The organism is Ureaplasma diversum, assembly GCF_000941095.1.
In the GTDB taxonomy this organism is placed as follows: Bacteria; Bacillota_I; Bacilli_A; order Mycoplasmatales; family Mycoplasmoidaceae; genus Ureaplasma; species Ureaplasma diversum.
Map to the genome: position 1 here is coordinate 392,250 of NZ_CP009770.1, position 115,343 is coordinate 507,592.

Consider the following 115,343-nt stretch of genomic DNA (forward strand, 5'->3'; position numbering starts at 1 on the left):
TTGTTTGTTTGTTTGTTTGTTTGTTTGTTTGTTTGCGGCTGAATCCATTGAATTCATTTTTTCTTTTTGTTCAGTCATTGTTTTTTCTGTTGAACTTGAAGATTGTTGGGTGTTAGTTTGTTTTTGTTTTGATGGTTGAGATGTTTTGTTGTTGCAAGCAGCAGCAATTGCTGCAATTGATGATCCAACAAGGATCGTGCTTACCATTAAGATAAGACCTTTTTTGTTTATAAATTTGCTCATATTTTAAAATACTTTCTAGAATAAAAATTGACTTATGCATAATGCAAAAAATCTATTAATTCTAATACTAGTAATTAAATAATATGTTTGTTATATACCAACAAAAAGCAAGTTTTAATAACTTGATTTTTCTTCATATCACAAAATATGTAGCCTAAATACTTAATAATAATCTTTAACTAAAAATATTATAAAAGGGTACTTAAATTAAATGATTAATAACTTTGTATACATAATATTCTAAACCATAGAACAGGATAAGAAAAATTATGCAAAAATATGTTGCTTTAATTGATGAAATATTAGAGAACAGAATTCAAGAAGAATGATTTGAATTCTGTAATGATTCAGTTGCTATAAACATCCCTTTTAATATATCTACTAAATAAATCAACTATAGATCTAATAAGGATGATTAAATCATCAAGAGCAAATTTAAGTACTATAAAAAACAACTCATTAACTATTAATTAGTTTTATATAAATTTAATTAAATAGAAATAAAAGTCCACAGCAATGCTGCGGCTTCTTAGTTTTGTAAAAGACATTTATTTTAATATTACTAGTTAATATTTAAATAAATACCATCCACATTATTTTTTACGGATTTTTTCAAATGCATCTTTAGCTGCTTCATACTCAGCTTCTTTTCGATTTCTACCAGAACCAATTCCATACACTAATCCATTTCATAATAAATGAATTGTTTTTTGTTCTGGAGTGTTTTCAATTAAGATGTAGTGAATATCACTTTTAGAGATCTTTTGCATCTCTTCTTGGAAAATTGTTTTATAGTCTTTTTCGGTATTAACAAGACCTTCATTATAATATCTAATTAAGGTTTTATCTAAGATCTTAATAACCTTTTTAATTCCTTGATCTTGAGCAACAGCTCCAATAAAAGATTCAAAAACATCTTCATGAATTTTGCTTAAATTGATGTTGCAAGTATTCTCAAACCCATGACCAACTAAAATTACTTTATCTAAACCTAATTCAACAGCAGCTCGTGCTAAACTCTCTGTTTTAACTAGTTTACTTCGCACCCGAGTCATTTCCCCTTCATCAAGTTCGCGAAGTGAACCTTTATTAGTTTGTATCTTACGAGAATAAATAAAGTTACTGATTACTCAATCAATACAAGCGTCACCTAAGAATTCAAGTCGTTGGTATGAACGTGTTGATTTAGCTTCATTAGCATATGATTTATGAGTTACAGCTTCAATATAAATTGATAATGTTTTAGGTTGGATGTGTTCACGCTTTAGTAATTCTACTAATAGTTTCTTTTTATTTTCCATAGTGTTGTTCTAAATCCTTTGTGATTGTTTCTAAAACATTATTTTGAACACTTTCATAAAGCATACGTAATGCACTCATAAATTGTAAATAATCTGCACTCCCATGGGTTTTAACTAATATTTTTTTAGTACCAAGCACAAATGCTCCAGCATTGTTTCGATAATCAAATATTTTCTTTACTTTTTTAAAAATTGGTAAACTAAAAAGACCAGCTAAAAAATATCTTTTTTTCTTATATTCTTTTTTTAAGAAGTTACCTAAAGATAAAGCAACCCCTTCCATTGTTTTAAGAGCAATATTACCAGCAAACCCATCAGTTACTAAAACATCAACTTCTCGTTCAACAATGTTTTTAGGTTCGATAAACCCTTTATAGTTTAATGATGAGTTTAATAAAAGTTTGTGTGCTTCGTGATGATAACTAAACCCTTTATGTTCTTCAGTTCCTATATTTAAGATTCCGATCTTAGGGTTTTCTACTCGGTTTTTAGCAATAGCATTTGCCATTATTGCAAAATTAAATAGATCTTCTCCATCAACTTGTATCGATGCTCCCACATCTAAAATATTCATTCCTACTTGATCCATTGTTGGGACAAATGGCATAAAAGCTGGTTTTTTAATATGATCTAATAAACCAATAATAGAATAAGCATTATAAACAAACACAGCAGTGTTCCCTGCTGTTAACATTCCATCTACATCACTATTCTCTTTTAAATAGTTTAATCCTTTGTGCATTGATGATTCAGTTTTTCTACGAGCAGAGATAACTGTATCTTTTTGATCAATAAAAGTTGTTGTGTGAATAATTTCGAACTGATGATTATTTAATAAAGGTTTAATCTCTTCTTCATTACCTACTAAAACAATCTCTACATCTTGATGGGTTGTTTTAAAATCAATTGCAGCTTTTATAGCATGAGATAATTCATTTTCATAACCCATTGTATCTAAAACAATTCGCACTTTTTTATTCATCTTATTTATTGCACCCCAATGTAGTATTGATATAATTTTTGCCCTGTGAACTCAATGTCACAAATTAAACCATATTTCTCAGAAACATATTTTTCAATTTGTTTAACATCTTCTAAGTTAGCATTAATGCCATAGAAGATGTAACAAATTGCTTTATGTTTAGAAACACTAATTAATAAATCAATTGTTCTTTTAAGAACACTAAATTCTTCTTTATTAGAAGCTACAACTTGTTTGTTAATGATACTAATTGATTCGCCTTCAGTAACTGTGATATGAGTATAATTAACACTTTTAGCTGCTGTTGAAACTAAAGCACTGTGTGATTTCTTAATTGCTTTATTCATTGATTTAACATTTGCTTTAAATTCTGATCGTTCATCAAAATAAGAAATTGCTAATAAAGCTTGGAAAGCATTGTTTCCAGCTACAACTGATGCAATAACCCCATTTTCAGCAACTATTTTAGTAGCTTGTTCAGCTGCTAAAACTAAATTTGAATCATCTGTGATAATAATGACGTGTGTTGCATTAGCTTGGTTGATTTTATTAACAAAGTCTTGAATTGATGGTGTACCATCTTCTTCAGTGACAATTACTTGTTCAATACCATATTCGCTAAGGATTCTTTTTTTGAATTTACTTGATGGAACTGTAACAACAATTTTTTGTTTAAATTCTCGTTTTGTTTCACTGTTATATTCTTTATAGTTGATACCACGACGTTGTAAGTTTTCATAAAATTGATTAGTCATGTTTTCAAACTTGACTTTATCAAATTCACCATATTTTTGAGAAACTTGTAAAAGTTTGTGTGGTCTTGTTGTATGGATGTGAACTTTAACAAGATCATCATCTTGAACAACAACCATACTATCACCAAATTTAGATAGTTCACGCTTATAAGATTCAATATTAAAGTAATGTTTTTCAGGAGCATCTGGTGTGATCTTTTTATTTAGTGACATAATGATTTCACTACAATAACCAAATCCTTCTTCAGGTTCATTATTAAAACCAATGAAGTTGTTTAAATCAGCTGCTTTATTTGAATTCTTATTTGAAACTAATACACTTTCATCAAATCGTCCACTTAATTGATCGCTCATTCCTTTAAGTAAACAAACTAAACCATATCCACCTGAATCAACAACTCCAGCTTCTTTAAGAGCTGGTAGCATATCTGGTGTTTTTTCTAAAGTATCTTGACCAATCGCTACTGCAAAATCAAACAATTCATTAGCAGTTTCAAATTCTTCATTTACTATCTCTTCACTAATGACACGAATAATTGTTAAGATTGTTCCTTCGATTGGAGTAGAAACACTGTTGTAAGCATGTTCTTTAGCATTAACAAAAGCTGCTTGAATTTCTTGAATACTAACTTCTTGTGAATCAGTTGCAAGTTTTTCAAAAAAACCACGGAAGATTTGTGACAAAATCACCCCAGAGTTTCCTCTAGCGTTCATTAAAAGACCACGACTATATGTTTTAGCTAAGATAGCAAAATTATTGATTGTATCATTTAAAATACTACTAATTGCCCCATTAGCTGTTGTTTTCATGTTTGAACCCGTGTCACCATCTGGCACAGGGAAAACGTTTAAGTTATTAATGTAGTCAGATTCTAATTCCAAAGCTTTTGACCCTGCAATTAGCATTTGTTTAAACATTTCTAATTTAATTGTTTTCATATAATATAACTTTCAATAACTAAAAATTAATGACAATATTAATAATTACAGTATCGTCATTTAGTTGATTAGATAGCTCATAATAAGCTAAACTTCTTGCTTCTTCAGCAACACCAACAATGTTTAAAATATCCTTACGAATTTCAATGTTAACAACGAAGTTATTTTGGTTAAAATCACTTTGTTGCTGATCAATTTCAACGCTGGCAACTCCAGGCACTTTTAAGATAGCTGTTTTAATTAGTGATGAGACTAACTTTGTGCTAAATTTTGTTTTATTTTTTCTCATAAAATCCTAGCCGATTGTTAATAAAACCAGATTGTTATAACTAATATTATATTATAAAGCACAAGCATTTATTGAAACTAAAAAATAAACAACTAATTAAAATCTAATTAGTAAGTTATTTTCTTTTTATTATATTGTTGTTTTAATAAGTAAATTGCTGGGAATAAAACTAAACCAATAGCTAAATTAATTCCCATTGAAACAAAGCTAATTGGAGCATTAAAACTAAATGAAGCAATTCAAGATACCTGATAAAATAATACCCCTTGAATTGCATAAAAAATTCAAACCAAAATATAACTAAAAACTGAAAACACAACAATCAATCCATAATTAATAATTGGATTTATTTTTTTATGTTCTGGTTTATTAATTAACTGTTCAATTAAATCTAAAAATAAAAAACTAAAGAAACTATAATGAGGAGCTAAATAACCAAAAAATGGTTCAGCACTAAACCCAAATACTAACATCAATAATGGAGCAATAATAAAAAAGAAGAGCTTATAATAAAACGAATTTATAGCATAGATCCCAACACAAAAAACTAACATTTGTAACTGTCAAGAATGTGACGCTATAAAATCAATGTTTTTAGTTAAGATTCTAGCTACAAGAAATAAAGCTAAAAAAATAGCACTTATTACTAGTTGTTGAATATGGTGTGAAGTTGATTCTTTTCTTCAACTAAAATAAGTTTTAACAATCTCTTTTTTTTGTTGTTTTTTCATAATGCTATATTATACTAAAAAGAAAACTACCCCATAAAGGAGTAGTAAATAATTTAAATGGGGCGATTAACGGGATTTGAACCCGCGCGTACCTGAGTCACAGTCAGGCGTGTTAACCACTTCACCATAACCGCCATAACGATACAATTATAACATTTTTAGCATATAAAAAGCAAACTAAGTTATTTATATAACTATAAATATCTAAAGATTACTTTTTTGATTCTAGTATTTAAAGCAACAAATTTCTTTTCATACTCTGTTGCTATATTATTAATTAGTTGTTCATTATTTTTAAGTTGATATAAGTTATAAGTTAAAAATAAAATTTCATAACTTTCTAAATCATTTAATAAAACTTCATTAATAGTATAAGCAAACAATCCTTCATTATCAGTTTTAAACTCAATAACTCCATCTTCTTTAAGAACATATTTAAACTTAGCTAAAAAGCTAGGATGAGTTAGTCTTCGATTAGTGTGTCTGTTTTTAGGTCATGGATCACTAAAGTTTAAAAAGATTTTAGAAACAGAAGCTTGGTTTAATAGTTGATCAATTAAGTTAGCATCATATGCTAACATCATTAAATTATCTAAATTATGTTTTAAAGCTTTTTTGTGAGCTTTAACAATTACTGTTTGAAACTTTTCAATTCCTAAATAGTTAATATTAGGATTTTTAATTGCATTATTAATAATGAAATCCCCTTTACCCATTCCTATTTCTACATATAATGGATTATTAGGGTTAGTAAAACACGCTTTTAAATCAGTTTTTAAAAGCGATGGATCTAAAACTATATATTTAGTTTGCTTAGCTAAATAATCTTTAGCATTTTTATCATTTCTTAAACGCATTATTATTCAAATTTCTTGTGAGGTTCATTAGTTAATAAGCCAGCAAAATTATATGCTCTAGCTAGTTCATAAATACCCATTGAAACAGAGTTAGCTACATTTAAACTTCTTAAATTAAAACTAGTTGGGATTCTTATTCATTGATTAGGAAATTGTTTTAAGATAGCATGATCAATTCCTGTTGATTCTTTACCAAAGACTAAATAAACTTCTTGGTTTGTATAGTCTGGATATTTAACATCAGCTGGAGTGTTAGATCCATACCGAGTATAAAAGAAAATATTAGTACTATCATTACTAATTTGATTAATTGTTAAGAATTCATCAAAATCATCATACTGAGCTAAGTTTAAAGTATCAATGTGATTTGTAGCCGCTCTTATAAAATCTTTATGGAATCGGTTTTGATCTAAAATAAAACCATATGGTCTAATTAGGTGTAGTTTAGCATTAAAACCTACACAGATCCGAGCAATGTTGCCAGTATTTAAAATAATTTCTGGTTCAAATAAAACAATATGAATCATTACTAAACCTTTTTTTCTATTTCTTTTAAATGAATTAATAAAGCATTTAATTCTTGTTTAAAACTAGCTAGTTTTTCTTGTTCTTTAGCTATTAAACTAGCTGGGGCTTTAGATGTAAACCCTTCATTATTTAACATTCTTTCTGCTCGTTTAATTTCATTCTCTAAGAATGTTTTCTTATCATTAACTTTTTTAAGTTCAGCTTCTAAATCAACTGTTTGTTTAAAATTAGATCCTAATATAAAGTTAGCAAAAACAAATTTATAATTATAATCAATTTCTTGATTAGTGAATTGATTAATAACTACATTAATTGATGATAATAACTTAGTGATTACAAAACGATCTTTAGAATAATCAACTGAACTGATTCAATCAAAACTAATTATCTCTTTATTAGTAATATCATTTTCTAATCTTCATTTTCTTATTGATAGAATTACTTCCTGTAATTCATCAATTAATTTAGTATCAATATTAAATTCTAAATTAGGATATGTTTCTAAAAGAATTGATTGATTAGTGTCATTAATACTTGAATATAAGTCTTCACTAATACAAGGAGCAAAAGGATGTAACATAATTAAGATTTGATTAAAAACATATCTTAAAACAGCTTTTGTTTCATCTACTATCTTTTCTTCTTTTAATAAAACTTTTGTATATTCTAAATAATCAGAAGCAAATGTGTTTCAGATGAAATCATAAAGATCTTTAGAAGCTACTACTAAGTTGTATTTATCCATATTCTTTTTGATTTCAACTATTAGTGTTGATAACTTAGCTAAGATTCATTGATTAACTAAATTTAATTGATCAAGTTTAGTTAGATCTAGTTTGTAATTATTAAATTCTAAATCATTAATATATCGACCAATGTTTCAAATCTTATTTAAGTAGTTTCAATTAGCACTTAGTTTTTCATCACTAAAGTTGAGATCTTCACCAATTGTTGTTGATGAAGCAAAGAATAGTCGCATTGCATCTACTCCATATTGATCAATAACATCAAATGGATCGATTCCATTATTTAATGATTTAGACATTTTTCGACCTAAACTATCACGAATTAAACCATGGATTAAAACATCATTAAATGGTTTTTGTTTAGTTAGATATTGAGCAAAGTTCATCATTCTTGATACTCAGAAGAATAAAATATCAACGCCAGTTACCATTAGTGCTGTTGGATAATATTTTTTAAAAAAAGCATCATTTTGTTCGTATTTAGTAGTGAAGATTGGTCAGATTCCACTAGAGAATCAAGTATCTAAAACATCTTCGTCTTGTGTTCAGTTTTCTAAATCAGCTGGTGGGTTGATGTCACAATAAACATCATTAGTTTGTTTGTGATAGTAAACTGGAATTTGGTGTCCTCATCATAGTTGACGAGAAATACATCAATCTTCTGTTGATTCTAACCAAGTCATTAATGTTTTATTAAATCGGTTTGGATAAAAATCAACCTTTAAATTTTCATCTAATTGTTGTTTTATTGTTTTTTTAACTAATGGATCCATTTTAATGAATCATTGTCAAGATAAATAAGGTTCAACTATACTATTAGTTCTTTCACTAAAACCAATTGATGTAGTGTAGTTTTCAGTTTTAATTAAGCTACCATTTGCTTTAAGTTTTTCTACTATTAATTCTCTAGCAACTAAACGATCTAATCCTTTGTGTTCAGCACACATTTCGTTTAGTGTACCATCATCATTCATAATATTAATTAATTCTAAATTGTGCTTTTTAGCTAATTCATAGTCATTAAAATCATGAGCAGGAGTACATTTCATAACTCCAGTACCAAACTCAACATCAATATAATCATCTAAAATAACTGACATATTAACTTTATTTAATGGGTTAATAAATGTTTTGTTAAATAAATGAGTATATCGCTCATCGTTTGGGTTCATTACTAAATGTTTGTCCCCATACATTGTTTCAGGTCTTGATGTTGCTACTATTACACTATCTTTATGATCCTCTGTTTCATATTTAATGTAATAAAGTGTTTGGTTTATTTCTTTATGAATTACTTCAATATTACTAATTGCTGTTTTAAGTTCAACATCTCAATTAACAAGCTTTTTAGCTCGATAAATAATATTGTCCTTATACATTTGAACAAAGATCTTTTTAACTTGATCAACTACATAACTATCTAATGTAAACATATAGTTTGAATAATCAAGTGATAAAACAAGAGCTGATCATTGTTTTTTAATGTATTCAGCTTGTTCATCTTTTCAATCAACTAACTTCTTTAAAAAAGCTTCTCTTCCTAATTCAAAACGATTAGTTTTTTCGTTTTCTTTTAAGATCTTTTCATATTTAGTTTGTGTTGCGATTCCAGCATGATCAGTTCCTGGAATAATAAAAGCATCATAACCTTGAAGTTTTTTATATCGAACAATAATATCGGGTAAAGTAAATCCATAAGCGTGACCAATATGTAAATGTCCTGTTACATTTGGTGGAGGAAGAACAACTGCAAATGGTGGTTTATTAGAGTTTAAATCAGCTTTAAATAATTGTTGTTGGTTTCAAAAATCAAACTTGTTTGCTGCAACAAGTTGGTGATCATATTTTTTTAAAAGTTGACGTTTACTCATTGCTTATCTCTTCCTTATTAGCTTCTTTTTCTAATTTGATATTTTGTTTATGTTCTAAAACAACTTTTTTAATGATTGAAAATATTTGATCAATATTTGTCATTTTATTAGCACTACAATAAAGTAAACGATCAACACTAATATTTAAAAATTTAGCAATCTTGTGCTTATTGTTATCATAATGAGATTTAGCTACTTTATCAGCTTTATTTAAAACTACAAAATGAGCATAATTTTGGTTTTCAAAATAACGAGACATCTCCACATCATCGTTTGTGATGACGTTAATATCACAAAGTTGAAAGACACCACATAAATTAGTTCGATAAGATAAATAATTATCAATAATCATTGCTAAATCTTGGTGCTTACTTTTACTAACTCTAGCAAATCCATACCCTGGTAAATCAACCAAACGAAAACTATCAAAATCAAAAAAATTCACCAATTGCGTTCGCCCTGGTGTATTTGATGTTCTTGCAATCTTTTGGTTTGCTAAAGCATTAATTAAACTAGATTTTCCAACATTTGAACGACCAATAAAACAAACTTCTGTTTGCTTATCGTTTGGATATTGATCTAGATATTGTGCTGATTTAATAAATTTAGCCATTATTTATCTTTTGCAGGTTTAATAGCGTTATTGTAAATTTCATTAATTCGACGTTCAGGTAATTTACGTCCTGTTTGAGCATAAAGATCTCGAATCATATCTTTTGTGATTGGTGGATTCTTTTGTAAATTTCGTTTGTAAATCTTAATAGCAATTAAGAAACCAATAATTAGTCCTGCAATTAAAAATAAAACAATTCCCACACTTAATCCAACTGTCATTGCATACAATTCACCCTTTAATTGTTCAACAGTGGCTTGTGTAGTAGTATCAGTAGCTGCTTGATATAAAACACTAAAAACTTCTTTTAAACTCATAAAATCCTCGTTATTGACTTATTGTCTATCATTAAATTATATAAAACTATTGACTAAAGATGAACTAAAAATAAAGATAAGCTTAATATCTCCAATAGTGTTATTTATTATCCCTACTAGATATAAATATAAATCTAGGTAAATAACTAAGTTAAATAAATAGGTGTAAATAATATAAAATATTAATACAATTGGAGGATATATGGAAAAGACAAACGATAGTCTAGTTGATTCCGTTGTCGAGTATGACATTAAATTAACAGATCAACAAAACGGTTTAAGTAATGAACAAGTGCTTAATAACCGTAACTTGTACGGTATCAACGAAGTAAAAAAGAAAAAGAACACAAGCATTATTGTTAAATTCTTTAAACAGTTTTTAGATTTTATGGTGATGTTGTTAGTATTTGCAGGATTATTAACTTTAATTCTTGCAATTGTTAAACCATCACACGATAAGATTGAACAAATTGTTCAATATGTAGAAGTAGCTGTTATTTTTGCTATTTTATTAATTAATGCCATTTTTGGAGTCGTCCAGGAAACCAAGGCTGAAAAAGATACCGAAGCATTATTAAAATTAACTTCTCCTAATGCTAAAGTAATTAGAGATGGGCAAATAGAAATCATTGATACAAAAGATGTTGTTGTTGGTGATTTATTAGTTCTTGAAGCTGGAGATGCAATTGCAGCTGATGGAATTTTAATTAACTCTAGTTCTTTAGAAAGTGATGAAGCACCATTAACTGGTGAATCACTTCCTGTAAGTAAAAATGCTAATGCAATTGTTCCAGCCGATGCACCACTTGGTGATCGAACTAACTGTGTTTTTAGTGGATGTACAATTACATCAGGAACAGCAAAAGCAATTGTAACTAATGTTGGAATGCAATCTGAAATTGGTAAGATTGCTAAATTAATTAATGATCAAAAAACACCATTAACACCATTACAACAAAAAATTAACCGTTTATCAAAAATCATTGGTATTTTTGGAGCGGTATTATGTATTGCTGTGTTTATTATGTACATCTACTTAATTGGTGGGGGTAATTGAGAAAAAGCATGACACCCAGGAATTGTTATTGCTATCTCATTATCGATTGCTGCTATTCCAGAAGGATTAATTGCTATTGTAACAATTATTCTTTCATTTGGAGTTAAACGAATGAGCAAACAAAATGCTCTTATTAAACGTTTACCTGCTGTTGAAACCTTAGGTAGTGCTAATGTAATTTGTTCAGATAAAACAGGAACTTTAACTCAAAACAAGATGACTGTAGTATCTGTTTATACACACGAGTCTGGATTAAGTAACATTGTTGATCAAAGTAGTATCTTAAATTTAATTAAACTGGGAACAGTAGTTAATAACGCATCAATAAGTTATGATGAAGATGATCAAATCAATTTTGTTGGTGATCCAACAGAAACAAGTATTGTAGAAGCTGCTTATAAACTAAATGTTCTAAAATCAGATTTAGATGATGAATATGAACGAGTGTTTGAATTGCCTTTTGATTCAGACCGTAAACTAATGAGTGTTATTGTTAAAAAAGCTGATAAGTTTATGTTAGTAACAAAAGGAGCAATTGATTCACTTGATAGTAGATTAACTACACCATTATCTAAAGAAGTATTAGAAGCTAATGATCAAATGGGTAATGATGCTTTACGTGTTCTAGGTGTTGCTTATAAAGAGTTAGATGAAATTCCAACTGATACAAGTTCAGAAAATTTAGAAAAAGATTTAATTTTTGTTGGACTGTTAGGAATGATCGATCCACCACGTGAAGAAGCAATGGAAGCTGTTGCTATTGCTAAAAAAGCTGGAATTCGTCCAGTTATGATCACAGGGGATCATATTAATACTGCAAGTGCAATCGCAATGCAACTTGGTATTTTAAATGAAGGTCAAGAAGTATTATCAGGAACTGAATTAGCTAGCATGAGTGATGAACAATTAGCTGATAATATCGAAAGATATAGTGTTTATGCTCGGGTTAGTCCTTCTGATAAAATCCGAATTGTTAAAGCTTGACAATCACACGATAAGATTGTAAGTATGACAGGGGATGGAGTAAACGATGCTCCAGCACTAAAAGCTGCAGATTTAGGATGTGCTATGGGGATCACAGGAACTGATGTATCTAAAGCATCAAGTGATATGATCCTAACAGATGATAACTTTGCTACAATTGTTAACTCAGTAAAAATGGGTCGATCAATTATGGCTAACATTAAGCGAGTAATTATGTTACTTTTAATTACTAACTTATCTGGTTTAATTTCATTATTCTTAGGAATTTTAATTCTTAGAATTAATCCAATGTCTTCTTTACAAATTTTATGAATTAATGTTATTTCAGAAACATTCCCAGGGATTGCATTAGGTTTAAACTTTAGTGAAGGTAATTTAATGCGTTATGCTCCATTAAAGAAATCTGCTCCGATTGTTGATAAGAAAATGTGATTAACTATTGTTATATGTGGTTTCTTTATTGGAATGATGTCAATATTACTATTCTATCTAGGTGCTGGTTCTCACTTTAATTTTGATTTCTATCAAATGCGTGAATCATTCTTAAGCTTAAACTTAATTGAAGCTCAATACCAAGCTGAACTAAATTCATTAAATCCAGATAACTTTGTATTAAATACACTAAATATCCAAATTGAATTCATTAAAGAAGTAGCTCGATCTGGTTCAGCATTAACATTTATGTTTATGGGTTTATGTTTATCATTTAATGCTGTTTCATTAAGAAGTAACCATACAATATTCATTGATAAATGAAAAGATAATAAATATGTTGTTATTTCTTTATTAATATCATGTTCAATGATTGCTTTAATTACTTATACACCAGGATTAAATACAGTCTTTAATATGAGTCCTTATGTAATGGGAGCATATAATTGATTAAACATTCTTCCTTACTTATTATTCTTATTACCAATTATTGGTTTTGAAACTTATAAATGAGTTAGATATCACCAAGTTAAAAAAGAATATGATTATAAAGGATTAACTTTTGCACAAAACCAAGCTAATTTAAATGAAGCGATGCAACAGTTGCAATTAACTGCTGATCTAGAAGAAAAACAAGAATATATCTATCAAATTAATGAGCTTAAAAAAGAACGTAAAATGCTTCAAATGAAATTACACCAAGAGTTGTAATTAATCAATAAATACAAGAAAAAATCTCCTTTGCTGGGAGATTTTTCTTTTGCTTTTTTAGTGGTTAATTATCTAATAATTATTTTTCATCTTCATCAATTCAATCATAGAAAAGCATTGAAATGTAAGATTGAATAATCGTTTTTGAACGTTCTTCAATGTACTTTTTGTTTTTATCAAATTGCTCTCTGTTTATGTTCTTGATATCTCAAATATGTTGATTTTCTTTTTTGTTTTCATCAGGGGTCGGGGTTTGAATTACATAAGGTAATGAGATAGTTTTTGTTTTATGGAATTCTAGTTTATTTAGTCTGCCAATTTGTCCTATTTTTACTGATTCATCAAATGGTTCAAAATTAAACATCTTATACTTAGTATCTTTACCTTTATTAGTAATATTACTTTTATCAGGATCACCTTTAGATGTATCGGTTCTATTACCTTTTGAACTGTTGTCTTTTCGAGTTATTAAAGAACCATTACCAATTTTATGAATTACATTCTGAATTTCAAAGTCTTGAATATTTTGTTTATAAAAATATTCTAAATCTTGATCCTTTAATTTTTGAGCTAGATTATGATCATATGTATATGGAATAAAATCAAATATACCTACTGTCTCATCATCACTATTATAACCTTTGAAATATTGTGGTGTGTCAAACCCAGTTTGACCAACACCATAAGCTAATCTTCCTAAAATGATCTTACAAATTTCGTTTATGTTTTTGTTTTGAGTTTTATTTTCTTTAGTTTTTTCTGAATTAAGTTCATTTAGTAAATAAACATAAAGTTCACTAATCTTAGTTTCTTTTGATGGTTCTTTTAGTTCTGTAATAATATCTTCTAATTTTTGATATAAAACAGAAGGTTGAATTAATTTATTATCTTTATTTACTATTTCTTCACAAATTTTAGTAATTATTTTAGGTAATGATTGTCCCCTAAATTTGATTCTTCAAAGAACAACAAATTTTTCAATTTGAACTAAATACTTACTAAATGATTCGTGATTGTTGTCTGGCTTTTCTAAACTAAAAATCCTAAAGTGTTCAGCTAAAGTTCAAACTAACATTGCAAAGATTGATTTTCTACCACCATGAGATAGGTGATAAATTTGAAAATTAATATATTTTGTTTTCTTATTTTTGGCTATAAACTCATAGGTATTATTTTTTAATTTTGCTAATGCATCAATTTTGTTTTTATCTAGAATTTGAATTAATTCATCACTAGATCCATATGAACAATAGTTAAATTCAAGAATATCGTTTCAAAGCAAATTTAAATAATCAGGATCATCATTATTTTTTTCATACTCTTTTAGAAGTATTTCAAATTTCTCTAATGAGTTGATGATTCTATCACTATAGTCACGATCGATATTAACAATAGCATTAAATAATTTATATTTAACTAATGCTGAATTTAAAAAGTTTTGAATTAAGTCTAAATCTTCATCTTTTGTTGAATTATAAGAATTTCTAAAATATAAATTTATAGAGTTATTGTAAATATCAACTAATTGATCTAATTCACTTATTTTTGTTCTAAATAAATCAAGTGCACCAAGCTTCTTGCTGTACCTATTTAAATTACAAAATATTTTAGTACATCTTTTCCGATCTAATTTTAATAAATAGGATACAACAAGTCTTGTTTTGTTTAAAACATAAGAAATAAAATCAATTAAAAGGTCTTTATCTTTTTGTATTTTTTCAGGAACTAGACTAACAATTTCTCTTCAATTTTTATAAAAACGACTTGCTTTAATTTCATTGCCTAATTTGTCTTTTAAATAATTTTCTGTTGTTATAATCTTTAAAAGATAGTTATAATTTTTATCATTTTTAGCAAATTCGTTAAGTAGTTTAATAATTTGTTTTATTGGTTTTGCTATTAATTCATTTAGTTTATTATTAGATTTTTCTTCTTGTTGGTTTGGATCTAGTTTGTAATAATATTTAATTAAAGCACACAATATTATTATTAAAGATGTTATTCTTTGTTGACCATCAAGGATGTATATTTTTCTATTTACACTACTACTAATAATAATGTTATTTAGTAATGAAAATTTAACTTCTTCATCTTTAAAATCATTAAATAATGTATCAAATAATCCAATAATAATATTTGCATCTCATGAATAAGTTCTTTGATATAAAGGTAATTCATATACTGCATGTTTTGATGTAAGAAAATCATATAAAGATGAGTTTATTAATGGGAAATCCTCATCAGAATTATTATCACTTTTATCAATTTCTTGATCCATTACATTCTTTTCATTTTTTTCTAAATGTTCTTTATTAAAACCATTAACACCAATTGCTATTTCAGATTCTCATAAAAGGTCTATGTTTGTTATTTCTTTTATTTGTTTATTAATGAAATTTTTCATAGAATCATAAACTTTGTGATTTAATGCTTTTTCATCACACAAGTATTCATTAATAAACTTAGTGTAAAATTCCATTGTTTTTTCTTCTGGTGATTGGATCGTTGTAAAGATATCATTGATCTTTAAGTCCATAAATTTATCATTAATTGTCATTATTAATGTTCATCAAAAGTTGTAAACACTTCTATTCCTATCATCCCTATTTTCACTAGAAATAGGAAAAAGAATATATTTTTTAATATGGTTACTAAAATTATCAATAATAAATTCCTTAATGATTTTTTTCTTATCTTCATTAAAATCTTTTAAAGGATGCTTTTTTAAAAAATCTATAAATTTCTTATTAACAACATTCTTGTTGTTTTTGTATATAACAATTGAAAAAGCTTTTAAGATATCTAATAGTTGTCGATAAGTTGATTCACTATACCAACCATCCTTGTTGTTTTTCTTCTCTCCTTCAGAATAAAACTCAATGTCTTCTTTTTCTTTAAAAAATAACTTGGTATTATTGTCTTCATTAGTTTCTCATTCAATGATTAGATCATAATCAATTTGATCAAAATCGATTTGATCAAACCAATTTATAACACTTCTGTCAATATAACTATGAACATTAGTTCCTATTGTTCAATCTTTAAAGAAATCTTTAATGATATTTTCTCAGTACTCAATAGTTTTATTCATTAGATACATTCCCTTCTTCAATCTTTAAGATTACTTCAAATAAACACTCTATTGCTTCTACTACAATTGAGTTACCAGCTTGTCTGTATAAAGATTCTTTTGTTAGTATGTGGTTATTATATAAAGGAGTTAATTTATCAAAATCCTTATCACTAAAACCCATTAATTTATAAGCTTCACGGGGTGTTATAAATCTATAATTAAGTTTACTAGATTGATTGTTTTCAAATTCGATGATACCAGTACAAGGTATTCTATCTTGTTTTGTAGTTACTGTATTAATAATAAAATTAGAACTCTTGTTAATGATTTTTTCTGAATCAAGAAGTCTTCTTCTTGATGGAGTGTCATTGATTAAAGCATCGATGTTTTCTTTATTATCAGAACTAAAATCAAAAACTTTATTGAATTGTTTTTTAAGACCATTATGATCTAATTTCTTAGAATTTGTTAATTGATCAATATATAAAGTGAATGATAAATCATCATCAAATGGTGTACTTATTTCTTTTTTAACACTAAGAGCAAATACTCTTTCCCGTTTTTGGATTGAACCAACATTAATACCATTAATCGTTGTAGTAAATGTTTTATAACCAAAGTTGTCTAATACTTTTAATCATTTTTCATATTCTGGTTTAAACTTAGCACTTAACAAGTTTTTTACATTTTCCATTATTAAGTATTTAGGTTTAATTTCAGACTCATTAAGGATTCGATATATTTCTCATATTAAACTAGAAGTTGATTTATCATTATTGATTCCTTTAGCTCTACCCATGTTAGCAATTGATAAACCTTGACAAGGGAAAGAGTAAGTAATTAAATCAATGTTTAAATCTTTTATTATTTTTGCATCTAATTTAGTTATATCAACTTGATTGTTAGATAATAGAATTGAAGATGCTAAATATTCTTTAAATTGATCATCTTTCCCTTTTAATTTAGATGGTTTCTTTGAATCTAATGAAATAGTATATTTATCTAAAAACTGGTTAATATCATCACTTGTGTTTAAGTTATTAGCTAATAATACTTTTTTATAATTTTTATTTAAATCATGATGAATTGCTGCATAAGAAATATTAGCTCTTGCATCTCAATCAGCTGTTGCAACAATTTCAAACACTAACCCTTTCTTATTAAGTTTCTTAATTGCTTTATGTTGAGCACCAATTCCTGAAAAAGTTTCTAAAATATTGATCTTTTTATCTTGTTTGTTTACAAGACAAAAATCCTTAACTTTTGTTAAGGTATCTTTTTGTTTTTTCAAGAATTAAGGGTTTATAAAAATTACATAACCTTATATATATATATATATATATATATATAATTATGTAAAGTCGTGAAATTAATTAAATTTTTCAGAAAATACGGAGTCATACTTTTTATTATACATCTTTAAATAAATGAGAATTTAAAAAAACATATTTTTATAACAAAATAAACAGAGATATAAACCCTTTGTTTATTTATATTAGATTTAAATTTTTATCTTATTTCATGCTCTTTTAAATAAACCTTAAATCAGTACTTTAAAAATCTTATTATTAATAAAATAATGTCTCTTTTGTTTTTGCTTGTTTATCTTAATATTGATATAATTAATATTTATAGTTAGGTTGGTGTTTATCTTGGAAAAGAGATATGATGTAATAGTCATTGGGGCTGGTCATGCTGGTTTAGAAGCCGCTTTTGCTGCTTCTAATTTAAACAACAACACTTGTTTAGTAACCCTAGATGAAAAAGGGATTGGATTAATGCCTTGTAATCCATCAATTGGTGGTCCTGCTAAAGGAATAGTAACAAGAGAAATTGATGCATTAGGTGGGATTCAGGGAAAAGCAGCTGATGCTACAACAATGCAAATGAAAATTCTTAACTCATCAAAAGGTCCAGGGGTTTGAGCAATTAGAGCTCAAATTGATAAATTAGCTTACCAAGAATGATTTAAAACACAAATCAAACAACAACCTAATTTAAGTCTAGTAATTGGTGAAGTAGTTGAATTAATAGTTGAAGATAAAACTATTAAAGGAATTAAATTGGCTGATAATACTTGTTTATATGCAAAAGTAGTTATTATTACTGCAGGTACTTATCTTCAATCAATTACACATCGTGGAAAAGTACAAGTAGATGAGGGAGCAGATGGTAATAAAAATGCTAAATTCTTATCTAAAGATCTAATTAAGCTTGGTTTTAGTTTAATTAGATTAAAAACAGGTACACCTCCTAGAATCCATAAAGATAGTATTGATTATTCTGTTATGGCTTATGAACCTGGCACAAATGAAAATATTGCATTTTCTCACTATCAACCAACTTATAAACCTTTTGAAGATCAATTACCTTGTTATATTATTCATACTCAACCAGATACACATCAAATCATTGCTAATAATCTAAATGAATCAGCTATGTATGGTGGTTCTATTAAAAGTATTGGACCAAGATATTGTCCTTCTATTGAAGATAAAATTGTTAAGTTTGCTGAAAAAGAAAGACATCAAATCTTTGTTGAACCAGAATCTTATAATTTAGATTCAATTTATTTAGGTGGTTTTAGTACTTCAATGCCAGTTGAAGTCCAAGAAAAAATGATAAGAACTTTACCAGGTTTAGAAAATTCCAAAATTTTAAAATATGCTTATGCTATTGAATATGATGCAATTGACCCAACACAACTTTATCCAACCCTTGAAGCTAAACTAATTAATAATTTATTTTTTGCTGGTCAAATTAATGGAACTTCAGGTTATGAGGAAGCTGCAGCTCAAGGATTAATGGCTGCTATTAATGCTCACCAAAAAATCCATAATAAAGCTCCTGTTGTTTTAGGTCGTGATGAAGCTTATATTGGAGTCATGATTGATGATATAGTAACTAAAGGTGTTAATGAACCATATCGATTATTAACAAGTAGAGCAGAACATAGATTAAGCTTAAGAAATGATAATGCTGATGATCGATTAATTAAAATAGGTTATGAAATTGGTTTAGTTAAACAAGAAGTATATGATGATTATTTAAACAAAAAACAAATCATCAACCAAGTTTTAGAATGATTAAAAACCACAACAGTTGGTCAAGTAGATCAACTTAAATTTACTACATCTAAAACTAATACTTATTTAATTGATTATCTAAAACGACCAGAAATAAAATTAAATGATTTACTTCCTTTTTATCCAATTCCATTAACTTTAGACGATCAACTAATTAGTAAGATTCAAATTCAAGTTAAATTTGAAGGATATATAAAAAACCAAGAAGAAAATCTAAAACAACTAAAGAAACTAAATAAGATTAGTTTAGTTGATATAGAAGATTATCATACTATCCCTAACATATCATATGAAACAAGAGAAAAACTAAATAAAATTAAACCATTAGATTTAGATCAAGCAAGTCGAATCAGTGGAGTTAATTTAACTGATATTGTAATGATTAAATACTATATAGAAAGAATTAAGAATGAACAAAACTAATTTTGTTATTGAACTTAAAAAACACTTTTCTTTTGTTGATGAAAATATGATCAATTTAATTGAACAATATAAGAATTTAGTTCAAGAATATAATCAACAATTTAACTTAACAAGATTAGATGATGATAGTTTAATTTATGAACAATTTATTTTAGATTCATTAATTCCTTATAAAGATCTTAATTGAAAAAATCAACAATTATCTTTAATTGATATTGGAACTGGATCTGGGATTCCTGGAATTCTTTTAAAGATTGTTTTTCCATCTTTAAAAGTTGTTTTATTAGAAGCAAATTCTAAAAAGTGTTCATTCTTAAACATTGTAATCAATGCTCTTAATTTATCAGACATAGAAGTATGGAATATGAGAGCTGAAGAGTTAAGTTCAAAGATGCGAGAAAGTTTTGATATAGCTACTTCACGTGCTGTTGCTAGTTTATATAAAATTTTAGAAATCTCAAGCCCTTTTGTTAAAGTTGGTGGTTATTTAGTTCAACCTAAAGGATTAAATTTAGAAAGTGAACAACAAATAGCTACTAATACTATTAATATTCTTGGATTAGAACAAGTTAATTTATTAGAATACAAAGTAACAAATCATACACATAAAGTTGTGATATATCAAAAACAAAAAGTAACTGATCTAGCTTATCCTCGTTCTTGAAGTTTAATCTCTAAAAAACCTTTATAAATTTAAAAGTAGGTGTTTATGCTAACAGAATTGTCCTATATTATTACAGTAGTTGGTGTTGTTGGATGTATTTGCTTAACTGTAGCTTATAGTTTTCAAACCTATAAAGTATTTCAATCAAAAAGAACTGATGGCTTGTCTTTCAGTTTTTTAATTTTAGTAAGTGTTGCTTGTTTTTTATTTGGTGTTTATGGAGCTTTACAAATTGGTTTATCACCAACTATTATTGTTGGTATCCAAAACGGTTTAGCAATTATGATTTCTAATTTCATCGCTTCATTATTAAGTGTAGTAATGCTAGTTTATAAAATTATTAATTACAATAAAGCAAAGAAACACCAATTAAGTGAAAAAGCTTATTATGAACAAATGGTTGCCCCATTTCTAAATCAACAAACTAAACAAAATGAAGGTAATAAATAAAAAATATGAACAATAATTTAAATATTATCTCTTCTTTGTTTAATGAAACAATTAATCAAACTAATACTAACAACACTAATCTAATTATCATTATTAGTTTTGGTTTAGTATCAAGTGTATTATTACTTGCTGCTTTTTTACCACAAACAATTTATACAATTAAAACTCGTAACACTACATCATTAAGTACATCAATGTTTAGTTTGGTGTTCTGTGCTCGTTTCTTATTTTCTTTATCAGCTGTTTTATTAATAGTTAGATATGTTTTATTAGAAGATTATGGAATAGCACTTTATGCATCCAGTTTACCATTATTAATATGCCATGGTATTAATTTATTTTTAAATGGAATTATATTGATCTTTAAGATATATAACTTAAAGAAAGCTAAGGATAATAATATGTCTGAAGCTCAATGAATTGATCATTATCATTTTATAAAAGAACATAAGAAAAGGCAAAGCTAGAAGAGAAATTTCTTCTAGCTTTTTGTTTGTTTGTGATGGGTTGGAATAAGGTGGGTTTAGGAGTTGTTTCCCACTTAAGTATAAAAAAGTAATGGGTTGTTTTTTAACTAAATCTGATTTCTTTACTTGTTGTGGTTAACTTTAAAAAGTAAAGAAAATAGCAACACCGTTTTGTTAATCTGCTATTGATTTTATGTTGCTAAAATATTATTAATTCCTATTTGTTCTTAACTATTTCTAAAAGGATCTAAAAATGAATTTGATTGAATATTTAAATAAATCAACAAACCATGAAAAACTATTGAAACTAGAAAAAGATAATCTAGATTGATTAAAAACAGTGGTTGCTTTTTCTAATACTAGAGGTGGGAAAATTATTTTTGGTATCAATGACAATGATAAATGTGTTGGCTTAACTAATGCCAAAAAAGATGCAGAATCTATTAGTGAATTTATCAAAACCAAATTAGAACCTTTACCATTATGTGAATTAACAATTCACTCTGAATCAAGTAAAGAATTTATTGTCCTAACTGTTTATTCAGGAAATGAAACTCCTTATTATTTTAGTGATTCAAAAAACAAAATAGTTTATGTACGAAAAGGAAATGAAAGCGTTGTTGCAACCAATAGCCAATATAAAGCTCTTATATTAAAAGGTTTAAATAAAACCTTTGATAATTTATCTACAAACATAAATTTTAATGATGTTTCTTTTGGACTTTTAAAAACTGTTTATTATCAAAAAACAAGAAAAGAATTAGAAGAGGTTGATTTTACTTCATTTTTATTAGTTGATAAAAATAATAATCTTACTAATGCTGGAGCATTATTTGCAGATGGGCAATTAGTTTATCAATCTAGAATTTTTGCAACTCGTTGAAAAGGATTGAATAAATTAAACAATAAATTAGAAGCATATGATGATAAAGAATATCAAGGAAATTTATTATATTTGCTTGAAAAAGGCGAAGACTTTATCAACAGTAATTCAGTTAAAATGTGAAGAAAAGCTAACCATCAAAGAATTGAGTATCCAGACTACCCTGAATTAGCAGTAAGAGAAGCATTAACAAACGCTTTGATTCACCGAGATTATAGTGAAATTGGTTCAGAAATTCATATTGATATGTATGATGACCGTTTAGAAATTTATTCACCTGGCGGGATGGTTGATGGTAGTATCATTCAAAATACAAATGTATATGATGTTGCATCAAAAAGAAGAAACCCTATCATTGCCGATGTTTTTAATCGTATGAATTTAATGGAAAGAAGAGGTAGTGGTCTAAAGAAAATATTAGATAGTTATGTTGCTCAAATAAATTATAGAAATGAATTAGAGCCTGAGTTTAAATCTAGTGATAGTTCATTCTATATAATATTAAAAAATCTTAATTATGAAAATAATAAAAGAGTGGCGATAAATGATGCTGATAATACCAAAAGAATGGCGATAAATGATGATATTGGCGATAAAACAGCGGCGATAAATCAGAAGAACGGCGATAAATCAGAAGAGTGGCGATAAAACTCCTAAAAATAATAAATTAGTGGCAATAAATCAGAAGAACGGCGATAAATTAACGGCGATAAATCAGAAGAGTGGCGATAAAACTGATAAAAGCAATAAAATAACGGCGATAAATCAGAAGAGTGGCGATAAATTAACATCTATAAATAGTGAAAGTGGCGATAAAACTCCTAAAAATAATAAATTAGTGGTGATAAATTAACGGCGATAAGTGATACTGATAATACTAAAAAAGCGGCGATAAATCAAAAGAATGGCGATAAACCACTATATTTAAAAGATAGACAAAAAGATATTATTTTAGATTTTGCTAAGAAAAATAAAGAATTTGTTTCAAAAGAAATCGAAACCATTCTAAACCTTAAGCATTCTAGAGTCCGTTTCATGTTATCAGAACTGGTTGAAGAAAATTTATTAGCACCAATTGGTGCTAATAAAAACAGAAAATACACCTTAAATAATTAATAATATTTTTACTTATGATATTTAGTATTGTTGATAATACTAAAGGCTCTATAAATTTGTTCACTCAATAATAATTTAGCTATATTGTGAGCAAACGTCATTGGTGAGAAAGATAATAAAAAATTAGCTCGTTGATAAACACTTTGACATAACCCATTAGATCCGCCAATTACAAAAGCAATTGAACTAATTGCTTGATTTTGTAATTTAGTAATCATTTCACTTAATTGAACACTATTTATCATTTTTCCTTCAATAACTAGTGCAACAACATAATCCTTTGGTTCAATATATTTGATGATTCTACTAGCTTCTTTAGCTTTTATTTGGTTAATGTTTTCAACACTTAATTGAGCACTTTCAGGTTCATCATCAACTTCTATACAACTAACTTTAGTAAACTTGTTAATTCGTTGTATATAATCATTAATAACACAATTTAAATGTTTGTTTTTGATCTTTCCAACTGAAATAATTTTTATTTTCATAATTTCTATATTAACTTAATTTTTAAGACTTTAATAATCAATAATTCTAATTCTACATTATTAGCATTAATCTAGTTTAAGGATTTAAAGCTTTATTGTAAAATTAAAATATTAATATTAAAGGAAATGAAATCATGAAATATTTATTAGCTAATTTTAAAATGAATGCTAACCAGCAAATGTTAAATCAATACTTTTATCAAATAGATCAATTTGATGCTGATAAGTTAACAATAAAATTAGCTATTGGTGATTTATATTTAGATCGATTCAATGATCAAGCTAAACAAAAACAAGTTGAGCTAATGGCTCAGGATGTTTTTTCAGAACGAAGCGGGGCTTACACTGGTCAAATTAGTTATAGTCAAATACTTGATATTGGTATCAATTCAACCTTAATAGGTCATTCAGAACTTCGATTCTATCAACCCCAAGCTCTTGTAGACCACAAAACAAAAACAGCTTTAGCTAATAATTTAAATGTTGTTTTATGTATTGGCGAAGATGATTTTGTTTATGAAGAAAAAAAATCAATTTCTTTTATTATTGATCAATTAGTTAATGTTGTTAATTATAAGAATCTTAAAAACTTAATTGTTGCTTATGAACCAATTTTTGCTATTGGTAAAGAAGCAGCTAGTTTAGAACACATTAATAAAGTTACTCAAGTTATTAAAACTTATTTATATAATTGTACAAATTTAAACATTCCTGTTTTATATGGGGGGTCTGTTAATGTATCTAATCTAGAAGATATATTATCTATTAAATGTATTGACGGTGTTTTAGTTGGTAATGCTTCATTAGATGTTAATAATTTAAATCAAATGATAAAAATAATGACCAATTTAAAAGATAAGGATGATCAACAATAATGAATCTAAAAAAGAAAGTAGCTTTAGTCATTTTAGATGGTTATGGAATAGGTAAAAAAGATAGTACTGATGCTATTTATTTAGCTAATCCAAGTTGTATCAATCAACTAATGAAAGATTATACAACTATATTTCTTCATGCTTCAGGAAAGCATGTTGGATTAGCTGATAACCAGTTTGGAAACAGTGAAACTGGTCACCTTTTAATCGGATCAGGAAGATTATTAACTAGTCCAAACCAGTTAATTAATGAATCAATACAAAATAATGAATTAATAACTAAACTTAAGTCAATAAATAGTAATAGAATCCATTTAGTTGGAATGTATTCAAAAGGATTAGTTCATAGTAATTATGAACACATCAACTATTTAATTAATCAATTAGCTAAAGATATTAATAAAACTATTATTGTTCATTTAATAGTTGATGGTAGAGATAGTTATCAATATGATTTCATTAATTATATTGATCAATTAGAAGTATTAATTAATCAACATGATAATGTTTATTTAAAATCAATTTCTGGTCGTTATTATGCAATGGATCGAGATCAAAGATGAGATCGAACCCAGTTAGCTTTTAATGAGATGTTTACATTAGAAAATAATTTAGTTAACAAACAACTAAAAGATATTTTTAATGAGTTTAAAGAACAAGAAATTAGTGATGAGTTTATTAAACCTTTTAGTTTATTATCAAATGATCAATATGCACTAAAACCTAATGATTGTGTCTTATTAGTTAACTATCGTGCTGATCGAATAATGCAATTAACACATCTAATTAAAAATCAACAAAATTATCAATATATAAATCCATTTAATATTGATCAAATTGAACTAACAACAATTACACAAATCCCAAAAGTTAACTCTAATGTATTAGTTAATAAAAAAGAAATTAAAAATAGTTTAGGTGATGTTTTAAGAGCTAATAATATTAAGCAAGCAAGAGTTGCTGAAACCGAAAAATATGCTCATGTTTCTTTCTTTTTTGATGGGGGAAATTATGTTTATTATCCATCTAAAAAACAATTTTTAGTTCCATCAGCTAAAGTAGCTACTTATGACTTAAAACCAAGTATGTCAGCTAATTTAATTACTCAAACAATTATTGATCATTATGATCAGTTTGATGTTTTTGTAGTTAATTATGCAAATGCAGATATGGTTGGACATACTGGTAATTTAAAAGCAACGATTCAAAGTGTTAAATCTTTAGATGATGAAATAAAGAAACTTTATGATTATTTTAAAGAAAATAATGGAGTGTTATTTATAACAGCAGATCATGGTAATGCTGATTTAATGCTTGATGATCAAAACCAACCATTAACTACTCATAGCTTAAACCAAGTACCATTTATTATTACTGATAAAAGTGTTAGATTTAAAGAAATTATTAATGGATCAATAGCTAATGTAGCACCAACTCTTTTAGATTATTTAGGTTTATTAAAACCAGTTGAAATGACTGAGGATAGTTTGATCGAAGTTTGTTTCCATAAATAGATTGCTTGTTTTGAGATCAGCAATAAAAACACATTAAAAAATGTAGGTTGAAGTGCTATAAACACCAAAACCTACTTTTTTAATTAATACTAATTAATTACTTTAGTTTTATAAAAACTTATTTATTTAAATTATTGAACAACTTTAACTCGGTCAACAGAATCTTTTTCTTTTGGTTCTAATTCTGATTCAATACCACCAAAAGGCATTTGAGCTAATAATACATAGTCTTCTGGTAAATCTAATAATTTTTGTAATCTTTTATCAATTACTGGATTGTAGTGTTGAAGTGAAGCACCAATGTTTAATTCTCTTAATACTGTTCAAATTGCAATTTGTAAAGCTCCATTAGTTTGATTAGCTCAAACTGGGAAATTATCAGCATAAGCTCCAAATGCATCTTGCATTTGTTTAATTACATTGTTGTCATAATAAAATAAGATAGTTCCAGCTCCAGCTTTGAACATATTGATTTTTTCAATAGCTACTTTGCCTTCATAAGCATTGTATATTTCGTCTCAAATTTGTTCGTGCTTTTCATCAAAAGCAACAATTACACGAGTGCTTTTACTATTAAAAGCATCTGGAATTAATTCTGTTACTTCTTTAATTTTTTGAACAATTGTTTCTTTAGATACTTCTAAATTTTTGTTGATATTGTAATATGATCTTCTTTTTGATAAAGATTTAATAATGTCCATGTTATTTCCTTAAAATTAATATTTTCATATTAATTAAATTATAAATTAAAAGGAATAATTAGTCTTTTAAAAAGGTTCAAAAATAATCAAATAAAGACTTATTCTAGTTCTTGATACATTTTTTTAATTTTGTTGTTAATGTGATTAAGACCACTTTTTGTAATTTGGATATTATAATCAGATTCCATTAAGTTAGCAATTTCAACTAAAGATAGTTCTGGATTATTAATTCGCACTTCACAATATGTTAAAAATGAGTAGTTTTGTTTTTGATATAGTGGGTGTTTTGCTTTGATTTTAGTTATCATTTGTTTAGCTAAAACACCAGCTTTTGAAGACTTATCAATATTTTGTACATCTAAGTTATTTAAGCGTTGAATCTGATTACTAAAATCTTTAGCAATTCTTATTTCTTCAAACATAAAAAAAGAATTACTAGCTTTAATTGCTTTTAGAAAATCAGAGATCATTTCTGATCTTTTAAAATAAATAATTTCTTTACTGTGTCTGTGAATTGATTTATATTCTAAACCAAACCTAGCTAAAGCTTTTTTTAATAAATAAGCATAGTTAACACTATCACATCTTAACTCTAAATGATAGTTTTCTTGTGGATGGGCAATTGATCCTCCCGATAACATTGCCCCTATTAAGAAATTAGAACAATACTTTTCTTGTTGAAAGTTTTGTTCGTTAACTTGATCATAGATCTTAATTAAATGTTCTAGTTTATCTAAACCATTATAAATTTCTAAAATATAGTTATTTTTATTAGTAGCTAATTTATCAGGTTCAATAATAAATTCATATTCTATATTAATGTTATTAAAAGCGCTAAGTGCACTAATAATAAAATCAATAATGTATCCATTTTGAGATTTAATAATCCATTTGGTTGGATTACCGAGCGAGATTGTTAAATTATTCTTTAAAAAAGAATACAAAATAACCTTATAGTCACTAATTGAATAATGATCATTAGTGTATAAGTCTTCTTTTACAAACTCACTAAATGTTAGTTGGTTATTTTGTTGGCTCTCAACTATTTCTTGTAATAAATTCTTTTGCATGAAGTGCTGCTATTGTTCCATCATTAACTGCTGTTGATATTTGACGAATGTTTTTGTTAACAATATCACCAGCTGCATATATACCTACAATTTGAGTAGACATATGTTCATCAGTATTAATAAAACCTGTTTTAGGATCATAAACTAAGTTGTTTGGTAATTTGATTCCACTTGGTAAAAGACCAATAAAAGTAAAATTACCTTTAACATAGATCTTTTCTTTAACTTTAGTTTCTTTGTCTTCGTACTCTAAACCCTCTAAACTATCATTACCAAAGAATGATAGAGTTTGTTTGTTCATTAAAGGAATAATGTTTGGAGTTTTTTGCATTAGTTGAATTGAATATTCTTCAGCAACAAAATGTGGTTTATTTGAAATTAAATAAACTTTATTACAAATTCCAGCTAAATAGATAGCTTCTTCAACAGCTGAGTTTCCAGCTCCGATTACAGATACATCTTGATCTTTAAATAAAACCCCATCACAGATAGCACAATAACTAATCCCTTTTTGTTCGAACTCAATTTCATTAGGAATATTAAGTTTTTTGTTTTTTGTTCCTGTGGCAATAATTACTGTTTTGGCTATTAGAGTTTGGTTTTTTAAAACAACTTCTTTGTAATTGTTATTAATCTTGATTTCAATTGCTTCATCAAAAATAAAAGTAGCATTTAGTTTAACCAATTGATCATACATATTATAAGCAAGCTGATAACCATCAATTTGCTCAAAACCAGGATAGTTTTCAACTGTAGCTGTTGTAGCTACTTTACCCCCTGGGTATTGTTTTTCAATAACAGCAACATCTAAATTAGCTCTTTTAGCATAAATACCAGCTGTTAAACCAGCTGGTCCTGCTCCTATGATTACAATATCATAAACTTTATTTTGATCCATATCACTTAAATCCTAACGGTGGCAGTAAAATAAGAATTCATTAGGTTGACGAATATCAGTTAGTTTTTTACGTCAACTCTTAGGAAGCATAAATGCAAAAATTGAATCAAGAATAAATCGGTTTCTAAATCTAGGGACAACAAATTGAATCAAGATTATTCCTAATAAACCAAAGACTAATAATAATGAGTTAATAACATAAGTTCCAGCAAATGTAAATTGACTAGCTCTTGCACTTTCAGTTACAAACCGAATAATTCCATAGAACATAAAATAAGAAGAAGCAACAACACCAATTCTGATTTGTTTAATCAATGGTACAACTAAATAAATGAATAAGAAAACAATAATGTTAAAGAATGATTCATATAAGAATAATGGTTGATAAATTAAATAAGGGGTGTTTGGGTCAATAATTGAACCTGGTTGAAGTAGATCAGTTAAATAGTGTTTCATCCCTTCAAAAACTGCAGGCATTGCATTCTTTAATCAATTAAGTGATTCAGGAGTTGCTTCAGCACCAAAGATTTCACCGTTAATAAAGTTTCCTCATCTACCTAAAGCTTGACCAATTAAGATTGTTGGAATAATTGCATCCGCATAAACTCACATACTTACTTGACGGATCACTTTATTTCCATCTACATCAACATCAGCTACATGATAAGCTGGTTTTTTAAGAATTAGTGGGAAGAAAATAGCAGCAGCTATTACACCACCAATTACCCCACCTTGAATCGCTAATCCACCAGATCTAAAATCAAAGAAATTTTGAGCATCTCCAATTGCTAATGACCATAGCCGTGCACATAAAATTGTTACTGGTACACATAAAAATAAATAATAAAAAGCTGGTTCTCAACTAACTTTGTAATAGAACTTAAGTCTTAAACAATAAGCTAAAACTGCAATCCCAAAACCACACATGAAGATGATTCCATATCAGTAAACAGGGAAGTTACCACCAATATTAAAGGCTTCACGATGGGCATGAACAAAGTTATTTAAACTACCTTGGGCTCCAACGGTTGTAATAAAATCCATCCTATTTTCCTTTCCTTGATAATTGTTCAATAAATGCTTGTGCTGAATTATAACCCGACATCTTTAATTTATAATCAGTTACTGCTGTTTCAATAATATCAGCAATACTTCGTCCTTCAATAACTGGAATCTTATAGTGAACAACATAAGCACCAGCAAACTGTTTATAATTTAAATCTTTTCCAAATCGTTCAAAAATAATTTTTTCTTCTTTTTGTGGTTTAATCAACTCAATTATGATCTCGATTCTTGTTGAATCAATCATTCTTTCAATTCCAAAAGAACGAGAGAAGTTAATAATACCAAGACCTCTTACTTCAATAAAATCTTTCGTTGATTCTTCTGCACTTCCATATATATTACCACCAATTCTAGTAACATTGATTGCATCATCACCAACAAAGATGTGTCCTTTCTTAACAAGTTCAATTGCAAGTTCGGACTTACCAACTCCACTCTCTCCAACTAACATTACTCCAATTCCAAAGATATCAACCAAAGTCCCATGGTGCATTGTTTGATTAGAAAGTTTTTGAGAAATATAAGAGTTAATAGTAAAGTTAAGTTCAAAGAAACTATAATCAACTTTAACAACAGGAATATTAAATTCCTTAGCAACTTTAAGCATAATATTAGTATGTTTAAAGTTTTTACCAAATAAGATCATTGGTGGATTAAGTTCAAAAATTGTTCGTAATTTCTTAGAAATAATTGAGTTTGAAAAATTGTTAAGGTAGTTTGATTCTTTAGAACCAAAATAAACAATTGATCAAATTTCTTTAAATAAAACTTCACCAGCTAATTCAAAACCAACCCGAATGATTCCTGTTGATGGAATTTCTCGATCAGTATAGTCTTCATTAACAACAATTTTTAAATCAAATTTCTTAACAACTTGACTTACAAACAATTTGTTTTTTGTTTCCATTTATAACCTTACTGTTACTTACAACTTTTATCTATTATTATAAAGCAAGCTTATATATTTTATAAAAATATCAAATAGATATTTGATTAATTAAAGAATTTCATCATCGATGAAATCATCACTTTTCTTAAACTGATCAATGATAATTTTATTATTAGCATTAACAGTCATAAAGAAATCTTCTTGAACTCGATATTTTCTAGAGTTACTATTTTTGTTTCTTAAGAAGTCTAAAATAGCATTGATTTTGGCTTCACTAACTCGTTTGATTTCAAAATGATTAAGCATTCTAAAAATAAGATGATACTGGATCGCATCACTTTGTAGATGGAAATAACTATAATCAAATTTAGCTTTTAAGAAATCAATTCAAGCAATTTGTACATTCTCATCTAATCATTTGTTTGCTTTGTTATATTTTTTAATTTGTTTATAAAAGTCTTCAAATTGTTGTGAACTTCAAGTAGCTATTGTTTTACGAACTGTATTTCGTTCATAAATGTCCATTTCATTTGTTTCATCAACAACAAAAGGGATATTGTTTGTTTGACAATGTCTTAATAAGGTTGATTTACGATAGTTAATAACTGGTCTTTTAATGATTAGTTGATTGATAACGGTTGTATCTCTAATTCCATAATATAAAGCTTTAGAACTTCTTGCTTTTTGCATATAAGCTGTTTCAACTCAATCATCTAAATTATGTGCAACATATAAAGTTTTTAAATTATATTTAATAGCTATTTCTTTAAAGAAGTCATATCTAATTGCTCGTGCTTGTGCTTGAAAGTTTTTGATTTGATCGTACTTTTCATAAACTGATTGATCTACATTTAAAATTTCTAAAGCAATGTTGTGCTTATCACAAAATGCTTTAACTACTTCGCTATCTTTAAAACTATCAGATCGTTTGTTATAGTTGATATGACAAACGACTTTAATGTGTTTTTTATATAAATCAAGCATTGCCATTGAATCTGGACCACCAGAGACAGCAGCTACAACTTTCTTAGAACTAAATAAATTAGTTATATTTGTTCATCATTTTTTCAAAGCTTTCTCCTTTAGTAAACTCAATACATGCAAAAGCAACATTAATTAATAATGGTTTAATAGTTACTAGTTCATCAATTTTAAAATTAGATAAAACATATTGATCAAGTGGAATTTGCGTATTTCTTCCTATTCCGATGCGAACTCTTTTAATGTCTTGTGTACTTAATAAATTAATAATGTTTTTGATTCCGTTTTGTCCACCTGATGAACCAGATAACCTTAGTTTAATTTTACCTACATTTGTATCAACATCATCATAAATTACAATAATGTTTGTTTTAGGGATATCAAAAAAATTAATAAATTTACTAACAAATTCTCCGCTTAGATTCATATAGGTTTGCGGTTTAGCTATATAAACTATATTATTATCAATTATTGTTTTAGTAAAATCACCCTTAAATTTAGTGTTATCTAATTTAAGGTTTAGTTGCCTTAATAATTCATCAATTGCCATAAAACCAACATTGTGTCGGTTTTTAGCATAATTAGCCCCGGGATTCCCTAATCCTACTATTAAAAACTTTTGCACAAGATATATTCCTTTTTTAAACAATTAACTAGCATAGTTTTGCACACAAATAATTTAACTATGTTATTTATTTTAAAGGGTTTTTGATTAGTTTTGCACATTTGCACACATTATAATTATTTTTATTATTAAATATAAATCAAATTAAATATTAATTAAATATATTTATTGATTATGCTGATTGATATTAATTTATTAACCTTATATAATTAAGGATATAAATTTATTAGGTAAAGATTATGAACATTATTATTAATACAAAGAAATTAAATGAAGCTTTAAGATTTAGTGCTACGATTGCTAACAATAATACTAATCCTACTTTAACTTGTGTTTTAATCGAAGTTAAAAGTAATAAGATTATTTTTAAATCATCAAACCCATCAGTTAGTGGACTTATTGAAATAGAAGATGGGTTTGAAGCTCTTAAAGAAGGAAAAGTATTAGTTCCTGCAAAAGTATTATTAGGGATTACATCTAAAATTAAAGATCAAAGCTTAGAGTTACAATTGATTGATAATAATGTTTTATTAGTAGATGCTGAAAAAATTAAAACCCAAATTAATGTAATGGATTTTAATAATTTTCCTAATATTGTGTTTGATTTAGATGGCTTTTTAAAAGTAGCTTTAAATGTTCAAATTATTAATGATATTCAAAACAAGATTTTAACTCATATTCATACTCCTGGAGTTAATGAAAGAGTAAGTGCAATTAGTGGAATTTATATTGATGCTAAAAGTGAAAATGGAAAATTAATAGCAATAGGAACTGATAAAGTAAAAGCAGCTTTACTTAGAAGTAATTACAATGGAGATCAATTTGATTTTATAATTCCAATTGGTTTTATGAAAAACATTGGTGATGTTTTAAGATTAATCGATGATAAACCTAATAAAGAAATTGAATTTTTCTTTTTAAACAGAACACTTGTGTTTAAAGTTAATAATGCTCAAATTCATGCTCGAATGATTGATGATAGTTATCCTAACCTTAAAGGGTTGTTTGATTATAGTACTTATCCTAATATTATTAAGGTTAAGAAGAATCTTTTAAATGATGCTATTGAAAGAGGATTGAGTATTGTAAGTAGTGAAAGTAATCCTAAGATTCAAATCAAATCTAATGGAAATGAATTAGAGACAAGGTTTAGTCGCCATGAAGTTGGCGATCTAAATGAATTTATTGAAATCGAAAATCTAACTAATACTAGTTTTGATGTTAAGGTAAATCCCCAATTCTTAGCATCAGTACTTAAGAATTCAGATAGCAATGAGATTTTAATTTATATCCCTGATAATGAAGAACAAAACATTAAAAAAGCGTTGATCTTTATGAATGAAAACGATCCTAATTTTATTCAGGTTTTATCTCGAATGAGAAATTAGCAAATTTTAACAAAATTGCACTGTTCAATCAAAAATGATTAAGGAAGACAAAAAACAAGCATTTAGGGCGTTTTTTGTTATTTTAAGCACTATATTTTAGTGGTGCTTTTGTTTTAATTTTACTAATTTGGTATAATTTAAAGTGTTGTGTATACATTTATAAGGTTTGGAGACTTAATAAATGATTATTAAAAAAATCGAAATTAACACTCCTTATATTACCCTTAATCAATTTTTAAAATTAACTGGGTTAATTAATAATGGAGGAGAGGCTAAGATGTGATTAGCTAATAATTCAGTATTAGTTAATAATGAGTCTGAAAATCGAAGAAATAAAAAGTTATACGATCAAACAATAGTTGAGTTTGATGGTGTTAAATACCTTATTTGTGGTTCACAAGAACAGGAGTAGATAAAATGGCAGATATGGAAAACAAATATACTGCTGATAGCATCAAGGTTCTTGAAGGTCTTGAAGCTGTTAGAAAACGTCCAGGAATGTATATTGGGACAACACAATCTGAAGGGTTGCACCACATGATTTGAGAAATCGTTGATAACTCAATCGATGAAGCAATGGGTGGATATGCAACAACAGTTCGTGTTGTTATTAAAAAAGAAGGCAGTATCTTAGTTGAAGATGATGGTCGTGGTATTCCTGTTGAAATACATGAAAAAACTAAAAAATCAGGGGTAGAAACAGTATTAACTGTTTTACACGCTGGGGGAAAATTTGACAACTCAAGTTATAAAGTTTCAGGTGGATTACACGGGGTTGGTGCTTCTGTTGTTAATGCGTTAAGTTCTTGATTTAAGGTTTGAGTTAACAAAGATCACAAAGTTCACTATATTGAATTTAGAAATGGTGGACACGCTGTTGATTCATTAAAAGTAATTAAAGAAAATGATCAAAAAGAAAAAGGAACAATAATTGAATTTTTCCCTGATTTTACTATTATGGAAAAAGCTGATTGAGATGAGTTAAAAATTATGGCTCGTTTAAAACAATTAGCTTATTTAAATAAAGGGGTTAATATTGTTTTTGAATCAGAACAAACTAACCGTAAAGAACAATGATGTTATAATGGTGGTTTAAAAGAATATATTGCCGATTTAAATGCTGAAAAAACAGCTTTATTTGAAGCTATTATTCATGGTGAAGAAGAAAAACAAGTTAAAGTTCCAGGGCATGATGATGAAACATATAGTATTAAATGCGAAGTTGCATTTCAATACAATATTTCATACAACGATTCTACGCACTCATTCTGTAATAATATTAATACAACAGAAGGCGGAACACATGAAGAAGGGTTTAAATTAGCTCTTGTTCGTTTAATTAACAAGTTTGCACTTGAAAAGAAATATCTTAAAGATACTGATGAGAAAATCACTAAAGAAGATGTAACCGAAGGATTAACTGCAATTATTTCAATTAAACACCCTAATCCTCAATATGAAGGACAAACTAAAAAGAAATTAGGTAATAGTGAAGTAAGACCGTTCGTTAACGAAATTACATCTTCTATTTTTGAGCGTTTTATTGCTGAAAATCCAGATGAAATTAAATTAATCATGGCTAAGGTAATGCAAGCTGCAGAAGCTCGAAGAAGAAGTACTGAAGCACGTGAAGCAACAAGACGAAAATCACCATTTGAATCAAACTCATTACCAGGAAAATTAGCTGATTGTTCAAATCGAGATTCATCTGTAACTGAACTTTACATTGTCGAAGGGGATTCAGCGGGTGGTTCTGCTAAAACAGGACGAGAACGTGAATACCAAGCAATTTTACCTTTAAAAGGGAAAATTATTAATGTTGAAAAAGCAAAGATTGATAAGATTTTTGCTAACGAAGAAATTCTTAATATGGTAACTGCAATAGGAGCAGGAATTGGACCAGAATTTAATATTGAAAAATTAAGATATTCTAAGATTATTATTATGACCGATGCTGATGTGGATGGTAGTCATATTCGTATCTTAATGTTAACTTTCTTCTATCGTCACATGTTACCTTTAATTCAAAACGGTAATGTTTATATTGCTCAACCACCGCTTTATAAAGTAACTTGAAACAGAAATGTTAAATATGCTTATAGTGAACAAGAATTAGAAGCTATTAAACAAGAAGTTGGTAATGCTAAATATAATATCCAACGATATAAAGGGTTAGGGGAAATGAACCCTGATCAGTTATGAGAAACTACAATGGATCCTAAAAATAGAATCTTATTAAAAGTAACTATTGAAGATGCTGCAATTGCTGATAAAACATTCTCTTTATTAATGGGTGATGATGTCCTTCCACGAAAAGAGTTTATTGAAAAAAATGCAAAGTATGTAAAGAATATTGATGCATAGGGAGGGTGTAAATAATGGCAATTAAAAAATCAAAAAAAAGTCGTTTAAGTACTGAAGAAATTCAAGAACAATTATCATTATCAACAATTAATGATCATTCAATTACTAAAGAAGTTGAAACATCTTTCTTAGATTATGCAATGTCAGTTATTGTCTCTCGTGCTTTACCTGATGTTCGTGATGGATTTAAACCAGTTCACCGTAGAGCATTATATGCTGCTTATGAAAATGGAATGACTCATGATAAACCATATAAGAAATCAGCAAGATGAGTTGGGGATGTTATTGGTAAGTACCACCCACATGGTGATCAAGCTGTTTATCAAACAATTGTAAGAATGGCACAAGATTTCTCAATGCGTTATCAATTAGTTGATGGGCATGGGAACTTTGGATCAATTGATGGTGATAGTGCAGCTGCTATGCGTTATACTGAAGCTCGTTTATCTAAAATATCAGCTGAACTTTTAAAATACATTGATAAAGATACAGTAGAATTTGTTCCTAACTATGATGGTTCAGAAAGTGAACCTAGTGTTTTACCATCTGGTTTCCCTAACTTATTAACTAATGGGACAACAGGGATTGCTGTTGGGATGGCTACAAATATGCCACCACACAACTTAGTTGAAGTATGTAATGCAATTAAAGCTTATGCACATAATCACGATATTACAATTGATGAAATAGCTGAACATATTTCAGGACCTGATTTCCCAACTGGTGCTCAGATTTATGGGACTGCAGGAATTAGAAAATATTTTGAAACTGGTAAGGGTTCTGTAACAATTCGATCAAGTCATGAATTTGAAGAAATTGGAAACAATCGGGTTGCTATTGTTTTCACTGAAATTCCATACATGATCAACAAAACAACACTAATTGAAAAAATTGTTGAATTAGTAACTAATAAACAATTAGATGGAATAAGTGACTTAAGAGATGAATCTAGCCGGGATGGAATTAGAATTGTTGTTGAAATCAAACGAGATTTTATTCCTGAAGTAGTTTTAAATAAACTATTTAAGATGACATCATTACAATCAAACTTTAGTGTTAATAACTTAGCTTTAGTTAATGGTGTACCACAAGTTTTAAATATCAAAGAATTAATTAAATATTACTTTGAACACCAAATTGATGTATTAATCAAACGAACAACATTTGATCTTAAAAAAGCTAAAGAAAGAATTCATATTGTTGAAGGTTTAGTTATTGCTGTTGATAACATTGATGAAGTTATTAAGATTATTAAGACTTCAAAAAATGATGAACTAGCAACACAAACTTTAATGAGTCGATTCAATTTAAGTGAAATCCAAGCTAAAGCTATTTTAGAAATGCGTCTTAAAGCTTTAACTGGTTTAAATATTGAAAAACTTAAACAAGAACATGCTGAATTAATTAAGATTGTTGAAGATCTAGAAGATATATTAAATAGTTATGAAAGACAGACTAATATTGTTTGTGAATACTTAGATTATTTAATTGAAAAATTTGGGGATGAAAGAAGAACTGAAATTTTACATGGAGTAAGTTCAAGTATTGATGAAGAAGATTTAATTCCTGAAGAAGATATTGTAATTACAGTTTCAAAACGTGGTTACTTTAAACGATTACCAATTGATACATATCGTGCACAAAAAAGAGGTGGAGTTGGAGTCATTGGTGCTAACACTTATGAAGATGATGATATTGATCAAATCATTGTTGCTAACACCCATACTGATGTTTTATTCTTCTCTGATTTAGGTAGAGTATATCGAATCAGAGGACACCAGATTCCAATTGGTTCAAGAACAACTAAAGGAACACCAGCAATTAACTTCTTACCAATTCAAAAAGGTGAATTAATTCAAACAATCTTACCAATTAATGATTATGATGAAGGATCATTATTGTTTACTACAGTTAAAGGTAAAGTTAAACGGGGAAGAATGGATGATTATAAATTAATCTACAAGGGTGGTAAGATTGCAATTAATCTTCCTGAAGATGATAAAGTCTTCTCTGTAATGGCAACAAATGGAAATGATGAAATCTTCATTTCTTCAAGTTCAGGACATTTAGTTAGATTTGATGAAACAACAATTCGAGAAATGGGACGGAACTCTTATGGGGTTAATGGTATTAAATTAACTGATAAAGAGTACGTTGTAGGAACTGGACTTGCTAGTCAAGGGAAATATGTTTTAGCTGTTGGTAAAAAAGGAATCGGTAAATTATCTGATTGTGAAGACTACAGAATGACTAACCGTGGTACCAAGGGTGTAATTACACTTAAAGTTAATTCAAAAACAGGACCACTTGTTGGAATTAAAGTAGTTGATCTTGATGATGAATTATTAATTATTACAAGTTCAGGAAAAATCATAAGAACACGAATTAATGAAATTTCTATTACAGGACGTAATACTTCTGGAGTTAAATTAGTAAGCTTAGATGATAAAGAAGAAATTAAATCAATTACGATCTTTAAAAAAGATTTAAATGAATTAGAAGCTGATACTAACGAACAAAACGAACAAGAAACAGAAAAACCAGAACTAGAAGAAAATAACCAATAAATAAAATAAAGAACAATTGCAGCAAATGCAATTGTTTTTAGTAGAAAGTAAATTATGAATATAGTAACTAAAGAATTAGTAGATTTATTAAAAGAGAAAAAACTAAAACTAAGTGTGTGTGAATCAGCATCATGTGGAGCACTTGCTTCATCAATTGGTGAAATTCCTGGAGCTTCTAGTGTATTTGTTGGTGGTATTGTTTCATATACAAACAACATTAAAGAAAAAGTAGTTGGAGTTAGTAAAAAAACATTAGAAGAGCATGGGGCAATATCTGCTCAAGCTGCTTATGAAATGTGTCAGAAAACTAACTTATTAATGAATAGTGATTTATGTATTTCAATTACAGGGAATGCTGGTCCAAGTGGGGATGAATCTAAACCGGTTGGTTTATTTTATGTTGGAATTGCTATTATGGATGTAGTTTTAGTTAAAGAATATCAAATCGATAGTACTAATCGGGACTATAACAGATTTAAAATTGCACTAGAAGCAAGTCAATATTTAATCGAAATTTTAAAAAAATAAAAACTTTAGCAAATATAGTGATTGGAGGGATATAAAAACAAATGAAAGAAACTAAAATTACTAAAATCGATCCAATCGCTGCTCTTGAAACAAGATTTTCAAAACAAACATATTTTATCGCTGATGAAATAGAAGAAGAACAACTAAAAGTTATTTCAACAGGGTCATTACAAATCAATAAAATTACTGGAATTAATGGGATTCCAATTGGACGAATTACAGAAGTTTATGGAAATGAATCTTCTGGTAAAACAACATTATGTTTACAAACGATTGCTGAATGTCAAAAGAATAATGGAACTGTTGCATTAATTGATATGGAAGGTTCTTTTGATTTGAATTATGCTAAAAATCTTGGGATTGATACAACAAAATTAATTGTTGCTCAACCAACAACAGGAGAGATGGCATTTGATATGATCGAAACCTTGCTTAAAACAAATGGTGTTAATCTAATTGTTATTGATTCAGTAGCTGCAATGATTCCCGAAACTGAATATAATTCAGATATGAATGAAGCATTAATGGGAGCACATGCTCGGTTAATGTCAAAAGGTTTAAGAAAGATTCAACCATTAATTTCTCGTTCAAACACAGCTATTATTTTCATTAACCAGATCCGTGAAAAAATTAATACTTATTTTGGAAATCCTGAAAATACAACTGGTGGGAAAGCACTTAAATTCTATGCTTCATTAAGAATTGAAATGCGAAAAGCTGATGTTATTAAAGAGGGTGTTAATAAAATTGGTGTTAAAGCAAAAGTGTCAACAATTAAAAACAAATTAGCTCCCCCATTACAAAGTTGTCACGTTGATATTTTCTTTGGTCAAGGATTTGATTATCATAATGAAATAATTGATTTTGGTATTGATTATGGATTTATTAAGAAAGCAGGTTCTTGATACTCTTATAACAATCAAAAAATAGGACAAGGAAGAGAACAACTCAAAAATCAATTATTAGCTAATGAAACTATGTTTAATGAAATTAAAGAATTAGTTTTAAAAGCACTCGAAAATACAAAAGCAGATAACATAGAGCAAACTAATAACCAGCAAGAAAAACCACTAGATAATTAATCATTTTGTGTCCCAATTTGTTTAGATTATATGATATAATTTTTATTTATGTTGTGTATATAAGCAAAAGCGAAAAGAGTGTATTTCTATGAAGAACAGTGTTAGTAAATATAAGAAAGGGATATTATTTGCTTTAGGAACAGTTGCTACATTAGGTGTGGTGTCAATTGTAGCTGCAAGTTGTGCTAAACCACTAATTAATGTAAATAGCATTAATACTTATTATAAAGTTCCAACATCTAGTGAAAGTCAAGCATTTCATTCTTTATATAAAACAATGAGCAACGAAGGAACTAGAGCCTTTGTTTTAGGTGGATTTATGCAACCGCCTGCATTACTTTCAGGACTTGAAAATAATGTTTTCAATAAAGATTCAATCGCACTTCTAGTTGATATTGGATTTGCAGAAAACGATGAAACAAAAGCAAAATTAAACAATATTAAAGACAAACTATCTCGTGTTAGTTCACTGGTTTTTAATGTTGAAGAAGCTGCATTTTTAGCAGGAATTGCTACTGCTTATCAACTTAACTCTAATCAAGAAAGATTCTTAAAAGATAATAAAGGTTTAACTTGAGGTGGTTATGTTGGAATAAATTTAAGTTCAACAACTCCATTCTTAGCTGGATTTAGTGCTGGTGTTAAATGAGCTAATGAAAAATTAAAAGACAAAGATATCAAACAAGAAAATTCGCAAACAACAAAGAAATATGTTGAAGTAAAAGAACAACAACTTGTTCAAAATTCATCAGCTGTTGGTGGTTTTGATGTAGGAATGGGCGATAAGGTTGTTAATGAATTTATTGATTTAGATGTTGATGTGCTATTAGTTGTTGCAGGGGGCGGACAATCACGTGATGCTGTACAAAGAGTTAACTCATCATCAAAAGATATAATGATTGTTGGTGTTGATGTTCCACAAGAAAATGACCCTTTAACTAATGTTAAATTCGGAAACAAAGAAGCTCCAATCCATTTTTCAATTGTAAAGAATATGGATACAATCGTTGCTCGTACACTAAAAAAAGCAACAGAACAACCACAACCATTTGTCGGAAACAATTCAGAATTTAAAAAAGAAGATGAATACAAACTTGGTGTTCATACAGCTGCAGGAATCGACTCAGGAGCTGTCGGGATTTCAGAACCAGGGCATAAATATTTAATTGCTGCAACAAATTTAGCTACAAACCAACAACTAGTTAACTATAGTGATGCGGTTAGTTATTTCTTAAACAAAGACGATGTTTATAAACAATTCTTGGCTAACGATAATTTAGAATATGTTGCTAGTAAAGGTGTGGGTAAAGATCAAAATACTACACAAACTGAAAAATGAACACACCCAAGAGCTAAATCATTCTATTTATCAACAGCATCTTCAGACGCATTTAAAAAAGCATATGAGATAGCTGATCAAAAAGATAAAGAAGCAGATCAAAATAAATATCCAAAGGACTACTATAAAAAACTTTTAGTCGCTCAAATTCTTTCGTTCCCTGGTGACATTTTAGCTGATGGGGCATTTAATGAAAAAATATTCAATGGAATTGTTAAGTTCTATGAACAAGCAGGAATTACTATTCCTAAACCAAACCAAAAATAGTTAAATTTATTAACACTTAAGCTGATTATTATAAAATCAGAACATTAAATAACTTCAAAACAAATTGGGGTTATTTTTTAATATATGCTTATACAAAACACAAAGTAAACAGAACACCAATTTATTTTCTGGGTTTATATATACTTAGATTAATTAAATAATTAAAATAGCAAAAAAGAAGCACTTTATACAAAAAAATAAAAGTTTTTTAATATGTATATTTTGCTTGCCTTTCTTGTTATTATTATAAAAATTTAAATATAAATTAAAAAAATCAAATTATTCAATATTTTAAAAGGAGATACAAATGAATTCAAAACATAAAAAAATTGTATTTGGATCACTGTGTGCTACCGTTGCATTAGCTGGAGTTGGGGCTACTTTAGCTGTGTCATGTCGTAAGGATCAAACACAAGTTGATACAAGTAAACTTCAAAGTTATTGAACTGCACCTAAAGAAGATAGTCAACAAGGTTTTTTACAAGCATATAGTAGATTTGCAAACGATGGTAAACGGGCATACATTTTACCTGGATTCAATCAATCTTGATATTTAGAACCAGCTATTAAAGATGGCAAATTTAACAAAGATTCAATTGCTTTAGTTTTAGATGCTTTCTATAATGAAAAAAACTTAGCTGAATTATATCAAGGGGCTGATCGTGTTGCATCTGTTTACTTTAAAGTAGATGAAGCTGCATTCTTAGCAGGGATTGCTTTAGCATATATGCTAAACTCAAACCAAGCTACTTTTGCAACAGATAACAAACTAACTTGAGCTGGATATGTGGGATTGAATGCTCAAAACACAACAAACTTTATGGCTGGAATGGTTTTAGGTGTTCATTGAGCTAATGAAAATCTAAAAGACAAACAAATCGAACAAGCCGGATCAACTGAAAAGAAAGCTTGAATTAATGTTGAAGAAGTTCAAGCAGATAAAAGTCAAGTTGGTGGGTTTGATGCTGATAACGGAAATGCTAAAGTATTAATTAAATCTTTTGTTGACAAAAAAGTTGATGCAATTATGGCTGTGGCTGGACCACAAACTGCATTAGTAATAAATGAAGTTAGCAACACTGAACAACCAATTGCGATAATTGGAGTTGACACTCCTCAAGAATTAAGTGATGTAAATAGAGTTACAAACAAATTCAACAACTCTAATGTAACTGGGGATAAGACTAGATCAATTCGTTTCTCTGTTACAAAAAACCTTGATGTTGCAACAAAAATGATTTTAGAAAACGCACTAAAAGGTGCACAACTTGATGCAAACGCTAAACCTGGACAAGGAATTAACCCAAACGATAAATTCAAACTTGGAGTAAATACAGTTGGCGGTGTTGCTGATGGGGTTGTTGGAATCTCAAAAGATGGGCAAGATTACTTAATCAAAGCTTACAACACTGCTAAATCAAAAAACTTAACTACATATAATGAAGTTACTGCTGAACTTGCAAATGATGAGTTATTTAAGACTTTAAATATGCAACCAAATGTATCAAACTTAGCAACTAATGAAGAGAAGAGCGAAATCGCAGGAAACCTTAAAGCTGAATTTAAATATGATCCAAAAACACACGGTGGTACAGTTTATAAACCAGCTGATCAAGGTAAATTATGATACTACCCAGTATTAGAATCTAAATACATTTCTTCAACAGCTTCAACTAAATTTAAAGAAAATTGAGAAAAAGCAAAAGAAGAAAATGATAAGAAGAAACTTATTGGTTTAATTACTTCATTCTCTGGTGTTACAGTTAATGACAAGTCATTCTCTCAAACAACATATAATGGAATTGTTGAATTCTTTAAAGGGCAAGGAATTTCTATTCCAACTATTAGTAAATAATATATAAATAGAATCTATTTAAAAATAGCGGGGCAACCTGCTATTTTTCTTCTCTATATAAATATTAAAAAAGTGTGCATTTGTTAAAGGAATTGGATATAATTATTAGGTTGCTATATTTTGTAAACAAACAAATAAAGCAAGAACATAAAATTTTTTAGAATTTTTCTTGACAATAGTCTTTTAAAAATGTTATTATTTTATGGTTATGTGTTTCAACGAGTTAAGTTGGAACAAGGATGATCTTTGAAAACTAAATAGAATCCGTCAATTTTTAAGAGTTTGATCCTGGCTCAGGATTAACGCTGGCGGCATGCCTAATACATGCAAATCGAACGAAGCCTTTTTGGCTTAGTGGTGAACGGGTGAGTAACACGTATCCAATCTACCCTTAAGTTTGGGATAACTAGTCGAAAGATTAGCTAATACCGGATAATAACATTTACTTGCATGAGTGAATGTAGAAAGTTGCGTTTGCAACGCTTTTGGATGAGGGTGCGACGTATCAGATAGTTGGTGAGGTAACGGCTCACCAAGTCATTGACGCGTAGCTGTACTGAGAGGTAGAACAGCCACAATGGGACTGAGACACGGCCCATACTCCTACGGGAGGCAGCAGTAGGGAATTTTTCACAATGGGCGAAAGCCTTATGAAGCAATGCCGCGTGAACGATGAAGGTCTATAAGATTGTAAAGTTCTTTTATTTGGGAAGAACCACTAAAATAGGAAATGATTTTAGTTTGACTGTACCATTTGAATAAGTATCGGCTAACTATGTGCCAGCAGCCGCGGTAATACATAGGATGCAAGCGTTATCCGGATTTACTGGGCGTAAAACGAGCGCAGGCGGATTTGTAAGTTTGGTATGAAATCTAGATGCTTAACGTCTAGCTGTATCAAAAACTACGAATCTAGAGTGTAGCAGAGAGTTGGGGAACTCCATGTGGAGCGGTAAAATGCGTAGATATATGGAAGAACACCGGTGGCGAAGGCGCCAACTTGGACTATTACTGACGCTTAGGCTCGAAAGTGTGGGGAGCAAATAGGATTAGATACCCTAGTAGTCCACACCGTAAACGATCATCATTAAATGTCGGCTCGATTATGAGTCGGTGTTGTAGCTAACGCATTAAATGATGTGCCTGGGTAGTACATTCGCAAGAATGAAACTCAAACGGAATTGACGGGGACCCGCACAAGTGGTGGAGCATGTTGCTTAATTTGACAATACACGTAGAACCTTACCTAGGTTTGACATCTATTGCAATGCTATAGAAATATAGCGGAGGTTAACAATATGACAGGTGGTGCATGGTTGTCGTCAGCTCGTGTCGTGAGATGTTGGGTTAAGTCCCGCAACGAGCGCAACCCCTTTCGCTAGTTAATTTATCTATCGATACTGCTACCGCAAGGTAGAGGAAGGTGGGGATGACGTCAAATCATCATGCCCCTTATATCTAGGGCTGCAAACGTGCTACAATGGCTAATACAAACAGCTGCAATTCCGCAAGGTTGAGCGAATCTGATAAAGTTAGTCTCAGTTCGGATAGAGGGCTGCAATTCGCCCTCTTGAAGTTGGAATCACTAGTAATCGCGAATCAGACATGTCGCGGTGAATACGTTCTCGGGTCTTGTACACACCGCCCGTCAAACTATGGGAGCCGGTAATATCTGAAACCGTACTGTTAACCTTTTTGGAGGCATACGTCTAGGGTAGGATTGGTGACTGGAGTTAAGTCGTAACAAGGTATCCCTACGAGAACGTGGGGATGGATCACCTCCTTTCTTCGGAGTAAATTTTAAATTTACGTACTAAGTGTACATTTATACAAAATCCATTATATATAGCCACAATTATTTTTTTATTACATTCATATAATGGTCGGATTCTATTTAGTTTTGAGAGATTCATTCTCTCCCATATTAGTTTTTAATATGGTGATTGATCTTTGAAAACTGAATAATATCAACAAATCTTTCTAATCAATGACGATTAAATTTGTCATTGAACAGATACTATATTTTTAATATAGTTAACAATCATATAACAAAACTTAAAGGATTTATAATAAGTTACTAAGAGCTTATGGTGAATGCCTTGGGACAAACAGGCGATGAAGGACGTGCAAATCTGCGATAAGCAACGGGTAGTTGATAAGAAACGCCAATCCGTTGATCTCCGAATGAGGAAACTCAGTATAGTAACTCCATTACTATACTATTATTAAGTGAATACATAGCTTAATAATGCAATACTTGGTGAAGTGAAACATCTCAGTAGCCAAAGGAAAAGAAAACGAATGTGATTCCCTCAGTAGCGGCGAGCGAAAGGGGAGCAGGCCAAACCAAGATTTATCTTGGGGTTGTAGGACTACAATGTGGACTAAATAATGATAGTAGAATTGGTTGGGAAGCCAAATCATAGAGGGTGATAATCCCGTATACGAAATCATTATTTTACCTAGTAGTATCCTGAGTAGGGCGGGACACGTGGAATCCTGTCTGAATCTGCCCAGACCATTGGGTAAGCCTAAATACTAGTTTGTCACCGATAGCGCATAGTACCGTGAGGGAACGGTGAAAAGAACCCAGAGATGGGAGTGAAATAGAACCTGAAACCATAAGCTTACAAGGTGTTAGAGCACATCAATGTGTGATAGCGTGCCTTTTGAAGTATGAGCCAGCGAGTTATTGTAGCATGCGAGGTTAAGTTGTAGAAACGGAGCCGTAGGGAAACCGAGTCTGAACAGGGCGCTTTAGTATGTTGCAATAGACGCGAAACGGAGTGATCTATCCATGGGCAGGTTGAAGGTGAAGTAACATTTACTGGAGGACCGAACCCACTTTCGTTGAAACGACAGGGGATGACCTGTGGATAGCGGTGAAATTCCAATCGAACTCCGTGATAGCTCGTTCTCGTCGAAATATTTTTAGGAATAGCGTTGGATTATTGATTATGTGGGGGTAAAGCGCTGAATCTATGATGGCGCCACCTCGGTGTACTGAATAGAATTAAACTCTGAATACCATATAATCTACTCCAGCAGTCAGACAGTGGGGGATAAGCTTCATTGTCGCGAGGGAAACAGCCCAGATCATTAACTAAGGTCCCTAATATATGCTAAGTGGAAAACGATGTTGAGTTTCTTAAACAGCAAGGATGTTGGCTTAGAAGCAGCCACCGTTTAAAGAGTGCGTAACAGCTCACTTGTCGAGAGACTCTGCGCGGAAGATGTAACGGGGCTAAGCATATAACCGAAGTTATGGGTAGCATTTGCTACGGTAGACGAGTGTTGTATATGGGATGAAGGTAGACTGTGAAGGCTATTGGACTTTATACAAGCAAGAATGCTGGCGTGAGTAACGAATGAGAGTGAGAATCTCTTAAACCGATTGACTAAGGGTTCCTGGGCCAGGGTCGTCCTCCCAGGGTAAGTCGAATCCTAAGGCGAGGCTGAAAAGCGTAGTCGATGGAAAACAGGTTAATATTCCTGTACCTATGTATTGTGTGATGGAGTGACGGAGAAGGTTATTATGTGCCAGTAATCGGATTCTGGTTTAAATAACAAGGTTGACAAATAGGCAAATCCGTTTGTCATAAGACTAAGTTATGAGTACGATCGACCCCTTCGGGCAGTAGAGAAGACATATATATCATGCTTCCAAGAAAAGCTTCTAGCGTTAAACAATATGTAGTTCGTACCGAGAACGAACACACGTAGTCAAGGAGAATATCCTAAGGTTAGCGAGTTAACTACAGTTAAGGAACTCTGCAAATTGATCCCGTACGTTAGCAATAAGGGATGCTCACTTAACGGTGAGCCGCAGTGAATAGCGAGGGGGGACTGTTTAACAAAAACACAGCTCTATGCTAAGTCGTAAGACGATGTATATGGGGTGACACCTGCCCAATGCTGTAAGGTTAAAGAAGAATGTTAGCGCAAGCGAAGCTTTTGACTGAAGCCCCAGTGAATGGCGGCCGTAACTATAACGGTCCTAAGGTAGCGAAATTCCTTGTCGGGTAAATTCCGTCCCGCTTGAATGGTGTAACCATCTCTTGACTGTCTCAACTGTAGACTCGGTGAAATCCTGGTGAGGGTGAAGACGCCCTCTTGGCGTGATTGGACGGAAAGACCCCATGAAGCTTTACTGTAGCTTAATATTGGGAATTTTTATTGCTTGTAGAGCATAGGTAGGAGACTTTGAAGTATACTCGCTAGGGTATATGGAGTCACCGTTGGAATACTACCCTTGCAATAAGAATTCTCTAACCTGCAACCATGAATCTGGTTGGGGGACAGTGTTAGGTGGGCAGTTTGACTGGGGCGGTCGCCTCCCAAAAGGTAACGGAGGCGCGCAACGGTACCCTCAGCACGGTTGGAAATCGTGTATAGAGTGTAATGGTATAAGGGTGCTTGACTGTGAGACTTACAAGTCGAACAGGTAGGAAACTAGGTCATAGTGATCCGGTGACTCCGTATGGAAGGGTCATCGCTCAACGGATAAAAGCTACTCTGGGGATAACAGGCTGATAGTGCCCAAGAGTTCATATCGACGGCACTGTTTGGCACCTCGATGTCGACTCATCTCATCCTGGAGCTGAAGCAGGTTCCAAGGGTTCGGCTGTTCGCCGATTAAAGAGATACGTGAGTTGGGTTCAAACCGTCGTGAGACAGGTTGGTTCCTATCTGTCATGCCCGTAGGAAGATTGAGAAGAGCTGTTCCTAGTACGAGAGGACCGGAATGGACACACCTCTTGTGATCCTGTTGTCGCGCCAGCGGCACTGCAGGGTAGCAACGTGTGGAATAGAGAAACGCTGAAAGCATCTAAGTGTGAAACTAACTTCAAGATTAATCTTCCCTTCCTTAAATGGAGTAAGAATCGTTATAGACCATAACGTTGATAGGTCAGATGTGTACGCACGGTGACGTGTTAAGCTAACTGATACTAATAATTCGAGGACTTATGTAAATCCTGTCATTGATTAAAAAGTGTTGATAATATTTAGTTTTCAAATATCGATCAAATAGTGTGGTGAAGATATCAGAGTGGAAATACCTGTTCCCATCCCGAACACAGAAGTCAAGCACTCTAGAGCCGACGATAGTTTAAAATAAAATAGGTCATCGCCACGCAAATAATTAAGCACCATTTGGTGCTTTTTATTTATTTAACTTGTTAAAAATGTTAAAATAAATAGATATGTTCAGCACAGGAGGTGTTAAAATGGCAAAAAGAGATCAAATTACTGGTAAAGGACCACTTACTGGAAATACGCGTTCACACGCTATGAATCACTCTAAACGTAGATGAAATGTAAACTTACAAAAAACTACAATTAAAACAGCCAACGGAAACCCGACGTGTGCTGGTTTCTGCAAAKACATTAAAAGACTTTAAKGAYACACAACATGYTAGGCTAGTTTTAATAAAATAGAAAAATAAAAGCACCCKTAAAGGTGCTTTCCTCGAAAGTAAGCCCCAWGTGCSGTGTTTGCAATTTAATTATCCAAAAATGACACTTTTTCTATTCGAGTATGTAGAATAAAAGTAAGCCCAAGTGCGGTGTTGCAATTGAACTTACTTTCGAGGAACTAGTATATACTAGTTATTCATGTTAATTTCTTTGCTGTTGCTATTTTGAAGCTGTTGATGTAAGAATGTTATATTTTTTAGATTATAACTATCCTCGCTTAACTTAATATTAATCAAATCATATTGCATTTTCAATTCATATTTATCTTTAAAGTGATCAGCTATAAAAATATTCTGAAGTTCAAATACTTTGTATTTGATGTTGCTATTAAGTTTAACTAGTTCATCGTTATTAATCGCTTCTTTTAAAATCATGTTAAAATTATAAAGCTTAGAAGAAAAATGGAATTTAAGTTTATAATGTTTTAAGTAATGCTTAAAAACACTTGCTTGTTGATTAAAAAGTGTTTTTAAATATTGATTTAATTGGTTAACAATTAGTTTATTAATCGTTTCACTAGACATTTCAGTTACACTGAAAATGTCTTTTTGATTCAGCACATATTTAATGATTGAATTACAATCATATGTTTTATTTTCAAAGTAATCATTGATTGTTTGTTTACTAATTTGTAATTCTTCAACAATACTTTGAATTAATTTATGCATATTAAATAATTCACTATTGGGTTCAATCTGATCTAAAACTAAACTATTATTAGAATAAATTCTAAGTCGGTTATTAACCTTGTTAAAATCCAAACAAACATTAATTTGATTTTGGTTACAGACTTTATTAAAGTCATCTTGTTGACTGATTAATGTATTTGTTAACAGATGAGCTTGACTAACATGAAAACGAGCAATTGTTATCTTTAATGATTGGAAAACTTGACACAAAGTGTGATAATCATCGTTTTTAATGTAATATCCACTTAAATAAGTTTTTTGATTAATCTCATTAGGACTAAAAATGCTTGTTAGCTGGTTGTTAGAAGTTTTATTATATTCTTGATAACTTAGACCATAATCAACTAAAGTGTAGTTGATTTGGTGTTTAACATTAATAAGATTATTAAATTCAAATGATTGATTTGTTGATAGATTAGTAAAATTGTTTTGTTCATTAGCTGTTTGGTTTGATGTTTTAAAGCAATCAAATCCATAGCTTAAATAAACGGTTTTTATTTCACTAACATTAATCTTCTTTTTAAGTTCGTTTAAACAAGATTGAACTAAATCTTTTAAGGGATTAAATTCAAGCTGATCAAGTTCGTGATTATAAGCTAAATTGTCTTTTTTAATAAAAGCAATTTGTTGTAAGTTAGCAGCAGATTTGTAAACGCTTGCAGCAACTGCAACCGTTTTTTGATCAATGTAAAATTGATATACAAATCTTTGCACAACCTTACTCCTAATTTATTTGATTTTAAAGCTTAATAATTTTTAATCATTGCTCTTAAAATTGACGATCGAGAACGATTATTAGCATTTATTTCTTCTTCACTAGCTACTGTTTTGTTATTAACTAAACTATATTGAGCAAAGTAATTGCTAATTGGTACTTCTTTTGGAAGTGTGTTTTTTGTATATTTGCTAAAGACTTTTTTTGTAATACGATCTTCTAAAGAATGAAAGCTAATTACAGCAATTATTCCTGCTATATTTAATAATGAAATTGCATCATTTAAACTTTGTTCTAAAATTGAAAGTTCGTTATTAACTTCAATTCGGATTGCTTGAAAATACAAACGAGCTGGATGCTTTTTGTTGAAGAGTAATTTTAAAGGAGAATTTTGTTTGATTATATCAACAAGTCCAAAAGTGGTATTTATAGGATTAATTTGGCGTTGTTGAATAATCGCATCTACAACTCGTTTCGGATTTTTGATCTCACCATATCGGCTAAAGATTGTACACAATTGTTGAAACGAATAATTGTTTATAACATAATGTGCATCTAATTTTTGGCTTTGATCCATACGCATATCTAATCGTGCGTTATGTTGATAGCTAAAACCACGATTTGGGTCATCTAATTGAGGGCTTGATAAACCTAAATCAAAAATAAAACCATCAACTTTTGTTATATTTCGTTTTATTAACTCTTTTTTTAAATCTTTAAAGTTACTTTTGATGATAATTACATTATTTTGATTAGCAAAGATTTGCTTTGCATAGTCAATAGCGGCTTGATCTTGATCAAAACAAATTAATAAACCATTGTCATTGAGACGATTTAGGATTTGTTTTGAATGTCCACACCTGCCAAGCGTGCAATCGACATACACGCCATCTGGTTTGATATTTAAGATATTAATAGATTCTTCTAAAAGTACAGAAATATGATGATTGTAATTAGAATCCATCAAAGTCCTTAACTAGATCATCTAATGAATCACTAGCATCCAAGATGTATTCATCATACTGGGCTTTGTTTCAAATTTCGTACTTATTAATATTTCCAATAATATAAATATCCTTACTTAATTTAGCTTTCTCAACAAGGGGTTGAGGAACTAAGATTCGGTTAGAACTATCAATATCTACAGAATATGAATTAGAAGTTACAAATCTAACAAATTTTCTTGCATTAGCATTGTTATTTGGTAAATTTGCAATTTTGTTCATATATGCTTCAAATGCAGCAGGTAAGTAAACTTCGATATTTCCTTCCACACCAATGGTTAAGTAAAGCTTTGACGCTTGGTCAAGTGTGGCTTTGACCTTAGCTGGCAAGCAGATTCGGTTTTTGGCATCAATTGTATGTTGATACAAACCAATGAAACTCATCCACTTTGCCCCACTTTCTACCACTTGGCAACTTTATTATAAACCTTTTCAGCAAAATAGCGATAAAAAATATCACTTTTCAAATAAAAATATTAGACGCGAGTACGTATAAGAGCAGGGTTCGTTTTAAAATAAATCATTAATCCACACATATAAGAAATAAAATAAATTATTAAATATAATTTATCAATATAACTAAAAACAATAGCTACATCAATTGCTCCTATTTTTTCAATTACAAATACAAATTGATTACTTATCCAATCAGCAACAACATTGAAATTAGGAATAAAAAAGCACCAAAAGCACAAATGATAAGATACTATCACTGGTAAAAAGAAACTATAACCAAACACTAATCCTAGTATATTAATCTGTTTATTTAAACTAACACTGATTGCTATACTAAAAGCAAAAAGACACAAACTAATTACTATCCCTTTTGCTAATTTAGCTATTTTTAAGCGTTGGTTTAAAACTTGTAAAATCAACACACACCCATAACTAAAAATAAAAGCTAAAGTCTTAAGACTATAAACATTAATTAGTCCACAAATTAACCCATTAATAGCTAATAAATCTACCTTATTAATCTTTTTAAAACTACTAAACCGAAACAATAATCCAATTAAAACACGCAAACAACTAGCTGAAAAATCTAATAAATAAGCATAAAAACCTATGAACACTAATAAAATTAGTGTCTGAACAAACACTAATTTCTTTTTAAATATTTTATTAATGATCCAAACAAAGCAAGATAAATGAAGTCCAGAAACCACAAATAAATGAGCTAAATTTAAATGGTATAGTTGTAAACTAAAACCATAATTAGTTTTTAGATTTAGTAGTAATAATAAAAGAAATGATTGAGTATTTTTATTAGGATAATGATCTTTAATATAGTTAACTATTAATGTTTTAGGACTATTAGATGTTTTATTATTGTAGTTTGTAATTAATGTTTTTAGGGTTGTATTATATGGAGTGACTGCTCATAAAATAATCACTATAGCTATTGTTAATCCAATTAATAATCAGACTTTATAATTAAATTTAAAGTCTATAAAGTATTTAATTAATGGCAGATTAACTAATAGAATTAAGAAGTTGTTATAAGTGTATGCACAAACTAGTGAACTAGCTAAAATCAATAAATAGATTCAATTAGTATAAACTAGTTCAGTTTGAATTGTATTAATGAATTTAGTAGTAAATTTATTAGCTACTCTTTTTAGTGCGTTCAACATATTATTTCTATTCCCCAATTCTATATACGCACTAAAAAGGTTAAATTTAACTTTTTATTATAGGTTGTTCTAATTACCTTATATAATATAAAGCTAAGGTGTAAGAAATTTATTTCTTTAAAGGAGCACTAGAATGCGTACCATTGCAATAGTAGGAAAACCAAATGTTGGTAAGTCATCACTATTTAATCGAATCTTAGGAAAAAGACAATCAATTGTAGATGATCAACCCGGGGTAACGCGAGATCGAATTTATGGTTATGGTTCTTGATTAACGCGTCAATTTTTATTAATTGATACAGGGGGCGTTAGTTCAACTAAGAACACATATCAAGACAATATAAACGAACAAGTATTATTTGCATTACATGAAGCAAATACAATCATTTTCTTATTATCAGCTAAAGATGGAATTGATAATGATGATAAAATGATTGCAAAATTACTAAAAGAACAAGCTAAAAACAAACAAGTGATTTTAGTAATTAATAAGGTTGAAAGTGAAAAATTTGTATACAACGAATCAGAGTTGTATGCTTTAGGGTTTGGTAAAGCTTTTAGTATTTCAGCTGAACATGGGATCGGAATGGGTGATTTATTAGATCATCTAATAGCTGGTTTAGCACCAGTTGATCCAAACGATCAAAAAGATCGTTTTAAATTCTGTATCATTGGACGACCTAATGTTGGTAAATCTTCATTAACTAATACAATTTTAAATGATAATCGAATGATTGTAAATGCGAATGCTGGATCAACACGAGACAGTATTGATAATGATTTTAAATACAATAATGAACTATTTACAATCATTGATACAGCAGGGATACGAAGAAAAGGAAAGGTTGTTGAAGCAGTTGAAAAATATGCTGTTTTAAGAACTCAAAAAGCAATTGAAAGAGCTCAATTAATTTTATTTGTAATTGATGCATCTGAACCTTTTAAAGAACAAGATGAAGTTGTTGGTGGATTAGCACATAAAGCTAATATTCCAACCATTATTGTTGTTAATAAATGAGATGCTGTAGCTAATAAAACAACACACAGTATGAGTGCTTTTAGCAAACAAATTCGTTCTCAATTTAAATATTTAGCTTGAGCACCAATTGTTTTTGTCTCAGCTCTTGATAATAAACGAATTCATACTATTTTTGAAACAATAGAAAAAGTCCGTTTACAAGCAACTAAGAAAGTATCAACTTCAATGTTAAATGAAGTTGTGATTAAAGCCAATACATTTGTTGATCCACCACCATTTAAAGGTGGACGAATTAGTATTAGTTACTGTACTCAAGTACCTTCTCAGATTCCGACTTTTGTTCTTAAGTGTAATAATCCTAAATACTTACACTTCTCATATGCTCGATATATTGAAAACGAAATTCGAAAAGCATTTGGATTTGATTCAGTTCCTATTACTTTATATTGACAAGATAAGAATAAAAAGGAGCGAATTAGTTATGAAAAGTAATGTCTTAATTATTGGATCTGGAGCATTTGGTTCTGCACTTGCTCAAGTGTTAGTTTATAACAAACATGATGTTTCAATTTATGGAATTAATGAAAAGGAATTACAATCACTTCGATACGAAGGAACAAACCACCTTTATTTTCGTGAACTTAAATTAGTTAGACAACTAACTGCTGTTTATAATGATTTTGATCAAGCATTAAATAATCAAACTTATGATTTTATTATTTTAGCAATCCCTTCAGTTGCTATCGCTGAAACCTTAGCTAAATTACAAGCTTATAATTTAGAAAATACAATTATTGTGAACACATCTAAAGGATTAGATTCAAATAATATGTGTTCTTGATATGAAACAATTAAAACTAATTTAAATGTTAAAGGGGTTAGTACTTTATGTGGACCTTCATTTGCTCTTGAAGTCTTCTCTTTAATACCAACTGCAGTTAATATTGTTGGGTGTGATCGATCTGTTTTAGAAGATGTTAAAGCATTATTTCAAAATGATTGGTTCTTTGCTATTATTTCAGACAAACTTAATGAAGCTAATTACATCTCATGTCTTAAAAATGCTTTAGCAATTGGATCTGGAATCATTTATCAAACCTATTTATCAACTAATCCGATCTCAGCTTTTTTAGTTAAAGGAGTAAAAGAAATTAAAACCATTCTTAAAACCATTCTTAAAACTGATGTTGATGTAGATGAGTACTTTGGTTGAGGGGATATTATTTTAACTTGTACAGATATTAAATCTAGAAACTTTAACTTTGGAACAAAAATTGCTACAAATGGAGCACAAGCAACTATAATGAACAACAAAGGAACAGTTGAAGGATATAGCAACATTAAAACAATTTATGAATTAATTCAACAACATAATATCAAAGCCCCATTGTTTAGTTATTTATATGAAATTGTTTATAATGAAGCTAATATTAAACAATTATTTAAAATTGCTTTAAGTGATGAATAATACTAATCAATCATTAATTAATAAACTAAAACAAATCCCTAATGAACCAGGGTGTTATCTTTGAAAAGATGCTTATAAGAACATCATCTATGTTGGTAAAGCTAAAAACTTATTTAAAAGAACTAATTCTTATTTTATAGGTCCTAAAGATTTAAAAACAACGAAATTAGTTCAAAACATAGATGATGTTGAATGAGTTATTGTATCAAATCCAAACGAAGCATTAATTTTAGAAAATAACTTAATTAAAAAACATCGACCTAAATACAACATCTTACTTAAAGACGGAACTAACTATCCTTATTTATTATTAACTAATAAACAACCAATTGATTTAGTTTATACCCATAACTATGATCTTAAAAAAGGAACTTATTTTGGACCAATTGCTGATTTAAAACATAGTAAATATGAGTTTTATCAGATTATGTGTGAAGTCTTTGGTTTTCGAGAAAACAAAAACATTCCCCCATCAAGATGTTTATTTAATCAATTTAACCAATGCTTTGGCTTTTGTGAACATAATCTTTACAATAAGGATTATGAACAACTTAAAAAACGGATATCTGAAGTTTTTAAAGGGAACATTGATCCAATTCTTAAGTATTTAGAATACAAAGAACTTGAAGCAGTAGATCGACTTGATTTTGAAAATGCTACTAAATATAAGCAACAACAAAAATCATTATCAACCTTATTTGTTGATGGATTAGTTCAACTTGAAAGTAATAATAGTTTTGATGTAATTGCTTATTATTGACATAACCACTATGTTGTTATCATTATTTTTAATTACATTGAAGGTAAATTATTAAACAAACACGTTGCAACTTTTGAAATTGATCAACAACAATGATATCAAACCTTAAGTTCATATATTTTACAATACTACCAAACCCAGAAGGTTTGTAGTCAAATCTTAGTATTATTAGATCAAACTGAACTTGATGCATTAAGTGCTGCTCTTAATAGCAAATTTAAAAAACCTAAAAGCAAACAAGAAAAAGCAATTATGCAACTATGTATTCAAAATGCAATTGATCATTATCGAGTTAATATTAATGCTTTTATTCAAAGGCAAACTAATCATGCAATTGCATTAGCTAGTTTAGCTAAGATTTGTAAAGTAGATAATTTAGACTTAATTGAATGTTTTGATAATTCAAACATTAATTTACAATTTCCAGTTGCAGGGATGATTGGTTATGAATATGGACTATATAATCCTAAACTTAATCGTAAATACAACTTAATAACCCAAACTAAAGCTAGTGATTATCACTTTATGTATGAAGTGATAAAAAGAAGATATAGTAATGTTCTTAAAAATGAAACTAAACTCCCTAATCTAATAGTTGTTGATGGGGGAGAGTTACAAGTAAGTGCAGCTACTAAAGCATTAGAAGAATTAGAGATTAAAATTCCAATTATTGGATTAAAGAAAAATTTAAAACACCAAACTAATGCTTTAGTTTTAGCTGATTTAACTGAAATCATTTTTGATGATAAAAAAGATCCACTTTATAAGTTTTTAGCAAAAATGCAAGATGATGTCCATAATTATGCAATTTCTTTTTTTAGAAGCAAACATACTAAATCAGCATTTAGTTCTTTACTTGATCAAATCAAAGGAATAGGATCAAAAAGAAAAGCACTTTTATTAAAAAACTATGGCAGTGTGCAAGCAATCTTAAATGCATCTGATGAACAATTAGCTTTAATTATTCCTAAATCAATTATTAATGATCTTAAAGATCAACTACAAACCATCTATAATAAAAAACAAAAAATAAAAGAAAGTTAAAATAGGTAATCAATATGGCAAAAACTGTTGTTTTATATGCACGAATTTGTCCCCAAGAATCAATTCATACTAAACATCTTTTTCAATCTTTTCAAAAACACACAGACTTTGAATGTGTTTTTATTGATGCATCTAAACCATTTGATGTAGCTAAAGAACAAGAGTTTATTTTAGGTTTTGATAACATCATTTTATTGTTTACAATGAACTGATATAACATTCCTTGATCTTTATCTCGTTATTTTGCTGAAGTATGACGAACATTCCCATTTAGTTTAGAGAACAAAAATGTCTATAAAGTAGTAACTACTGGATCAAATAAAGAACACTATTCTAAAACTGGAGAAAAAGCAACAGGTTGACTACCAACTGAGTTTTTAAACAATGTTAATGGAATGCTTAAAAAACTAAGAGCTAATCAAAAAGAAGAGTTCTTTTATCATAACTGTGTTGAAGTTAATGAACAAAAACTACAAGCATTTAGTGATCAAGTGATTACTTTCTTTAAGGATGTTAAATAAAAGTGAATGATCATAATCTAAAACCAATCTTAGACTTATTTATAGAAGATAAAACAAAAGCTTTTAAATCTTACAAAAAGATTAAAGAAGCTTGAACAAATGATGTTTATTTAATTAATCATTGTAATGAACATTATTATGTAAGAATTAAAAACAAAAAATCAACTAAGAGTGAATATGAACTATTTACTCATTTTTATAAGTATCCATACTACTATGATCCAATTACTCATAATCTAATTACAAAAGCAATTGTAATTGATTTCCCTTTCCCTACTAATAAAGCTTGTTTAATGAGTGTTAAAAACTTTATAACACAACTCCAAAAACTTAAAAAAGAAACAATTAGTGATCTAAAAGCATTTGATTATTTAGAGTTTATTAAATATGCTCCTAATAAAGAATTAGCTTCATACTATAAACAACTTTATTTAACAATAGCTAAATTAGAAAAGAAATTAGTAGTTGCTCATAATGATTTATCATACCACAACATTTTAATTAATCAGAAACACAAAATCTTTCAAGTGATTGATTTTGAATATGCTAGTTTAAATTTAAAACACTGAGATGTTTTTAATTTTTTACGTGATTTTGATTATGAAAACCATTATCCAATGTATCAGTTTTTTATTGAAAAATATAAACTAGAAGAAAATGTTGTTCATGCTTATTTATTCTTAGTTAATTTTTATGCTTATTTATGAGCAGCTAATGCTTATGAATATGCTAAAGCTGAGTTTTTAAACCGTTATGCTATTAAGCATTTAAAACAAGCTAAGTTTCATTTACAAATGTATTTAAAACTACCAAGTTTAGAAGATAGTAATGAATTAGTTTAGTTACTATTAATAGTAACTGTTTTATGATATAATAAAAAGATACTTGTGTTCAAGGAGTCTATATGAAGAAATTAGATTCAAATCTACAGATTGAAGATGTTAAAAAGAATGTTAATTTAAGTTTTAAGGACGATTTCAGTTTTTCATTTACTTTATCTGAAATGGAAGCTGGGATCTTTGAGAGTCGAAACTTAAAAAATGGGTATTCAAGTGATCCAGAAGAAATTTTAGCTAACATTATTTTAGAAATTTCTAAGCGTAAACGAGTGCGTAATGATATTCGTTTTGCAAAATTACAAGCAGCTTTTGCTCACTTACCACTTACTGAATCACACTGAAAAGAAGTTTTTGACGTTCTTAATGAATATAACATCAAAGTAATTGAATTAGATGAGAATTGAACTAATGCTGTTAAAAACAATCAACGGAAAAAAGATGAGTACGGGATTGATGACACTGTTGAAATTAGTGCTTTTAAAATCGGATTTGCTTCAACTACAACTGAAAAGGTTGATGATGGAATTAAAGCTTATTTAGGTCTACTTGGAGAATCAAAAATGCTAAAGTTCCAAGAAGAAGTTGAGTATGCAAAAATGGTTAACTCAGGGGATGAAGCTTTAGCACGAATTGGAAAGAACCAACTTTATACTTCAAATATGCGACTTGTTACATCAATTGCTAAGAAGTATTTAAACCGTGGACTTGATTTAGAAGATTTAATTCAAGAAGGTTCATCAGGATTACTTAAAGCAATTGAGAAATTTGATCATAGTAAAGGGCATAAGTTCTCAACATATGCAACTTGATGAATTCGACAATCAATTACAAGAGCAATTGCAGATCAAGCTCGACAAATAAGAATTCCTGTGCATATGGTTGAAACAATTAATAAACTAACTAAAGCAGAACGAACACTTATTCAAGAATTAGGAAGAGATCCAACTGCAGAAGAGATTGCTCAACTATTAAACAAGAATGCTGCTAAAAAAGATCAAAAAGACCAACAAATTACAGCTCAAAGAGTAATTGAAATTAAAAAGCTAAATGTTGACCCTGTTTCTTTAGATAAACAAATTGGACACGATGAAGAATCACAATTCTCAGATTTTATTTCAGATGATGAAATTTTATCTCCTGAAAAATATGCTGAGAAAAAAGCTTTAAATGAACAAATTAATGAAATGTTCAAAAAGGTATTATTACCAAAAGAAGAAGAGATCATTAAAGCTAGATATGGACTTCCTCCATATGAACGACCACACACATTAGAAGAAGTTGGAGAGATGCACGGTTTTACAAGAGAACGTGCTCGACAATTAGAATCAAAAGCGATTCGTAAACTAAAACACCCTTCAAAAACTGCTAAGCTAAGGTCATTTATTGATGCAACTGAAAAATAAACGATTAGATTTAATAGCAACTTTAATCAAACCTTGCGATCATGTTGTTGATGTAGGGAGTGATCATAGTTGATTAGGAATAAATTTATTATTATCTAAAAAAGTTAAGTTTATTACAAACATTGAAATCAATGCTTTACCATTAGCTAATGGAATTAAAAACTTATCAAACTACAACTTATTAGATCAAACTAATAATATCTTAAATGATGGATTATCAAATTTAGATGATTTAGAATTTGATTATTGTACGATTGCTGGAATGGGTGCATTTAACATTGTTAAAATAATGCAACAATTTAATAATCATAAAACTAATCAACAATGGATTTTACAATCTAATTCACACACCCATTTACTAAGAGCTTTTTTATTAACAAATGGGTTTGAAATAATTAATGAACACATCTTATTTGAAAATAATCATTATTATTTTGTGATTTTAGCTAAAAAAGTTAATGTTAATAGTATTTCTGATATCAAAAAGGGTTATCATTTAAGTAGTATTTTATTAGCTGCAAAAGATGAACTATATCATCAATACTTAAAAGAGCGATTAAATTATTTACAAACGCTTGATCAATTTAAGATTAGTAGTGAACTTAGAAATGAATTAGAAGCCATTGAGGAGTGCTTATCACAATGAAAGTAAGTGAAATATTTGATTTGTTATCAAAAAAATATGATTTATCACTAGGAGAATCATGAGACAAGAACGGTTTGTTTTATAGCCATGATAATGAAGTAACTGGTGTTTATTTAGCTTTAGAATTAACTTCAAAAGTACTTAAAGAAGCTAAATTATTAAATGCTAATGTGATTATTACCCATCACCCACTTTTTAGTTCAGAAGATTTAACAGAAGAACACCAATTTTGAGTAAATCAAAAATTAATTGATGAAGTAGAAAAAAGTGGAATTGCATTAATTCACCTTCACACTGCTTTTGATAAAGCAAAAGATGGAATGAATATGCAAATGGCAAAAATGCTTGAATTACTTAACATCAAACAAGATCCAAATAACTTATTTGTTGTAACTGGAGAAACTAAAATTGAAGTTTCACTTGAATACTGATGCCGTTATCTAAAACAAAAATTCATGTCACCAATGATCACTTACACTGATAATTTCAAACTAAAAAGAACACAAAAATTTGCGATTGTAGCTGGAGCTGGAATCGAGTTTGCTGATTATGTATTTGCAAATCATGATGTAGATGTATTTATAACAGCAGATCTTAAATATCACGACTGAATTGATGCAATCGAAAAAGGGTATAATGTTGTTGATATGCACCATGCATCTGAATTTGTGTTTGTTAATGTACTTGAAAAATTATTAAGCAAACAATTTCCTAAATTAGAGTTACACAAAACATTACTATCAATTGACTTTAAATATTTCTAATTAAAAACCATTTAAAATGATTAAACAGCTATGTATATGCATAGTTGTTTTTTTGTTATTTAAATGATTAAAAAGATAATGAATTAAAGAGCAATTAACAGATTAAGCAAACTAAAAGGAAGTAGTTAGAAGTTAGTTAGTTTTGTTAAATTTGTTTTTTGAAGCAAATCCAGTTTAATTTTTACTAAAAAACACCCTAAAAAACACCTATAAATAATTCTATATTAGGAACATACAACAAAAGTCCTTTTTTTTTTTTTTTTTGTGCACCGATGAGAAGGGAAATAACTAAAATCAAAGTACTTAATTATAGTAATTAAATAATCATTTAGAAGAGTAATAAAAAGAATGATTTAGAAAGGTATTTTATGAGTAAGCTATGAACTAAAAAAGCGATTATCTCAGGTTTTATTAGTGGGCTTGTTCATTCAGGAATCATCACTGCAATTGTATTAACACTTAATAATAAAGTACACGAGCAACCCCATAACAAAATAACAATTTTAGAAATTGAAAAAGAAAAGAACAATGCTATTTTAAATCCTTTAAATTTAAACAAAGATCAAACAAAAGATCCAAACCAAAAACAAATTGATAATATTGATCCAGCAAAACCATTTAATGGTTTGAATAATGATAATATCAACAATGATACTAATCAACTCAATCCAAATAACGATCAGTTTAATGATTTAGATTCAAATAGTTCAAAAATAACTAAAGATGTAAGTACACAAACAGATTGAAATAATTTAAGTTCATCAACAAATATAACTAAACCCAGTAGTAGCACAAATAATAATCCAAATGATATAACTAAAAATAAATCAACTCAAGCTAATTCAACAAGTAGTGATTCAACAAATCAAAGAAATAACAAAGGATTACAAAACACACCTAAAGATAATACAAATTCTAAAAATTCATATGCAACAGTAGGAACACAAACTGATCCAATCGATCAACCTACTGAACCTAATTTAAATGATAATAACCAAGGTTCAGTAGAAAAACCTAACACTTCATCTAAATTAGATAAAAAGGATATAGATTCAAAAAATGATGGTTCTATAAAAGATAGTGATCAAGCTCAAAATAATAAAAACCAATCAAATAGTAAAAACCAAAACTCTAGTGATATTGGTGATAGTAGTTCAAGTTTAGTTGATAACAAAGATCTTAAAAATCCAAAAGATGGTTCACAAAAAACAGGAGAAGATAGTGATTCACAAAATAACGGAAGTGATGGATCACAACCATCTAATACAATAAATCAAAATGCTAAAAATCCATCAGATAGTGAAACTAATTCAAGTGATATAAGTGGTAAAGATAGTTCAAGTGGACAAGATGATGCTAATTCATCAGAAGTTGGTTCACCAACTCATAAAAATGATGGAATAGAAACAAAACCAAATGTTGATGAGAGTTCATCTAAACCAGGAAACAACCAAAAAGCACAACCTTCTGATTCAAGCACAGAACCAAATTTAAATACACAAGGAAATAGCAAACCAACTGATGGTGGTTCATCTACTAATGGAAATAATGGTAATGAAGTAAAACCTAGTGAAAATGACAACTCATCAACTCAAGGAACACCTAATGCTAATCAAGGTTCTCATTCTTCTGATTCAAGTATAGAACACAATGCACCAGACTCTACAGTTAATAATGGTGATGTTGAAAAGGGTGAAGGTTCTTCAAAAGATAATGAAATAAATCCTGGTGTTGGCACAGATTCAGATAGTTCAGATTCAAAACCTGGTGCAACTAATAATAATCAACAAGCAGATCCAAAAGGCGATGCTAATAACGAATCATCAATAACTACTGAAAATAGTAAAGACCAAGTTCCAAGCACAAGTGGACAAGATGGCTCTGCTGATTCACTGTCATCTACAGGAAGCCAAGGTTCTAGTGGTACGCCTGATTCATCAAGTCCATCAAATTCAGAACATGATCCAACTCTTAAACCAAGTCCAGAAACACCATTACCACAAGATGGTGCAGACAATGGAAAAAACGGAAACAAAGATACTGAAATAGAAAATAGACCATCTGAGCCAAGTGATAGCAGTCAAGCTGAACATACACCTGGATTAGAATCAAAACCTAATAATTCTGATCCAAATAGTAATACTGTTCCAGGTTCAGGTTCGGTAGGAAGTAGTTCACCAAGTCCAGCAGAACAAGGTGATAGTTCGCCTGCAAATCAAAGAAAATCAGAAACTGCACCTGAAACTAGTGAAAATAGTAAAGACCAAGTTCCAAGCACAAGTGGACAAGCTAGCCCTGCTGATTCACCATCTTCTACAGGAAGCCAAGGTTCTAGTAGTGCACCTGATCCATCAAGCCCATCTAGTGCAGAAAATATTTCAACTCTTAAACCAAGTCCGCAAGATGGTGAAGAAGTAACACCAAACTCTCCTGATCAAGCTGATGGGCATAGTGCGCAAGTTCCACCTAGCGGTGGCAAAAGCGAAGGTGAAGATCCTAATCAAACTAATGATCCATCATACTTCCCAGTATTATACAATGTTGAAGTAATGCATGATCGTCATAAAATTACTGGAATTTCATTCAACACGAGTGATAAAAAATTACCAATTAATCTAAAAGAAAAATTTATTAAAATTGTCTTTATAGATGATGAAGGTCGCTTTAATCAATATGATCAATTTGTAAAAGATCTTAGAGCAGACGGTGATAGATTTGTTTTAGGTGTAGATAATCTTTGAACACAAAAAGGTAATCATAAACTAACAGCTATTTGAATAGATGGTAAAAATCTTCTTGATGACGAATACCCATTTAGTATCGGCTAATAATCTATAAATTTAGATTTTAATCAACATTTTCATTTTAAGTAAATCATATAGTAAATCTAGAAAAAAGGAGCGTTGTTTGCTCCTTTTTGTGTCCTATACCCATCCTTAATTCAACAAATCACATTTCATTTATTTGTTTTTTAATAAATTCTTATTAAAGTAATAATTTAAATTATATTTTTTAGCAATATCACTTGAAGAGTGCTAAAATATATTATTAAATCTAAAAGGTGGTAAATATGGAATTTAAAGACAAAGGATTGAATTCATTAGCGGATTTTGGTCGCAATTTAAACCAAGAAATTTTAGATAACAAAATTGATCCTGTAATTGGGCGGGATGATGAAATTAGAAGAACAATCGAAATCTTAAGTCGTAAAACCAAAAATAACCCTGTATTAATTGGAGAACCAGGGGTTGGTAAAACAGCTATTATTGAGGGATTAGCTTATCGAATTGTCCATAAAGATGTTCCATCTAATTTATTAAATAAAACAATTATTGAACTATCTCTTTCTTCTTTAATTGCAGGAGCAAGTTATCAAGGTCAATTTGAAGAACGATTAAAGAATATTATTAATGAAGTTAAAAAATCTAATGGAGATATCATTTTATTTATTGATGAGATTCACCAGATTGTAGGATTAGGCAAAAATAGTGGTTCAAATATGGATGTTGCTAACATCTTAAAACCATTGATGGCACGTGGAGAAATTAAGATCATTGGAGCAACGACATTAAATGAATATCGACTATACATTGAAAAAGATCAAGCTTTAGAACGACGATTTACAAAAGTATTAGTAAACAAACCAACTGAACAAGAAGCTTTAACTATTATGCGTGGTTTAAAACCACGTTGAGAAGCTTTCCATGGTATTAAGATCCATGATAGTGCACTAATTGCTGCAGTTAAATTATCTGAACGTTATATTAATGATCGAAACCTACCAGATAAAGCAATCGATCTAATTGATGAAGCTGCTGCTAAAATTAAAACCCAAATTAATTCAGCTCCCCTTGAACTTGATGAAATCAAACGAGAACTACAACATCTACAAACTGAAAAAGCAGCTCTTGATAGTGAAAAAGATGAAAAATCACAAAAACGACTTGCTAGTATCAAAGATCAAATTGAGCAAAAACAAAAACAATTTGATGAACTTAATAATATTTATTTAGCTGAAAAGAAACAAATTGATCAATTAACTAATATTCGTCAAAAAATTGAACAAACAACTCATGAAATTGAGTTCTTACAATCAGAAGGTAAATATGAAAAAGCTTCAAAACTTCTATACTCTGATTTACCAGCATTAAACAAACAAAAAGAAGAGTTAGAAATCAAATTAAATAGTGAACAATCAAAACACAAACTAATTGTTGATTCGTTATCAGAGAACGAAGTAGCTGATGTTATTTCACGTGCAACAGGAATTCCATTAAATAATTTATTAAAAGATGAAAAAAATAAATTATTACATATCAAAGATCGTTTATTAGAAAAGATTATCGGACAAGATGAAGCTGTTGAATTAATTGCAAATGCAGTTATTAGAGGAAGAGCTGGTATTTCTAATCCTGCTCAACCAATTGGTTCATTCTTATTTTTAGGATCAACTGGGGTTGGTAAAACCGAACTTGCTAAACAATTAGCAATTGAACTATTTGATTCACAAAAAGCTCTTATTAAGTTTGATATGAGTGAGTATATGGAAAAACATAGTGTTTCTAAACTAATTGGTGCACCTCCAGGGTATATTGGTTATGAAAACGCTGGATTATTAACTGAAAGTGTTAAACGAAGACCATATTGTATTTTATTATTTGATGAAATTGAAAAAGCACACCCTGATGTTTTAAACCTATTACTACAAATCTTAGATGATGGAGTATTAAAAGATTCACAAAACAATGAAATCAATTTTAAGAATACAATCATCATTATGACATCAAATGTAGGAGCTAAAGCTTTATTAGAAAATGATAAGATCAAAGCTTTTGAAGCTTTACATAAAACATTTAGACCTGAGATGTTAAATCGAATCAATGAAATCATCTTTTTTAACAAACTTCCTGAAGAAGTAGTTAAATCAATTGCTAAGAAACTACTTAAAGAACTAGAAGTTCGTTTAAGTACTCAGGATTATGAAATTAGTTTTGATGATTCAATAGCTAATAGTATGGTTGAACAAGCTTATTCAGATACATTTGGAGCAAGACCACTAAAACGATGAATCACAAGAAACATCGAAAACCAATTAGCTGTTATGATCTTAGAAGAAAAAGTACTTAAAAACCATCCATACAAAATTAAATACAACAACAAAAAAGATCAAATTGAATTAGCTAAATAATTTAAACAACTAAAAAACCACCCAAACAAAACGGAGTGGTTTTTGTTTTATTAATATTTTAAAAACTTAATAGCTTTTAAAAGTAGTATATTAGATTTTGTTTTGTTCTTATTTACATCTAAAAAAGATAAAAGTAATGATCAAATAAATAACACATTAATTTATACAAGAGTACACTAAAAACAACTAAAACATATTTTTAGTGAAATTATTAATATTAGATGTTTATAGTTGTTATAATATTGATGTTTAAGTATACAAAAACATATAGCTAAAAATGTTAGCTCTTGGTTAGATGTTTATAATTATAATATATTTATTTTCAAAAATCAAGAAAAATATTATTTATTTTACTTAAATAAAAATGTCTTATCTCTTTTATTTGTTTGTCTAGAAACAAATAAAATATCTATACAATGAAAGGTCTATATGAAAAAGAAATTTATTAATGTAAATGTTTACAAACGCCCTGAAGCGTCAGAAATTCTTGTAGAAAATGGCAAATTCGTTGCTTTTGGTAAAAATTTAGGTGATGCTGATGAAGTGATTGATTTAGAAGGACGTGTAGTTGTTCCTCCTTATGTAGACTCACACTTACACTTAGACTACTACTTCACAGGAAAAACTGATGAAGTTAAAAATGAAACAGGTACATTATTTGAAGCTATTGATATTTGAAATACATTTAAAAAACGTACAACTAAAGAACAAATGAAAGAACGTATTAGAAGTGCTGTTAAAGACTGTCTATCTTATGGTACTCAATACATTCGTGCTCAAACAGACTGTACGGACGCTAATTTAACAGGTATTCGTGCTGCTCTTGAAGTTCGTGATGAACTTAAAGACAAAGTAACAATCCAAGTTGTAGCGTTCCCACAAAATGGTATGTTCTCATACGAAGAAGATGGAAAAACTGGTCGTGATTTAGTTGAAGAAGCTCTTAAATTAGGGGCAGACTGTGTTGGGGGTATTCCGCACAACGAATGAGCACGCGCTTATGGTGAAGAATCAGTTCGTGAAAGTGTTCGTTTAGCTGTTAAATACAACAGATTAATCGATGTTCACTGTGATGAAACTGATGATACTCACGCTCGTTTCTTAGAATTATTAAATGCTGAAGCAATGAAACAAGGATATGGAAAACTTACTACAGCTAGTCATACATGTTCATTTGGTTCTGTAAATGATGCATACGCATTCAGAATGATGGGATTATTTAAACAATCAGGAATTAACTTTGTAGCTTGTCCAACTGAAAACGTATTCTTACAAGGACGTCAAGACTCATATCCAAAACGTCGTGGTGTAACACGTGTTCTTGAATTTGTTGACAACAACATTAACGTAGCTTTTGCTCAAGACTCAATCATTGATTTATGATATCCTGCAGGTAATGGAAACTTAATGAACATTCTTGACAATGGTATTCATATTACTCAATTAATGCGTGAACAAGACTTCCCACGTAACTTTGATTTAATTACTTACAATGGTGCTAAGTTAATGAACTTAGAAAAAGAATATGGTTTTGATCCTGGTAAACCAGCTAACTTCATCGTATTAAATGCACCAGACGTATTTGAAGCACAACGTAACCGTGTAGAATGTATTGCATCTATTAGAAATGGTGAATACATTTTCAAAAAGAAACCAAGTACATTTGAGAAAAAAGTTGAAATCTAATATATTGTCTTTAGATTTATTAAATATTTAGTTAGTGTTTTTAATGCTTAATTAAGATAATAACAATTAAAAAATAATTATTGTTTATTCATTATAGACATCAATCAAATCGATAAATAATCATTACAAACAAGAGATTGTGAGATCTCTTGTTTTTTTTGTTATTAATACTTTTATTAGCTTTCATATCCGTATAATCAATATAATTAAAATATATAGTATTAATTAAATAAAGTATTTGTATTAGATTGTTTTAGTTATAAATGTAGGTTTTGATTAAACAGTTTGCACTAGTAAGGGGTTAGTTAGAATATGAAGAAATTTAAGAGTAAGAAATGAGTTAACTATGGGTTTGGATTAGTTGCTTTAGTTGGATTAAGTACTAGTTTAGCTATTGCTTGTTCAAAAGCGAAAAAAGAACCAATTATACAAACTAAAGCAACTGAACAAACTAATGAAAATAATCAAAATAATGAAGAAATAGCATTAATGCAAGCTTTTGAAGCTAAAAAAGAAGCTGCTAAAGAAAAGATTAATAACTTAGCTAATTTATTAGCTGATGAAAAATAGATTTCATTAATCGTATCCAATCTATTAATCATTATTCTAAAGAAGGCGAAATTAACTCTATTATTAATGAAGCTGAACTTAAAGATCAACAGAATTTATTTGCAGCACAAGAAGCATTAAGACTTAAACGTGAGCGTGAAGAAAATGCAAAAGAAAACTTAAGAACCAAGAAAAAGCAAGCTAAAGCTAGAATTAATAAACTAGTTAATTTATCTGACTCTGAAAAACAATCATTTCTTAATAGAATTGATCAAGTAACTGATCCAAGCAAAGTTGATGATGTTATTACAATTACAAGAGAAGCAGTAGATAAAGATAAATTAAACCATATCATTAAAAATAAATTAACACCTATATCAGCTAAGTCTTTTCTTTTAAATAAAAAATACTATTTAAGGTTTGAATTTAAAACATCAAAAGAAACATTTGAATTAGTTGAAAAGAATCAATTAAGATTGCAAATTGACGTTTTCAAAAACGGTGGATTTATAGGTACTTTTGATCAAACTAGTGCAAGTTATCCAACTAAAGATAAAAAAGATGTGTATGCTATTAAAATTGAAGATACAAAAGATGGAATGGTTATACTTAAAATAGAAACATTCAATCATTTACCTGATGAAAATATTTCTTCAGAATACAAATATCAACTCAATAATGCATGATATAGAAATGATCATAAACAAACAAATCTATTAAATGAACCAACAAAACAAATACAAGTAGAAACAAACACTATTGATGAAGCTAATAAACCAACTGAACCAAAAGCATAAATCTTTTTAATAAATAAAATATTTATAGTTAAAATTTACAAACTTAGAACATACCACTAAAAATGGTGTGTTCTAGTTTTTTAATAACTGAGTATTTAAATATTAAGTTATATCTAGAAATAAAACTTATTTGAGATTTCTTGAGCAATCCATTGATTAATTGAAGAAAATATAAAGTTTAAATAGTGATCAATAGACAGTAAAAACAAAACCCATACAAATAACCTAAAACGGAACATTTCCAAAAAGTCCTTTTTTTTTTTTTTTTGCAAAACGAAGAAATAGATCCTAAAATCACTTCATATTTCAAATAAATCCAAGCTGTGATAAAAGGAATTTTAGACATAATTTACTATCAAAGGATTTATAAATATGAGTAAATTCAAAAACAAGAAAGCACTAGCCTTATCAGTTGGTGCTATTATGGCAGGGGTTAGTGTTATAGGAGTGGTTGCAGCTTGTGCACCAACAAAGGCGAAATCAGCTAAACCCACTGAAAAGAAAGTAGAACAACCACAAACAGGTGGTAATGAATCTTCGAACCCAGGAAGCGGAAGTGCTACAACTCCAACTGGGCAAGGTTCAAACAGTGGTGGTTCAACAGATTCACAAAATGGTTCTACTACAACTACTAAGCCAAAAGAAACTGAAACTAAACCAACTAAACAAAATGGAAATACAGAATCAACGAAAGATGGAGAAAAACCTAATTTAGGTTCTAATCCATCTAATGGTTCTTCAAACTCAGGTACTACAGAAACACCTGGTTCAACCGAAGCTGCTCCTAAAGATTCTGATAAAAAAGAACAAGATAGTTCAAATCCAGGAAAAAACAGCGGATCAGATCAACAGCCTGATGAATCTAAAGAAAAAGATGGTAAAACTGATAGTGCTAAGAAACAAGCCGATCCTATGAACTCTCAATCAGATTCACAAGCTGGTGGTACTGGAAATGATCAAAGCAATCCTGAAACAGACAAAAGTGGAGAAGCTGATGAACCTGACAAGCAAGCAGATCAAATGGGATCAGAAATAGGTTCGCAAGATGAAAATAAGAAAAAAATGGAAGAAGATGCTGCTAAAAAGCAAAAAGAACAAGCAGAGTTGAATAAAAAGAAAGAAGATGCTAAATCAAAGGTTTCTAGCTCATCTTACTTATTAGAAAGCGATAAAGAAAAGTTCAATAAACAAATTGAAGAAATTAAGAATAACGATCGAGCAACAGAATTAGATAAAATTTTAGAGTCAATCAATAAAACTGAAGAAGAAAGAAAAAATAAATTAACACCAACTTCAAGTTCTATTAATGTTGTAGACAAAAGAAATTATCTACAGTTTGACTTCAAAACATCTAAGGAAACATATGAGAGAATAAAAAATAAAAAACTTGGTATGGAAATTAGTGTTGTGAGTAAAGATGGTAAAACTCATTTTGAAACACAAAAAGATGAAACAGCAAGATTCTCAACTGATAACAGTGGTCCATTTGTTTTAGGAACTGTTGGAAGTAATGGGATAGCGATGGTACGAATCGAAACACTTTATTATTATGGGGAGTTAACCCAAACTCCAAAGGGTAATTATAAACTTGTAAAACTATGGGATATTGAAGACAAAAATCAAACTAATTTACTTAATGAATTCCCTAAAGAAATATTAATAGAATACTAATCTAATTCTTCTTCATAATATTTCAAAATAAATACAATTGATCATCAAACTTTATAAAATTAAAAGATACTATTTAAAGGGTGTTTTGATTTTATAAATAAAGTATTAAAACAAGAAATCATATTCATGAATAGAAATGATCTATGATTAGAGTTGTTAGATAAGAATTAATTAATTCAAGTTTTTGATGTAATTTGTTTCTTAATTAAAGAAAATAACACGATTTGATATCTCTATATAAAGGGCTAAATTGGAACATTTCCAAAAAGTCCTTTTTTTTTTTTTTTTTTGCAAAACGAAGAAATAGTTCCTAAAATCACTTCATATTTCAAATAAATCCAAGCTTTGATAAAAGGAATTTTAGACATAATTTACTATCAAAGGATTTATAAATATGAGTAAATTCAAAAATAAAAAAGCACTAGCGTTATCAGTTGGTGCTATTATGGCAGGGGTTAGTGTTATAGGAGTAGTTGCAGCTTGTGCACCAACAAAGGCAAAACCAGCTAAACCCACTGAAAAGAAAGTAGAACAACCACAAACAGGTGGTAATGAATCTTCAAACCCAGGTAGTGGAAATGGAAACACCACAAATCCAACTGGTCAAGGTTCTGGAACTGGTGGTTCAACAAATGCTAATCCAGGAAGCGGGAATTCATCAAACGCAGGAAACCAAGGTTCAGGAAATGGTGGAACTACAGATTCATTAGGTGGTTCAACAAATGATAATAATCAAAAATCTGAACAAGAAGCACAAGCCGCATTAACTGCTAAAAAAACTCAAACAAAAGAAAAAATTTCTAAATTAGCTTATTTATCTGAAGCTGATAAAAAGAGCTTCAATGATCAAGTAGATGCTATTGCGGATCCTTCTAAAATTAATGAAGCTGATGAAATAGTTAAACAAGCTGAATTAAAAAATAACGAAGAAAAAACTAAAAAAGAACAGGCTGATAAACAAAAAGAAGCTGAAGCTACTCTTAAAACAAAGAAAGAAGAAGCTAATAATACTATTAATGCTTTAGCTAATTTAACTCCTGAAGAAAGAAAAGAATTTACAGATAACGTTGATAAAATCACTGATACAACTAAATCTGAAGAAATTAACAAAATAGTAGAAGAAGCAAAAACAAAAGATACTGAAAAGAAAAACGCTAAAGAAGCTGCTACTAAACTAGAAGAAGAAAAGCAAAATGCTATTGCAGAAATTAATAAATTGCAGGCTTTAGAAGAAAGTGAGCGTGCACCTTTTGTTCAAAAAATAGAAGCTATTAAAACTGTTGACCAAAAAGAAGAAATTCAAAAAACCCTAAAAGAAGCGAAAGATGCTAATGCTAAAAAGGTGGCAGCAAAAGCTAAGAAAGAAGCTGAAGAAGTTAAATCTTCATTAACTCCTGTTTCAATAAGAATCGAGAATGATAAATATATTTGATTAAAATTAAAAACTACTAATCAAACTTTTAGTAAGATAGAAGCTAAAAGACTTAAATTTACCTTAAACAACGGTAAAGGTGGAGAGTTTGTAGAAAATGCTGCAGGTTTTGGACCAACTAATAAAACTATATATTACCAAAATAAGAAGGTAGAGAGTGATGGCAGTGTAACATTTGAGATTAGTTCTGATCAAAAATATGGTGCAGAAAATGAAAAAGGCACTTGAAAAGTTACACAAGTATGATTATCTGATGATACTACGGAAACTAATTTATTGACAAAACAAAGTGACGAATTAACTATTAGCTAACCCTATCTACAATAAAAAACATCGAAATCAATTGATTAAATTCATCTTTTGGTTAAGATGGTTTTTTTTTTTTTTTTTTTTTGTTACTTGTCAATACCTACCATTTAACATTTCATTAAAACTATATACTCAAAAGATATTTTTCAAATAAAACTCTCTTTTAAAAAACTATCCCCACTAACAATCTTAATAATCAATTTAATTAATCATCTTCATCTCCAACACAAATATTTTTAAAATAGAAAGTAAAAATAACAAAACAAAGAAACACCTAATGAGGTTCTTTTTAATCATTTAAGATCTAAAAATATAACCATATATGTCTAAAATCAAAAAACACAGCTATGCGAAAACTATAGTTATGCTCTCAGTTTGTTAACATATAAATGGCTAACTAATTATTAATTGCTTAATCAGTTAATAAACAATAAAATTATAATTAATATTTATGTAGCTAGTATTTAGTGATCTAACCAATAAATACTAAGCAAAAACATGTTTATCTATTTTATAAAATGTTCCCATTATTTTATTTTTAATTTTCTTTTTGCTAAAAAAAAAAAAAAAAAAAGCAAATTAAATAAAATATTAATGTGTGTTCTTGGTTTCTAATAATTAAGGTATACACCAACATTTTGTTCCTTGAAAACTATTTTGTTTTTATGGTTAAATCATTTTAAATAAATATAGTCTCAATAAAACAGTAAATAAAACAACATATTGATATTTATAGGAGTTTTTATGGAAAACAATACAAATGTAGTCGTAAATGCTGAACCAGTTTCTAGAAAATCTAATTTAGCAGCTTTATTATGAGTAATCTTCTTTGGTGCAATTGGTGCACATAGATTCTATGTAGGTAAAATCTGAACTGGTATTTTATGATTACTTACTGGTGGATTATTTGGATTCGGTGCGTTAGTTGATTTCTTCATGATCGTGTTTGCTAGATTTAGAGATAAAACTGGTGCACGTTTAAAATGAATTCGTAAATAGGCATAATTATTTAACTCAAAATTAATAAACTTCATCTCATTTATGGGGTGGAGTTTTTTTGTTTTATTAGCATTTTTGCAAGCGATTTTAATAAGTAATCGGTTTGATTAATATCATCATTTATCTACTAAATCTAAAAGCTTTTTATTCTACTTAAGCGGAACAATTAATTGATAAATCGCTTTTTTTTTTTTTTTTTTGCAAAAAGTAAGGGAATTTTTATAATTAAACCATTTTTTGAAATTTAAACCAAAGGGTTAGTTGAGCTAATAACTCTTGAAGATCAATATTTAAAAAGAGGTTTTAATATGAGTAAACTAAATACTAAAAGCAAAAAGGGAATATTAATCGGAGTAGGTGGATTTATTGCTGCTTCAACTATAACAGGAGTAGTTGCTGGGGTTGCTGTTAATAAACAAAATAATGATAAAAGAGTAGCTTCTGAACTTTTAGCTAAGAAAACTGAAACAGTTAGTAAGATTAGTGGTTTAAGTTATTTAAAAGCAGATCAAGTAGATAAATTCAACAAAGAAGTAAAAGAAGCTAAATCAACTAAAGAAGTTGAAACTGTTTTAGAAAAAGCAACACAAGCTAGCTCTGTTAATAAAGCAAATGAACAAGCTAAGTTAGTATCATCTAAGAATAATGTTAAAAATGAAATTAATGGATCAGTAGGTTTAGATGATCAACAAAAAGCATTACTTTTAAAAGAAGTTGATTAAGCTGATTCAGAACAAAAGGTTCAAGGTGTTTTAATTAAAGTTAAGAATACTCAATTAGCATCTAAGAAAACTGAAGTTAAGAATGAAATTAATGGTTTAGTTTCTTTAACTCCTGAACAAAAGACTTCACTTCTAAAAGAAGTTGATGAAGGTGATTCCTTACAAAAAGTAGAATCAGTTTTAACCAAAGCTAAATCTTTAAATCAAACAAATAAAGCAAATGATAAGAAAGCTATGGCCAATAACCAAGTTGATCAACTATCTGATTTATCAGAAGAAAATAAAAATAACTTTAAAGATCAAATTAATAAAGCATCTAATCAAGATGAAATTAATAAAATTATTGAGCAAGCAAATGAACTAAATAAGCAAAACAAAGCAACTAAAGAAAAAGAATTAGCTGAAAAGAAAAATGCTTCTAGTTCTCAAATTGATCAATTAACTAGTTTAACTGAAGAAGAAGAAGAAGAAGAAGAAGAAGAAGAAGAAGAAGAAACAAAGTTTAAAGAACAAATTAATTCTGCCACTTCAAAAGATAATGTTGATAGTGTTTTACAACAAGCTACTAAAGCAAATCAAAAAGCTAAAGATGAAGCAAGCAAAGCATTTAGTGATATTAAAACAGAAGCTAACACTTATATAACTACTTCATTAAAAGATGCTAAATATGCCGATGGTAAAGCTAAATTAGAAAAAGAAATTAAAGAAGCTGATGATATCGTTAAAGAAGCTAATAATCAAAATGCAATCAAATATAGAGAAGCTAAAGAGAAAATTGCTTTAGCATTAGCTGATGCTAAAAACATATTCAAAAAGTAGATAAAGCTCAATTAAGTGAAAATCAACTAACAGTTGAAAAATTCAATCTAGAAGTTGGTAAATCAAAAGAAGGTGATTGAATTAAAAATCTTAATTTGATATTAAAAGCTAACAATGCAAAGCAAAGATTTCAAAATAACACAAATGCTAAACTACTTTTAATTAATTCTGAAACTAATGAAGTTTATTACAACTTATCATTTAAAGAAGATTTTAAAGGTTTTTTATGAAAGAACCCTGATAAAATAGATTTTGCTACAAACGTTGTTAAGAATAAACAATATTCAAATAGAGAAATTACAATTGATAAGATTGTTATTGAAACTGAGACAGAATATCATAATGTAGATCTAGGCGGCAAAAAATTAACGTTCAATTATGTAACAACCGAAAAAACAACTAAAGCTAAATAACATCAAAATTCTTTCCACATTAACCACCAATAAAATCCATAAAGAAAAATAAAGCATTTATGCTTATTTAATAAATATGGGTTTTATTTTTTATCTATACAAAGAATAGATAAAAACTTAATGTTTTATATACTCAAAGTTATAGGATGAATTAAAAACCTTTTAATACTAATTCTTTATTGTTGCAACTATGCTAACTAAAATATATAATGTAAGCACAAAGACAACAAATAACTTAAATTATGAATTACATTGAAAAGATCAAAGCAAAGCTTAAACAATCAAACGGTATTATCACATCTAAACAAATTAAAGACTTAAACATCCCTACTATCTACCTTAGTAGAATGCTTAAAAAACAAGAATTAAATAAACTAAGTAGAGGTGTTTATATAGATAAAAACACAGACTATGATGAATTTTACTTTTTTAGTCTTAGATTTAGTGTCCCTGTTTTCTCATATGTATCAGCTCTTTATTTTCATGAATTAACAGATATAATACCAAATGAAATGGAAGTTACTGTATATAAGGGATATAATGCTCATTCTTTAAATGATAATGTAATAGTACATTATGTAAATAAAGATATCTATGATCTAGGAATCACTATAAAAGAAACACCATTCGGAAATACTATAAGAGTATATGATTTAGAAAGAACTGTTTGTGATTTTATTAAAAATAGAGATCAAATAGAAGCAGAACTATTTAGTACAACAATTAATAGATATGCACGCTCTAAAAACAAGAACTTAGATAAGTTATATGAATATTCTAAAAAGATGAAGATTGTCAAAGAAATAATAGAGATAATGCAAATTGTTCTTTAATAAAGATAGATTAGTAAGTTTATCGATCAAACCATTTAAACCAACATAAAGAAAAAAATGAGCATTTTAGCTCATTTAATCTAGATTGATTTTTGTTTTTAAACAGAAGCTTTAGTTCGGCTATTATTTAAATCTTCTGCTTCTTTGTATATAGCATCAACATCAGCTTCATTTTCAGCTTCTTTAATTCTGTTTTGGAAGCTGATTGATTCTTCAGAAGTTAATTTAACAAAATCTACACTTATAGTAACATTTTTAGATTGTTTGTATTGATTAAACTGTTTTAGTTGATCAAAGATAGTTTCAACATTATCTTTTTGATCTTTAGTTTGAGCAATAATTTGTTCTTTAGCTTTATTTAAATAACTCTCTGATAAATAATCTAATAAAATAAACTTAGAGATTATATCTCTTTTATAATTATCAAATTGATTAATAGATTTAGAGATATCAAGAACAAATGCTAAATCATCACTCTTTTTAATTTGTTCAATAAGTTTAGCTTTTTCTTCATTAGAAGTAAATTGAAGTTGATTTATTTTATCAATACTATCTTGTTTTCAAGCTGGATATTGATCAGTATTAGTTTGAGCTTGAGTTTGAGCTTGAGTTTGAGGTTGTTCAACTGTTGGTTGATCAACTTGTTTTGGTTTTGAAGTTTTATTGTTATTACATGCAAAAGCAGTTGTACTAACTAATCCAGCTAAAACTAAAGCACTACTAAAAGCAATAATCCTTACTTGTTTTTTGCTTGTTTTTAGTTTCATTCTCTTACGCCATGTATTAAACTAGGAATTTATTAACATTAGTTTGTAATTAATATAAAGTTAATACAACTAAATTATAACAATTCATTATTTTAAAAAGAACTATAAAACTAAACAAAAATTAATCTATTTTTTATAAAATCAAGGAACAGCGTATTTAAATGGATGATTTAAGGCTTGTCTTAGAATTAAATGTCCTACACTATGTTTAAAGGCTTTTAGTTCAAGCGGACTTCTTTTATCTCAATTAATACCAAAGTAGTTATGGTTATAACTATCAAATAATTCACCTGTTGAAAAACTACCATTTGCTCCAGCTCTTCAAATCGAGATTGGATCACCATCTCTTGATCAGATTACAGATCCAGAGTTTCCTGGTCCAAATAAAATTGGTGAGTAGTTTGGATATTGTCTAAAATAGAAGTTAGTATCTGTCATCTCTGGTCTGAAGTTAACATATCCAGTCATAAATCCTCAACCAGGGAATCCAATGTGTGCTAATGGGTTTAGTACAGGAACAATATGATGGTTTCTGTTTGATGATTGGTTTATTTTAATTGGTTTAGCTTCTAAGTAGTTTCTAAACTTCATTAAGATATCATCACGTAATCCCTTTTTAGCATGATCAAATGAAGTTTTAAAATCACTTCAAGTAAGTTGTAAATCAAATGATGAAGAAGATGGTTTACCATCTTTATCAACTAGTTCATCAACACTATTTGGTGAGTTATTATTAGCACGATTATAACCAATATAAATTGGTGATGTACTACCAGCACGTACATTTAATGATGAATTAGTATTAAATCAACTATAAACACTATAACCATATCCTTTATATAGTTCTGAATCTCATTTATTTAATGGTAAAGAGATAGTAGGAGCACCAATCACTGGTGGTTCAGTTGCTTTATCTACATAAATAGCATTAGCATTTGCATTTATATTTGGATAAAACTCACCAACGTGTCAGTTTGAAATATAGTAAAGTGATAGATCATTTGGATCATCATTAATTTTATTTAATCAACCTGCACTACCAGGATGTCTATTATATGTTACATATTTAAATGCATTATCACGAACTCGGTTAATAAGATCTCATTCTCGATTAACTGTTCCTCAATCATCTCTAATTCATTGGATATTACTTATAAATCCATCATTATGTTTTCAATATACATTTTGGTTTGGATTATAGATCTTATTAGCATAATAAGATACATCATTATATAAAAGATGAATTTGATCAGTGGCTGATGTATTAGCTAAATTATATTCATATAAATTAGTTTTACCTAATCCAAAATCACTTTCATTTTGGATCTGATTTGTATAGCTCATTTTAATTTTAACTGGAGCATATGGTAACATTACAGCTCTTGTATAATCAAACTTAACTCCATCTTTTATTCTTTCATTTTGTGGATAACCTAATTTGATTCTAAATGGTTGATCAACGATGAAACTAAAATTAATACTTTGATCTAAAGGATTATATGTAATAGTTAGTTTGTAATTAATAATAATTGGTTTATTATCTACATTTTCAATAAAACTTGATGAATAAATAAATGATGAGTTAAGTAGTTGTTCAAAATCAAGTTTTAGTTTGATTGTTCGATTTTTTGATGTAATTCGTTCAGCTACTTGACTATCAAACACTAACATTCCAGCATACATCTCTAAATCAAGTTCTCGATCAAAAGCATTGTTTGATAATAAGGTATGTTTAATGTATTTACTATCCATTTTCCAAACAGCTTCATAATCTGATTTAAGAGATCATTCAGCATCATCAATGTATGGTTCAAGTTCTCTTATTCGTTTAACATTTTTATTATCATAATATAGTGTTGTTAGTTTTTGATTATCATAGTGTAGTTGTTCAACTAAACTATTATCACTATTTTTAAAATTAGAGATTAAATATCAATTCTTCCCTAAGACTCATTTTCGATCAAAAGTAAGTACTTCAAATCTTACAAATGCTTTGTTTTTACCATATTGTTTAATTTCGCCAATTCTAAAATAACTTTTTAGTAATGAGAAGTTTTTATATGTAATTGAATAATCATTAATGTATAAATCATTATTTGCTTCTGAATTAACTAATGTAATGTGTTTATCTAATTCTTTAAGATCAGTTGATCAATCAGCTACTGTTTTAGTAGCTATTTGTTCATAATCAACTTTAATGTTGTAATGAATTAAATTATTTAGCATTACTTCAGGATATAGATTTTGTTCATAATCATTAACAACATTATTAATAACAAATTCTTTATTAGGTGAATAACGTTGTTTCTTATCATCATTTTTTACAAAACCTAATCTAAAACTAATTGAGTTATGACCAAGCTTTTTAATATCATAGAAATAATAAAAAGTTTTTTCTTTAATTAGTTTGTTGTTTGCAGATGATCATCGATCAATATCATCTCTTGGAATATGTCCTGATCGAGAAGAAACATATTCACCTGGTTGATATAGTTTATTAGTAAGTTGAGTACCAATAACTACTTCTTTATCTTTAGGATCAATGATTCTTAAGAAGTAGTTAGCTTTCATATGTGCTTTTTGATTTAAGAATTCATCAATGTTTAAGTTTCGATATAAAGTAGTTTTAGAACTACTTTCAGCCCGACCAACTACTCTTCTAAAGTCAACATCACTATTATCTAATAAATCAATTTCTTTTTTAAGATTAGGATCAAACTCATTTTGAGCTTTAAAATCATCTTCAGTTAAATATTGATTATTAATTGGTTTAATGAAGTCGTGGTATTGATAACGTTTAAAATGATTAACTGAAAACGAATCTGAAAATGCATTATCAACTCATTTTTGAACGACTTGATTGTTTTCATCAATTTCAGTTTTTAATATACCCCAGAAGATTTCAGCAACCCCACCAAACTCATTCCCTGAATCATAAGCTCTGATTAATTGTTTTGGTGCAATCGTATATTTCCCAAACTTAGGTAAATCATACATTGTATTTAAAACATTAATCGCATCATCTGGATAAAAGTCTTGGTGCGATTGATTTAATCCCTTCTTTAAATAAAGATGAGTTAGTAAGTTTTCATTATCAGCTAATATTTCTTTAGCTTGATTTAAATCAATCAGATCATCATCTTTCTCTGTTGCTTCTAAACTTTGGAAAACTACATTTTTATCTGTAATTAATTCCTTACTAAAAATAACATTATTATTAAATAAGAATTCAACAGTAGCAACTAGTTTATTATCTTTAATAGTTGGTGTTTGTTTAATTCTGTACTCAAAACTTTCATTTACATATTTTTGTTTTCTTCTAATAGTTGGTTTATTATAGTCTGCATACAACACAATACCAACTACTTTATTACTCTTAGATAGATCAAACTGATTATTAAACTCATTTTCATTTAGTTTAGATAATAAGTAATAATCAACTTCAAAATATTGATCTAAACTACTAGTTTGTTTTAGTTCATTTATTTTCTTTAAGATCTTTTCATTATCTAAACTAAATCTTACTTCTTTATATAAAACTAAAGCAGGATTGTACTTATGAGTAATTTTATAAGTTATTATTGATTGATCATAAGTTTGATTTAATTTAACATTATTTACTTCAAAATCTAAATAATCAGTATCTAAATCTAAAAGCATAATCTTAGCTGTTTGATTGTTTAATGAAGCTACATTCATAAATCGATATAAATCTAAAGCTTTTCATCTAGCTAAATTATCATTTACTATTTTAGTTTCATTAAATTCCTTATTAACTAAATCTAAATAAGCATCTTTAATTGAATTAGAATCATTACTACTACTTAATCAATTATTTAATTGTTCTAAAAAGTAGTTTGCTTTAGTTACTGATTTCAGTTTTTTGTCAAAAATCTCTTTGTTCTTATTTAATAATTGATAAAAAGCAAAGGTTTTATTTGCTCCATAATAATCATTTTGAATTCTTGAATAAGTTTGATTAATAATGTAATTAATTAAATTATCAGTTCTAATAAGTTGATCAATTTGTGCTTTAAGTTGTTCTAAAGCACTATAGTCTTTAATTAAGTTAACATCAACTAATAAAGAACTTTTAATTTCATCACTTAAAAATGAAGCTACTAAGTTGTTTTTAAGCTCTTTAATAATTGTTTTTGTTAATGCTTTATAGTAACTAAAGTTTGAATTAATTTCAAACACAGATACATCATCATCTAATAGTGTTAATAATAATTTTTCTTTAGTTTCTTTAGAAATTAGTTTTTCATTATTAATTTGTTCTTTAACAATTGCTTTTAGTGAACTAATTGCTTCAGATTGTTTAACTAATTTCTTAAGTGCATCAACTTCATTTTTAAGTTGATCATATTCTATAAACTCATTGTTTAATAACTTAGTAATCTTAGCTACTAAGTTAGCTTTTTGTTTATTCTTATCTTCATTTCTAAAAGTTAAGTTGTCTAAGTTATTAGCTAAAAAATTAGCTTCATTAACTAAATCATCATATAAACTAATTAAATAAGTATCAAACTTATTAATAGAAGCATAATCTAGTTTATGGTGTAAATTCTTTAAATATTGATAAGTTTGATCTGATTTATAACTATAGTTGTTAATTCTTTTAAAGAATGCTTCTAATACTTTAGCTTGATTAACTACCGTATTAGACGATAATTCTAATTTATCAGTTAATTGATCATTAGAGTTTAAGTTATTTTTATCATATAAAGCAACTAAGTATTTATTAATTAGTTTATTGTTTTGATCAAAGGTTTTAATAATATAAAGTTTAGATAAAAGTTTATTGGTTTCATCTTTTAGATAAGTTTCTTCTAAAAGATTAATTGAATACTTAATCATTGGATTATTAAAACTAACTTTAAATTGATAATTAAGCTTATTAATATCTAAGTTATGATTAGAATTAATAATATATTGTTTTCTTTTAAAGTCATAAATATCAGTAGCATTTACTACTTGATCATTAAATGAAAAGCTTTTGATTGTATCATCAATCACACTGTACATTGATTCTCTTTTAGTTTGTTTATCAACGCCATAGATTTTTAAACCAGCTAAAGCAAATAAAGGATTTCTTCAACCTGCATAATAAAATCGATTATATTCTCATTTAATTTTTAAATATTTAGCTTTAGCTGTATTGAATTTAATAGATAATCAATCTGAAGTATTATCATCATTAACAGCTAGATTGGTTCAGCTTGTTGTACTAATCACATCTTGATTAACTACATCTTTAAAATTAATTCCATCATTTGATGTTTGGATTCTAAACTCTTTTGGTAATAATGTTTTAGCATAAGTTCCTAAAAAGAATTTAAAACCAATTTCATTAACTAATTTAGTTTGATCGAATTTAATTACAATTTGTTTGTGCTTATCTTCTAATTCTGTATGAGTATTAATAATCTCAAAATTGTCTCAATATGATTTATCACTATAATCACTATCAAACAACTTATAAAGATCCTTATTAAAATGAATCTGATCTAAAACAAAATGATCCTTTTCGTTATCTTTATTTACAAGGGGAGTTAAATCGATTCGATTTAAATCAACTGTTTCATTAACATAGTTAATATCAGCTTTAATATTATAGTTTTCATTTAAAAAACTAAAAGCACCATAGATTATAAAACTATGATCAATTTTTAATTTATTATCTAAATGCTTAGTAAATCAATTAATAAGAACACTTGATTGTTTAGATCCATAACTAACTTTGATTCTAGTTGGTAATTTTTTAATTATTGATTGATAAGTATCTTCTTTAGAAGCGACTAAAAAGATATTATCATAGTCTAGATAATGTTTTGTTGTTATTAATTTGACTGTATCAACACTATTATTAATAATATCTTTTTTAATAATAGTTGGTTCTTTTAGTTTAATTGGTTCTCTTTTAGTTGTAGCTTTATTATATAAATCAATCTTATATTCATTTTTAAGGGTTTGATATAAGGTTTTAAGTTCATTATAATAGTGTTCAAATTTAGATTTGTTATTAATGATATTAACATCAGTTGCTAATTGTTGTAAATTAGCAACTTTTTGTTTAATTAGTTGTTGATCTTCAACTTTTATCTTATTATAGTTAATATCATTTAAAGCTAAACTTAAATTCATAGCATCATTAAACTGATTAGTAATCGGTTTATTAGATGAAGAATTGTTATTAGTACATCCAATTAATAAAGAACCAATGATTGTAGATAAAGATAATGTAGAGACTGCAAAATATATTAGTTTAGATCTTTTTTTCATATGTAAAAAAATTCTTCTTCTAAATAAAATTAATTATTTACTTTATTAGCTAAAGCTTCTTTTTTAATAAGAGCAAGTAGTTGATTAATTTCTTCTATTAAAGCATCATACTTATCATCAGTTTTAGCTTTAATATCATGGGCTTGGATAAGTCTAGTTAGAAAAGTAGTAACTTTTGTATATAAGTTAGTGATTTGCTCATACTTTTTAATTAATCAGAACTTGTCATAAGTATTTTGTTGCTGCAGGGTGTTAAAATAGATTTCAAGTTGTTGAAAACTATTTAATACTTGTTGAGCTTTAAGTTCGCGTTGAACTCTTACTCAACTAATGCTCGTATTAATTTTTTGATATGTTTTAAGTAATAAAGAATAATCTTGATCAGCTTGATTATCTTTAAGAAACTTAAGTTTCTTATCAATGTTGTTTAGTTGTGTTTTTAAACTATTATCAGTAATTAAATAGTATTGGTTGATTTCAGTTTTAAGGGTGTCAAATAAATTAGTTAGTGCAATAAGTTGTTTGGTATATTTTAAATCTGATTCTTGTTTTAAATTTATGGAGTTTTTAGAGCAAGAAACTACAACAAAACCAGTTAAAAACATACCAATTGATCCAATTGTTAATCATTTAAACCGGTTTAGTTTAATCTTCTTGTTCATTTTTAAATTTTTTAGTTAATTAACACTCCTATCTAGTTAATAAAATTATATAAAAAATAGCAACATTTTTATGTGTTTTCATTAATAATAATAATAATAATAATAATAATAATAATAATAATAGGAAAGTTTAGAGGTGTTTTAAGCCTTTAAAAAGGGATATATTAACTAATTAATAATTAGTTCACTCTTTCTGAAGCTTTAATATCAAAGGTTAATATTTAAGCAGTAGTTGATTTTTTATACTATAATTAAAAACTTGAAAATCTATATATAAATTATTCACTTATTTTGTTTTGTTAATAACAATAAAGAGGTAAACATTAATGAAATTAAAAAGCAAAGCAATTTTAGTTTTTAGTTCGCTTAGTTTAGTAGCTATTACAACTAGTTTAATTGCTAGTTGTGCACCAAATACTAACTCTAAACCAAAGAATCCAAACCAACCAAATCTATCTAATAATAAAAATAAACTAGTTCAAAAAAATCAACCACAAAAATTAGTTCAAGAACCAATTAATTCACAAGTAGTTGAAAGTGAACTTAAAACTAATTCAGATCAAAAATATACATTAAACCTTCAAGTTAATAAAGCATATGCAAATTACTATGTTTCTGTTAGCTTACTAAAAGAAATGAATACAAGTAATCAAACTGCTTTTGTTTCTAATAAAGCACAAGTTAATGATCAAGGGATAGTATCTGTTTTATTTAGTGATTTAGAACCTAAAACTAAATATTTAATTAAAGATGTATCTATTTATAATAATGAGTCTGATAATAGTCCAATCAAGGTTGAATCTAATAAAAATAATCAAGTTTTAGAAACAAAAGCAGTTGAATCTAATTCTGCACCTAGTTTATCAACTACTCCAATGATTAGTAGTGAGTTGTTTAATGATGGAATTGTATATAAAGATTTAAGTAATCAATTAGTTTATAAGAAAAATGTTGGTAGTGAATTTAATCTTAAAGAAATGACTTTGACTGTAAATGATGTTACTAATAGTCGAATCTATCAAATCTTTGGTGTTGTTAGAGATAATGTTGCCTCTTTTAAATTATCTAATTTACAATCTGGTAAATTTGTTGTTAAGAAATTACAATCAAAAGAACAAGATAAACAAGTTGATATTAAAGAAATTGAATTTGAATATATAGCTAAACCAGAAACTCCATTTACTATTAATAAAGGTAAAACTACCTTAGAAATAAAAGTACCTCAAGCAAAACAAAACGATTATTACTATGCCATTTTTAAGGGAGATGATAATCAAGAATATAAAGTATTATCTCAAACACAAGAAAACAAAGCAAATTACTTTGATGTTGGTGTGTTGTCAAAAATATCAAAAGATCAACAATACCATTTAGAGCGTGTTGAATCTAATGAAATTAATACTCCAACTAAGACAAGACGTGTTGTTATTCAAAATAACGGTTTGAGACCAGGATACAAAACTCAATTCTCTAAACTAATTAGTAAAGCTCAATTAAATGGCAATAATTTAGAATTGGAAACAAATAATCCTGTTCTTGATTATTTATTATCACCTATTGGAATTGAGCAACCAAATAATAAAATAATTAAAAGATATTTAGTAGCTGAATTTAACGATGATTTATTCGCCCCTAAAACAATAATTGGTAAATATGAAAATAATAAGTTTGTGTTTGATACAAGTGAACTTCCAACTAATCACCACTGAACATTAAAGAAGTTCTTTGTTAAAGAAGTAGATTTAGTTGATAAAAATAATAACAAAGATACTTTTCAAAATTTAGATATTAAATTAAACGATCAAGTAAATATTACCAAATATGATGAATCTAAACCAATTGATGAAGAACTACAAACAAAATTAAAAACAGTAGAAATAAACACTAAGGAAGACAAATCAAAAACAATTAAGTTTTATGATCCTAAATTAGTTGGGAAAAAGGTTAAATTACATTTAAAAGTTGATGGTGAAAGTGTTGAAACAATAAAATTAGAAGCCGTTGTTGATAATGGTTTAGTAGCTACTTTTGATGTTGGTAAAGAACAACAATTACAAGAAAACAAGAAATATATTATTGATAAAATCACTAGTGAAGATGAGCAAATAGAATTTGAAACATCTAACCTATCAAATGTTGAAAAGTATTTTTATAAAAATAAATATTTAATTAATGTAAAAACAACTGCATTTGAAGGTGAACATTATAATGATGTTAAAATTGCTTTAGAAAATTTAACAGAATATCTTTCTGATGATGATAAAAAACATTTATTTTTTGTATTTGAATATCAAGGCAAAGCTCAACCACATATCAATGCAAGCAACCATTTAACTGGTGATAAGAAGCTTGATGCTAAAGAACATGAAAAAATTGAAAAAGAAGTTCCATTAAAAGATTTATCTAAAGCTATATCTAATGAAGCTATTGTTAATTTAAATATACCGTTTAATAGACACTTCAAACTCAAGAGAGTTGAACTTAAACTCCCAAATAGAACAATTTTATTATTTAAGAACGATAATGAGGTTTTTAACCTTTGAAATTCGTATGGGATTAAGGGTCTAAATATTAACAAAGAAAATACACACATTCAAATTGATTTAGTTTCAGACAAACCTAAAAAACACATAAATATCAATTATTCAATTTATTTTAAACTCAAAAATAACCAAATTAAAATATTCAATGACAACATTCCTATGGATTTTGATGCTAAGGCAAATATTGTAAATCGACGTATACCGTTATCAAACTTAGGATTTGATATTAGCGGAGCAACTGTTTTAGCAGCTGCATTAAATGATGATTTTCATGAAAAATTTGATATTTTAGGGAAAGAAATTGTACTTAGTAAAAACTAAATAGTGTAAAAAATAAGAATCGTTTATTGCGATTCTTATTTTTTATCTTAAGATAAACTAAATATTTAATAGAAAGTTTACTGTTGATTGTTAGCTCCAAAATCCTTAATTAGCACTAAACTGTCGTTCTTAGTGAATAAAGCAGATGGATCTTCGTAATCAAAACGGTATTGAGATGACGGAGTAACAGCTTTATTATCATCATAAATTCCATCAACAAAAATAGCAATTTTATCTTTCTTTTCCTTAAATTCAGAAATATCGATTTTTGAGATGTCAATGTTATTATTTTCAATTTTATGAATTTGTGTGTTTAATTTTGTACTTGTTGTTCATTGATCTTGATAAAGTTGGAATAAACTAAGCCGAACATATTTATCTTTAATAGGAGTACCAACATCCGTTTGACCAGGAACTGCTGCTAAATTAAGCTTTCCATCTTTTTCTGTTAAGATAAATTTAATAGGAGTTTTTTTCTTTTCTTCTTCAGTTAGAACTTTTTTATTACTTTGAACTTTAACATCGATTTGTTTAGTTGCTAAATTGCTTGGTATAACAACTTTGATTTGTTTGTCTTTTGAAACTTCTCCAAAGTTTCTATCATTCTTATTAACTACATAAACATCGTTAAATGTGTATTTATCATTTTGTTTTAAACCAACAAATAAAAGAGTGATTGGTTCATTTTCTTTTCAAATTTTTAATTCTGCAAAAGCTTTTTTCACTTGTTGATTTTGATCTTTTATTTCAACAATTAAAACTTTATCTTCTAGATTTTGTTGTGGGTTCAATTTATTAATATTAACTTTGAAATATCCAACATCAGAAGCCGGGTCTAAAGCAATAGATTCTTCACCACTTGGTAAACTAATACTAAAGTTAGCATTTTTATTAGCAGATGGTGTTGTTGGTGTTGTATTAGAACCGGAAGAACCGCCATTGTTTTTTGGGTTTTGTGGTTGTGTACCTAATCCATTCATTTGTTCATTATTTTTACTGCTTCCACCATTTCCATTATTTCCACCAGTAGAGCCACTAGTTGTACCACCAGTATTATTACCACTCATTGAACCACTACCTCTACCATTTTCAGTTCCTTGTTTTGGTTTTTCTGGTGTTTTAGATTTGTTTGGTGTACATGAAGCAATAATAATAGAAGATGATAATCCTAATGTAATAAGTGAACTAAAAAGTATTAGCTTTTTATTTATTTTTCTTTTCATACTAAATACCTTATCCCCTTTATTTTCTTTTTTATCTTTATACTATATAAAATACTATTTATAAAACATTATTATTTTATTAATATCAATGTTTAAAAGTTTAACATAAATAATAAATTATATAACTAATATATAGAAGTTATATTGGATTAAGTATTTTAGCTTTTAATATATCCTAGTTTATTAACTTTTCTAAAAACTTAAAATAATATTAATTAAATTCACACTAAAAACTAATAAATATTGTTTATTAAGATAATAAAAACCTATCTTTAGTATGAAAACTATGAACTAAAGATAGGTTTGTGCATTGGTTGATGATTGATAATTTTATGGTGCTCGAAGTGGGACTCGAACCCACATGATTTCTCGGTTGATTTTGAGTCAACTGCGTCTGCCATTTCGCCATTCGAGCCTTTTAAGATACCATAGAATTATAATACAAATTAAAACAGTTTAAAGCAAAAATCTATTTTTGACATTTACTACAATAATAAGTTCCTCGACCATTAACTTTGATCTTAATGATTGGGTTTTTACATAAAAAACACTCTTGTTTAACTCTTGTATGGACTTTTAATAAACTCTGGAAAGTTCCTGATGATGTTGCATCAAATTTAAAAGTATGGATTGTTGTCCCTTTATGTTCAACAGCTAAAGCTAGAATTTGTGTTGATGCATCTGCTAAAAGTTGATATTGTTTTTTAGTAATTTTATTAGTTGGAGTATTTGGTAATACTTTTGCAGCAAAGCAAATCTCATCAGCATAAATATTACCAATCCCAGATACTTTGGTTTGATCTAATAAAGCAGTTTTAATAGCAATTGTTTTATTTTTAAATTGATGCATTAAATACTTAGCATCAAACTTCGGATCTAGAGGGTCAAGAGCAATTTTGTTTAACATCTTTTCATTTAAATATTGATCAGTTCTAAATAAGTGAAAAGTCCCAAATTGACGTGTATCATTATATCTTAACTCCATCTTATTATTGAATTTAAAGATGATGTGAGTATGAGCTAAATTAAAGAATTCACTTTCTTTTTGATAAAAGAACTTCCCTTCCATTCGTAAATGGACAACAAGCGTTAGATCATTATCTAAATGAAAAATTAAAAATTTACCAATTCTCTCGATTCTTTTAAAACTAGCATTAGTCAATGCTTGTTTAAATTCAGCTACAGTACAATTCTTTAATATCTTTTCTAGATTAACTGTGATATCTACAATTGGTTGGTTTAATACTACTTTATTTAAGTGATTAATAATGGTTTGGACTTCTGGTAATTCTGGCATAATCTATTCTCTTATTTAATAATCTTATTGTTTATAATAGTTTGCTACATTTTGAATCTTTAATTTAGTAAAGAATTGATCTAATTGATCAATCTTATATGGTTCTAAAACAAAGTCTTCTAGTTTAAAATCAACTAATAGTTTAGTATCAATGGTAGCTAGTTTTTTACACATCATCGCTTGTTCATAACTATTAATTAATTTATTTTTAGTTGATGGAGCTAAACTATCTATTTGTTCATAGATAGTTTCTAAGTCTTTATATTTAAGAATTAAACTAAGAGCTGTTTTAGCTCCAATTCCTTTAACTCCTGGTAAATTATCACTAAGATCACCAACTAATCCTTTATAGTCTGTGATCTGATTAGGTAATAAACCATCATTAAAATCACTAAAATTAGAAATAGTATTAACTAATATATCATTAACACCCTTTTTAAGTAAACAAACAGATGTATTAGCATTAACTAATTGTAATAAATCTTTATCAGAACTATAAACATCTGTATAAATATCATATTTATTCATTAAACAAGCAAATGAACCAACAAAATCATCAGCTTCAATTCCTGGTTCAGCTATGGTTTTAAGACCCATTAAACTAAATAGTTCATAAATATAAGGTAGTTGGACAACTAGTTTATCATCCATTGGTTTTCTAGTTGCTTTATAGTTTTCATACTCCATTGCTCGTTTTGTTTTTGCTTTTGAATCTAAAGCAACTAGAGCATAATCATATTTTTGTTCGTTTAAGATTTTAAAAATCATAATACCAACTAATTTAATTGCATTAGTTGGTAACATATTATTATCAACTGATCATTCTGCTTGTTTATAAGTAGCATGAAAAGCCCGATAAATTAGTGAATTACCATCAATTACGACAGCTTTTTTATTGTTCATCTTTTATTTCCATTATCAATTCATCAACAACAATGAATTGATTCCATTTTTTAACTTTTAAAACATAGCTGTTGTTTTGTTTTAAGTTAGTAACTAAAACAGCTTTTGAATGAAAAATGGTTAAAGTAATATTAGTACTATTACAAATTCCATTTATATAAAAAATTGGTTTATTAGCTTTAGTGGTTGAGTTATTAATATAATTAATTTTAAAGATAATGTTAATTCCATCTTCATCTAGTTCATCAATGTGATTAATAGTTACTCCATTGATTTCATTAATGATACTAACAGGAGCATTTAAATCAGCTAATCTGATTCCTAATAAATCTTCTTCAAATTTAATTAAATCATCTGCTTGATTAATACTTAGATCATTAGCGTATTCAATTCCATTTAGTGAGGTTTGTAAACCGGATGGTAGGGTTGTGTTTTCGTAGATGATCTCTAAGTTGTTTAAAAGAAATCGTCGATTAACTAAAAACACATCAAAAGCTCCAGCTTTAATTAAAAGTTCAATGTTTTTAACAGTAACTTTAGCTTTTCTTAAAGCATTAACTGCTTCAGTATAGTTGCTTATTTGGTTACGATCATTAATTGATAAAATCTTTTTAATTAATTCCTCTCCAACACCTTTAATCATTTTAAAACCAAATAAAATTGAATAAGTTTTAGTGTTATATCTAAAATCAGCAACTGAGTGTAAGAAATTAGGACCTAATAGTTTAATACCATAATATTTAGCTTCTTTAATATAAGCTAATAATTTCTTTTCTTTTGAACTAGCACTATTTAATAAAGTAGCTAAGAATTCAATTGAGTAGTAATGTTTTAAATAAGCTAACCAATAGCTAATATATGAGTATGCTAAAGAATGGGATCTATTAAATCCATAATTAGCAAATTCTAAAATATTATTAAAGATTGATATTGCTTGGTTTTGGTTAAAACCATTATTAATAGCTGCATTAATAAATTCAGATTGAAATGAAGCAAGTGCTTTTTCATCTTTTTTAGAAATTGCTCTTCTTAAGTTATCTGATTTAGCAGCATCAAAGTTAGCAATTGCTTGGGTAAGTTGAATTACTTGTTCTTGATAAACAATAATTCCATATGTTGGTTCTAAAATCTTTTTAGTTGTTTCATTTCAGTAATTAATGTTTTTATTAGAACTAAACCTGCGTTGTACAAACTCATTAATGTGCTTTTGAGCCCCTGGTCGAAATAATGCAGAAACTATTGAAATATCTTCAACAGAACGTGGTTTAACTTGTTTAAGTACACGTCTCATTCCATATGATTCAAGCTGAAAAATACCTTCAGTTTTAGCTTGTGATAAATCATCAAAAACATTTTTATCATTATAATTAATTTTAGCTAAATCAATGGTTTTGTTTTGGGTTCTTTTAATTTGTTTAATAACATTATCAAGGGTTGTTAAATTAATTAAACCTAACAGATCCATTTTAATTAAACCAAAGCGTTCTAAATACTCCATAGAGTATTGAGATAATAATCGATCATTGATGCCAATTTGAACAGGAATAATACTACTTAATTTTTGTTTAGATAAAATGATCCCTGCTGCATGTGTACTTATATTTCTTGGTGTATTAATTAATTGTTTAGCAATAGTAAACAATTGTTTATACATTTTATTAGCTTCAGTTAAATGTTTAGAATTAACTATTGCTTGATCTAAATCTTCATTATATTCTTCTTTAATGTTTTTACATATGTTATTAATGATCAATTGATCAAAACCAAGAATTCGTCCAACATCACGAATTGCCATTTTTGCTTTCATTCGTCCAAATGTAACAATGTATGCAACATGATCATTTGAATACTTATTAAATAGATATTCAATTACTTCATCACGTCTACTATCCATAATATCTGTATCAATATCAGGCATACTAATTCTTGTTGGATTTAAAAATCGTTCAAAGATTAGATTGTTTTTAACTGGATCAACTTGGGTAATATATAAACAATAAGCAACTAAAGACCCAGCAGCACTTCCTCTTCCTGGTCCTACCATAATATTATTTGATCGAGCATAATCAATAAAGTCATAAACAATTAAAAAGTAGTCTTCAAATTGTTTTTGAATAATAATATCTAATTCATAATCAAGTCGACTAGTATATTCTTCTGGTAAATTAGTTTCTTGGTTTAGTCTTTTAGCTAATCCTTCATAACATAATTGTCTTAAGATTTGACTTGATATAACTGGACTTTTAGGATCATATGTAGGAATATTAATTGGTTGGTTTTTGATTTCTAAATCAATTTTGTTTAATATTTGATTTAGATTATCTATTCCTTTTTCATAATCTTTAATTATTAGTTTAGCTTCTGTTTCAGTTAATAAATAAGCATTATCAATTGAACTATCATCTTCATAATCAACTATTTTCTTATCATTAGCAATTGCTTTTAGTGCAAATGCTACTTCTTTATCTTCTTTATTTAAATAACAAGCTAAATTAACAGCTACATAATTAACTAATGAACTATCATAGCTTTGATAGAAGTTGTTATGATCAAAACTAATTCCATGATTTGTAGCAATTAATATTGTATTTTCTAAATCTTTTAGATCTAAACTAAAAGGTTGATTAGTTAGTAGTTTTGATGATATATCAACAAGTACTAAATAACCTTCATAGTTTAATGCATACATCAAAAGATTAGTATTTAAATAGTTGAATTCAATTCCAACAATTGGTTTTAAATTAGCTTTTTTAGCTTTATCATAGAATTCAATACATCCATACATATTCTCAAAGTCACATAAACTAACATAACTTTGCTTCTGTTCTAAAGCAAAGTTTATTAAATCATTGATTTTAAGGGTAGATTGAAGGAGTGAATAGTGTGAACGAGCGTGTAAATTAACAAACATTAGGCGTTTTCAATTTCCTTAATTAATCGCTTAATAGTATCACGTTTCTTTTTATCTAAAGATTCATATTCAAGAGTGTATCTTAATTCTTCAAGAGTGTATTCTTCAAGTGGTTTAGCATCATTAATATCATTGATATCAAAGACAGCGGTTTGATCTACTTTTGTACGTTCAAAAGTGTTTTGAAAAGTTGGTTGTTTTTTATTGTTGTCCATAATAAATCCTTTTAACTACTTATCAAAATAAAATAGTTACATTTTAAATATTATACAAAATATAAATATTTTTAAATATACTCTTATTTATATATCTTAATCCTGTTATTTTGTTTTAAAACAAAAAACAGAGTAATAAGAGATTATATTTTGTAGTGAACCCGATTTTTTGGACAAATTAATTCTTGTCTATTGTTATAAGGATTGATGCCTGTATTGTACAGGAGTCAATCCTTTTAATTTTACTTGTATTCTTTCGTTATTATAGTAATGAATGTAGTTTGTTATAGCTTGGATTAATTCTTCAACCGTTTTAAATTCAGATTCATGACCATAAAACATTTCGTTTTTTAGTTTACCGAAGAAATTTTCCATAGGCGAATTATCAAGACAATTACCTTTTCGCGACATTGATTGAATAATATTTTTCTCAGCTAGCATTTGGCGGTATTGGCGCATTTGATATTGTCAGCCTTGATCTGAATGCAATATTAACCCACTTAAGTCTTCAAACTTTTGAAAAGCTTCACCAATCATCTTAACTGTCTGTTGAAAGTTAGGGCTTGTTGAAATATTAAAAGCAATAATTTCTCTATTGTGCATATCCATAATTGGTGATAAGTATACTTTGCTATTAGTGATGCGAAATTCAGTAACATCAGTTGTTCATTTTTGATTACAAGAAGTGGTTGAAAAATCTCGTTGATAATAAGTTTTATGAGCAACTTGATCTTGAATCTTGATTAATAGATGACTCTTCACTACCCCATTTAAATCGCCTTTGTATGATCGATATTTAGCTTTAGGAGTTAGAGCAAATAATCCCATTAGTTTCATTAAACGTTTCACTTTTTTATGATTAATTAAAATCCCTCTATTTGCTAATTCTAGTGTGATTCTACGGTATCCATAGCGTTTTTTGTGGTGGTAATAAATTTCAGTGATAAGGCTCATTATTTCCTTGTTTTTCAGATCCTTACTTACCTTTTTAAGGTGGTAATAATAATCACTTCTTGAAATGCCTGGACAATTTGGATTGCTATTAATTACTTCTAAAATGAATCTCAAACTACATAACAATTCTTGCCTTAGTTCTGTGATAGCTTGAGCTATTTCTTCTTTTGTTGGTTTTCTCTTTTCTGAACTAAGGCATCTAATTTTTTTAAGTATTCGTTCTCTATGGTAAGGCGTAAATTCTGCTTTCGTAAAAGTTCATTTTCTTGCTTCAATGAGATGTTCGTCTTGTTTTCTTGCTTTTTGTTCATATGGTTTACGGCCCCTCTTTTTCTCTACAACATTATACCCGTTTTCAAGAAAAGATTTAATTCATGAGTGTAATAAACCAACATTAGATAATCCTAATTCTATCGATACCCTTACATAAGTTTCACCGTTAAGCAAAACACGATCAATTGCTGCTTTTTTGAATTCTTTAGAATATTTTTTATTCCTAGAACGATAAACAATCTTAGTTCCATGCCTTTCTATTAACCGAATAATGTATCAAACAACGGTTCTGTTTAAATTGTATTTCTTTGCAATTTTATTAAATGAAAAATCTTTTTCTTTGTACAAAGAGTAGATCTCTAACTTATCTTTGTATGTTAATTTCATGAAAAATGAATCCTTTCGTTGGTTGTCCAACTTTTAGGGTTCATTTCAATTTGGACGCTTTGAAACATCTTTTTTAGTTTTAAACCAAAGTGCACGGTTATTTTTTTCTAATTCAACATTTATTGTTTTAGTTTGTGAATTAATATCAACTCTTTTTGGTACTTTAATACGATACTCTCGACGAAAATTAGTGGATGCATAGTCTTTAAATAAAAGAACTAATAAATTTTTCTTATCAAAATTAGTTGTAACAACTTTATTTAAATCACTTGATTTAAAAGTTGAAGATAATTCCTCTTTGCTTTTGATTATAAAAAATTTCTTATTATATTCTTCAACTGGCGTTGTTTCTCTTACATATTTAATAATATATTTTTCGGTGTTTTGGTCCAAAATATCAGTCCGATCAGAATAATAAAAATAGAATGTTTTATTATCATTTGAAAGATATTTTAAACCATCTAAAACATAAAGTCGTTCTTTATCTTTTTCATTAGTAAAAGGGTTGGCTTTTAAATTAGTTTTGTATTTGACTGTAAAAATTTGGTTTTTAATTTCATCACTTAATGGGATTGAAATATATTCATCTTTATTATCTTTTTTATCTTTATATTCTTCATTGAAATATTTAAGTTCAACGATTTTATATTGATCATAAACTGAATAGAGATAAAGAAAGAAAAAGTCTTGATTGATATTTTCAATTTTACTTGCTAATGATTCAAATCTTTCTTTAGTTTTTTGGTTTTCAACTACAAGAACTAATTCCTTATTTTTCCATTTCAATAAGTTATTAAGTTTGATTTTAAACTCTTCATAGTAGTATTCAATTAGTTGAGAATTGGTTTCTAGTTGAATATCAGATAATTTAGTAAAAACTGATAAATCATCTTTAGGATTTGAGATTTGATGGTTTGAAGCATTGTTAGAATTAATTTCTTGATAAATAAAGATCTTATTGATTAAATATTCATTATTATCTTCTAAGTTTTCAAAAGAAACTTGAACTGAACCATCATTACTTATTTTAGCTTTATTAGAATTGATTAATTCATCATTGTTATTAGGTTTTGTGAGCTGAACTTGAATGTATTTATCTTGATATGATGAGTCTAATTTAAAGCTTAGAGTATACTTACTATCAACAAGTTTTAAATTCTTATCTATGCTATTTAATAACATTTGTATTGGTTTTGCTGGTTCTAGTGCTGCAAGCGGTCGAGTTTGTTTAACTACTGTAGGATCAGATATTTTTACATTTTCTTCAAGTAATGATTTTTTAGGGGTGCTTTTTCTAGCTGGTTTTTCTTTTTCTTGAGTACAAGAAGCTATTACAACAGGAATAGAAACTAAAAACAATGAACTAAATATAATAGTTGATTTTAATTTTTTATTCATAGTTTTATACCACCTATTAGTAACTAAACTAATTTTTAAGTTTATATTGTGGTTATTATAGCATAGGCAAAAATAATAAATATTGATTTACTTACTTTAATTAATAAGTGAAAAGTTGATGATATTAAGTTATATAAGTGTCTATATTTACTTATCATCACAAAGATCATAAGCGACAAAATTTATCCACATAATACAATTAAATATAATTATTAAATTTATATTTTATATTACTCTAACTAAGGTACTGCGGCAAATTTTGTGTATGACTATATTTTGTAACAAAATCAATTTATTTGAGAATAGCGAAACACAAATCTTGTTTGGTTTTACACCATTTTTTTTAAAAAAATAATAGCAAAAATATGAGCCGGTAACTCATTTAGTTTCTTTTTAAAGTAAGTTTAATTAGAACTTTTGATTGTTATGTTGATAATGATAGCTAATAGTAAAATTACTATGACTATAGTATTTGTTATTGATTTAATTTAATAAAAGTTATTATTGGCTTTTTATTTTATCTACTCATTATTCATTTCAAGGAAGAGAATCTCATTCAATTGTTTCATCTTTTTCTTTATCCTTAAAATCAAATTTAAGATTGTATTCACTTAAATTATCAATTTTATCTACTTCTAATAAGAATATTGGATAGTTTTGAAAATTCGCAGTTGGTATAGTATTTGAACGCTTTGAAACATCTTTTTTAGTTTTAAACCAAGGTGCTTCGTTATTTTCTTCTAATTCAACATTTATTGTTTTAGTTTGTGAATTAATATCAACTCTTTTTGGTACTTTAATACGATATTCTGGACGAAAATAACCGGATGTATAGTCTTTAAATAAAAGAACTAATAAATCTTTCTTATCAAAATTAGTTGTAACAACATTATCTATATCTAAAGCACCTGATTTAAAAGTTGATAATAATTCCTCTTTGCTTTTGATTATAAAAAACTTCTTATTATATTCTTCAACTGGTGTTGTTTCACTTACATATTTAATAATATTTTTTTTAGTGTTTTGATCTAAAATATCAGCCCGATCAGAATAATAAAAATAGAATGTTTTATTATCATTTGAAAGATATTTTAAACCATTTAAAACATAAAGTCGTTCTTTATCTTTTTCATTAGTAAAAGGGTTGGCTTTTAAATTAGTTTTGTATTTGACTGTAAAAATTTGGTTTTTAATTTCATCACTTAATGGGATTGAAATATATTCATCTTTATTATCTTTTTTATCTTTATATTCTTCATTGAAATATTTAAGTTCAACAATTTTATATTGGTCATAAACTGAATACAGATAAAGAAAGAAAAAGTCTTGATTGATATTTTCAATTTTACTTCTTAATGATTCAAATCTTTCTTTAGTTTTTTGGTTTTCAACTACAAGAACTAATTCCTTATTTTTTCATTTCAATAAGTTATTAAGTTTGATTTTAAACTCTTCATAGTAGTATTCAGTTAGTTGAGAATTGGCTTCTAGTTGAATATCAGATAATTTAGTAAAAACTGATAAATCATCTTTAGGATTTGAGATTTGATGGTTTGAACCATTGTTAGAATTAATTTCTTGATAAATAAAGATCTTATTGATTAAATATTCATTATTATCTTCTAAGTTAGCAAAAGAAACTTGAACTGAACCATCTTTACTTATTTTGGCTTTGTTAGAAGTGATTAATTCATCATTGTTATTGGGTTTTGTAAGCTGAACTTGAATGTATTTATCTTGATATGATGAGTCTAATTTAAAGCTTAGAACATACTTGTTATCAACAAATTTCAAATTCTTATCTATGTTATTTAATAAGATTTGTATTGGTTTTGCTGGTTCTAGTGCTACAAGTGGTCGAGTTTGTTTAACTACTGTAGGATCAGATATTTTTATATTTTCTTCAAGTAATGATTTTTTAGGAGTACTTTTTATAGCTGGTTTTTCCTTTTCTTGAGTACAAGAAGCTAATACAACAGGAATAGAAACTAAAAACAATGAACTAAACACAATGGTTGATTTTAATCTTTTATTCATAGGTCAGCCCCCTCTTTTAAAACAATATATTATTATTATTATTATAAGTACTATATCATTTTAAATGGTTTTTAACATTTATTAGAAAAAGCGAAAATGATATTAAGTTTTATAGTTATTGTACATCATATATAATGATTATTTTTTTAATATTGAAAACATAAAATTAATTTTAATTATGCTCGATCTCAATATATAGTTTTAAAATATTGTAAAATTTAATAAGTGAATGAAATTTAACTTTTGTTGCTGTTATTATCTTTATTAAGAATCTTATTAAGGTAATTAAACTTTATAAGTTTATTGATAACAATAAGGTTTGTTGTGGTGTATATTATGAGTTGGAATATTGTGCATTTAGCCCCGTTTGATATTGGTAAATCATTCAATGGAAACAATGATTCTGATTTGCATCAAAAAGAAGTATTTTCATCAACTCTAAAGCAATTTATTCTTGACCAAAAATATGAATTATTGCAAACTAATATATCTAATTGTTTTTTAGCAATAAAGTTAAATAATTCAATTTCTTGCTATCTTTTAGATTATGGAATCGGAGTTTTTGTTATTAAAAATATAAATTCTGTTGATCTAACAGAAGTTAGAAAAGTATTTGAAAAAGATATCCCTTATGCAATATATTATTCAAAACAACATGAACAACATATGATATTAAATCATCAATTATTAGATTCAAAGCTAATAAAACAGCTTATGCAAAAAATTTGAAGTTTAATAACTAAAAAAGAAAGAATTATCTCTTCAAATAACCAATATAAAAAAGAGGGTTTTTCATATATTTTTTCTTTATATCATATTATCTCTAATTGTTATAAATTAGAAAATGATAAATCATTTGATATGTTGATGAATCCCACAATCATTAATAAAATATATAATCAAGAGCAATGAAATTCTATAATCTCAAAAATCCAAATGTATAATATTCATGGATTTCATAATAATGAGTTTAACAATTCATCAAACATAACATCATCATGAGCAGCTGTTGCTGTAGTTGAAGAAAAAGAGTCAGAATCTTTAACTAGAATATTAGATTATGAGATAGAGTTGCAAGCAAGTTGATTTTTGTTCGATTGTTTAATTGAAAATATCAATAAAACAAATATGACAAATTTACAACTACAAAAACAAAAAAGTTTAGCCACTAATATATCATTAAACATTAGTACAATCTTAACTCCAAATATGAGTTTGAGTGAAAAGAATACATTTGAATCTATTTATGAAACTTCTGGTTTTAAAATTATTCAAGATAAATTGTTCTTACTGTTAGAAAATAAAATTGCAATTGCAATTGCTAAACTTAATGAAAAACAATCAAGATATGCAATTATAACTGAAATATTCTTAGTCCTTTTTACATTAGTAAGTATTTATGAACCATTAAGGAATCTTATTAATGGAGAAATAAAAACAAGTGATATAATCCTTGCAACTATCATGTTGATCTTATTTGTTATTTGTTCATATTTCATAGTTAGAAAGAAACAATAATTTATGAAAAACATCTTATTAGTAGTTGATATGCAAAACGGGTTTGCTAGATATGAACAAACCAAAGTTTTAAAACAAAAAATATTTAACTTACTTCAATTAGAAAAATTTGATTATGTAATTGCAACACGGTTTTTAAATACTGATAATAGTGTTTATGAACGATGATTAAAATGAAATAAATTAAAAGATCAACACGAACAAGCAATCGATCATTCATATTTAAAATATATTGATTTTGTGGTTGATAAGAATGTTTACAATTGCATTAATCAACAATTTCTAGATAAGCTTTATGAAATAAACAATAATCAATTACCAGATAAAATCTATATTGTTGGAGCTGATACTGATTGTTGTATTTTAATTGTAGCAACCGCTTTATTTGAGAATAATATCAGACCAGTTGTTCTGCTTAATTATTGTGCATCAAATGGTGGAGAATTAGCACATAATGCAGGAATTCTCTGTTTAAAAAGATTGATTGGTAAAGACCAATTGGTTGATGTAGAAATTACAGAAAAACTAGATTTAAGTAGTTTATAGATTCTATTTGATTAAATCAATGCATTATAAAAACCCATATGAAAAATACAAGTACAATCTTGTATCATTCATTAATGGGTTTTTTATTAATTATCTATTTAATAATTTAAATAGATTATCAACAATGATAATTAAAGATTTGTTACATTAATTTGATAATTATCTAAACTTTGTATTTTATCTACTACAACAAGATGAACTGTTGATGAAAAACTAAGGACAGGAGAACCTGCTATTGCTGTGTTTTCTTTTGGTTTAATATATTTATATTCAAATTCAATATTAATAGTATTATTTACAATAGTTAAATTTTTAATTCAATATCCAACCCCTCTAACTACAGGTCCATATATTGTTCTTGAGTCTAAACCATTAACTAGAAGTATTGATTTTGAACTAAAATCAAAATCTTTAAAATGCTCTTTATATCTTCTAGTTTGTTGTTTATTTAGATCGTTTAAGCTATTAATAAGATAAAAAATTTTATTTTTATTTAAAGCAATATTATTCTTTTGTCAATCATCTGCAATCTTGAATTCAATTTGTTCAATTTTATCTACATTACTTTTTTCTCTGAATCAGAAAATTTATTATAATTTTGATAATATTGTTTTTTTATTTGATCAATCTCTTTAAATTCATTAGAATATTTAGCTTTGAAATTATCATCATTTATATGCTTTTGTTTCAATATGCTAAAAAGGGATGAAGTATCTCATAAACTTTCTGTTGAAAAAGAGCCAAAATTAGGTGAATGTTCTCTTAAAACATCTAACCCATTTTCAGTTTTAGATTTTAAAAGATATCTATCATATGTTAACTCATCACTTCTACAAGAAGCAGCAACTAAAGGAGTTGATATTAATAAACAAAAGCTAGATAAAGGAATTAAAAATTTTAATTTATTTTTTAACATAATTAAATTTAACCCCCTTTATGTATTATTTTTTGAATACTTAACTTATAATAATTTGATAATTATCTAAACTTTGTATTTTATCTACTACAACAAGATGAACTGTTGATGATGTTCTAAAACCTGGACTGGTAATGTGTGGATTTTTTTTCTTTATCGGTATTTCTTTATATTTATATTGAATATTAATAGTATTGTTACTAATAGTAAGGTTTTTAATTCAATATCCCGCCCCAATAGCTGGTGGATCTACGTTTCTTTCTAAATATCCTTTGATAAGTAATATTGATTTATTACTGAAATCAAAATCTTTGAAATATTTTTTAAATCGTTCGGTTTGTATTTTGTTGAAATCTTCAGATTTATTAATAAGATGGAAAATTTTATCTTTGTTTAAAGCTATATTATTTTGTTGTCAATCATTAGCAACTTTACGTTTTAATTTTTCAATTTCTGCATCTAATTGATTGGATTCTTTTTTATTTTCTGTCTTGGCATATTGATCTTGTAATTGGTTAATTCGATCATAAGTTGCTGCATGTTTTGCTTTGAAATGATCATCACGGGGATCATTAGAATTTATAAGATGAGAAACGTACTCTCGATAAAGGTCCAATGGGTTTCATAATCAATCTGTTGAAATTGTTTTCTTTAGTGGTAATTCTTTTTTAGCTCCAAACGGAAGAGTTTGGTGCAAACCTATTGGTGAGTATTCTCTTAAAACATCTAACCCATTTTCAGTTTTAGATCTTGAATAGTATGTTTTTTTAGCTATTTCAACTTCACTACAAGAAGCAGCAACTAAAGGAATTAATGTTAATAAACAAAAGCTAGATAAAGGAATTAAAAATTTTCATTTATTTTTTAACATAAGTAAAAGCAACATCCCTTTTTATATTGTTTTTATCATATCTATAAATTTCAAATTCATAATATCCACTTCTATCTGCTTTAAACTCCACAGTTTCTGTATTTCTTTCACCTTCGATTGAAGAAGTTATTAATCGATTATTAGGATCATAAACTTTGATATCAAAATCAACAACATTCTTGTCATCAGAAAGATTAACAAGTCATGATATATTAGCTCTTATATTTTCATTTTGATGTAAATATACTTTGATTCTTCTAGAGAAGTTTGAATCAGCTTTTTTGAAATATTGAAGATTTTTAACAGCACTATCAACACTATAAAATTGAGGAATCCCAAACCCAGTTTCAGCAGTATAAATTTCGTTTGTATAATTAGGTTTCTTCGAACCTGAAATTAAGGCTGATTTCATGATGATAGAATCATGCCCTTTATCAAAGTAGTATTTATTTCTTTGCACAATCATACTAGATAATGCAGTAATAACTGGTGCTGAAAAACTTGTTCCTGAACCTGTAAAACCGGTTTCATCAGTATTTCAACTAGAAAAATTATAATTACCACCATATGTTACAGCTGTAACATAGTTTATGTTATTGCCAATTTGGCTATAATCAGTTTTTTGTTGATTATAATTATGATTAATTGCACCAACAACAATACTATTTTTAGATAATTGTACTCCAGCTATTTCTTTGTACGGTTTCTCATTTTTATTACCATTAAAAGCGTTTCCTGCTGAAAAAACGTTAATTATTTCTGGGTTTGATTGTATCAATTCATCAACATATTTAGAGTAATAATTATATTTCTGCATCCATTTATTGTTTGCAGGATCTGTAAAAACTCAACTATTATTTATTATCTTAACTCCTCAATAAAGAAAAAAATCCATTTCTCCTGCCATACCGTTCCATTCTGTATTAAGTTCAACGCTCCATAATTTAGCAGTAGGATTTATCCCTTTTTGCCCAACGATAATTTCTCCAACATTGTTAGCGTGATTGCTTCAAGATTCATTATAAAATGGTTCATTTCTTCATCTGGCACCATTTCCGTATTTATTATTTCATATAAATGGTGTAGTTCAACCATCGATAACCCCCCCTCAGCTTCTAAAATTCCCACTTTTAATAATGGAGAATCGATGTAATCATTAAAATGTTTAGTTCTAACTGATTGGGTTAATCCAACCAAGCTAAAAAGCTCGTCATTGTTAGCATATGGTCGTAAATCAAATGCTGATCCAACATTATGTCTTTTATCTTCTTGATTAGATGTTGTTCGAACGCCACTATTATTTTTCTTTTTTAAAACAAAATCTTCGTAAGTATATGATGATTTAAATCCATAAACACTTGATACTTCATTATCATCATATGCGAACAAAGAAAGAGCATTTTTGAATGCGTCATAGTCTTGGTTGTTAGTTATAGCAATAGAGATTGTTTTTAAATATTTACCTAAAATAAAAACTAGGTCTTCTTCTTTAATTTTTAAATATTTGTTAGCAATTATTTTTAATTTTGATTTTAAATCAATTTCGTTATTGGCTTTAAAAATAATGTCAAATCTTTTAACACCTAATGATTTAGGCGTTTGTTTATTAGTTGAATTACCTATTACATCCGCTTCTAGTATTTCAACTAATTTATGTTTGGATTTGTTATTTTTTTGTTCATTATTTAAGATTACTTTTTGATTGTTAGCATTAGTTAAAACACTTAAAGCAAAAGGAATTGCAGTTGTAACAACTAATGATGTAAAAACAATCGTTTTTTAGTTTATTTTTAAACATATTTTTTATTACCTGCTTTCTACAATAATGTAAATTTTGAAAGTATATAAATTATATTACAAGTGGTTTAGTTTATGTAAAATCACATTATTATTTTGCTTGGTTTTTAATAAAAATATGTTGTTTAAAACCTTAATTTTGTATACCAATTTTACTTATTTTGATATTCAATTTTATTAAGAATTAATAATGATTATAATAATGTTAATTATATTTATCAATAATTAACGCGTTATAATAACTTTTATGAAAAAAGTTAGATTATTTGAAATGTTTGCAGGTATTGGTAGTCAATATGCTGCACTTAAAAATGTTTATAAAGATAGCGGTATAGAAGTAGTTAGTTTAGGTAGTTGTGATTTTTATATTGATGCAATTATAAGTTATATGATAATTCACTATGGAGTATTAAAACCAGAAGAGAATTTGTCTAAAGAACAAATGGTAGAGTTATTAAATCAATATCAATTTAGTACTAATTCTAAAGATGTAGTTAAAGCAACCTATTTTAAATCATTGAAAGAAGATAAATTAAGATCAATGTTTTCATATTTATATAGTTATGTAAACAATGATTATTTTAAATTAAGATATCGATCAATTTTTGAGAGAGAGAGAGAGAGAGAGCAGTTTATTAGAATCTAATTCAACCCTTCTTTTAGAGAGAGAGAGAGAGAGAGAGAGAGAGGGGGGACAGATATCACAACTTTTAGTAAACTACCTAAAGATATTGATATTCTTACCTACTCATTCCCTTGTCAGGACTTAAGTCAACAAGGTAAACAAAAAGGGTTAAATGAATCAACAAGAAGTGGTTTACTTTATCAAATCGAACGTATCTTAAAATCTAATCAAGACAGATTACCAAAAATTCTTTTGCTAGAAAATGTTAAAGGTTTAGTATCTAAAAAGTTTATTAATGATTTTAATAAGTGAATAGAAACATTAGATAAATTAGGATATAGTAGTAAATATGCTATTTTAAATGCAACTGATTATGGTTCATCACAAAACAGAGAGCGTGTCTTTATGTTATCAGTCCTTAAAACTGAAAACAAAGATATCACTTTTCCACCGACTAAACCATCAACTAAAAGTACAAATCTAGAAGATATTATTAACAATCCATATGCTAATAATAATTTAGAACACTTACTAAAATACAAGCACACTGATTTTAAGACAACAAGTTTTAATATCACAAAAGCGAAGTTAATTAATTATTCAAACTTTAATTCAGAAAGCTACATTTATAAACCAATCAACAAAGGAGCAACACTAACTGCTTCAGGAGCAAATAGTCGACTTAAATTCTATTTTCAACAAGAAAACATCATTCGCTATATCAATGAAATTGAAGCTTATTTGTATATGGGATTTAGTGAAAATGATGTGCTTAAAATCAAAAGCACTAATCTAATCACCCCCACCAAAATGATTTTTTGTGCAGGTAATTCAATTTGTATACAGGTTTTAGAAGCTATTTTTAAAGAGATTAAAAAAGCTTATGAACACTAGTTTTAAAAACAATGATCTAGTTGTTGTTAAGTTCCATTTTGCTTCTAAAACCTTTTTAAATAAAACAACTAAAGATGTAGCTATGTATGATTTAGATTTATATGCACTTGTAAGTAAATCTAATGGCATTATCTATTGCACTAAATATCATTTTAAACATTTCAGTATCAACTTACTAACAACCCCAAGTTGATTTGAAGATCAAAATAAAAATAATAAAACTAATTATTTACGCCGTAAATTAATTCTTGATCATTGTCTTCTTAATACTGTTCAAATAAAAAGAAGATCTAAAAACCAACAAAGAGTTATTGTTAGTTTTAATGATTTAGAATTAAGTAAACTAAATGATTTAGTAAATAATAATGAACAATTTTATACTACTATTAATAACCTAATAGCTATTATTAATGGGTCTAACCCATCTGGTAAAATCAAAAACAATAAAAGTAGTCAAACAGTGATGTTTGATGATTGTAATAACAATTCTTCATATTATGTTTTAGTATCATTAATTGATAAATTAATCATTAATAAAAAGGATTTATCATTTTTTGTTGATGATGAAGATTTTTTAACTTTTAAAAAGCTTGATATTGATCAACTAAATGCAATTAACATTTTAAATAAGTATGTTAATAAAAATAATGATAAGTTAACATATCAAGCTTTTTTAGAAGATAATCTTGATCCTATTCTTAAGGATCAATACTATAGTGAGATTTTCTTATTATTAGAAAATGATACTATTACTCCTGCTTTAGAAAATAAAATACAATGATCTATTAATAGACTATCAAGACTTAGAATTGCTTGAGTTGAAATTGAAAAATCAGCTAAAGAAAAAAGATCTAAAGTGCAAAGTTGCACACCTGCTTTATCGTTTGATGTACCAAAAACAGAAAAAGCTCATATTTTTAATGTTGAATGAATCAAACAAGAAATATTTAGAAAGTTTATTGATCAATGAAAAGATAAAAGTGAACTAGAAATTAGAGACAAAATAAGAAGAGATAAGATGCTTGATTATATTTGTGATCCTAATAATTTATTTGGAATGGATCCAAATAGACATACTTATTTTGATGAATATTATTGGATCTTTGATGAACATTTATCAGCTTATTTAATTCTTAAAGAAGAGAAGATTAGTAAAGAGCATTTTAACTTTGTTAAAAATGCTTTAGATAATTTTAAAAGCCAAGTTAATATTATTTCTAAAAACTTATCAGAAGAGACAAAAAAATATATTGCTTTAAGAAAAGATAAAGTAATACAAATCCTTAAGAAAAACAATAAGAATAATCAACTAGAAACCAATTTTTTAAAATGAAAGTTAATCTAATTTAGCTAAAAAAAGCTAGATAAAAACTTTCATTTTTTTAATATCTTAAAGTTGATTAAATAAGTAATAGTTTGTTATTTTAAAACTTAGAACAAAAATAATAACCATTTAAAGCTAATGAGTTAATCACAGGTTTAAGCAAAGCTTAAAATGTACATAAAACCAGTTTTTTGTTAGATGTGTTATACTTATTAATACTCAAAAATTAACAACATTATATTTGTTTTAAGGGGTGGTTGTATGATTTTAAAAACTAAACATAAATTATTATTAGTATCATTAGCAACTATTATAGGAACAAGTTCATTAATTGCTTTAGTTGCTGCTAATAGCAAAAGTGAGAAAAGAGCTGAATTAAATAAAGATGTGTTGTTTTATGAAATTAAAGATGATCAACACAACGATTATATTTAAACTAGTAATGATTGAAATAAATACAAAGTATATTTCAAAGAAAATGAAAAGCTTAGAGCTAATATAACTTGGTTAGCTCACAATATTAAACGATATAGTGATGATGAAAAAGATTATAGAAAATTAGTTGATGTAGCACTTACTTTTGTTAGAAAATAAATATTTTCACTAAAACTGATTTCAATTCATAGGAGGTGTTTGTTGTGTCTAAAACAAAAAAGAAATTCAAACTTTTAAGCTCTGTTTTAGTTTTAGGATTGGTTGCTGTTGTGCCAACAATTTTAGCAAGTTGTGTTCAGTTGGGTGATAATGAAAGAGACCCTTATATATCTGTAAAAAATACAGAAAATAATACCAAAGTGATTCGATTTCATCCACGAGACTATCAATATTTAATTGGTTCAAAACCTAAATATCTAATTGATATAAATCATAAGATGTTTAATCTTTTCTCTTATGAAATGTCTCAAGATGAAGAATTCAGAACAAAATATCCACATTTTTTCAAAGGGCGGAATGTAGTTAATAGAGATCAAGCATACAAAGAATGAATTGATTTTATTTATAAAAATCATAAAAACGAAATATTTCTATTAATTAATGATTTTAAAAAATTTAGAGTTGGTGAGTTTATAGGAAAACACGAATATTATAATACTATTAAGCTAAAAAGAGAACTAATTAATCACGTTCAAAAAGTTGATTTTTCTAAAAAATCATTATTAGTTTTGGTCTTGCTAGATTTTCACCCACAACAATCTATATAGAATATAATGCTGGTTTTTGAATAAAAAATATCTCTATTAATAAAGAACAAAAGAAAATTGATATATGACTACAATGAACTAAACCTTTAAAATCGAATGTGGATAGAAAAGTAGGTACAGCAATTTCAAGAGATTATTACGTTTACTTTGTTGAAATCGATAAAATAAATAATTTAGATGATTATGAAATTAATTATCATACTAATTCATAAAATATAGTTGTTTAAACCAAACCATTATTTAAAAATAAGAGATCTAAACCTTTTTAGAAAATCGTTCTATTATGTAAATAGGATATTTTTTAGATATTTCTTAAATAATTAACATACAGGTAAGGATTTGGTAATTATGAATAAGAGTGCAATAATCTTTTAAAAAATCTGCCATTAATTGTTTTAGGTTTAACAATAGTTTTTACATATTTAACATTAAAACTACTTGATAAGAAAATCAATCATTATAGATGAAGTACTACTATTTTCTCTTTTGGATTCATTAGTGTTTTTAATTGCAATTTTCATACGCTTTTAGTTGAGATTACATATTAAAAGATTGATATCTTCAAACAATTTTTACTAATGTTAATTTAACTATAATTTTATTAATTTTCATTAGTATTAAAATCCTTTTTACATTGAACTTTGTTATTGAATATGAAAACAAAAAGAATACTAAGAATTTAAGGATTAATTATCTTTTAAACAAATTTGCTACAGAATTAATGAATAAATAATTAGATTTTATTAATATAAAATAAAAAACACCTACTATGAATGACCTTAGTTGGTCTTTTTGTTTTTGTTAAGAATAACTATTTCTTACCCTTATATTCAGAGTTGTTAGGGTTTAGTTGATTTGAACGATTATCATTGTTTGATTTGTAGTTAGAATTGTTAGGATTCATTACATCAGAACGTTGATCGTTTGGTCGATTTTTGTTCATAAAGTCCATCTCCTTTTTAAAATTCATATAGTGCCTAACTTGCTCTCACATTTATCACTAAAAATATGATAAACCCCAAACATTCTTATTATATATAGAATGTCAAGTATAAAAAACATAATGATCATTTTTAAAGTTAACTGCTGATATAACTTATTTATTTAATTAACATCGCACATAACTAACTGATCAATTTACTCATCTATTAATCTAAAAATTAATTAAATACCACTGATTATAAAAGTTATTCTTAAACTTATATATTAAATTAATAGTAGTTAATTTATAATTATTAAAGTGTTTTAAATTAAATTTAGGAGTTAGTATGAATTCAAAATTCCAAAGTCCAGTTCGTGTTGGTTTATTAGACTTTTTAAAAGATAGTATTAATGCCCAATTAATAGTTCCAATCTATCAGCGTAATTACACCTGATTAGAAGATAAAGAAGTTAAACAATATCTTAGAGATTTAGAAGATATATTAATTAGTAACTGTTCTAATCACTTTTTAGGAATCATTATCTACTTAGATATTCCTTTAGATCATTCAAAACGAGAGTTTTCAATTATTGATGGACAACAACGAATAACAACAACTTTTCTAACTTTATATGCTATAAAAGCAATTCTTAAACAAACAAATAACCAAAACTCTAACATTAATTTAGAACCTTATTTATATACTAACTGTTTTATTAATAAAGATAATCAAGCTAAACTTAAACCACAAGTAGCTGATGATAATGTTTATCAACTTATTGTAGAAGATAAAATCGATGAGATTGATGATAAGAAATCTCAAGTATACAAAAACTATTGTTATATTTTAGACTACATTAAGAAATTAGTTAATAAACATAGTATTGAAACAATCATTAATGCTTTAAATAAGTTACATATTGTCTGTATCCCTTTATCGCAAAACTATGATAATCCCCAAAAGATCTTTGAAAGCATTAATTCAACAGGGATGCATCTTGAATTATCTGATTTAATTAAAAACTACTTATTAATGGATTTAGATAGTGAAAAACAGGATAAATTCTATACTTTATATTGAGAACAAATCTTAAGGTTATTAGATCATAAAAAAGATAAACTTGAAACATTCTTCCGTTTGTTTTTACATGCTAATGATAATAAGAAGTATGATCAGAATGTTATATATCAACAGTTTGTTTTATGATGTACTGAATTTGAGAAAAAACGAAATCGCGAAGATAGTTTTAAAGAAATCATTAAATACATTAAACACTATGCTCAAATTCATGTTCAAAAACTATCAACATTAGTTAATGAACTACAACCATTTATTAATGATTATCGTCAAATCAAAAATGATTGTGCAACTTATTTATTAATGAGTTTCTTTGATCTATTTACTAATAATAAAATTAACAAAAAGCAATTAAGTGAATTAATTAGAATAGTTAATAATTATTTAATAAGAAGAGCATTTTGTGGTTTAGATATAGCTAATTTATATCAATTTTTTAGCTCTGTTCATTCAAAAATTAACCAACAGAAAAACAATAGTTATAGTAATATTGTCTCACTTCTTAAAAAACTATTATTTACTGATAATAAAACCAAAAATGCTCATAGCCCAACTAATCTTGAACTTAGCAACTATATCACTAATGCTAATATGTACAGACATAAGAATATCTTACGTTTATTCTTTGATAAACTAGAACATAATGAGAATCCTGCTCCTGTTAACTTAGATAATCTAAGCATTGAACATATTGCTCCTAAGAATCATTCAACTTGATGATTAAATCATTTTAATACTGATAAAGATACATATAATGCTCAAATCAACCGATTAGGTAATTTAACTTTAGCTAGTAGAGTTGATAATAATAAAATGGGTAATAATGATTGAAAATCAAAAAAGAAAATCTTAGAAAAAACAAAACATCTTAAAATCAACGCTGAAATCCTTAAACAAAATAGTTGAACAACTGATCAAATTGATCAACGAACTAACCAACTAATCCAAGCTATCATTACCTTCTTTTCTTATGAAAAAGATTAATTAAAGAAACAAAAACAACCACTTGATGTGGTTGTTGTTTTTATCTATTATATTTATTATTTTTCATTAACTGATGCTTTTAGTTTTTCTTCACGTTTGCAAATGTCACATTCACGAAGTAAAGAAAGACGAGCCATATAGTTGTTAACAGTTTTATAGTTTAGTTTAATGTTGTATTTAGAACTTAAGATCCGTTGGATTTTACGACACCCAATATGGTGAGTATGTTCATTATAAATCTTTTTAATGATTTCCATATTACGTTGTTTAATAGGACATAGTTCATTAATCTTTTGGCTATTTAATCATTTATAGTATCCAGAGATTGAAATATCAAAAAACTTAACAAGTTTAGTTAACTGCATTCCATGATTTTTAATTAGATCATGCATCATTTTAAATTGTTCTTTTTTGATTTGAATTGTATTAAAGTTTTCAAGAACACGTAAAATATGTTCTTGTTCTCACTCTTCTTTATCTTCAAGTGCTAAAAGTACAATTGCTTCATCACGGTTAAATCCAGTCATTTTCAAAACTCCTTCTTTTAGTAAATAAAAGGTTAAATGATTATTATACCTTAATCCATATTTTAACACATTATTAGCTTAGCTAAAATATAATTTTAGCAATCTTATGATCAACAAAAGGGATGCTATAACTTTTTTGATCTTTTTTGTTGATTGTTTTTAGAATGTATAATTTAGCAAAAAATCCAGCAACAAAAGCTAAATACATCCATAAAAACATTACAAAAGCATTAATAATAAAATGTTGATTAATGATTTTACCAACAATCTCAAACTGAGCAAGTGAACCCTGTAATGGAATCCAATCACCCATTACATATCCAGATGCATTATTAGTTACTTTTCAGAAGTGAACACTAATTGGTACATAAATCATAAAACTAATTAAAACAGCATGAAACAAACTAATATTAGCTACATCAAACCGTCTTAAATTAGAAAATAAATAAAGTCCAAAAATACATAAATAGAAATGCAATCCAAAATAAATTTGGTTTAATCCAACACCAACTGTTACATAAGTCCAGAATTGATCAACTTCAATTCTTTCTTGTCCAATTAACCCTCCAATTAATGTAATAAACCCAAAGCAAAAACCGATTAAACCCATTAAATTAACATATTTTTGCTTGTAATCAAAAATTGCAAACAAAGAGATAATAACTGAAAAACAAGGACATCAATCTAATAAGAAAACCTTAGAGATCCGAAATGATCGAAAATATAATAACTCATCATATAAATTAAATGGATCTGAATAAATTAAATCTTTATGAGCAATGAATTGTTCAACATCTTTACTATATCTTAAACTTATAAAATAAGCTAAATAACCAATACTTATAAGTAAGTTAATAAGATATTTTGTATTAATGTAATAATTCTTTTTTCATCAGTTATACAAATACAATTTCTTAACTCTAAAACAGTTAGTAAGTACTGCTACACTTAAACAACTAACTATTGTAAAACCAATTAAAAACCAGTTGATTCAATTCATAAGATGATCCTTTTTTAATAGTTAATAATACCAAAAAAAGTAATAAAAAACAAACCCAAAGGGTTTGTAGTATAACGCTTTTAAACTATTCGTTTAATCTTTATAAAGAAATATAGTAAGTAATAAAGTAGTCGTGAGTATGAATGATATAGAATAAAACCATTCCAAGCAACTAATTGTGCTAATGCTTTTTGATCTGCAACTATTTCTTGTTTTTTAATATTGTTGATATTAATCACAACACTAATTGAAATAACTAGTAACATAATGATTGAAATAATAAGCTGAGCTACTAATACACCCTCACTGTTTCTAAAAGCTGTAAAGGTTAATATAATAACAATTAAGAAGACAATTAAGAATGCAACACTTAAAATAATGTAAATTAATCTTAAGATTCTAGTTGCTTTTTGTGAAATAAAAAACCCAGTAATAGCTAAAAGTACATAAACTAAAGCACTTAAACCAATTGCAGTTAATAAACTCTGATATCCAACAAATAAAGAAACAAAACCAATAATAATACTTAAACAAATACTATCAATTATATAAAACACAATTGTTGTTGCTAGCTTTGGAATATTTCTAAAAAAGATTAAAACAATTGAAAAGACAAATAAAAGAAGTGATGCAAGCCCAACAGCTGCATACAACCCTACACTTACATCTAATGTTTTAAAATTTAAAACAGTATAGTTATGAACAATAGCAAATTTGTTCATAACAAATGTTGTAATCAAACAAAAGATTAAGAAAACAAATGCTCCAATTGCACCTGATAGTAAAGAGTATTTAAACTGTTTACTTTTTAATCTTTGATCTCATTCTATTTGTGAATAAGTTCTTGATCCGCTATTAAAAAAACTTATATTAATCAACTCCTTTAGTTATTAAGATGAGTCTTGATTTTATCTTCGATCATTAATTTAATTTGATCATAAACTAGATATAGTTCATATTCATTAATAATAGCAATTTTATAATTTAAATCAACAAAAAAACTGAATTGATCATAAACATGTAATAAGTTAAGTTCATTACTATTACTTAGTTCATTTAATACAACTAATAAATCAATTTGATTAGTTTGGTTGTTATATAAAGCAAAATTAACTTTGTAATTACCTATTGTAACATTAAACCAAATACTATGTTCATTTTTCTTAAATTGATTAAGAATATCATAAAGCTTTTGATGACTGTTGTTAAGTTGAAGATAATTAAGTGTAGAGTGAGTAAAGTTATGGTTTGTTTTATTGCTTACATATTGATCACAGTAAGCAATAAATTGTTTGTAGATTCGCATATTTTCATTTTCAACATTGATTACTAAATCAGATGCTTGAATTGATTTAATAACGATCATTTTCGCACTTGCTCTTGTTATAGCAACATTAAGTCGATTAGCTCCCCCATTTTTCATTAATGGTCCATAGTTGTTTTTAAGTACACCAGCTTTATTTTTAGCATAAGTATTACTAATAATAACTAAATCAGCTTCATTACCTTGCACATTTTCTAAGTTAGTGACAATGATCTCTTCATTATTATATCGTTGATAGATCCGACTATTTGGATCTAAACCAT

Annotated in this window: 93 protein-coding genes, 2 tRNA genes and 3 rRNA genes (1 of these 98 only partly in view); 51 read left to right on the forward strand and 47 right to left on the reverse strand. The window is 27.8% G+C overall.

Annotated elements, in window-relative coordinates; genetic code table 4:
- The 12 genes from JM47_RS01580 to JM47_RS01635 form a co-directional block, all read right to left on the reverse strand.
- The coding region (locus tag JM47_RS01580; RefSeq protein ID WP_222702337.1) for a Vmc-like lipoprotein signal peptide domain-containing protein at positions 1 to 243 on the reverse strand (243 nt) is incomplete at its 3' end.
- A gap of 593 nt (positions 244 to 836) precedes the next feature.
- Complete coding sequence (gene rnc / locus JM47_RS01585; protein WP_038103174.1) at positions 837 to 1,544, reverse strand: ribonuclease III; 708 nt, start codon at positions 1,542 to 1,544, stop codon at positions 837 to 839.
- The gene (gene plsX / locus JM47_RS01590) at positions 1,534 to 2,526 is read right to left on the reverse strand and encodes a phosphate acyltransferase PlsX (RefSeq protein WP_208895221.1); all 993 of its coding nucleotides are present in this window, start codon (positions 2,524 to 2,526) and stop codon (positions 1,534 to 1,536) included. The genes rnc and plsX overlap by 11 nt, the downstream gene beginning before the upstream one ends.
- 5 nt (positions 2,527 to 2,531) lie before the next feature.
- Positions 2,532 to 4,220 (reverse strand): DAK2 domain-containing protein, encoded by a 1,689-nt coding sequence (locus tag JM47_RS01595; protein ID WP_038103178.1) that lies wholly within the window; start codon positions 4,218 to 4,220, stop codon positions 2,532 to 2,534.
- Between the two features lie 19 nt (positions 4,221 to 4,239).
- A complete protein-coding gene (locus tag JM47_RS01600) occupies positions 4,240 to 4,509 on the reverse strand; it encodes a hypothetical protein (RefSeq protein ID WP_038103180.1) in 270 nt (89 codons plus the stop codon).
- A 107-nt stretch (positions 4,510 to 4,616) separates the two neighbouring features.
- Positions 4,617 to 5,240, reverse strand: a complete 624-nt coding sequence (locus tag JM47_RS01605) for a hypothetical protein (protein WP_208895222.1) — start codon at positions 5,238 to 5,240, stop codon at positions 4,617 to 4,619.
- A gap of 58 nt (positions 5,241 to 5,298) precedes the next feature.
- Positions 5,299 to 5,374: transfer RNA gene (locus JM47_RS01610), tRNA-His, on the reverse strand.
- Positions 5,375 to 5,434: 60 nt separating this feature from the next.
- Positions 5,435 to 6,097 carry a tRNA (guanosine(46)-N7)-methyltransferase TrmB gene (gene trmB, locus JM47_RS01615; RefSeq protein ID WP_208895223.1) on the reverse strand — a complete coding sequence of 221 codons (663 nt, stop codon included), beginning with the start codon at positions 6,095 to 6,097 and terminating at the stop codon, positions 5,435 to 5,437.
- A 2-nt stretch (positions 6,098 to 6,099) separates the two neighbouring features.
- Positions 6,100 to 6,624, reverse strand: a complete 525-nt coding sequence (locus tag JM47_RS01620; protein WP_038103185.1) for a TrmH family RNA methyltransferase — start codon at positions 6,622 to 6,624, stop codon at positions 6,100 to 6,102.
- A 2-nt stretch (positions 6,625 to 6,626) separates the two neighbouring features.
- Positions 6,627 to 9,242 (reverse strand): valine--tRNA ligase, encoded by a 2,616-nt coding sequence (locus JM47_RS01625; RefSeq protein WP_208895224.1) that lies wholly within the window; start codon positions 9,240 to 9,242, stop codon positions 6,627 to 6,629.
- Complete coding sequence (yihA, locus tag JM47_RS01630; RefSeq protein WP_208895225.1) at positions 9,235 to 9,855, reverse strand: ribosome biogenesis GTP-binding protein YihA/YsxC; 621 nt, start codon at positions 9,853 to 9,855, stop codon at positions 9,235 to 9,237. Before yihA ends, JM47_RS01625 begins: the two co-directional genes overlap by 8 nt.
- Entirely contained in the window at positions 9,855 to 10,172 is a 318-nt protein-coding gene (locus JM47_RS01635) for a YneF family protein (RefSeq protein WP_208895226.1), read from the reverse strand. Before JM47_RS01635 ends, yihA begins: the two co-directional genes overlap by 1 nt.
- A gap of 202 nt (positions 10,173 to 10,374) precedes the next feature.
- Between JM47_RS01635 and JM47_RS01640 the strand changes: the two genes are divergently transcribed.
- The gene (locus JM47_RS01640) at positions 10,375 to 13,356 is read left to right on the forward strand and encodes a cation-translocating P-type ATPase (RefSeq protein WP_208895227.1); all 2,982 of its coding nucleotides are present in this window, start codon (positions 10,375 to 10,377) and stop codon (positions 13,354 to 13,356) included.
- 79 nt (positions 13,357 to 13,435) lie between these two features.
- Here JM47_RS01640 and JM47_RS01645 read toward each other — a convergent pair whose 3' ends face one another.
- Both JM47_RS01645 and dcm (JM47_RS01650) read right to left on the reverse strand, forming a co-directional pair.
- The gene (locus tag JM47_RS01645; RefSeq protein WP_208895228.1) at positions 13,436 to 16,447 is read right to left on the reverse strand and encodes a DUF262 domain-containing protein; all 3,012 of its coding nucleotides are present in this window, start codon (positions 16,445 to 16,447) and stop codon (positions 13,436 to 13,438) included.
- Positions 16,440 to 17,699 (reverse strand): DNA (cytosine-5-)-methyltransferase, encoded by a 1,260-nt coding sequence (gene dcm / locus JM47_RS01650; RefSeq protein ID WP_208895280.1) that lies wholly within the window; start codon positions 17,697 to 17,699, stop codon positions 16,440 to 16,442. Before dcm (JM47_RS01650) ends, JM47_RS01645 begins: the two co-directional genes overlap by 8 nt.
- A 382-nt stretch (positions 17,700 to 18,081) precedes the next feature.
- Here dcm (JM47_RS01650) and mnmG point away from each other — a divergent pair, with 382 nt between their 5' ends.
- The 6 genes from mnmG (at position 18,082) to JM47_RS01680 (ending at position 23,255) form a co-directional block, all read left to right on the forward strand.
- Positions 18,082 to 19,938, forward strand: a complete 1,857-nt coding sequence (gene mnmG, locus JM47_RS01655; protein WP_208895229.1) for a tRNA uridine-5-carboxymethylaminomethyl(34) synthesis enzyme MnmG — start codon at positions 18,082 to 18,084, stop codon at positions 19,936 to 19,938.
- A complete protein-coding gene (gene rsmG / locus JM47_RS01660) occupies positions 19,925 to 20,629 on the forward strand; it encodes a 16S rRNA (guanine(527)-N(7))-methyltransferase RsmG (protein ID WP_208895230.1) in 705 nt (234 codons plus the stop codon). The genes mnmG and rsmG overlap by 14 nt, the downstream gene beginning before the upstream one ends.
- 18 nt (positions 20,630 to 20,647) lie before the next feature.
- The gene (locus tag JM47_RS01665; protein ID WP_038103213.1) at positions 20,648 to 21,052 is read left to right on the forward strand and encodes a PQ-loop domain-containing transporter; all 405 of its coding nucleotides are present in this window, start codon (positions 20,648 to 20,650) and stop codon (positions 21,050 to 21,052) included.
- Positions 21,053 to 21,057: 5 nt separating this feature from the next.
- The gene (locus tag JM47_RS01670) at positions 21,058 to 21,519 is read left to right on the forward strand and encodes a SemiSWEET family sugar transporter (RefSeq protein ID WP_208895231.1); all 462 of its coding nucleotides are present in this window, start codon (positions 21,058 to 21,060) and stop codon (positions 21,517 to 21,519) included.
- Between the two features lie 253 nt (positions 21,520 to 21,772).
- Positions 21,773 to 23,050 (forward strand): ATP-binding protein, encoded by a 1,278-nt coding sequence (locus tag JM47_RS01675; RefSeq protein ID WP_208895232.1) that lies wholly within the window; start codon positions 21,773 to 21,775, stop codon positions 23,048 to 23,050.
- A gap of 22 nt (positions 23,051 to 23,072) precedes the next feature.
- Positions 23,073 to 23,255 carry a hypothetical protein gene (locus JM47_RS01680; protein ID WP_208895233.1) on the forward strand — a complete coding sequence of 61 codons (183 nt, stop codon included), beginning with the start codon at positions 23,073 to 23,075 and terminating at the stop codon, positions 23,253 to 23,255.
- A gap of 271 nt (positions 23,256 to 23,526) precedes the next feature.
- Here JM47_RS01680 and rlmH read toward each other — a convergent pair whose 3' ends face one another.
- Entirely contained in the window at positions 23,527 to 24,006 is a 480-nt protein-coding gene (rlmH, locus tag JM47_RS01685) for a 23S rRNA (pseudouridine(1915)-N(3))-methyltransferase RlmH (protein ID WP_208895234.1), read from the reverse strand.
- Positions 24,007 to 24,140: 134 nt separating this feature from the next.
- On the opposite strand from rlmH, the gene JM47_RS01690 reads away from it, so the two are divergent.
- Both JM47_RS01690 and gpmI read left to right on the forward strand, forming a co-directional pair.
- Positions 24,141 to 24,881, forward strand: a complete 741-nt coding sequence (locus JM47_RS01690; protein WP_208895235.1) for a triose-phosphate isomerase — start codon at positions 24,141 to 24,143, stop codon at positions 24,879 to 24,881.
- Positions 24,881 to 26,395, forward strand: a complete 1,515-nt coding sequence (gpmI, locus tag JM47_RS01695; RefSeq protein ID WP_208895236.1) for a 2,3-bisphosphoglycerate-independent phosphoglycerate mutase — start codon at positions 24,881 to 24,883, stop codon at positions 26,393 to 26,395. Before JM47_RS01690 ends, gpmI begins: the two co-directional genes overlap by 1 nt.
- Before the next feature lie 131 nt (positions 26,396 to 26,526).
- Here gpmI and JM47_RS01700 read toward each other — a convergent pair whose 3' ends face one another.
- From JM47_RS01700 to pth, 7 genes are all read right to left on the reverse strand, one after another.
- A complete protein-coding gene (locus JM47_RS01700; RefSeq protein ID WP_208895237.1) occupies positions 26,527 to 27,096 on the reverse strand; it encodes a nitroreductase family protein in 570 nt (189 codons plus the stop codon).
- 98 nt (positions 27,097 to 27,194) lie between these two features.
- Complete coding sequence (whiA, locus tag JM47_RS01705; protein WP_038102095.1) at positions 27,195 to 28,166, reverse strand: DNA-binding protein WhiA; 972 nt, start codon at positions 28,164 to 28,166, stop codon at positions 27,195 to 27,197.
- Positions 28,120 to 29,064 (reverse strand): NAD(P)/FAD-dependent oxidoreductase, encoded by a 945-nt coding sequence (locus JM47_RS01710; RefSeq protein ID WP_038102092.1) that lies wholly within the window; start codon positions 29,062 to 29,064, stop codon positions 28,120 to 28,122. The genes whiA and JM47_RS01710 overlap by 47 nt, the downstream gene beginning before the upstream one ends.
- 12 nt (positions 29,065 to 29,076) lie before the next feature.
- A complete protein-coding gene (lgt, locus tag JM47_RS01715; RefSeq protein WP_208895238.1) occupies positions 29,077 to 30,108 on the reverse strand; it encodes a prolipoprotein diacylglyceryl transferase in 1,032 nt (343 codons plus the stop codon).
- Between the two features lies 1 nt (position 30,109).
- Positions 30,110 to 31,036, reverse strand: coding sequence for an HPr(Ser) kinase/phosphatase (gene hprK, locus JM47_RS01720; protein WP_038102088.1), 927 nt, complete (start codon positions 31,034 to 31,036; stop codon positions 30,110 to 30,112).
- A 90-nt stretch (positions 31,037 to 31,126) separates the two neighbouring features.
- Positions 31,127 to 32,089: a tRNA lysidine(34) synthetase TilS gene (gene tilS, locus JM47_RS01725; protein WP_208895239.1), complete on the reverse strand. Its 963-nt coding sequence runs from the start codon at positions 32,087 to 32,089 to the stop codon at positions 31,127 to 31,129.
- A complete protein-coding gene (pth, locus tag JM47_RS01730) occupies positions 32,061 to 32,624 on the reverse strand; it encodes an aminoacyl-tRNA hydrolase (RefSeq protein WP_208895240.1) in 564 nt (187 codons plus the stop codon). The genes tilS and pth overlap by 29 nt, the downstream gene beginning before the upstream one ends.
- A gap of 239 nt (positions 32,625 to 32,863) precedes the next feature.
- Here pth and JM47_RS01735 point away from each other — a divergent pair, with 239 nt between their 5' ends.
- The 12 genes from JM47_RS01735 (at position 32,864) to rpmB (ending at position 49,416) form a co-directional block, all read left to right on the forward strand.
- Positions 32,864 to 34,012 carry a beta clamp domain-containing protein gene (locus JM47_RS01735; RefSeq protein ID WP_038103493.1) on the forward strand — a complete coding sequence of 383 codons (1,149 nt, stop codon included), beginning with the start codon at positions 32,864 to 32,866 and terminating at the stop codon, positions 34,010 to 34,012.
- Positions 34,013 to 34,193: 181 nt separating this feature from the next.
- A complete protein-coding gene (yaaA, locus tag JM47_RS01740; RefSeq protein ID WP_244870389.1) occupies positions 34,194 to 34,424 on the forward strand; it encodes a S4 domain-containing protein YaaA in 231 nt (76 codons plus the stop codon).
- A gap of 5 nt (positions 34,425 to 34,429) precedes the next feature.
- Positions 34,430 to 36,376 (forward strand): DNA topoisomerase (ATP-hydrolyzing) subunit B, encoded by a 1,947-nt coding sequence (gene gyrB, locus JM47_RS01745; protein ID WP_208895241.1) that lies wholly within the window; start codon positions 34,430 to 34,432, stop codon positions 36,374 to 36,376.
- 14 nt (positions 36,377 to 36,390) lie between these two features.
- Positions 36,391 to 38,943: a DNA topoisomerase (ATP-hydrolyzing) subunit A gene (gene gyrA / locus JM47_RS01750; protein WP_208895242.1), complete on the forward strand. Its 2,553-nt coding sequence runs from the start codon at positions 36,391 to 36,393 to the stop codon at positions 38,941 to 38,943.
- 54 nt (positions 38,944 to 38,997) lie between these two features.
- A complete protein-coding gene (locus JM47_RS01755) occupies positions 38,998 to 39,471 on the forward strand; it encodes a CinA family protein (RefSeq protein WP_208895243.1) in 474 nt (157 codons plus the stop codon).
- A gap of 41 nt (positions 39,472 to 39,512) precedes the next feature.
- Positions 39,513 to 40,553: a recombinase RecA gene (recA, locus tag JM47_RS01760; protein ID WP_208895244.1), complete on the forward strand. Its 1,041-nt coding sequence runs from the start codon at positions 39,513 to 39,515 to the stop codon at positions 40,551 to 40,553.
- Positions 40,554 to 40,641: 88 nt separating this feature from the next.
- On the forward strand, positions 40,642 to 42,159 hold the full coding sequence (locus tag JM47_RS01765) for a BMP family ABC transporter substrate-binding protein (protein ID WP_208895245.1): 1,518 nt from the start codon (positions 40,642 to 40,644) through the stop codon (positions 42,157 to 42,159).
- A 307-nt stretch (positions 42,160 to 42,466) separates the two neighbouring features.
- A complete protein-coding gene (locus JM47_RS01770) occupies positions 42,467 to 44,014 on the forward strand; it encodes a BMP family ABC transporter substrate-binding protein (RefSeq protein WP_208895246.1) in 1,548 nt (515 codons plus the stop codon).
- Between the two features lie 270 nt (positions 44,015 to 44,284).
- Positions 44,285 to 45,800 (forward strand): 16S ribosomal RNA (locus JM47_RS01775).
- Between the two features lie 281 nt (positions 45,801 to 46,081).
- Positions 46,082 to 48,987 (forward strand): 23S ribosomal RNA (locus tag JM47_RS01780).
- A 59-nt stretch (positions 48,988 to 49,046) separates the two neighbouring features.
- A 5S ribosomal RNA gene (rrf, locus tag JM47_RS01785) occupies positions 49,047 to 49,151 on the forward strand.
- The 16S, 23S and 5S rRNA genes sit together here, the layout of an rRNA operon.
- A 91-nt stretch (positions 49,152 to 49,242) precedes the next feature.
- Entirely contained in the window at positions 49,243 to 49,416 is a 174-nt protein-coding gene (gene rpmB, locus JM47_RS01790; protein WP_208895247.1) for a 50S ribosomal protein L28, read from the forward strand.
- A 204-nt stretch (positions 49,417 to 49,620) separates the two neighbouring features.
- On the opposite strand, the gene JM47_RS01795 is transcribed toward rpmB, so the two are convergent.
- From JM47_RS01795 to JM47_RS01810, 4 genes are all read right to left on the reverse strand, one after another.
- Complete coding sequence (locus JM47_RS01795; RefSeq protein ID WP_208895248.1) at positions 49,621 to 50,895, reverse strand: hypothetical protein; 1,275 nt, start codon at positions 50,893 to 50,895, stop codon at positions 49,621 to 49,623.
- 32 nt (positions 50,896 to 50,927) lie between these two features.
- Entirely contained in the window at positions 50,928 to 51,860 is a 933-nt protein-coding gene (gene rsmH / locus JM47_RS01800; RefSeq protein WP_208895249.1) for a 16S rRNA (cytosine(1402)-N(4))-methyltransferase RsmH, read from the reverse strand.
- On the reverse strand, positions 51,850 to 52,284 hold the full coding sequence (gene mraZ, locus JM47_RS01805; protein WP_208895250.1) for a division/cell wall cluster transcriptional repressor MraZ: 435 nt from the start codon (positions 52,282 to 52,284) through the stop codon (positions 51,850 to 51,852). Before mraZ ends, rsmH begins: the two co-directional genes overlap by 11 nt.
- Before the next feature lie 92 nt (positions 52,285 to 52,376).
- Positions 52,377 to 53,534, reverse strand: coding sequence for a ComEC/Rec2 family competence protein (locus JM47_RS01810; RefSeq protein WP_208895251.1), 1,158 nt, complete (start codon positions 53,532 to 53,534; stop codon positions 52,377 to 52,379).
- A 133-nt stretch (positions 53,535 to 53,667) separates the two neighbouring features.
- Here JM47_RS01810 and der point away from each other — a divergent pair, with 133 nt between their 5' ends.
- The 20 genes from der (at position 53,668) to JM47_RS01910 (ending at position 77,376) form a co-directional block, all read left to right on the forward strand.
- Positions 53,668 to 55,005, forward strand: a complete 1,338-nt coding sequence (gene der / locus JM47_RS01815; protein ID WP_038103331.1) for a ribosome biogenesis GTPase Der — start codon at positions 53,668 to 53,670, stop codon at positions 55,003 to 55,005.
- A complete protein-coding gene (locus JM47_RS01820; RefSeq protein ID WP_038103330.1) occupies positions 54,995 to 55,981 on the forward strand; it encodes an NAD(P)H-dependent glycerol-3-phosphate dehydrogenase in 987 nt (328 codons plus the stop codon). Before der ends, JM47_RS01820 begins: the two co-directional genes overlap by 11 nt.
- Positions 55,974 to 57,785 carry an excinuclease ABC subunit UvrC gene (uvrC, locus tag JM47_RS01825; RefSeq protein ID WP_208895252.1) on the forward strand — a complete coding sequence of 604 codons (1,812 nt, stop codon included), beginning with the start codon at positions 55,974 to 55,976 and terminating at the stop codon, positions 57,783 to 57,785. Before JM47_RS01820 ends, uvrC begins: the two co-directional genes overlap by 8 nt.
- A 14-nt stretch (positions 57,786 to 57,799) precedes the next feature.
- A complete protein-coding gene (locus tag JM47_RS01830) occupies positions 57,800 to 58,306 on the forward strand; it encodes an NAD(P)H-dependent oxidoreductase (RefSeq protein ID WP_208895253.1) in 507 nt (168 codons plus the stop codon).
- Positions 58,307 to 58,308: 2 nt separating this feature from the next.
- Entirely contained in the window at positions 58,309 to 59,148 is an 840-nt protein-coding gene (locus tag JM47_RS01835; RefSeq protein WP_051749520.1) for a phosphotransferase, read from the forward strand.
- Between the two features lie 62 nt (positions 59,149 to 59,210).
- Entirely contained in the window at positions 59,211 to 60,548 is a 1,338-nt protein-coding gene (locus tag JM47_RS01840; protein ID WP_208895254.1) for an RNA polymerase sigma factor, read from the forward strand.
- Complete coding sequence (locus tag JM47_RS01845; protein ID WP_208895255.1) at positions 60,532 to 61,200, forward strand: class I SAM-dependent methyltransferase; 669 nt, start codon at positions 60,532 to 60,534, stop codon at positions 61,198 to 61,200. The genes JM47_RS01840 and JM47_RS01845 overlap by 17 nt, the downstream gene beginning before the upstream one ends.
- Positions 61,191 to 61,958, forward strand: coding sequence for a Nif3-like dinuclear metal center hexameric protein (locus JM47_RS01850; RefSeq protein WP_208895256.1), 768 nt, complete (start codon positions 61,191 to 61,193; stop codon positions 61,956 to 61,958). Before JM47_RS01845 ends, JM47_RS01850 begins: the two co-directional genes overlap by 10 nt.
- A gap of 368 nt (positions 61,959 to 62,326) precedes the next feature.
- Positions 62,327 to 64,786, forward strand: a complete 2,460-nt coding sequence (locus JM47_RS01855; protein WP_208895257.1) for a hypothetical protein — start codon at positions 62,327 to 62,329, stop codon at positions 64,784 to 64,786.
- Positions 64,787 to 65,028: 242 nt separating this feature from the next.
- A complete protein-coding gene (locus tag JM47_RS01860) occupies positions 65,029 to 67,146 on the forward strand; it encodes an ATP-dependent Clp protease ATP-binding subunit (protein WP_208895258.1) in 2,118 nt (705 codons plus the stop codon).
- 429 nt (positions 67,147 to 67,575) lie between these two features.
- The gene (locus JM47_RS01865; protein ID WP_208895259.1) at positions 67,576 to 68,832 is read left to right on the forward strand and encodes an amidohydrolase family protein; all 1,257 of its coding nucleotides are present in this window, start codon (positions 67,576 to 67,578) and stop codon (positions 68,830 to 68,832) included.
- A gap of 312 nt (positions 68,833 to 69,144) precedes the next feature.
- A complete protein-coding gene (locus JM47_RS01870) occupies positions 69,145 to 69,402 on the forward strand; it encodes a hypothetical protein (RefSeq protein ID WP_208895260.1) in 258 nt (85 codons plus the stop codon).
- A gap of 455 nt (positions 69,403 to 69,857) precedes the next feature.
- Complete coding sequence (locus tag JM47_RS03945; protein WP_244870391.1) at positions 69,858 to 70,178, forward strand: hypothetical protein; 321 nt, start codon at positions 69,858 to 69,860, stop codon at positions 70,176 to 70,178.
- 372 nt (positions 70,179 to 70,550) lie between these two features.
- Complete coding sequence (locus tag JM47_RS01880) at positions 70,551 to 71,849, forward strand: hypothetical protein (protein ID WP_208895261.1); 1,299 nt, start codon at positions 70,551 to 70,553, stop codon at positions 71,847 to 71,849.
- 394 nt (positions 71,850 to 72,243) lie between these two features.
- Positions 72,244 to 73,593 (forward strand): GA module-containing protein, encoded by a 1,350-nt coding sequence (locus JM47_RS01885; RefSeq protein WP_208895262.1) that lies wholly within the window; start codon positions 72,244 to 72,246, stop codon positions 73,591 to 73,593.
- Positions 73,594 to 74,334: 741 nt separating this feature from the next.
- Positions 74,335 to 74,589 (forward strand): TM2 domain-containing protein, encoded by a 255-nt coding sequence (locus tag JM47_RS01890; protein WP_038101782.1) that lies wholly within the window; start codon positions 74,335 to 74,337, stop codon positions 74,587 to 74,589.
- A gap of 308 nt (positions 74,590 to 74,897) precedes the next feature.
- Positions 74,898 to 75,311, forward strand: a complete 414-nt coding sequence (locus tag JM47_RS01895; RefSeq protein WP_208895263.1) for a GA module-containing protein — start codon at positions 74,898 to 74,900, stop codon at positions 75,309 to 75,311.
- 234 nt (positions 75,312 to 75,545) lie between these two features.
- On the forward strand, positions 75,546 to 76,130 hold the full coding sequence (locus tag JM47_RS03880; RefSeq protein WP_222702338.1) for a GA module-containing protein: 585 nt from the start codon (positions 75,546 to 75,548) through the stop codon (positions 76,128 to 76,130).
- Between the two features lie 95 nt (positions 76,131 to 76,225).
- On the forward strand, positions 76,226 to 76,543 hold the full coding sequence (locus JM47_RS01905) for a hypothetical protein (protein ID WP_208895264.1): 318 nt from the start codon (positions 76,226 to 76,228) through the stop codon (positions 76,541 to 76,543).
- 242 nt (positions 76,544 to 76,785) lie between these two features.
- The gene (locus JM47_RS01910; protein ID WP_208895265.1) at positions 76,786 to 77,376 is read left to right on the forward strand and encodes a type IV toxin-antitoxin system AbiEi family antitoxin domain-containing protein; all 591 of its coding nucleotides are present in this window, start codon (positions 76,786 to 76,788) and stop codon (positions 77,374 to 77,376) included.
- A gap of 98 nt (positions 77,377 to 77,474) precedes the next feature.
- Here JM47_RS01910 and JM47_RS01915 read toward each other — a convergent pair whose 3' ends face one another.
- The 3 genes from JM47_RS01915 to JM47_RS01925 form a co-directional block, all read right to left on the reverse strand.
- Positions 77,475 to 78,143: a hypothetical protein gene (locus JM47_RS01915; protein WP_208895266.1), complete on the reverse strand. Its 669-nt coding sequence runs from the start codon at positions 78,141 to 78,143 to the stop codon at positions 77,475 to 77,477.
- 126 nt (positions 78,144 to 78,269) lie between these two features.
- Positions 78,270 to 84,428 (reverse strand): discoidin domain-containing protein, encoded by a 6,159-nt coding sequence (locus JM47_RS01920; RefSeq protein WP_208895267.1) that lies wholly within the window; start codon positions 84,426 to 84,428, stop codon positions 78,270 to 78,272.
- 29 nt (positions 84,429 to 84,457) lie between these two features.
- The gene (locus JM47_RS01925; RefSeq protein WP_038103681.1) at positions 84,458 to 85,090 is read right to left on the reverse strand and encodes a hypothetical protein; all 633 of its coding nucleotides are present in this window, start codon (positions 85,088 to 85,090) and stop codon (positions 84,458 to 84,460) included.
- Positions 85,091 to 85,416: 326 nt separating this feature from the next.
- Between JM47_RS01925 and JM47_RS01930 the strand changes: the two genes are divergently transcribed.
- Positions 85,417 to 87,954, forward strand: coding sequence for a hypothetical protein (locus JM47_RS01930; RefSeq protein WP_208895268.1), 2,538 nt, complete (start codon positions 85,417 to 85,419; stop codon positions 87,952 to 87,954).
- Positions 87,955 to 88,031: 77 nt separating this feature from the next.
- Here the strand turns inward: JM47_RS01930 and JM47_RS01935 are convergent, their stop codons facing one another.
- From JM47_RS01935 to JM47_RS01975, 9 genes are all read right to left on the reverse strand, one after another.
- Positions 88,032 to 89,177, reverse strand: a complete 1,146-nt coding sequence (locus JM47_RS01935; RefSeq protein WP_208895269.1) for a hypothetical protein — start codon at positions 89,175 to 89,177, stop codon at positions 88,032 to 88,034.
- Positions 89,178 to 89,510: 333 nt separating this feature from the next.
- Positions 89,511 to 89,592 (reverse strand) — tRNA-Leu (locus JM47_RS01940).
- A gap of 54 nt (positions 89,593 to 89,646) precedes the next feature.
- Positions 89,647 to 90,474 (reverse strand): DNA-formamidopyrimidine glycosylase, encoded by an 828-nt coding sequence (gene mutM / locus JM47_RS01945; protein WP_208895270.1) that lies wholly within the window; start codon positions 90,472 to 90,474, stop codon positions 89,647 to 89,649.
- A 24-nt stretch (positions 90,475 to 90,498) separates the two neighbouring features.
- Entirely contained in the window at positions 90,499 to 91,377 is an 879-nt protein-coding gene (locus tag JM47_RS01950) for a 5'-3' exonuclease (RefSeq protein WP_208895271.1), read from the reverse strand.
- Positions 91,367 to 94,288 (reverse strand): DNA polymerase III subunit alpha, encoded by a 2,922-nt coding sequence (gene dnaE, locus JM47_RS01955; protein WP_208895272.1) that lies wholly within the window; start codon positions 94,286 to 94,288, stop codon positions 91,367 to 91,369. The genes JM47_RS01950 and dnaE overlap by 11 nt, the downstream gene beginning before the upstream one ends.
- On the reverse strand, positions 94,288 to 94,503 hold the full coding sequence (locus JM47_RS01960; RefSeq protein ID WP_208895273.1) for a hypothetical protein: 216 nt from the start codon (positions 94,501 to 94,503) through the stop codon (positions 94,288 to 94,290). Before JM47_RS01960 ends, dnaE begins: the two co-directional genes overlap by 1 nt.
- A 195-nt stretch (positions 94,504 to 94,698) precedes the next feature.
- Positions 94,699 to 96,117, reverse strand: coding sequence for an IS3 family transposase (locus tag JM47_RS01965; protein WP_318023472.1), 1,419 nt, complete (start codon positions 96,115 to 96,117; stop codon positions 94,699 to 94,701).
- Between the two features lie 33 nt (positions 96,118 to 96,150).
- Complete coding sequence (locus JM47_RS01970; RefSeq protein ID WP_208894758.1) at positions 96,151 to 97,515, reverse strand: hypothetical protein; 1,365 nt, start codon at positions 97,513 to 97,515, stop codon at positions 96,151 to 96,153.
- A gap of 528 nt (positions 97,516 to 98,043) precedes the next feature.
- Positions 98,044 to 99,552 (reverse strand): hypothetical protein, encoded by a 1,509-nt coding sequence (locus tag JM47_RS01975; protein ID WP_208894759.1) that lies wholly within the window; start codon positions 99,550 to 99,552, stop codon positions 98,044 to 98,046.
- A 336-nt stretch (positions 99,553 to 99,888) separates the two neighbouring features.
- On the opposite strand from JM47_RS01975, the gene JM47_RS01980 reads away from it, so the two are divergent.
- Entirely contained in the window at positions 99,889 to 101,070 is a 1,182-nt protein-coding gene (locus JM47_RS01980; protein WP_208894760.1) for a hypothetical protein, read from the forward strand.
- 3 nt (positions 101,071 to 101,073) lie between these two features.
- Positions 101,074 to 101,616, forward strand: a complete 543-nt coding sequence (locus tag JM47_RS01985) for an isochorismatase family protein (RefSeq protein ID WP_208894761.1) — start codon at positions 101,074 to 101,076, stop codon at positions 101,614 to 101,616.
- Between the two features lie 556 nt (positions 101,617 to 102,172).
- Here the strand turns inward: JM47_RS01985 and JM47_RS01990 are convergent.
- The 4 genes from JM47_RS01990 to JM47_RS02005 are packed head-to-tail and all read right to left on the reverse strand — an operon-like array spanning position 102,173 to position 104,792.
- Entirely contained in the window at positions 102,173 to 102,532 is a 360-nt protein-coding gene (locus JM47_RS01990) for a hypothetical protein (RefSeq protein ID WP_208894762.1), read from the reverse strand.
- Positions 102,533 to 102,572: 40 nt separating this feature from the next.
- Positions 102,573 to 103,403, reverse strand: a complete 831-nt coding sequence (locus tag JM47_RS01995) for a hypothetical protein (RefSeq protein ID WP_208894763.1) — start codon at positions 103,401 to 103,403, stop codon at positions 102,573 to 102,575.
- On the reverse strand, positions 103,390 to 104,310 hold the full coding sequence (locus JM47_RS02000; protein WP_222702316.1) for a S8 family serine peptidase: 921 nt from the start codon (positions 104,308 to 104,310) through the stop codon (positions 103,390 to 103,392). The genes JM47_RS01995 and JM47_RS02000 overlap by 14 nt, the downstream gene beginning before the upstream one ends.
- Before the next feature lie 50 nt (positions 104,311 to 104,360).
- Complete coding sequence (locus JM47_RS02005; protein WP_208894765.1) at positions 104,361 to 104,792, reverse strand: hypothetical protein; 432 nt, start codon at positions 104,790 to 104,792, stop codon at positions 104,361 to 104,363.
- A 175-nt stretch (positions 104,793 to 104,967) separates the two neighbouring features.
- Between JM47_RS02005 and JM47_RS03885 the strand changes: the two genes are divergently transcribed.
- From JM47_RS03885 to JM47_RS02030, 6 genes are all read left to right on the forward strand, one after another.
- Positions 104,968 to 105,186 (forward strand): hypothetical protein, encoded by a 219-nt coding sequence (locus tag JM47_RS03885; RefSeq protein ID WP_222702317.1) that lies wholly within the window; start codon positions 104,968 to 104,970, stop codon positions 105,184 to 105,186.
- A gap of 261 nt (positions 105,187 to 105,447) precedes the next feature.
- A complete protein-coding gene (gene dcm_N / locus JM47_RS03955) occupies positions 105,448 to 105,846 on the forward strand; it encodes a DNA (cytosine-5-)-methyltransferase N-terminal subunit (RefSeq protein WP_244870367.1) in 399 nt (132 codons plus the stop codon).
- Between the two features lie 54 nt (positions 105,847 to 105,900).
- On the forward strand, positions 105,901 to 106,719 hold the full coding sequence (gene dcm / locus JM47_RS03960; RefSeq protein ID WP_280451480.1) for a DNA (cytosine-5-)-methyltransferase: 819 nt from the start codon (positions 105,901 to 105,903) through the stop codon (positions 106,717 to 106,719).
- Positions 106,709 to 108,064: an MAG4270 family putative restriction endonuclease gene (locus JM47_RS02020; RefSeq protein ID WP_208894767.1), complete on the forward strand. Its 1,356-nt coding sequence runs from the start codon at positions 106,709 to 106,711 to the stop codon at positions 108,062 to 108,064. Before dcm (JM47_RS03960) ends, JM47_RS02020 begins: the two co-directional genes overlap by 11 nt.
- A gap of 240 nt (positions 108,065 to 108,304) precedes the next feature.
- Entirely contained in the window at positions 108,305 to 108,478 is a 174-nt protein-coding gene (locus tag JM47_RS02025; RefSeq protein ID WP_208894768.1) for a hypothetical protein, read from the forward strand.
- A gap of 203 nt (positions 108,479 to 108,681) precedes the next feature.
- Positions 108,682 to 109,245, forward strand: a complete 564-nt coding sequence (locus JM47_RS02030; RefSeq protein WP_208894769.1) for a hypothetical protein — start codon at positions 108,682 to 108,684, stop codon at positions 109,243 to 109,245.
- Between the two features lie 811 nt (positions 109,246 to 110,056).
- On the opposite strand, the gene JM47_RS03995 is transcribed toward JM47_RS02030, so the two are convergent.
- Complete coding sequence (locus tag JM47_RS03995; protein WP_269317250.1) at positions 110,057 to 110,188, reverse strand: hypothetical protein; 132 nt, start codon at positions 110,186 to 110,188, stop codon at positions 110,057 to 110,059.
- Between the two features lie 325 nt (positions 110,189 to 110,513).
- On the opposite strand from JM47_RS03995, the gene JM47_RS02035 reads away from it, so the two are divergent.
- Positions 110,514 to 112,229 carry a DUF262 domain-containing protein gene (locus tag JM47_RS02035; protein WP_208894770.1) on the forward strand — a complete coding sequence of 572 codons (1,716 nt, stop codon included), beginning with the start codon at positions 110,514 to 110,516 and terminating at the stop codon, positions 112,227 to 112,229.
- A gap of 56 nt (positions 112,230 to 112,285) precedes the next feature.
- On the opposite strand, the gene JM47_RS02040 is transcribed toward JM47_RS02035, so the two are convergent.
- From JM47_RS02040 to JM47_RS02055, 4 genes are all read right to left on the reverse strand, one after another.
- The gene (locus tag JM47_RS02040; protein ID WP_051749490.1) at positions 112,286 to 112,756 is read right to left on the reverse strand and encodes an IS3 family transposase; all 471 of its coding nucleotides are present in this window, start codon (positions 112,754 to 112,756) and stop codon (positions 112,286 to 112,288) included.
- Positions 112,757 to 112,838: 82 nt separating this feature from the next.
- Positions 112,839 to 113,756, reverse strand: a complete 918-nt coding sequence (locus JM47_RS02045; protein WP_051749488.1) for a DUF5378 family protein — start codon at positions 113,754 to 113,756, stop codon at positions 112,839 to 112,841.
- Positions 113,757 to 113,836: 80 nt separating this feature from the next.
- Complete coding sequence (locus tag JM47_RS02050) at positions 113,837 to 114,634, reverse strand: hypothetical protein (RefSeq protein ID WP_208894771.1); 798 nt, start codon at positions 114,632 to 114,634, stop codon at positions 113,837 to 113,839.
- Between the two features lie 5 nt (positions 114,635 to 114,639).
- Positions 114,640 to 115,343, reverse strand: the 3' portion of a protein-coding gene (locus JM47_RS02055; protein ID WP_208894772.1) for a DUF4011 domain-containing protein. 3,157 nt of this gene lie beyond the right edge of the window; 704 of the gene's 3,861 nt are visible here — the last part of the coding sequence; the start codon falls outside the window, past its right edge — the gene reads right to left on this strand; the stop codon is at positions 114,640 to 114,642.